This window comes from Ruegeria sp. AI2 (assembly GCF_056541275.1).
Window position 1 is genome coordinate 1 of record NZ_JBQFYB010000014.1, and the last position, 98,518, is coordinate 98,518.

86 protein-coding genes, 1 tRNA gene and 2 pseudogenes are annotated in these 98,518 nt (G+C 56.0%); 38 read left to right on the forward strand and 51 right to left on the reverse strand.

The genetic code is table 11. The features are described 5' to 3' along the window. A pseudogene (locus tag ACR0LL_RS17890) lies at positions 1-306 on the forward strand (hypothetical protein); the annotation flags it as partial. Position 307: 1 nt separating this feature from the next. Beyond that, on the forward strand, positions 308-709 hold the full coding sequence (locus ACR0LL_RS17895) for a hypothetical protein (RefSeq protein WP_480588558.1): 402 nt from the start codon (positions 308-310) through the stop codon (positions 707-709). Between the two features lie 143 nt (positions 710-852). On the opposite strand, the pseudogene ACR0LL_RS17900 reads toward ACR0LL_RS17895, so the two are convergent. The 16 genes and pseudogenes from ACR0LL_RS17900 to ACR0LL_RS17975 form a co-directional block, all read right to left on the reverse strand. Further along, positions 853-1,553: pseudogene (locus tag ACR0LL_RS17900) on the reverse strand (IS6 family transposase). Positions 1,554-1,637: 84 nt separating this feature from the next. Continuing rightward, positions 1,638-2,333, reverse strand: coding sequence for an RraA family protein (locus tag ACR0LL_RS17905; RefSeq protein ID WP_480588560.1), 696 nt, complete (start codon positions 2,331-2,333; stop codon positions 1,638-1,640). Next, entirely contained in the window at positions 2,330-3,025 is a 696-nt protein-coding gene (locus ACR0LL_RS17910; protein WP_480588562.1) for an alpha/beta fold hydrolase, read from the reverse strand. Before ACR0LL_RS17910 ends, ACR0LL_RS17905 begins: the two co-directional genes overlap by 4 nt. Beyond that, positions 3,022-4,146 (reverse strand): cobalamin-independent methionine synthase II family protein, encoded by a 1,125-nt coding sequence (locus ACR0LL_RS17915; RefSeq protein ID WP_480588564.1) that lies wholly within the window; start codon positions 4,144-4,146, stop codon positions 3,022-3,024. The genes ACR0LL_RS17910 and ACR0LL_RS17915 overlap by 4 nt, the downstream gene beginning before the upstream one ends. A 102-nt stretch (positions 4,147-4,248) precedes the next feature. Next, positions 4,249-5,211 (reverse strand): cupin domain-containing protein, encoded by a 963-nt coding sequence (locus ACR0LL_RS17920; protein ID WP_480588566.1) that lies wholly within the window; start codon positions 5,209-5,211, stop codon positions 4,249-4,251. Between the two features lie 151 nt (positions 5,212-5,362). Beyond that, on the reverse strand, positions 5,363-6,337 hold the full coding sequence (locus ACR0LL_RS17925; protein ID WP_480588568.1) for a nuclear transport factor 2 family protein: 975 nt from the start codon (positions 6,335-6,337) through the stop codon (positions 5,363-5,365). Continuing rightward, positions 6,334-7,353: a LacI family DNA-binding transcriptional regulator gene (locus tag ACR0LL_RS17930; protein ID WP_480588570.1), complete on the reverse strand. Its 1,020-nt coding sequence runs from the start codon at positions 7,351-7,353 to the stop codon at positions 6,334-6,336. Before ACR0LL_RS17930 ends, ACR0LL_RS17925 begins: the two co-directional genes overlap by 4 nt. Further along, the gene (locus ACR0LL_RS17935; protein ID WP_480588572.1) at positions 7,353-8,120 is read right to left on the reverse strand and encodes an SDR family NAD(P)-dependent oxidoreductase; all 768 of its coding nucleotides are present in this window, start codon (positions 8,118-8,120) and stop codon (positions 7,353-7,355) included. The genes ACR0LL_RS17930 and ACR0LL_RS17935 overlap by 1 nt, the downstream gene beginning before the upstream one ends. Position 8,121: 1 nt before the next feature. After that, entirely contained in the window at positions 8,122-9,171 is a 1,050-nt protein-coding gene (locus ACR0LL_RS17940; protein ID WP_480588574.1) for an ester cyclase, read from the reverse strand. Positions 9,172-9,254: 83 nt separating this feature from the next. Then, on the reverse strand, positions 9,255-10,595 hold the full coding sequence (hisD, locus tag ACR0LL_RS17945) for a histidinol dehydrogenase (RefSeq protein WP_480588576.1): 1,341 nt from the start codon (positions 10,593-10,595) through the stop codon (positions 9,255-9,257). A gap of 11 nt (positions 10,596-10,606) precedes the next feature. Then, entirely contained in the window at positions 10,607-11,137 is a 531-nt protein-coding gene (locus ACR0LL_RS17950) for an ester cyclase (RefSeq protein WP_209507348.1), read from the reverse strand. A gap of 132 nt (positions 11,138-11,269) precedes the next feature. Beyond that, positions 11,270-12,298, reverse strand: a complete 1,029-nt coding sequence (locus ACR0LL_RS17955; RefSeq protein ID WP_480588578.1) for an ester cyclase — start codon at positions 12,296-12,298, stop codon at positions 11,270-11,272. Between the two features lie 179 nt (positions 12,299-12,477). Then, entirely contained in the window at positions 12,478-13,359 is an 882-nt protein-coding gene (locus ACR0LL_RS17960) for a carbohydrate ABC transporter permease (protein ID WP_209507350.1), read from the reverse strand. A gap of 1 nt (position 13,360) precedes the next feature. Beyond that, on the reverse strand, positions 13,361-14,389 hold the full coding sequence (locus ACR0LL_RS17965; RefSeq protein WP_209599328.1) for a carbohydrate ABC transporter permease: 1,029 nt from the start codon (positions 14,387-14,389) through the stop codon (positions 13,361-13,363). A gap of 65 nt (positions 14,390-14,454) precedes the next feature. Further along, entirely contained in the window at positions 14,455-15,681 is a 1,227-nt protein-coding gene (locus tag ACR0LL_RS17970) for an ABC transporter substrate-binding protein (RefSeq protein WP_480588580.1), read from the reverse strand. Positions 15,682-15,764: 83 nt separating this feature from the next. Then, positions 15,765-16,814 carry an ABC transporter ATP-binding protein gene (locus tag ACR0LL_RS17975; protein WP_480588582.1) on the reverse strand — a complete coding sequence of 350 codons (1,050 nt, stop codon included), beginning with the start codon at positions 16,812-16,814 and terminating at the stop codon, positions 15,765-15,767. 160 nt (positions 16,815-16,974) lie between these two features. On the opposite strand from ACR0LL_RS17975, the gene ACR0LL_RS17980 reads away from it, so the two are divergent. The 3 genes from ACR0LL_RS17980 to ACR0LL_RS17990 are packed head-to-tail and all read left to right on the forward strand — an operon-like array spanning position 16,975 to position 19,364. Next, positions 16,975-17,976: an ester cyclase gene (locus ACR0LL_RS17980; protein ID WP_480588584.1), complete on the forward strand. Its 1,002-nt coding sequence runs from the start codon at positions 16,975-16,977 to the stop codon at positions 17,974-17,976. Then, the gene (locus ACR0LL_RS17985; protein WP_480588586.1) at positions 17,973-18,863 is read left to right on the forward strand and encodes an amidohydrolase family protein; all 891 of its coding nucleotides are present in this window, start codon (positions 17,973-17,975) and stop codon (positions 18,861-18,863) included. The genes ACR0LL_RS17980 and ACR0LL_RS17985 overlap by 4 nt, the downstream gene beginning before the upstream one ends. Positions 18,864-18,908: 45 nt before the next feature. Beyond that, entirely contained in the window at positions 18,909-19,364 is a 456-nt protein-coding gene (locus ACR0LL_RS17990; RefSeq protein ID WP_480588587.1) for a tyrosine-type recombinase/integrase, read from the forward strand. A gap of 113 nt (positions 19,365-19,477) precedes the next feature. Here ACR0LL_RS17990 and ACR0LL_RS17995 read toward each other — a convergent pair. Further along, positions 19,478-19,562: transfer RNA gene (locus ACR0LL_RS17995), tRNA-Leu, on the reverse strand. A gap of 836 nt (positions 19,563-20,398) precedes the next feature. Here ACR0LL_RS17995 and ACR0LL_RS18000 point away from each other — a divergent pair. The 13 genes from ACR0LL_RS18000 to ACR0LL_RS18060 all read left to right on the forward strand — a co-directional run bounded on the left by ACR0LL_RS18000 (position 20,399) and on the right by ACR0LL_RS18060 (position 37,500). Continuing rightward, on the forward strand, positions 20,399-20,821 hold the full coding sequence (locus ACR0LL_RS18000) for a hypothetical protein (RefSeq protein ID WP_480588588.1): 423 nt from the start codon (positions 20,399-20,401) through the stop codon (positions 20,819-20,821). 2 nt (positions 20,822-20,823) lie between these two features. Further along, positions 20,824-22,836: a dynamin family protein gene (locus ACR0LL_RS18005; protein WP_480588589.1), complete on the forward strand. Its 2,013-nt coding sequence runs from the start codon at positions 20,824-20,826 to the stop codon at positions 22,834-22,836. A gap of 8 nt (positions 22,837-22,844) precedes the next feature. Next, positions 22,845-24,587, forward strand: coding sequence for a dynamin family protein (locus ACR0LL_RS18010; protein ID WP_480588590.1), 1,743 nt, complete (start codon positions 22,845-22,847; stop codon positions 24,585-24,587). 46 nt (positions 24,588-24,633) lie between these two features. Beyond that, positions 24,634-25,035: a hypothetical protein gene (locus ACR0LL_RS18015; protein ID WP_480588591.1), complete on the forward strand. Its 402-nt coding sequence runs from the start codon at positions 24,634-24,636 to the stop codon at positions 25,033-25,035. A 23-nt stretch (positions 25,036-25,058) separates the two neighbouring features. After that, positions 25,059-25,925: a hypothetical protein gene (locus ACR0LL_RS18020; RefSeq protein ID WP_480588592.1), complete on the forward strand. Its 867-nt coding sequence runs from the start codon at positions 25,059-25,061 to the stop codon at positions 25,923-25,925. Positions 25,926-25,995: 70 nt separating this feature from the next. After that, entirely contained in the window at positions 25,996-28,038 is a 2,043-nt protein-coding gene (locus tag ACR0LL_RS18025; protein ID WP_480588593.1) for a dynamin family protein, read from the forward strand. Beyond that, positions 28,035-29,321, forward strand: coding sequence for a dynamin family protein (locus ACR0LL_RS18030; RefSeq protein WP_480588594.1), 1,287 nt, complete (start codon positions 28,035-28,037; stop codon positions 29,319-29,321). The genes ACR0LL_RS18025 and ACR0LL_RS18030 overlap by 4 nt, the downstream gene beginning before the upstream one ends. A gap of 340 nt (positions 29,322-29,661) precedes the next feature. After that, positions 29,662-31,833 (forward strand): serine/threonine-protein kinase, encoded by a 2,172-nt coding sequence (locus ACR0LL_RS18035; protein WP_480588595.1) that lies wholly within the window; start codon positions 29,662-29,664, stop codon positions 31,831-31,833. 201 nt (positions 31,834-32,034) lie between these two features. After that, positions 32,035-33,054, forward strand: coding sequence for an FHA domain-containing protein (locus ACR0LL_RS18040; protein ID WP_480588596.1), 1,020 nt, complete (start codon positions 32,035-32,037; stop codon positions 33,052-33,054). Between the two features lie 3 nt (positions 33,055-33,057). Then, positions 33,058-33,840 carry a PP2C family protein-serine/threonine phosphatase gene (locus ACR0LL_RS18045; protein WP_480588597.1) on the forward strand — a complete coding sequence of 261 codons (783 nt, stop codon included), beginning with the start codon at positions 33,058-33,060 and terminating at the stop codon, positions 33,838-33,840. Positions 33,841-33,861: 21 nt separating this feature from the next. After that, positions 33,862-35,124: a type 2 periplasmic-binding domain-containing protein gene (locus tag ACR0LL_RS18050; RefSeq protein ID WP_480483670.1), complete on the forward strand. Its 1,263-nt coding sequence runs from the start codon at positions 33,862-33,864 to the stop codon at positions 35,122-35,124. 43 nt (positions 35,125-35,167) lie between these two features. Then, positions 35,168-36,274, forward strand: coding sequence for a transporter substrate-binding domain-containing protein (locus ACR0LL_RS18055; RefSeq protein ID WP_267366224.1), 1,107 nt, complete (start codon positions 35,168-35,170; stop codon positions 36,272-36,274). 269 nt (positions 36,275-36,543) lie between these two features. Further along, a complete protein-coding gene (locus tag ACR0LL_RS18060) occupies positions 36,544-37,500 on the forward strand; it encodes a glycosyltransferase family 2 protein (RefSeq protein WP_480588598.1) in 957 nt (318 codons plus the stop codon). A 395-nt stretch (positions 37,501-37,895) separates the two neighbouring features. Here ACR0LL_RS18060 and ACR0LL_RS18065 read toward each other — a convergent pair whose 3' ends face one another. The 3 genes from ACR0LL_RS18065 to ACR0LL_RS18075 all read right to left on the reverse strand — a co-directional run bounded on the left by ACR0LL_RS18065 (position 37,896) and on the right by ACR0LL_RS18075 (position 42,214). Continuing rightward, positions 37,896-40,109 (reverse strand): NADP-dependent isocitrate dehydrogenase, encoded by a 2,214-nt coding sequence (locus tag ACR0LL_RS18065; RefSeq protein WP_480588599.1) that lies wholly within the window; start codon positions 40,107-40,109, stop codon positions 37,896-37,898. A gap of 243 nt (positions 40,110-40,352) precedes the next feature. After that, entirely contained in the window at positions 40,353-41,411 is a 1,059-nt protein-coding gene (locus tag ACR0LL_RS18070) for an ABC transporter ATP-binding protein (protein WP_480588600.1), read from the reverse strand. Further along, positions 41,408-42,214, reverse strand: coding sequence for an IclR family transcriptional regulator (locus ACR0LL_RS18075; RefSeq protein ID WP_480588645.1), 807 nt, complete (start codon positions 42,212-42,214; stop codon positions 41,408-41,410). Before ACR0LL_RS18075 ends, ACR0LL_RS18070 begins: the two co-directional genes overlap by 4 nt. A 140-nt stretch (positions 42,215-42,354) precedes the next feature. On the opposite strand from ACR0LL_RS18075, the gene ACR0LL_RS18080 reads away from it, so the two are divergent. From ACR0LL_RS18080 to ACR0LL_RS18125, 10 genes are all read left to right on the forward strand, one after another. Continuing rightward, the gene (locus ACR0LL_RS18080; RefSeq protein ID WP_480588601.1) at positions 42,355-43,614 is read left to right on the forward strand and encodes an ABC transporter substrate-binding protein; all 1,260 of its coding nucleotides are present in this window, start codon (positions 42,355-42,357) and stop codon (positions 43,612-43,614) included. Positions 43,615-43,707: 93 nt separating this feature from the next. Then, positions 43,708-44,634, forward strand: coding sequence for a carbohydrate ABC transporter permease (locus tag ACR0LL_RS18085; RefSeq protein ID WP_480588602.1), 927 nt, complete (start codon positions 43,708-43,710; stop codon positions 44,632-44,634). Position 44,635: 1 nt separating this feature from the next. Beyond that, a complete protein-coding gene (locus ACR0LL_RS18090; protein WP_480483663.1) occupies positions 44,636-45,484 on the forward strand; it encodes a carbohydrate ABC transporter permease in 849 nt (282 codons plus the stop codon). Next, positions 45,481-46,821, forward strand: coding sequence for an alpha-galactosidase (gene melA, locus ACR0LL_RS18095; protein WP_480588603.1), 1,341 nt, complete (start codon positions 45,481-45,483; stop codon positions 46,819-46,821). Before ACR0LL_RS18090 ends, melA begins: the two co-directional genes overlap by 4 nt. Positions 46,822-46,879: 58 nt before the next feature. Continuing rightward, positions 46,880-48,586, forward strand: coding sequence for an IlvD/Edd family dehydratase (locus ACR0LL_RS18100; RefSeq protein ID WP_480588604.1), 1,707 nt, complete (start codon positions 46,880-46,882; stop codon positions 48,584-48,586). Next, the gene (locus ACR0LL_RS18105) at positions 48,586-49,350 is read left to right on the forward strand and encodes an SDR family NAD(P)-dependent oxidoreductase (RefSeq protein ID WP_480588605.1); all 765 of its coding nucleotides are present in this window, start codon (positions 48,586-48,588) and stop codon (positions 49,348-49,350) included. Before ACR0LL_RS18100 ends, ACR0LL_RS18105 begins: the two co-directional genes overlap by 1 nt. Positions 49,351-49,354: 4 nt before the next feature. After that, the gene (locus ACR0LL_RS18110; protein WP_480588606.1) at positions 49,355-50,248 is read left to right on the forward strand and encodes a 2-dehydro-3-deoxygalactonokinase; all 894 of its coding nucleotides are present in this window, start codon (positions 49,355-49,357) and stop codon (positions 50,246-50,248) included. Next, positions 50,245-50,850 carry a 2-dehydro-3-deoxy-6-phosphogalactonate aldolase gene (locus ACR0LL_RS18115; RefSeq protein WP_480588607.1) on the forward strand — a complete coding sequence of 202 codons (606 nt, stop codon included), beginning with the start codon at positions 50,245-50,247 and terminating at the stop codon, positions 50,848-50,850. Before ACR0LL_RS18110 ends, ACR0LL_RS18115 begins: the two co-directional genes overlap by 4 nt. Beyond that, the gene (locus ACR0LL_RS18120; RefSeq protein ID WP_480588608.1) at positions 50,847-51,707 is read left to right on the forward strand and encodes an SMP-30/gluconolactonase/LRE family protein; all 861 of its coding nucleotides are present in this window, start codon (positions 50,847-50,849) and stop codon (positions 51,705-51,707) included. The genes ACR0LL_RS18115 and ACR0LL_RS18120 overlap by 4 nt, the downstream gene beginning before the upstream one ends. Further along, complete coding sequence (locus ACR0LL_RS18125; RefSeq protein WP_480588609.1) at positions 51,704-53,620, forward strand: beta-galactosidase; 1,917 nt, start codon at positions 51,704-51,706, stop codon at positions 53,618-53,620. Before ACR0LL_RS18120 ends, ACR0LL_RS18125 begins: the two co-directional genes overlap by 4 nt. A 43-nt stretch (positions 53,621-53,663) precedes the next feature. Here the strand turns inward: ACR0LL_RS18125 and ACR0LL_RS18130 are convergent, their stop codons facing one another. The 9 genes from ACR0LL_RS18130 to ACR0LL_RS18170 form a co-directional block, all read right to left on the reverse strand. After that, complete coding sequence (locus tag ACR0LL_RS18130; protein ID WP_480588610.1) at positions 53,664-54,932, reverse strand: ABC transporter permease; 1,269 nt, start codon at positions 54,930-54,932, stop codon at positions 53,664-53,666. Continuing rightward, on the reverse strand, positions 54,929-55,849 hold the full coding sequence (locus ACR0LL_RS18135; protein WP_480588611.1) for an ABC transporter permease: 921 nt from the start codon (positions 55,847-55,849) through the stop codon (positions 54,929-54,931). The genes ACR0LL_RS18130 and ACR0LL_RS18135 overlap by 4 nt, the downstream gene beginning before the upstream one ends. 12 nt (positions 55,850-55,861) lie before the next feature. Further along, on the reverse strand, positions 55,862-56,974 hold the full coding sequence (locus ACR0LL_RS18140; protein WP_480588612.1) for an ABC transporter ATP-binding protein: 1,113 nt from the start codon (positions 56,972-56,974) through the stop codon (positions 55,862-55,864). Between the two features lie 116 nt (positions 56,975-57,090). Continuing rightward, positions 57,091-58,215, reverse strand: a complete 1,125-nt coding sequence (locus ACR0LL_RS18145) for an extracellular solute-binding protein (protein WP_209507630.1) — start codon at positions 58,213-58,215, stop codon at positions 57,091-57,093. Positions 58,216-58,339: 124 nt separating this feature from the next. After that, a complete protein-coding gene (locus tag ACR0LL_RS18150; protein ID WP_480588613.1) occupies positions 58,340-60,325 on the reverse strand; it encodes a beta-galactosidase in 1,986 nt (661 codons plus the stop codon). Next, a complete protein-coding gene (locus ACR0LL_RS18155) occupies positions 60,322-61,968 on the reverse strand; it encodes an amino acid ABC transporter permease (RefSeq protein WP_480588614.1) in 1,647 nt (548 codons plus the stop codon). Before ACR0LL_RS18155 ends, ACR0LL_RS18150 begins: the two co-directional genes overlap by 4 nt. Before the next feature lie 67 nt (positions 61,969-62,035). Next, positions 62,036-62,785: a basic amino acid ABC transporter substrate-binding protein gene (locus tag ACR0LL_RS18160; RefSeq protein ID WP_480588615.1), complete on the reverse strand. Its 750-nt coding sequence runs from the start codon at positions 62,783-62,785 to the stop codon at positions 62,036-62,038. Positions 62,786-62,807: 22 nt separating this feature from the next. After that, positions 62,808-63,854 carry a LacI family DNA-binding transcriptional regulator gene (locus ACR0LL_RS18165; protein ID WP_480588616.1) on the reverse strand — a complete coding sequence of 349 codons (1,047 nt, stop codon included), beginning with the start codon at positions 63,852-63,854 and terminating at the stop codon, positions 62,808-62,810. Beyond that, the gene (locus ACR0LL_RS18170) at positions 63,854-64,603 is read right to left on the reverse strand and encodes a sugar phosphate isomerase/epimerase family protein (protein WP_480588617.1); all 750 of its coding nucleotides are present in this window, start codon (positions 64,601-64,603) and stop codon (positions 63,854-63,856) included. The genes ACR0LL_RS18165 and ACR0LL_RS18170 overlap by 1 nt, the downstream gene beginning before the upstream one ends. A gap of 173 nt (positions 64,604-64,776) precedes the next feature. Between ACR0LL_RS18170 and ACR0LL_RS18175 the strand changes: the two genes are divergently transcribed. The 3 genes from ACR0LL_RS18175 to ACR0LL_RS18185 all read left to right on the forward strand — a co-directional run bounded on the left by ACR0LL_RS18175 (position 64,777) and on the right by ACR0LL_RS18185 (position 67,060). Beyond that, entirely contained in the window at positions 64,777-64,953 is a 177-nt protein-coding gene (locus ACR0LL_RS18175) for a family 1 glycosylhydrolase (protein WP_480588618.1), read from the forward strand. 91 nt (positions 64,954-65,044) lie between these two features. After that, positions 65,045-66,094 carry a glucokinase gene (locus ACR0LL_RS18180; RefSeq protein ID WP_480588619.1) on the forward strand — a complete coding sequence of 350 codons (1,050 nt, stop codon included), beginning with the start codon at positions 65,045-65,047 and terminating at the stop codon, positions 66,092-66,094. 39 nt (positions 66,095-66,133) lie between these two features. Next, on the forward strand, positions 66,134-67,060 hold the full coding sequence (locus tag ACR0LL_RS18185) for a carbohydrate kinase family protein (RefSeq protein ID WP_480588620.1): 927 nt from the start codon (positions 66,134-66,136) through the stop codon (positions 67,058-67,060). Positions 67,061-67,183: 123 nt separating this feature from the next. Here the strand turns inward: ACR0LL_RS18185 and ACR0LL_RS18190 are convergent, their stop codons facing one another. From ACR0LL_RS18190 to hutI, 13 genes are all read right to left on the reverse strand, one after another. Further along, a complete protein-coding gene (locus ACR0LL_RS18190; protein WP_480588621.1) occupies positions 67,184-67,939 on the reverse strand; it encodes a methyltransferase domain-containing protein in 756 nt (251 codons plus the stop codon). Further along, the gene (locus tag ACR0LL_RS18195) at positions 67,936-68,556 is read right to left on the reverse strand and encodes a pimeloyl-ACP methyl esterase BioG family protein (protein ID WP_480588622.1); all 621 of its coding nucleotides are present in this window, start codon (positions 68,554-68,556) and stop codon (positions 67,936-67,938) included. The genes ACR0LL_RS18190 and ACR0LL_RS18195 overlap by 4 nt, the downstream gene beginning before the upstream one ends. Next, positions 68,553-69,839, reverse strand: coding sequence for an adenosylmethionine--8-amino-7-oxononanoate transaminase (gene bioA, locus ACR0LL_RS18200; protein ID WP_480588623.1), 1,287 nt, complete (start codon positions 69,837-69,839; stop codon positions 68,553-68,555). The genes ACR0LL_RS18195 and bioA overlap by 4 nt, the downstream gene beginning before the upstream one ends. Continuing rightward, positions 69,836-70,456 carry a dethiobiotin synthase gene (gene bioD, locus ACR0LL_RS18205; protein ID WP_480588624.1) on the reverse strand — a complete coding sequence of 207 codons (621 nt, stop codon included), beginning with the start codon at positions 70,454-70,456 and terminating at the stop codon, positions 69,836-69,838. The genes bioA and bioD overlap by 4 nt, the downstream gene beginning before the upstream one ends. Further along, on the reverse strand, positions 70,453-71,586 hold the full coding sequence (locus ACR0LL_RS18210; protein WP_480588625.1) for an 8-amino-7-oxononanoate synthase: 1,134 nt from the start codon (positions 71,584-71,586) through the stop codon (positions 70,453-70,455). The genes bioD and ACR0LL_RS18210 overlap by 4 nt, the downstream gene beginning before the upstream one ends. Then, a complete protein-coding gene (bioB, locus tag ACR0LL_RS18215; protein ID WP_480588626.1) occupies positions 71,583-72,563 on the reverse strand; it encodes a biotin synthase BioB in 981 nt (326 codons plus the stop codon). The genes ACR0LL_RS18210 and bioB overlap by 4 nt, the downstream gene beginning before the upstream one ends. A 114-nt stretch (positions 72,564-72,677) precedes the next feature. Continuing rightward, on the reverse strand, positions 72,678-73,526 hold the full coding sequence (gene nadC, locus ACR0LL_RS18220; protein WP_480588627.1) for a carboxylating nicotinate-nucleotide diphosphorylase: 849 nt from the start codon (positions 73,524-73,526) through the stop codon (positions 72,678-72,680). After that, positions 73,523-75,091: an L-aspartate oxidase gene (locus ACR0LL_RS18225; RefSeq protein ID WP_480588628.1), complete on the reverse strand. Its 1,569-nt coding sequence runs from the start codon at positions 75,089-75,091 to the stop codon at positions 73,523-73,525. Before ACR0LL_RS18225 ends, nadC begins: the two co-directional genes overlap by 4 nt. A gap of 6 nt (positions 75,092-75,097) precedes the next feature. Beyond that, positions 75,098-76,147: a quinolinate synthase NadA gene (gene nadA, locus ACR0LL_RS18230; RefSeq protein ID WP_480588646.1), complete on the reverse strand. Its 1,050-nt coding sequence runs from the start codon at positions 76,145-76,147 to the stop codon at positions 75,098-75,100. Positions 76,148-76,289: 142 nt separating this feature from the next. Next, positions 76,290-77,972 (reverse strand): urocanate hydratase, encoded by a 1,683-nt coding sequence (hutU, locus tag ACR0LL_RS18235; RefSeq protein ID WP_480507026.1) that lies wholly within the window; start codon positions 77,970-77,972, stop codon positions 76,290-76,292. After that, entirely contained in the window at positions 77,969-78,763 is a 795-nt protein-coding gene (hutG, locus tag ACR0LL_RS18240; RefSeq protein WP_480588629.1) for an N-formylglutamate deformylase, read from the reverse strand. Before hutG ends, hutU begins: the two co-directional genes overlap by 4 nt. Then, entirely contained in the window at positions 78,760-80,298 is a 1,539-nt protein-coding gene (hutH, locus tag ACR0LL_RS18245) for a histidine ammonia-lyase (RefSeq protein WP_480588630.1), read from the reverse strand. Before hutH ends, hutG begins: the two co-directional genes overlap by 4 nt. Next, positions 80,295-81,503, reverse strand: coding sequence for an imidazolonepropionase (gene hutI / locus ACR0LL_RS18250; RefSeq protein WP_480588631.1), 1,209 nt, complete (start codon positions 81,501-81,503; stop codon positions 80,295-80,297). Before hutI ends, hutH begins: the two co-directional genes overlap by 4 nt. Before the next feature lie 82 nt (positions 81,504-81,585). On the opposite strand from hutI, the gene ACR0LL_RS18255 reads away from it, so the two are divergent. After that, positions 81,586-82,950, forward strand: a complete 1,365-nt coding sequence (locus ACR0LL_RS18255; protein WP_480588632.1) for a formimidoylglutamate deiminase — start codon at positions 81,586-81,588, stop codon at positions 82,948-82,950. On the opposite strand, the gene ACR0LL_RS18260 is transcribed toward ACR0LL_RS18255, so the two are convergent. Then, positions 82,947-83,495: a HutD/Ves family protein gene (locus tag ACR0LL_RS18260; RefSeq protein WP_480588633.1), complete on the reverse strand. Its 549-nt coding sequence runs from the start codon at positions 83,493-83,495 to the stop codon at positions 82,947-82,949. The two genes, ACR0LL_RS18255 and ACR0LL_RS18260, sit on opposite strands and share 4 nt — an antisense overlap. Before the next feature lie 67 nt (positions 83,496-83,562). On the opposite strand from ACR0LL_RS18260, the gene ACR0LL_RS18265 reads away from it, so the two are divergent. Next, positions 83,563-84,264: a GntR family transcriptional regulator gene (locus ACR0LL_RS18265; RefSeq protein ID WP_480588634.1), complete on the forward strand. Its 702-nt coding sequence runs from the start codon at positions 83,563-83,565 to the stop codon at positions 84,262-84,264. A 73-nt stretch (positions 84,265-84,337) separates the two neighbouring features. Here ACR0LL_RS18265 and ACR0LL_RS18270 read toward each other — a convergent pair whose 3' ends face one another. From ACR0LL_RS18270 to ACR0LL_RS18285, 4 genes are read right to left on the reverse strand one after another with little or no spacing between them, the layout of a single operon-like run. Next, positions 84,338-84,664 (reverse strand): cytochrome o ubiquinol oxidase subunit IV, encoded by a 327-nt coding sequence (locus tag ACR0LL_RS18270; RefSeq protein ID WP_480588635.1) that lies wholly within the window; start codon positions 84,662-84,664, stop codon positions 84,338-84,340. Next, on the reverse strand, positions 84,657-85,289 hold the full coding sequence (locus ACR0LL_RS18275; protein ID WP_267366736.1) for a cytochrome c oxidase subunit 3: 633 nt from the start codon (positions 85,287-85,289) through the stop codon (positions 84,657-84,659). The genes ACR0LL_RS18270 and ACR0LL_RS18275 overlap by 8 nt, the downstream gene beginning before the upstream one ends. Beyond that, entirely contained in the window at positions 85,286-87,376 is a 2,091-nt protein-coding gene (locus ACR0LL_RS18280) for a cbb3-type cytochrome c oxidase subunit I (RefSeq protein WP_480588636.1), read from the reverse strand. Before ACR0LL_RS18280 ends, ACR0LL_RS18275 begins: the two co-directional genes overlap by 4 nt. After that, positions 87,373-88,332 (reverse strand): cytochrome ubiquinol oxidase subunit II, encoded by a 960-nt coding sequence (locus ACR0LL_RS18285; protein ID WP_480494249.1) that lies wholly within the window; start codon positions 88,330-88,332, stop codon positions 87,373-87,375. The genes ACR0LL_RS18280 and ACR0LL_RS18285 overlap by 4 nt, the downstream gene beginning before the upstream one ends. A 185-nt stretch (positions 88,333-88,517) precedes the next feature. Between ACR0LL_RS18285 and ACR0LL_RS18290 the strand changes: the two genes are divergently transcribed. From ACR0LL_RS18290 to ACR0LL_RS18310, 5 genes are all read left to right on the forward strand, one after another. Continuing rightward, complete coding sequence (locus ACR0LL_RS18290) at positions 88,518-89,753, forward strand: lytic murein transglycosylase (RefSeq protein WP_480588637.1); 1,236 nt, start codon at positions 88,518-88,520, stop codon at positions 89,751-89,753. A gap of 644 nt (positions 89,754-90,397) precedes the next feature. Continuing rightward, positions 90,398-91,291, forward strand: coding sequence for a UTP--glucose-1-phosphate uridylyltransferase GalU (gene galU, locus ACR0LL_RS18295; protein ID WP_480519762.1), 894 nt, complete (start codon positions 90,398-90,400; stop codon positions 91,289-91,291). A 69-nt stretch (positions 91,292-91,360) separates the two neighbouring features. Then, on the forward strand, positions 91,361-92,800 hold the full coding sequence (locus tag ACR0LL_RS18300; protein WP_480588638.1) for a mannose-1-phosphate guanylyltransferase/mannose-6-phosphate isomerase: 1,440 nt from the start codon (positions 91,361-91,363) through the stop codon (positions 92,798-92,800). Between the two features lie 174 nt (positions 92,801-92,974). Next, a complete protein-coding gene (locus ACR0LL_RS18305) occupies positions 92,975-94,039 on the forward strand; it encodes a DUF2793 domain-containing protein (protein ID WP_480588639.1) in 1,065 nt (354 codons plus the stop codon). A gap of 381 nt (positions 94,040-94,420) precedes the next feature. After that, positions 94,421-95,725, forward strand: coding sequence for a UDP-glucose dehydrogenase family protein (locus tag ACR0LL_RS18310; RefSeq protein ID WP_480588640.1), 1,305 nt, complete (start codon positions 94,421-94,423; stop codon positions 95,723-95,725). A 43-nt stretch (positions 95,726-95,768) separates the two neighbouring features. On the opposite strand, the gene ACR0LL_RS18315 is transcribed toward ACR0LL_RS18310, so the two are convergent. From ACR0LL_RS18315 to ACR0LL_RS18330, 4 genes are all read right to left on the reverse strand, one after another. Continuing rightward, a complete protein-coding gene (locus ACR0LL_RS18315; protein WP_480588641.1) occupies positions 95,769-96,827 on the reverse strand; it encodes a helix-turn-helix domain-containing protein in 1,059 nt (352 codons plus the stop codon). A 64-nt stretch (positions 96,828-96,891) separates the two neighbouring features. Continuing rightward, positions 96,892-97,629 carry an anti-sigma factor family protein gene (locus ACR0LL_RS18320; RefSeq protein WP_480588642.1) on the reverse strand — a complete coding sequence of 246 codons (738 nt, stop codon included), beginning with the start codon at positions 97,627-97,629 and terminating at the stop codon, positions 96,892-96,894. Continuing rightward, complete coding sequence (locus ACR0LL_RS18325; protein WP_480588643.1) at positions 97,626-98,150, reverse strand: RNA polymerase sigma factor; 525 nt, start codon at positions 98,148-98,150, stop codon at positions 97,626-97,628. The genes ACR0LL_RS18320 and ACR0LL_RS18325 overlap by 4 nt, the downstream gene beginning before the upstream one ends. 79 nt (positions 98,151-98,229) lie before the next feature. After that, positions 98,230-98,518 (reverse strand): hypothetical protein (locus tag ACR0LL_RS18330; protein ID WP_480588644.1); only part of this gene is annotated, 289 nt, incomplete at its 5' end.

Sequence of the window (98,518 nt, forward strand, 5' to 3'; positions counted from 1 at the left end):
ACTATCTCTTCCGGCTTCGGTCGCTTGTTTGCCATTCTTAGTCCTCCGTTTCCTAAACATAGCGTCGGACCAGTTCAGTGGGGGAGGCTCACCCTTGCCAACAGCCCTCGCATCATTCTGGCAGATGAACCAACTGCGGCGCTTGATAGCCAGAGGGCCGGGATCGTGATGGACCTGATGCGCAAGCTCGCAGCTGAGCAAGATGCCTGCATCATCGCGGTGACGCATGATGAAAAGATCTACGACAGGTTCGACAAGCTGTTCCACTTACGCGACGGCCGACTTGATGGAGCGGAAGGGGCGTGACATGAAAAATGCAACCACTGGCAACCGCGCCCAGAACATAGCGGCGAGCGTGGCAATAGTGTTCGGCGCGTTGACTGTTTTCTCAGGCGGACGGGCCTTGTTTGGTGGCGATGAAGCACGCGCCGCCGTTGGTAATGCAGTGCCCTTCGTGCTGTGGTTCAACTTTCTGGCAGGATTCGCCTATGTCGTGGCCGGCTTTGGACTGTTTCTACGGCACCGGTTATCGGCCTGGATATCAACAGGCATTCTGGTTGCCACCGTTCTGGTTTTTCTGGCCTTCGGCACTCATGTGTTGCAAGGCAATGCCTATGAGATGCGCACCGTCGGTGCGATGACCTTGCGCACGGGTGTCTGGTTAGCCATTTCCGTTGTGGCTTGGGTGCATATCTGGCGAGCAGAATGACTCGCCTGTAGATATGCCGTTACTCGCAGGACATTTCCTTTGACCTCCCATTTCGGGGACAAAGGAGATGTTTATGAGTCAGGATGTACGCGGGTGTTGTCACGTTAACGTCCGGTCGACCAGGGAATGCTGATGGTCGGGATTCAAGCGGCTCGAGTGGCAGCATTCCAGGCGTCAAATGCCTCGAGGCGGTGATAACGGATTGTTAGTGCGGAGCGACGACGTGCCGGGACGCGGAAGCAATTTCTAACGGCTGATGGGTGGTTACGAACCGCTGCAAACCTCCTGAAGATCGGTGTCCTAGCATCGTCCGTTCTCGCTTTCGGAATGGGAGGGGGCTGTTTTCAGCTCGATTGTTGAGGCCCTTGTGCGACCAACGATCCAAGCCCGGCGCGATTTCCCGTTTGGCGGTGCCTTAGGACCGCAACTTGTTCGTGATGATCCGCTTGGGAATGAAACCAAGGCGCTTGATCAGGCCGCGCAACAGCCGTTTTGCCGCCCGTTTGTCCCGCCTGGGTTGGAGGATTTCCTCCAGCACGACGCCATGCTGATCAACCGCACCCCAAAGCCAATACTCGCGCCCCACGAGTCTCACAGCAACTTCATCCAGATGCCAGACATCACCTGGGCGGCCATGTCTCTGCCGCAGATTTCGAGCTACCGCCGGTCCGAATTTGATGACCCAGCGACGGACGGTTTCGTAAGACGCATCGATCCCACGCTGCAGCAGCATCTCTTCAACTTCCCGCAGGCTCAAGTTGAAGCGAACGTACAGCCACACCGCGTGCGCGATGAGCTGGGGCGGAAACCGGTGGCGCTTGTAGCTGATTGACGATGTGTTCATCAGTGTCACCTACGCCCAGCCGTGAATCACGCCGACACGTGGAAATCAATGGGTCCTGACAATAGGGGAATACAAATCGCAAGTTTAAGTCCGAGAGGCTTCAAACGCTGCCCATGCTTTTTCAAATGCGTCGAAATCGAACCCAGTTGCGCGGGCGGGATCCAGAATCAGTTTTTCGGTTTCAAGCAATTTGATGATCGCCTGTTCAAGCTTGCCCATCACTTCGGGCGGGATAACCAGCGCACCATGACGGTCCGCATGCACAAGATCGCCGTTCTGAATCTCCAGGCCAAAGATCGAAACCGAGGTGCCGATTTCGCGCACGTGTACGAACCCGTGACTGGGCCCGATTGACCCGGCAACAACTGGGAAGCTACCGGGTAGATCACCCAGGTCGCGCATTACTCCGTTGGTCAGAGCGCCGCTGATGCCGAAGCCCTTGTGGACCGTCGTGTTGATCTCGCCCCAAAAGGCGCCGATGCAATCTGGATAATCCAGATCCTCAACCACGGTGACAACCGGGTCACTTCCACTTGCCATATGCCTGTAATAGTCCATCCGACGTTGGCGGATCACCCCAGGCGGTTCTGACGGCGGGCTCACAGCAGCGATCTTCGCGGTACGGGCATATCCCACCATCGCCCCCGCATCGGGATCAGAACACAACATTGTGCCCCGGGTAAATTCATTGAATCCGCGCTTGCCCTTCGCCACTTCGATGGCGTTGCAAACAGTCGGCGTGTCGACCTTTTTCAGCAGGTCCAGCAAGGATTGGTTCATATCATCTCCAGCCAGCGGATCAAAGCCGCCGTTGTTTGTCGCGGTTGTTCCAGTGTCGGCAGGTGGCCGGCGTTTTCTATGATTTCCAACCGGCTCTGTGGCATCAGATCGTGCATCAATTCATGCCTTGAGACGGGGCACAGGGCATCGTCGCGCCCACAGAGAATGAGTGCTGCGCCGGTGAAGTTACGCAGCGTGTTGCTCTGATCAGGGCGATCACCCAGAGCTTTGGATTGATTGACGAAAACGTCCGGCCCAAGATCCATGGCCATGTCCATGCACAAATCTAGAATGGCGGCGCGACGCGGACCGTCCGCCAGGTAGTTCGGTTTCATCTCTTCGGCCATGACTTTGCGCAGGTTGCCACGTCCGACCGCATCGATCTGAGGGCCGCGCCTGGCTTTGACCTCGTCCAGTTCAGCAAGCGGATTCGTGTCCATCAACGCCAGACCAGCCACACGGTCCGGGGTCTGCCGCAGAATTTCCATCGCCACGATACCGCCCATCGAGAGTCCCGCCAGAGCAAAGCGTTCGGGCGCATAGGCTAACACATCGGTGGCCAGCGCCCGCATCGTTTCATGGCCTCCGATTGGTGCGCACAGGATCGGGTATTTGCCTGACAAAGCGTCAATCTGCGGAGCGAACAACCGCGCATCGCACATCATTCCGGGCAGGAGGATAAGTGGCGTCATTTGACCAAGGCAGCCCCTTCGGCAAGCGCGCCCAGCTTGGCGTAGGCGATATCCGGATCTACCGCACCAAAGCCCGCAAAGGTGCCAAAGCCGCAATCTGATCCGGCGATTACACGCTCATTTCCAACTATGTTCGTAAACCGCTCGGTACGCTGAGCAATCAGTTCCGGGTGTTCGACAAAATTCGTCGTGGTGTCCACCACACCGGGCACAAGAACCTTGTCACCCGGAATTTCACCCTTGCGGTCACGGAACACCATCCATTCATGCGCGTGTCGCGGGTTAGAGGTTTCAAAAAGCACGTAGCGCGATTTGGTCGACATTAGCGTCGAAAACACCTTGTCCATGCCGATGTCGCAGCAATGTGGCCCCTCGTAATTGCCCCAGCAAATATGGACACGCACTTTGTCAGCCGGGACATTTTGCAATGCGTGGTTCAATGCCTCAACATGCATGTTGGCGATTTTCACGAACTCGTCGTCGGACAGATCGGTGAACAGCATATGGCGCGACAGGGCCAGATCCGGGCAATCCAGCTGTAAATCCAGACCCGCACCAACGATGGCTTCATATTCTTCCTTCATCGCGTCAGCCAGCGCGGCCAGATAGGCCTCGCGCGTCGGATAGAAGTCATTCAGCAGAAACAGAGAAATCACCCCAGGGCTGGCTGCGTTCATAAAACCGCGCCCGACCCCGTGTTCGACCATGGCAGCCTTGAGGTTGTCGATGTCCTTCTGCAGCTCACCTTGCCCTTTTGAGCGCACCTCGCCAACGCACATGGGTCGCGCATATTGGGGCGTGCCGCCATCATCCGCCAGACGTTTCAGAAAACCGGGAAACATCTTGAGGTCTGCGGGCGCATTGCGCGGGCTGTCACCCGCAAAGCCGGTATAGCGGTCCTTGACGTAAGTGGCGTAAGAGATCTTTGAGGTCTCACCGTCCGAGACGATATCTACCCCAGCCTTGACTTGTTTCCGCACGGTCTCGGACACGGCCGCGGTCATGCAGGCGTCAAATGCGGCCTGATCGAACGGTTCCTCTCGCTCGCGAGCGAAGATGAAGTCAACGACCTCCTGATTTCGTGGCAGACTTCCCACATGGGTGGTTGAAACGCGGGTCATGTTAGGATCTCCATTCAAATCTAGGTCCATCGCCGGGCCGGAAAGCCGGCGATGGATGTGCTGCGCGCGCCCCGATTGAAACCGGGACGTGTAATTTCGGCGTTATGCTCCTGTCCAAGTCGTCCCAGCAGGGTCGTCGGTTGCGGTGATACGGTACAGACCCGCTTGCCCGGTCATAGACGGTTCGGCGCTGTAGCTTTCACCGGGCAGAACCAGAGCGGTATCGCCGTTGGACAGGGTAACCTCGACCTCATTGATCTTGATACGCCAATGGCCGCTCGCCGGCATCAGAACCACGGGTTTGTCCGCATTGACCAGTTCAGCCACAGCCGAACCGCGCGTCATAAAATCAACCTCGAAACCGGGCTTGTCTTTGATCAGACCATTTTCACCGATCACAACCGCAGGTTTGTCCGCTGCCAGCGCCATCAGGTCCCAGTAGCGAGCGACGTATTTGCCGATCACCGCATCAACGGGAACCTCGGGGAAGGCTTTCAGTTCTTCCTCGGTCAGTAGCGGCATCGGCTGCACATTGTCCGGCAGTTCTTCGCCCTTTTTGCTGTCGTACAGGACGCCGTTATTGCCCAACATCAGGCCATGGGCCTGCGCATCCTGAATGACTTGCGGAGCCCAGGTCACGCCGCCACCGGCATCGTCGCCACCCAGCATCGACATGATCATGCCATAGTCCTGGCCGACATTCTCGAAACCGCGGAAAATCCCGGTTGGGATGTTGAAGATGTCACCTTCTTCAGCGATGAACTCGCCTGCCGTACCATAACGACCCCAGAAGAACCGCCATCGACCTTTGGCAACAAAGAACACCTCGGCGGTGGTGTGGCTGTGCAGCGAGTTGCGGCATTTCGGCGGTTGCCCCGCTGCACCGATGTTGAACCCGATCTTGTCGGTGATGTGGACGTGCTGATCCGGGCTTTCGCTGACCCCGCCGCCAATGATTGTAAAGTTCTCCTTCTGGTCCGAGCCCGGCGTGTGCGCGTCGATGAACGCGGTTTTACAAGGCTTCAGTTCGCCATAACGGACGATGCGGCTTTCGATGGTACTCATATCTTTTCTCCTATTGATTTGGGTTTGATCGGATCAAACCAAACCACCCGGCGGACGATTGTTCAGTCGCCGGGCGCGCAGGCTGGCGCGATGGGCGTGGTACCGCCGCAACGCCTGCCCGGCATCCAGATTTGAGATACGGTGCGACATTCTAGAGATCGCCGGTTTTCAGTAGAATCTGTTTCCAGATCGAGGTTTCGTCAAACAAGGTGTATTCCTTGCGCAGACCCCATGGACCGAACTCGGCCTGGCTGATGCCCAGCACAAAGACCTCGGCCCCTGTGGGCACGCCGAACACGCCCCAGCCGTCATGTGTGCCATGCAAAGACCAGCGGATCGCGGCGCGCGGCGACATCATCGGGTCGTCACGGCCGATCTGGTGGTGAATCTTGAATTCGGCACCTGGGAACGCTGCGCGCAGGCCCATCCAGAACCGATCAACCGGCCCCCAACTGTGGCCGGTCTTGCCGCCGGGATATTCTGACAGAACAGCGCGGTCGTATTCAGCCTCGATCACCGTCATATCGGCATTCATGATCCGGGTCAGGATATCCGCGTATTTCTGGCCCCATTCATTGTCATTGCCACGGCCTTTATAGGGGCCGGACCGATCAATCGCGGGCGTGAGGGGTTGCACGCAGGCGTCTGGCCCACCCTCGCGCGCGATCAGATCGCGGGCGTATTCCTTGGGGTCCCAGCCCATCTGCTGCACGATCGCGCTCTGGTCGCGGATAAGCCACTCATCGTTGATCTGGTTGTTGATGGCGTGGCAGTCGGCCAAAATGCGGTAGACCAGTTTCTTGCCGGTCGCCTTGCCATACACACCGTCACCCAGATGGGTCGCTGTGGACAAAAGGCGATGCGACGACAGCATGCCCTCTTCCGGCGTTCCCGACCAGATTACATCCTCACCCAACAGCGTTCGATCAGGGAATTCTGCCAGAGTTGCCATAGTGGCAGCAATGACATTCTGGTTTCCGACAACCACCGACCCAGGTGACCGCACGACGATGTCCGGGGCGTAATAGTCGTGCAGCGTGGCAATGCCACGATCTTCCCAGATTTCTTTGGTAATCCCGATTATGTAATCGGGGAAATCTTTGAACTTGGGATCAAATCCCTTCATGTCTTCCATCCTTCAGGTATGCGGGCGGAGCCGCGCACAATTAGCGGTCCGTCAATCTCGACCCGACGAGGACCGGCATCGGGGTCCTCGATCTTGCCGAGCAGAATATCGACAGTTTCGGTGACCATGCGATTGGCGGGCTGTCGAATGGTGGTCAGGTTGTATGCTGGCCATGAGGCGACAGTGACATCGTCATACCCGATGACCGAAACGTCGCCTGGAACATTCAGTCCCAACTCAAACCGCAGCGTGTCCATAACGGAAACGGCCATGTGATCGTTGGCGACAAACACCGCATCAGGCGGATCGGCTTCGAACATCCGCAGCGTGGCTTGCCGGGCTTCTTCCGTCGAAAAATTTCCTACTTCGCGAGCGTGCAGCGTAACCCCGGCTTTCTGCAAGGCGGCAACAAACCCTGTTTCGCGGTCACGTTGGGTCGAAGCTCCTTCCCACCCGGCGATATATCCGATCTTTTGGTGCCCAGCTGCCAACAGGAACTCGGCAGCCTTTCGACCACCGGCAACGTTGTCGGATGTAACTGACGACATTGCCGTGTCGTCTTGTGCCCGATTGAACAATACCATCGGTATACCGGCCGTTCGGCAGCGGTCGGACAAATCCGAGGACAAAGCCACCGAAGCGGCGATGATCCCTTCGACCTGAAAGTCGAGTATTTCTTCGACAACATTGTCGATGTTTCCAGACTCATGCGAGGCCATGAATATCAGCACGTGGTATCCACGTTCCTGCAATGTGTTTGTCAGCTTTTCCAGTGCCTCGGGATAGAACTGGTTGTTCAGATAGGCCACGACAAGCCCGATTATCCGGCTTTTCCCGGACACTACAGCGCGGGCCAGAACGTTCGGGCGATAGCCCAGTTCCTTGGCCGCCTTGCGCACCTTTTCAACGGTTTTTTTAGACGCAGACGCGCCGGGGGTGAACACACGGCTGACCGCAGATTGGCTGACCCCGGCAAGACGGGCAACTTCCAGTGATGTAACCTTTTGTGTCGCCATCAGTCTGCCGTCCAACCTCCGTCAACCATCAATGCCGTGCCCGTCACCAGCGCCGACGCATCCGAGGCCAGATAAACCACCGCCCCCATGATGTCCTCAATCTCTCCGGGGCGACCCAGTTTTATCTTGTCCAGAATCCAGGCCCGCTTGTCCGGGTCGTCGAAAGTCGACTTTGTCAGATCCGTCAGAATGAAGGTGGGGCAAATCGTGTTAACCCTGATCTTTGAACGTCCGAACTCAAGCGCCATCGCCTTGGTGAAGCCTTCGACCGCGAATTTCGACGCACAATAAACCGCGCGTTCGCGACCACCAACATGGCCCATCTGGCTAGAGATATTGATCAGCGAACCGGGACGGCCAGCGTCGAGTAGGCCTTTGGCAACAGCCTGGGTCAGGAAATAAGCCCCTTTGACATTGACGCTTATCACCGCATCGAAATCTTCCGGCTGTGTTTCCACGGCATTGCCGTGTCGGGCAAGCCCGGCTGAGTTCAGCAGAATATCGAACGGCCCTTTTTGCGCTACTGCTTCAGCGGTTGCTGTCACGTCCGAAACATCCAGCTCCAGAACCCTGGCAGACCATCCCTGCGCCGACATATCTTTTGCAATATCCTGAAGCGCACCAGCACGGCGCGCCGCCAAAGTGACCTCAGCACCATGTTCCGCCAGCGCCACAGCGCAGGCTATGCCTATCCCCGACGAGGCTCCGGCGACCAAAGCTCGCTTGCCGCTCAGGTCGAAACTGGGGGTGCTGGGAAAATGGGGCATATCAGACCTCGCCGACCGGGAATGGGATGGTGCCCGGTACACGTGCCTTATTGAACTCACGCAGTCGGGCAAAAACATCTACGCCCAATTGCCGATACACGTCCAGCAGATCGACCAACACCCAATTCTCACGGATCAGCCCACCTTCCAGACGCCAGAAATCAAGTGACTTCAAAGTGATCCGTTTGCCCGAAGGCGCAATCCCCATCCAGCCGTCATGGGTGACGGTCTGGATCATGTTCGGCCAGCCGGTCACAGCGGCGTAGTCGCCATCACCAAAAAAGTGAAAGGTGATCTCATCAGCTTGCTGGCCGCGATCGGGCATTCCGTTGAGGAAGGGAATCTGGTGCCAGTTGCGGAAACCCGCGATACCGCGCGCTGTCCCGATCCCTGCAGGGCCATACCAGTTCATGCGCGGATGCCAGAACCGCTCCATCTCCATCACTACGGGCCCACCCTGGCTGGGGTGTTTCTCAAGATGTTTCAGCATGTCGACGATATGATTGCACGAGGCCAGAGATTTCACCTCATCCCACGGTCCGGACACAACGCCATCCAGAGTCGCCGGGCCGGGAATGCAGAACTCCAGCCCCAGAGACGGGGCCATTGGCCAGGCATTCGCCTGCATCATGACTTCGGGAATGTCCCAGAGTGTCTGGATCTCGACAACCTTGCCTTTTTCGAAACGGTAGAATTCGTGGAACCGCATATGGGTCAGATGCCCCGTCGGCGGGATGTCCAGCCAGGGCGCGACGAAGGTGCCGAAGTAGTGGCCACCGCAGCCAACCCAGTCGTTACCCTGTTCTGTCCGACCACCCATGACGATCCAGTCGCGACGCTCAAGATCGGGCATGGATTTCAGAAGTGGCGCAAAACAGGTGTCATAGAGTTCCTGCGGGCCGGTCAGATCTCCGAATGGATACAACATGTGGATGGCGGCATCGGGCGCGATCACCGACTCCAGCGCCGCTCGTACCCCGGCTTCGTCGAATTTATTCATGGCCTCGCGCAGGGGCGCGATCAGGGCCTTTTGGGTAGAGTGAGTATCCATTGCGAAATCTCGCATTATTTTAACTTCTTATCTTAAAAATTCTGTAGGGCCCCGGTCGAATCCCTGCACAAAGTTCGTCACGCTTACGAGGTCGCATCGGCCGTCTCGCGATATGATGCGCCTTCACCATAGGGCACGTTGATGCCCCCATAACGCCGGACACGGATGTTGCATTGTTCAGCATGTCCGACAAACCCTTCCAGCATGCACAGGCGCGAGCCGTATTCGCCGATCATCGCCGCGGCCTCATCAGTGACGACTTTCTGGTAGCTATGCGTTTTCATGAATTTGCCGACCCAGAGCCCACCGGTATAGCGCCCGGCCTTCTTGGTCGGCAGTGTATGATTGGTTCCGATCACCTTGTCACCGTTGGCCACGTTGGTGCGCGGACCAAGGAACAGCGCGCCATAACAGGTCATGTTTTCCAGGAACCAGTCGTCGCGATCTGTCATGACTTGAACGTGCTCGGACGCGATGTCATCGGCCACTTGAAGCATCTCGTCATAGGTGTCGCAGACGATGACCTCGCCGTATTCCTCCCAACTGACCTTGGCAGTGCCGGCGGTGGGTAGGATACCGAGGATACGGTCGATCTCGCTCAGTGTTTCTTGGGCCAGCTTGTACGAGTTGGTGACCAGAACGCAGGGGCTGTTATAGCCATGCTCGGCCTGTCCCAGCAAATCGGTCGCACAAAGTTCGGCGTCCGCAGCAGTTTCATCTGCGATGACCATCGTCTCGGTCGGACCCGCAAAAAGATCTATACCGACACGGCCAAACAGCTGGCGCTTGGCTTCGGCCACAAAGGCGTTGCCGGGACCAACCAGCATGTGAATCGGATCAATGGTCTCAGTCCCTATCGCCATGGCACCAATGGCCTGGATACCGCCCATGACATAGATCTCATGCGCGCCGCCTAGATGCATCGCTGCGATTACGGCCGCATTGGGTTTGCCGTGAAACGGAGGGGTACATGCGATGATGCGCGGAACACCGGCAACCTTGGCAGTTGCCACTGACATATGCGCCGAAGCCACCATCGGGAATTTGCCGCCGGGGACATAGCACCCCACAGACTGCACAGGGATGTTCTTGTGACCAAGGATCACTCCTGGCAGAGTTTCAACCTCGATATCCAGCATCGAGTCGCGTTGTGCTTGCGCAAAGTTCGTCACCTGCTTCTGTGCGAATTTGATATCGGCCAGTTCGCGTTCAGTCAGCGAGTTGATCAACTCGTCGATCTGGTTCTGGCTCAGGCGGAAGCTTTCCGGCGAGTAATTGTCGAACTTCTCTGACAATTCGCGCACAGCAGTATCGCCGCGGGTTTCGATATCCGCCAGCGTTGCCTCGACAACAGCTCGGGTTTTGGCATCGTCTTCCGCTCGGTCAGCTTCAGGTTTGCCGCGTTTCAGGTATTCAATAGCCATTGTCTCTATCCTCAGTTTTCGGGCCGGGGTGGAGTTTTTTCTCCCCGGTCAAATGCTTCCCAGCCTTCGCCGTTGAACAGATCAACGCCAAGCTGCGCGGCGACATGGGCGAAATCGACGTTCACCCAGTTGTCAACGATCTTGCCGTCGACGACTTTCCAGAAATCCATGTACCGGATCTCGACCCGCTTGCCGGTGGGCGCGATGCCGAGGAACTCGCCCGAATGAGTTGCCTCCTGTCGGCCGAAAGCGGCAGCCCACTCGCCCATGTACAGTCGGGCCTCATCAATGCAGGTCTTGTCCGAGAACGCCGCCTGAAACGGGCGTTGCCAGTTTTCCTGAAACTCCTTGAGCCCAGTTTTGGTGCCGCAGCCCCGGTTGCCGATCCAGCGGAACCCTTCTGCGAAGAATTCGCCGATATCGTCGATGCGGTGATCGTTCAAACCATCGACCATCCCCTCGATCACGGCGCGGGTCTCGTCGGTTTTTCTCATGTCCGTGTCACGTGTCAGCACGGCCTGTTCGGGGCGGGAGCCCTTCATGTGTCTTTTCCTTTTATGGATACCAAGGGGTTTTCTGTCTGGACGGGGACGGTTGGTCGGCCGTCAGAAAATCCCTTGGCATCCGGTTGAGCGCCGGGTGGCGCGCAATGGCGTTATGTCTGGCGGAACAGCTCATTGGGTCTGTTCAGAAATTTGGGCAAAAAGGTCGTAACCCAGTTGCAACAGCAGATGTGGAATATCGAGCATGCACCAGTTCTCGATGATCTTGCCGTCTGCGCAGCGCCACCAGTCGCAGTCACGCATAAAAACGCGCTTTCCCGTTGGCTCTAGGTTTAGGAAAGGTTTGACGTGGACGCCAGTGATCTGCGGCCAGCCGCACAGGAACGCGTAGTCGCCATCCCCGGCCTTGCAATTCGAACCAACGCCGGTGACGCCTACATCCTTGCCGTCGCCCCAGCCCTCGAACGTGTTTTCGAAAGGGGACTGGAAACCGGCAAACGCGTCCACTGTCGCATAAGAGCCCAACCCGCCGGGACCGTACCACACCATTCGGTCATCCCAATAAGGTCGCCAGCTTTGGTCCTCAGTCGTCAGCTGTATTAGCATGTCCTCGACCAGATCTGCTGTGGAGCGTGACTGCGCTGGGTCTGATGGCCCAATGACGATACCGTCATGCGTTGCCGGACCCAGCACGACACCTTCATAGCCCTGTAGGTTCAAAGGCCAGAGGCCGAGTGCGATGATCAGTTCTGCAAAACCGAGGAAGACATAGGATTCGACGATCTTGCCATCTTCCATTCGGTGGAATTCACCAAACCGCAGAAATGCCAGTTTGCCACTGGGTGGAATACCACAAAGCGGTCGCTTGAAATGACCATGGAAATACCCGGTTGAGGTGACCCACTCGCTTCCCAGGTATTCGCCACCCGTGACCACATAGTTCTGACGGGTGAGCCCCGCGAACGCCTCTGAAATCGGCAAGATGACAGAGCTGACGTAGCCGTTGCCATCAGGGGCTACATTGATCGGATGGCTCGCTTCGGTAGTGGCCGTTGCGGCGAAAATCTCGCTGGCGGCCGTCTGCATGGTCTCGCCTAGGCCCTTATCAAAGCTTTCGAGAAACTGACGATAAAGCTGTTTGTTTTCAAACGTGGTTCCGGTGGCAATACCCATCGCTGGGCGATTTGCGCGCTTGTTCATGGCGCTTTCCTTTTTAGGACGTTTTCCTATTCGCTGTGGCGGTGTGCAGGCACGAGGACCCGCGCGCATCAAGGCAAATGGAATTCGTCCCGGCCGTCGGGCCCGGCGCGCAGCCAAGTTCAGGCTGGCTGCGTGCGCATGGGCAGATACGGACTGAGGATGAGTGCGCCCCATTTATGTCAGCCTTTCACAGCCCCGGCGGTCAGGCCGCCGACGATCTGGCGTTGGAAGAACATCACCAGGATGAACAGTGGAACTGTGGCTGAAACCACCGCCGCAACGGCGAACATCACGTTGCCCTCGGTTTGTGTTGTACCGAGGAAGGCGGCGATTGCAGGCACCATGGTGCGGTTGCTTTCGGACAGCAGCATCGCCCCGACGGCAAAGTCGTTATAGGCCAGAAGGAACGAGAACAGCCCGGTAGTGATGACGCCTGGCCACATCACCGGAATGATCACACGTCGGAAAGCCTGAAACTGATTGCATCCGTCGACCTTGGCACTTTCATCCAACTCGCTCGGGATGTTCTTGAAGAAGGAATGCAACATCCAAAGAGTGAACGGCTGGTTGATCGCCACAAGCACGATAATGGTGGTTGGAAGAATTCCCCAAACATTCCATTCAAAGAAGGGTAACAGATAACCTGAGACCAGAGTGATTGGCGGCATCGCGCGGAAGATAAGCGCCGTGATCAACAGCCAGAATGTGTAGTTGTAAGTAGACCGCGAAAGGGCATAGCCTCCTAGCGTCCCGATAGTCAGTGAGATGGTAACAACAAAGAAACAGACGATCCCGGTGTTCAGAACATTGCGCCAGAACTCTTCCTGAATCCAAGCACCCTCATATCCGGTGGTGGTGAACGGCGAGCCATAAACCGCTTCGGTTCGGGCACCAGTCAGGGCGTTGGTCCAGTCAGCGATCGAAAAGAAATCCAGCTCGACCTTGAATGACCCCCACACTGTCCAGAGGAACGGAAAGGCGGCCAGGATAAACCATAGGAGCACAAACAGGGATGAGGCGATCCGAAGGCTTGTAGGCATTCTTTGCGCGCGGCTGGCCATATTATCTTGCTCCTTTGAAATCGCGCCAGGTGCGGACAAGCACGGGCGACAGAAGAATTGCGACCCCGAAAATCGTCATCACAGAGGTAGCGGCCGCGGAAGACAGTTGCCGAGTCTCGCCACCGAGATCGTAGAAGATGAAGGTGCTGAGTGATTGCGCATGCGCTTGTGCACTGAAGCCGATGATAGGTTCAAACACCTTGAAATTGTCCATCAACTGGATCAGCGCAACAAATGTGACCAGTGGCATGAGATGGGGAACAACCACGAATTTAACTTGTTGCCAGCGCGTGGCCCCGTCGATCTGAGCGGCCTCTATCTGGTCTTGGGGCAACGTTTGCAGTCCAGCATAGAACACGACAAAGGCAAAAGGCGCAGCGTGCCAAACACCATAGACCATCAGAGCTACCCACATCAGCCCTGTTGATGCTTTCAGGCTGAAATCCGGATCTCCAGCCAGATATACGAGGGCGTTGCCGATCACCCCGCGACTGTCAATCATCCAAAACAGGATGAGCGAGCCGATCAGCGGGGTCACGATCATGGGCAGAAGAGAGAAAAAGATCATCAGACCTTTGAGTTGCCTGTGCAGGGAGTTTACTGCCAGCGCAATCACCAGCCCCAAAATAATTGTGAGCGGTGTCACGACAGCAACGAAGGTCAGCGTGAATGCCATCGCCCGGTAGAAGGGCAGATTACCAAGCTCGGTGAAGAAGCCGCCCCATGTTTCATTCGCGGCCCAGATTTGACCAATTTCCTGTATCGCCAGATGGCCTCGGTTAAAGTAAATGTCCAATCCCACAAACCGGCCCAGAGGTTTCTCGGCGCGAAGCGCCGCGGTGGCCTCTTGATCAACAGTGGTCTCAGTTGTGCATCCGATAAGCGGGGTGCAGTTTTCGACCTCTAACAGAACGGCCGGGTGGGGCGCAAAGATCGATTGAGTCACCACCGAGACAATTGGCATTGCAATGAACAGCAGCATCGCGAGTCCTGTGGGCAGGAAGAACCAAAGGAATGTCTTATGGCGCATGTTGCAATCCTCGCGTGAGTAGGATTGCGCGGGTGGGTATCAAAGGCACCCGCGCAATGGGCTTCTTATTGCAGATAGCCTTGCTCGATGGCGGCGGCACGATAGGCGGCCTCGACATCTGCAAGTGCCTGTTCAGCGCTTTCCTTGCCCTGCATGAAATCAGCAAGTTCGTTGCCAAGTGCGCTGTGCATGAGCCCCATGTACGGCAACATCGGATACGGTGGCGTGCCCATTTTGGCCGCAGCAAACACGCCCTCGGCATCTTTTCCCGGCTGGTAGCCTTCAATCAGCCAGACCGCCAACGGCGTGGTTTCATCGTTCAGCATGTCAGGACGGATGCCATGTTTCATTGCGATGAAGGTGGCCTCGGCCTCTTCATCTGAGATGTTCTTTCCGACAGTCCAACCGTCCCACCACAGGGTCGTTGCAGGGATATCTCCGCCACCAACTGTAAGCGGCGCGCCAATCGCATGGCCGTCGATTACCTCCTGCAACACACCTTCGGTGGTGGTTTGCTGCGAAGCGCGCGAGCCCCACATATTCATAATTGCAACGTTGCCAGCACGGTATTCGGCATTTGTGGCATTGGAGTCATGAGTCAGGAAGTCGGGATTCATGTATTCCGACAAAGCCTTCATCATATTCAGGGCGTTGACACCAGCCTCAGAATTCACGTTGGGTTCGGCCGTACCGGGTTTAAAATGGCTGCCGCCATAACCAAGGAACATATTGTTGAATTCCTGCGCCAGGTTCCAACCCGATGCATAGGCTCCACCAACCGGGTTTTGCATGATGCCCTGCGTACGAATGGCCTCGGCCACCTCGAGCATTTCCTCATAGGTAGTCGGGACTTCCACACCGGCTTGCTCAAGGATGTCCTTGCGGTACATCAGATGCTGCGCGTTCGCCATGAAGGCGATAGCCATGATGTTGTCGCCAATCTTGATCAGCTGCCCAGGCTGCAGGTCCTGACCATACTTTTCCACCAGGTCATTGAGCGGACGAATAACGTCTTCGTTCATCAGTGCCACAACCGAACTATTGGCGATGATTGCGGTCGTGTATTCCGACGGATTGCCCGACAGGCCAGCCACGTTGATGGTCTGGTGCTCGGATGTCAGGTTGGATTCTACCGACGCCCCGGTGCATTCCTTCGCTCCGGCTGCGACGGCCTGAATGGCCGCAAATTCATTGCCGACTATGTTGACACGTGCGCCGATTTCGCAGGCGTATCCCGCGCTTGCGGCAAAGGCGGCTACAGAGCCGACCAGTGCAATATTCTTCAGAAACATCAATATTCCTCCCTAGATGGATGGGTGCATCTTCGAAGTCTGCACCCTGCTTACCCCGTCCCAACGGGTGTCGTTTGCGGTTCTCAGCCCTCCAGGCGAGCCCCGGTTTTCGCATCAAACAGATGGCAGTGATCGGTATGGATATGAATCGAGACCTGATCGTCGATTTCGGCCCGATAGGTTTTGTCGGCCTTGACCGAGACCAGCGCACCACCGATCCGAACCGAAACCATGGTGCTGTCGCCCAACAGCTCTTGCGTATAGATCGGCGCGTTGATCTCGCCGCCACTTTCCACAACATTTGCGTCCTCGGCGCGAAACCCCAGCGTGATAGGACCGTCCGGCGCGTTCAACCCGTGCACCTCTGTGCTTTGGGCGCTGAACACGCCACCCTGAACCTCGCCATCGACAAGGTTCATTGCCGGGTTGCCGATGAAGCTGGCCACAAATGTATTTGCAGGTTCATCGTAAATATCGGTTGGGGAGCCAACCTGCTGAACCACACCTTGTTTCATGATCACCACCCGATCAGCCAAGGTCATTGCCTCGATCTGGTCGTGGGTCACATAGATCGTGGTGACCGCCAATTCGTGGCTCAGGTTCTTGATCTGCGCGCGGGTGGAAACGCGCAGTTTTGCGTCAAGGTTGGATAGTGGCTCGTCCATCAGAAACACGTTCGGCTCGCGCACAATGGCACGAGCCAGGGCAACCCTCTGACGCTGACCGCCAGACAGTTCCGCCGGTTTGCGGTGCAGGAAGTCATCCAGCTCGACCATCGCCGAAGCGCGCCGCACTTTTTCGTCATGGGTAGCAGGGTCAATACCGCGAACTTTCAGCGGGAAGCGAATGTTCTCATATACATTCATATTCGGATAGAGCGCGTATGACTGGAACACCATCGCGACATCGCGGTCTTTGGGCTCCATGTCATTTACTCGCGCGCCATCGATCAGGATATCCCCCTCAGACGCGTCCTCGAGACCAGCAATCATGCGCATTGTCGTGGTCTTTCCGCAACCTGACGGCCCAAGAAGCACCAGAAATTCCTTGTCGGCTATTGTCAGGTCAAAATTGTCAACTCCAACAAACGATCCCCAACGCTTTCCAACATTGCGAAGTTGAATTTCGGCCATTCTGTCCTCCCTGCCGCACGCATCGTGCATACGCTTGCAAAACCATAGACAACAAAAGAAACATCTGGCAAGCTTTTTTTGCATGCGTGTGCAAACGTCGACTTCATCTTCTTCGCAATTCGCCCCATGACAGCGACCAAAGAACTGAAAGAAAGTAATAATGTCCTATGAAATCCAAAAAACGATCATCTTGGATTACTACTCGGCGCTCAGCAGCGTAAAAGAATCGGATATCGCTAACACGTTGTCTGAGTTCTGCGCAGAAGACTACCTCTGGCGCGGTTTCCACCCGTTTGATGAGCTTCGGGGCACCCATGACGTAGCGCAGGCATTCTGGCGTCCCCTGAAGCAAAGCCTAGGGAATATGCAGCGCCGGATGGACGTGTTCATGGCCGGAAAAAACGAGATGGACGGATTCACCTCGGTCTGGGTTGTTTCAATGGGGCACCTGATGGGCCTGTTCGATAATGCGTGGCTGGGCATCGCCCCCACAGGCAAGATGGCGTTTTTGCGCTATTGTGAGTTCAACAGGATCGAGAATGGGAAGATCGCCGAGACGGCGATGTATTTCGACATCCCGCATTTCATGATGCAAGTCGGGTTGCAGCCCTTCCCACCCCAAACCGCAGCCCACCTGGTGCAACCCGGACCGATGACGCATGACGGGTTGATGTTCGACCCGCAGCCTGCCGAAGAAGGCGAGAAAACTCTCGGCACGATCAACGCTATGATTTCCGATCTCGGCCAATGGAACAGCGGCCTGAGCCTTGAGGAAGAATTGCGCCAGACATGGAGCGAAGACATGATCTGGTGGGGACCCGCCGGGATCGGCGCGACCTATACGATTGAGCGTTATGCAAAGCAGCACTCAGGCCCGTTCCGCACATCCTTAACGGACCGTTCGAAGACCAAGCACATTTGCCGCTTGGCTGAGGGTCACTATGGTGGCTTTTTCGGCTGGCCGAATTTCACGGCGCGGCCCACCGGCGGGTTCATGGGTATGCCCGCCACCGACAAGGCCAGTGAATTCCGCGTGATCGACATCTATCGTCGCGAGGGTGACAAGCTGGCCGAGAACTGGGTTTTCATCGATCTGCTGCATTTCTGGAAACAACAGGGTGTCGATATATTGGGGCGCATGGCGAAAGTACCGCGAACATGACCGGCTGGATCGACGCCCATCACCACCTTTGGGACCTTGAAGCCGTGAACTACCCCTGGCTGATGGCGCGCGGGTTGGAAAGGTTCTTTGGCGACCCGACGCCGATTCAACGGAATTACCTGCTGCGCGAGTTCCGGTCCGAAGCCGCGCCCTGCGGAGTCGGTGCCTCGATCCATATCCAGGTGGGAGCCAAAAACGGTCTGGACGAAGCCCGGTGGGTTCAAGCTGTCGCCGATACCAATCCAGACTGGCCAATGGCGCAGGTTGTGTTCTGTGACCTGACCTCGGCTGACCTACCCGCCCAGCTTGATACGTTTCAGGCCCTTCCAACTGTACGCGGTGTGCGCCAGATCGTCGGGCGCGCACCCGGAGAGGACGCGCAGACGGGCACAAATTCTCTGCTGGGTGATCCGCGTTTCCTGACCGGCTTACGGGAAACTGGTCGGCGCGGTCTCAGCTTTGATCTGCAGCTCATTCCCGAACTGATCGAGAAAACTGCCCGAATTCTCGCGCAAGCGCCGGATACAAGGGTCGCCTTGTGCCATGCCGGATCACCGCATGACCGCAGCCCGGCGGGCCTGAACGACTGGGCTCAGAGACTGCGCGCGCTATCCGATCTACCGCATGTCTCGTGCAAACTGTCTGGTCTGGGTATGTTCGATCACAACTGGACGCCTGACAGCATTCGCCCGATCGTGGAGATTTGCCTTGAACAATTCGGACCCAAGAGGGTCATGTTTGGCTCAAACTTCCCGGTCGACAAACTCTATGACAATTACGCATCGCTGGTACAGGCTTACCGTGATCTGGTACCGGCTGAAGCACAATCGGCGGTTTTCAGAGAAACCGCCGCACATTTCTACGATCTTGAGGGGTTCGGAGAATGATACTTATCTTTGAATCCAAGGTGAAACCTGAATGGATCGACTAGAATGGCCACAAATGGCTTCACCTGTGATCAAATTGGCAACGCTTATGAATGTCACTCGGGGGAACTAACCCCCAAGTGCAAAAGCTACTGGGCTCTGCTGCAAACTTATGGCATTGACGATTGTTGGGTTGCCTGCCCCGAATTCCTAAGCCGATATCTTGACGGACTGAGCCGCAATGGAAGGTTTATGATGGCGAAGAACTTGAAGCAGGGGATCGCCAAGAAAACAATCCAGCAGCGGGTTCTTGATGTTCGCCGCCACAAGGACGTTCAGGTAGAGGATTATGTCATCCACGGATGGCGCTATAACGCGGCTGTATCTTTGGCGGAAGCTGGATGCAGTGACAGTGAAATCCAGGCGGTCACCGGCCACAAGACGCTTGAGATGGTCAGGAAGTACCGGAATCAGGCCAACCAGAAACAGCTAACGAAGCGAGCACAGAGACGCCGTAAATAGGTCTGGAACAGAACGGGACCGGAACATGAATCTGGAAAACATAGTGGGAAACTCTAAAATGCACGTCCAGAAAAATGACTGCACAGACTTAAAGTTTCCTTTTGTTATTAAAATGGTGCGGGTGGAGGGACTTGAACCCCCACGCCTTGCGGCGCCAGAACCTAAATCTGGTGCGTCTACCAATTTCGCCACACCCGCAACTCAGCGCCGCAGCGCTGGATTGAAGCGGTCAATAACAAAGCTTGCTTCCGAGCGCGAGGGGTAAAATACATGTATCGCCAAGTTTGTAGATCCTCTGATGAGATATGGGGCAACCACACTATCTTATGAAAATGTTTAGCCCCAAGAGGCTTGTCAGTGGAAAGTTGATGGGAACATCAGTGGCCGTGAAACCCGATATCCTGCGGGACAATGTCCACGCTATTTTGGAAGAGCTCTTCATTCGTGCCGAAGTTAAAATTTGACCCAACTAGCCTACAAAATATCGCTCTTACGTTGACCAAAGTCCTAGAAAAAAAGCCGACAGCTTGTTGTTAGATCACCAATGGCGAACATGGAAATCCTACTTCATTGCCCTCGCGCGTTCATAGTTGAACCCATGGCAGGAGGCGCGGGATTACCCGCCACGACACCCCAGAAAACGCATCTGCGACCCTTTCCAACTCAGAGAGCAACTTCAGGTTTCTGAAACAACAAGAATAACTTATCCGACTAAAGTGCCCTTCAGGGCCACACAGATTTTTGAATGTCCCGCACCGTCAGGTTCAGGCAATTGTGTTCCGCCGGTCCCCGCTCGGTTTCATACAGTTGGTGCGGAATGGCTCTTTCGTCATAGGCATTCCCGCGCAGGTTGAGGCATTCTCAAGAGAACTCCACCACAAAGCTGCCACATTTCAAACGCCAAAAAATCTTATTCACGTCAAAATAAGACCGCCTTGAAAGGTCTTGTTGTTTAGCAGGAGTTAATGAGTCTTTTTTGCCACTTTGGCGCCGGTACGAGTTTCCTGCTCAACTCCAGTACAAGGTTTACTGCTGTGACCGATCTGAATCCCTCCGCTACTGCCGAGCAAGAGGCTGTCTTCTTTGCTCGCGAAAGCTTTCTTGGCGAACTCAAGATCCTGAACCGGGACCACCCGAACACGGGCTTTGGGATATCGCTCCGAACCCATTCCGGAGACCACTACCTGCTGGCCAATGCGCGTATGCCATTGCCCGCGGTCAAATCCGAGGGTTTCCCGACCGGACGCCGCGTTGCGTGCCTTGAAAACGGCGATCGCTTCAGCTCGATCGAAGTGCTGGCTGACGCCAAGGCTTACGAAACCATCAGCCCGCGCGCCGAGGCTGACATTCTGGGCAACGCTTTGAACCTGATCGCACGTATCGACACGTTGAAAGGAATTCCAACGGGCCGTCCTTCGCATGAACCCCGCATCGCAGCTACGGGAACCGGAGGTTAAGCATGGCGCGCAATGATCACCTGTTGTCTGTAGGCAACGAAGCTCTGGCGCCAATGACTTCGGCAATGTCATCACTGACGGCGCAGATTGATCAATTGACTGAGGTGGCTGATGCGCGCTCCTCGGCACGTCTGGCAACACTCAAGACCCGGATGGAAAACTTCACCGCCAGCATCACTATGGTCGGTCAGGTAAAAGCGGGCAAATCATCGATTGTAAACATTCTTGCGGGGCGCCCATCTTTGCTTCCGTCGGATGTGAACCCGTGGACGTCGGTCGTCACAACCCTGAATATCAACACGCGTCCACCGGGCGATACCAAGGCCAAGTTCACCTTCTTTGAGCAGGAAGAATGGGACAATCTGATGGTCGGGGGCGGCCGGTTGGGCGAATTGGCCAACCGTGCCGGTGCAGATGACGAGATGGAGGACATTCGCCGTCAGATCGGCGAGATGAAAGCAAAGTCGGAAGAGCGTCTTGGAAAGCACTTCGACCTGATACTTGGCCAAAGCCACCAATACGATCACTTCGATGAAGAACTGATCCAAAGATATGTCTGCCTGGGCGATGAGGACGACCCGGATATCAATCCAAAAACAGGCCGGTTCGCAGATGTGACCAAGTCGGCCGAGTTGTACATGGATATTCCTCAGTACCCGATTGCGCTGAAACTCTGTGATACGCCGGGTGTCAACGATACCTTCATGGTGCGTGAACAGATTACCCTGCGCAGCCTGCGCGGGTCCGAAGTCTGTGTTGTGGTGCTTGCTGCAAGCCAAGCCCTGACCACCATGGACATGGCCTTGATGCGGATCATCGCTCAATTTGAGAACCGCCAGATTGTCCTGTTTGTAAACCGGATTGACGAGTTGTCAGACCCGGTCAATCAAGTCCCCGAAATCCGCGACCGGATTCTGGATACTCTGAAACAGAACAACATCGACGCAAAGACAAGTGTCGTGTTCGGCAGTGCCTTGTGGGCCGAGGCAGCACTGACCGGGAACCCCGAGATTCTGAACGAAGAATCCCGCGAAACACTCAATACATTTTACCTCGCTGCCGGGTTCGGTGATCAGGCCCCCTCGCTGGACAAAATCTGGGCATTGTCCGGTTTGCCTGACCTGCTGCTGGCGATAAACGAGCGTATTGCAGAAGGTGCCGGAGCAAGGCTGATGGATCGGGTTCGCCATCGCGCCCGCAACATCGCCAGCCAGATTCGTGCCACCGCCGTGGCAAAGACTCTGTCAGAGGGTGAAGGCGTTGCGCGTGATCTTGACGGTGTTTCTCCGGAAGATGCAATTGCGAAAGTTTCTGCGGAATATGAAAAGAAAGCAGCCGAACTGACCAATGCATTACGTGACAAAGTATTGGAGCGCCTGAACTCAGCCGAGGCGAATTTTGTGAAGCGCGCCACGGATTCTCTGATCGCGCACCTTGAGAAGAATGGCGAGCAAGGCACTTGGCAATACGACCCTGCTGGATTGAGGACTTTGCAAAAAGCCGCTTATTTCAGTTTTGCCCGCGCAATGCGTAAGGATGCTGGCACGCTTTATTCAACTGCGGCTGCAGATGTAGAAGCGCTGTATCACAAAATTCTTGGCAACCACCTGGGTGAATTCAGCATCGAAGCACCTATCGTGCCGCGCGTTCCACCACCGTTGGGGATTGGCCGGACGATCGCTCTGGACTTGCAAAGTACCTGGTGGCGACGCTGGTGGCAAAAGCGAAAAGGCTTTGAAGCGTACGCTGCCGATTACACACGCCTGATCGCGTCCGAGGCGAATTCGATCACCAAGGATATCGAGGAAAACCAGATTGCGGCCGTGTTGGAAAACGTCCGCGCTATTCTGGCGGATTTCATGCGGGAACAGAAGGAAACGTTGCTGAGCATCTCATCATCAGCAGACAAAAACTCCGGCCAGACCTCGGCAGCGATGGCGGGCCTGCAACCTCAGAAATCGCGAGACGAGATTCTGGGTGACATCCTGAAAGACCTAAGCAACGAAGCGGCATAAGTAGAAAAATGGCAAAAGATTCACAAACACGCTTTGTTTCACCGAAAGCATGGGAACGTATCGAGCAGTGGTCCCGCCGCAAACCGGTTTTCGCTTTGATGGGTGAATTCAGCGCTGGCAAATCCACACTGATGAACTTTTTACTGCGAACGCAAACCTTGCCAACGCAGGTTACTGCAACCCAGTTACCACCGGTCTGGTTTAGCTGGGGCAGTGAAAAACCATATATCAAGCGGCATGACGGAAGCGTCGAACCAATCGAGCTGGATCAGCTTGAGACTGTTGGCGTCAATGACGCGCAGTTCATTCGTATCTTTCTTGAAGCAGATATTCTGGAAGCCGTCGATCTGATCGACACCCCCGGTATCTCGGACCCCAAAATCTCGACAGATGTCTGGCAGCGCGCAGTCGGGCAGGCAAACGGCGTCATTTGGTGCACCCATGCGACGCAAGCCTGGCGCGAAACCGAACGTGCAACGTGGGTTTCGCTGCCGGACCGCTTGCAACACAACTCGCTGCTGTTGGTGACGCGGGCGGATGCACTAAACCTTAAAGACCGTCAAAAGGTTCTGCGACGTGTCAATCGCGAAGCCGGACATCTGTTCAACCGGTCCATTTTGTTTTCCGCCCGGGATGCGATCAATGCCCGCGACAAGACTGGCGACGCCGAAAAGTGGTCGCGCAGCGGCGGCGGCAAGATGATCGACAGTTTTCTGGAAATCACAGAACAGATCATGGACAATCGCGCCGATCAGCTGGCGCGGTACCAGATCGACAAAAGCCAGTCCGGCGCATTCAAGGTTCAACCACTGCGCCCCGCCCGCAAACCAGACGACCGAGAGGCACTGGCGGACGGCATCGAAGCTACTCCTCTACGGCTGGTCAATCCGCTGGAAAACGAACAGCAGCCAGAAGCCGACGATCATAATGTCGTAACAAGCTTCCCCATCCGGCCAGCCCGTGTAGAGCGACGCGTTGACGAAGGCGAACGGGTTCGGATCAACCCGGAAGACGCTGAACGGCTGCGGGCAGAAATGGTATCAGACACCGAGCAGATGCCTGAGGAAACCGATACCAGCGACGAGTTGCGTACCTTCTTCAAGGACACCTCGAGCGATCCGCTTGAGTTGAAGAATGTCGCCGGTCTGGAAGAAAACGTGGACGAGTTCGACCTGTCCGGTGAATTCGGTGCTACCGATAATGCTGACGACCTGCTGGGTGACGCTCCAGATGCTGAAACGGGCGACAAGTCCGTTGATGACGTGCTGACCTCGTTGAACACGACCTTGCGTGAAGCCGCGGCCGAAGCGGACGAAGTCGAAGTTTTCACGCCGGAAGTTGAATCGCGTGATGATCGGGGTATCGAAGTCTCGGTATCCTCCATTGCGGCGCTGATGGCGGCTCAGCCCGAGAACAACGCCGAGGATTACGAACCTGAGCCTGAGACAAACGGCTTGATAGAAGTCGTGGCCTCAGTCGAGGAAGAGGCTCGCGACATCCGCAACGATACGCACATCGATCTTCCAGAATCCGCAGCCGGGTCGCCGCTTAGCGCGTCGGATATGTGGCGGGAAATTACAAACAAGGAGGACCTGCCAAAGGACGCAGTCGGGCTTCAGAATGTATTCAAAGCCTTTCTTGCCGAATTTGACCAGATCGCAGTTGAATATAGTGCGAAACAGTCCAGACACGCCCCGCAAGCCATTCCAAAAACGAAAGAAAACAGCAGTGCAGAATGGCATGTTTTGTAAGGATGCCTTAATCAAGGCGCTGAAAAGAAGGACGATAAAGAGTTAAATGTCCATTCAGGATGCATTGAACACCGCGATTGAAACGATACCCGACTGCATCGCAGCCGGGTATATCGACATGGAGACCGGCATGCTTTTAAGCAGTAGTGTCTCTGATTCCGATTGCGCTGAATCGCTGGACACTTTGGCAATCGCAGTGGCCAATCTGTTTCAGGGGCGGGGTGTCGCTGCATTTGAAGCGCTCTTGCACGAGGCCGGAAACACTGATGAGGAAAACGCCGGGTTTGGGGAAATCGCGGTATTTTCAAAAGACCGGTTGAACATCTTTTTGCGGACCAAGGAATATCCTGATCATGTGGTCTGCTATATCTGCCGCAACAGCACGAATGTTGGGCTGGCGCTCACGAAATCGCATCTCAGTCTCAAGCCGGTTGCGGCCGCAGTCTGAACGGGACCAGAGGGGGTCACGGTATGATGGACACAGACATTCTCGACATGCTCGAAGATATCGGGCGGTCTTCGGTTGCCCGCCTGTCTCCGACGGTGATTGTCCCCGGTGAAACTGCAACAGCCCGTCGGGCGGCTGTGTTGCGTTTCATTCGCGGAACGATATTGCCCAGACGACTTGAGCTGACCGCGGCCAACGGAAGCTGCCTGAAAATCGAAGTAAACAGCTCCCGGATCACGGATGTGTTTCAGGTGCCGTCCGGGCAGATCCCCGATTTCGAAACGGAATCACGTACCGCGCTGGTCGACAAGCTGGCCCAACTGATTTCAGACATTTCAGCCGCCCCTGCCCCACTGGAACTGATGTCTGGAAAGCCAGCCTCGACGCTGGAGGCTGATGATGTTGGTATTACGCTGAGTGAGATCGAGAACGCCTGCGCCGGAATTGAGCTTTCCTCTGAGCCAATCGTGTCTGTCGTTCCGGACGTTGAAAAACCTTCAGACAACAGCCCTGCCCCGGCAGCAGGGTCGGGCAATTCGTTGGCGCAACAGTTTTTTGACGGGGCTGCACGCTTTGCCACAGGTCGTGTTCTTGTGGACAGTATGGAAAACACTGCACTGGCTTGCGAAGGAATCTGCAAACCTTCCGAGGGGATGCACCCCAATCAAGAGATTTTGACACGTTTTGTTTCAGATCTTGCTGGTTGGAACAACGACACCCGGGACGAATTCGAAGGCCCACATCTGATCGTCATGCGGCCATCGGGTGGTAAGGGTGCGGGCATGGCTGTTCTGGGCGACAACGAACAGATCGCCGTGGCCATTCATGATGCCCGCAAACTTGGGGCGGTAATCAACCTTTGGAGATCTTTGGGGGAGGCTGAGGAATGACCGCCCCCAAAGCATTCAAATTTTCGACTAATTCAATGCGTTGTTTTATTTGTAGTCAGGGTAAATAGTGATGAGTGAAACACATCGCCGCGAGCTTATTCGCATCGCAGAAGACATGAACGGGACAAGCAATGACGAAACACGTCAGTTCATATCGCGCATCATTGGTGATCTGGGAAAACTGAAACCGTCAGTTGCCTTTGTCGGGCAGATCAAGGCAGGAAAGTCGCGCTTGATCAACGGCTTCACCGGTCAGGCAGAATACCTGCCGTCGGACGTGAACCCGTGGACAACCGTGATCACCGACATGCATTTCGGGCACCCGAACGGTCGAACCGAAGGGGCCGAATTCCATTTCTTCGACAACTACCAGTGGCAATCACTGATCGCCGAAGGCGAAGAGTTGCGCAACATGTTCCCGGATGACGAGGACAGCTACAAGCGCGAGATGATCGAAGAGCAGGTCGAAGCCATGAAGACCCGGGCGCGTCGGCGACTGGGGGACAGTTATGAACAGCTGTTGGGTCAACATCACGATCTGGATCAACTGACATCCGATGATCTGGCGCGTTACGTGTGCGCCGGGGACGACCCCGCAGAAGACGGGACAGTTGACCCCGGCAGTGATCGCGGACTTTACAGTGACATCACGCGCAAGGCCGAGGTCTATTTTGACATCGGTCACTTCCCATTCCCTCTGACCGTCACCGATACGCCCGGAGTAAATGACCCCCTGCTGATCCGTGAGGAGATTTCGCGTCAGTATCTCAAGGAATCCGATTTCTTTGTGGTGGTTCTGTCAGCGCATCAGGCGTTGTCGCGTGCGGACCTGAAACTGTTCCGGCTGATGCAGGCATTGGAACTTGGACAGATCGTTGTCTTCATCAACCGTGTCGATGAATTGGGCGGCGGGGCCGAAGATGCGGCAAAGGTGCGTCTGGATGTCATAGACGGGCTCGAAAAAGCGTTGGGTACTTCGAATATCGATGTCCTGATGGGCAGCGCACAATGGGCGCACTATGCGCTGACCGGCGATGAATCCGGTGTGAACCACGATCATATTCTGGCGTGGTTGCGGGCGCACCCGAAACAGATGCAACAATACCTGAACGGTGTGGCCGAGATCAAACAAGGCCCGGGGCCCATCAGCCGAGAGGCTGTACTACGGTTTGCCGCGATGATTGCGTCAGGCTTACCGGACTTGCGCCGCCATGTCACTCAGGCGTTGGCGGACGGGCCGATAAACGAACAGCTGCGGATGGCGTGGCAGCATCTCGACAGCTTCGCGCGTGGCGATTTGGAGCGATCCCAGGTACATCTTCGTGCCCTGAAAGATGAAGGCAGCGCGGGTGCACACACCGCTGAGGACAGCGACAAGACGCTGAGCGATCTGCGCAAACTGATTGCGGATAAATCGCAAGACATTGTCAAGGACATGGACGACGTTCTTTCAAACCTGCGTGGGGTCATGGACGACACGGTCTCTGAATCCGTCTTTGTTGTGGTGCGCGGACCTGAAGGACAATCCCCATTGCTTGCCAAAGGCGGCGCTACCGAGTTGAATTTCACCCCTTTACGCGAACACATGCGCGAGCTGGTGCAAGGCGCGTCGCAAGTGGTACGGCAACGCATGTTGAGCGAGCTTTACGCGATCGACATGCAATGCAACGCCGCTTTGCGGGCACTGCCAGGGTGGCAGGAACCAGTCGACAATCGCATGAACACAAGTGCAGTGCGTTGGTTCCGCCCGGACACCACCGCCTTGACCCGTGGCATTACGGTTGAGCTGCGTGTAAACTGGTTGTCGCGCCTGATATCGCGCAACAGTGTTGTGACGCGGGCCGAGCGCATGATCGTGCAGGAATTCGAATTGATTGGTGATGACCTGATCGACACAACGCGTGAAAACCTTCTGGACCGGTTGAAAACTGTTCTGGATCATTACTTGGCCCTGTTGGCAGGCCATCTTGAGCACCGTTCCGGAGCGGGTGAGTTGAATGCTCAGGCGGAAGCACAAGCTGCGTTCGAACGGGCGCGCCGTATTGCTGACGAGTTGGATAGTGTCTTTGGAACAAGCAACGTGGACGAACGACAAGCAGAGGCTGCGGAATGATTGAGTTTCCCGGAACCGAACAGGAAGTGCGCCAGCTGGAGCGTTTTCTGACAACGACAGAAAAACTGTCGTCGGACCCGAAATTGGAAAATATGCGCGCACGGGCCCTGGCCCACGCCGAACGCCTCTCCAACGCGGTCAACATCGGTTTCGCCGGAGAGTTCGGGGCGGGCAAGTCAAGCCTTGCGAACATGCTGGCAGGGGCGGATATCCTTCCAACCGGCCCGCAGCATCTGAAGCTGCCACTTGTCATCGTTGCCTACGCGGATACGCCAGAGACGACAGTCGGCTGGTGGAACAAGGAGCCAAAGACATATTCTGGCATAGCACTGGAAAAGGCCGCTGCGGATGAGCCTGACTTTATTTCGGTTGGATTGAACACACCTGCTCTCAAAGAGATATCACTGTTCGATCTTCCCGGCTCTGGCGCATTGGATGATACATACAAACAGACACTGGACCTGCTGAAATTCGTCGACTGTGCCATCTGGTGTACCAACGGCACAAGCGCATGGCGTGAAACAGAACGGCATTTGTGGGCGCAGGTGCCGCCCGAGCTAAGAGCCAACAGCCTGCTGGCAGTTACACATGCTGATTTGCCCCCGGTGCAGGCCGCTCTGGATCGGGTACTGGCTCGATTGAACAAAGAAAAAGAAGGACTGTTTCGCGCTGTGGTCCCAATTGGCACGCCCGTCGCGGTGCGCGCCATGGCACAAGAGCCGGAACCAGATTTTGATCTTTGGGAAAACTGTGGCGGCCAAGAACTCGCGGAAAAGGTCCTTGATGCGGCGTCTGACCGGCGGCGCAGTGACCTTGACGCTGCCCGGAAGGATCTGAAGCACGAGTTTCTGCCATTCCTGGAAACATTGAATGGGCCAGAGCCGGAACCTTCCGTCAACGATGCTGCGTCAATGCAGTCAACGCTGGGGTCTGCCCTTCCGCCACTGAACAACCCAATTCTTGAAGACTGGTTGGCTGCCATTGCCAGCATTTATGAAGATCTGCGTGACACCGCTGCCATTGAACCCGCAGCGTTTTTGCAAAGCTGCCAGGAAATCGTCGAAGATTTCGCGGAACGGCTGGACCAAGGTGGCGAGATCGATCCGGATGCTGGCTGGATTCCGGCCGAGTTCGAAAAAGCGACTGACTTGTTGTTGTTGCTTCAGTTTGAAAGCGGAGATGCGCCTTTGAAAGACGCAATCAGCATACTTGTACAGCTTGGTGACAACCTTGCATGGGCTGGCAGTACCGTCGCCGCGGCACAATCCAAAACCGGTACCTAGCACTTTCCATCAGGATTGAAGCGCTGTTCAGCGATTCGAAGGGCCGAAGAATCGGCCCTTTATTGTTTCGAATTCGTAGACCAAGAGACCGATTTGGGGTCGTCAGTTTTCATTTATTCCACCCCGTTAATCAATATATTGTGCTATTGCTTCGCACTAGCGCCATATATGCCATATTCGAAAAAACGATCCTTAGTGAAGCCATCAGGCGGCCCCATTAAAGTCAAATTTGAAACGTCTAACCGTTCTCAAGTGTCCTGCGGTTGTTTTTGGTTGTGAGTTCGTGGGCTGCCGGCCCTGTTTAATTAAGCCGCAAAATGAGTAGAACGGGCGGATTAAAATGAGCCACAACCAGGCTGTCGGTGCAACGCACGACGAACCAAAAATTGAAGGACTGCAACCGGGCGCAAAGCTGTTGCGCGGGCAGTATGAGATCCTCCGATATCTCAGCAACGGCGGATTTGGGATCACCTATTTAGCACGCGACAGCCTGGAGCGTGATGTCGTGATCAAGGAATGTTTCCCCGGTGCGTTGTGCCGTCGCAACGGGGACTTGGTTGAGCCGAACGACCCGTCCTACAAGGATGATTTGCGCGCCATTATCGACCTGTTTATTCAGGAAGCCCGCAATCATGCGCGTCTGGTGCATCCGAACATCGTCGACGTTCATCAGGTGTTCGAAGACAACGATACCGCCTATATCGCTATGGATCTGATCCGTGGTTGCGACCTGCTGGACTATGTTGAAAATCCGGAAAACGACGGTGGTCCTGACTTTATCGTGCAAGTCACGGAAAAGATGCTGTCCGCGGTGTCGTTCATCCACCAAAGCGGGATGCTGCACCGTGACATTTCACCCGACAACATCCTGATTGACGAAAACGGAAACCCGGTCCTGATCGACTTCGGTGCCGCGCGTGAGCAAGCCGCAAACAAGTCGGCCGCATTGTTGACTCTGCGCGTCATAAAAGACGGGTATTCGCCGCACGAGTTTTACGTCCGTGGTGCCGAACAAGGGCCCAGCAGTGACCTCTATGTCTTGGCCGCGACTCTGTATCACGCAATCAGTGGCGAACGCCCGGTGGACGGCCAGAGCCGCCTGAATGCATTCAACAACGGGCAGGACGACCCTTATACCCCATTGGCAGGCCGCTTTGACGGATACCCCGACGGATTCCTCGAAGCAATCGACAAGGCAATGGAAGTACACGCAACGGACCGGTTGCAGACAGCCCTGGATTGGCTGCGCATGTTCCGCGGCCCTGGCGTGATGTTTGATACCTTCGCCTATCGCCCGGTTTCCGTGATTGTCGGCATGGATCGCAAGGACAAGGAAGAAGAAAAGGCGCGGATCAAGGCCGAAAGTGAAAATGCCGAAGCGGTTGTGACGGCTCTGCTCGCCGGGAACTCGGACATTGTTCGCGAAACCGAAAAAAAGAATGAACCCGAGATGGCCAAGATTTCTGCAAAAGCGGAAACACCGGTCGCTGTTGATACCGTGGTTCAGAGCGGATCCGGTGGCAGCGGCAAGATGATCGCTGGTGCAGCAGTGCTTGTGGCAGCGTTGGCCGCAGGCGGTTTCTTCGTGATGTCCGGCGACAAAGGTGAAGAACAAGCCGAGGTTACGACGACGCTGCCTGAAGCAACCACACAAACTGCCGAAGCAGAACCTCCTGCGGTGGAAAAACCCTTGGCCGAAACACCTGAACCCGACGTCGCGGTCGCTTCAGAGCAACAACCTGAACCAGAAGAGCCTGTCGAGCAGGCGCAAGTTGAACCCGCGGAACCAACCGCTACAGAAACAGCATCCGAAGCTACTGAGACCGCCGATGCCCAGGAACAACCTGCAGAACAAGAGGTTGCGGCCGTTGTGGACGAACCCAAAACCGTAGCCGCTTCCGGCACTCCGGTCGAACAACAGGTATCTTTCCACCATTGGGATGTTGAAATCCCCTTCCAGACGTCCCGCCGCCGGACCGCAACAGGTGCAACTATTGCGGTTACCGGTGTGGACGCCAATCAGGACATGAGCGTTATCGGCGAATGGGTGGAACCCGGAGTTGTGATCTTTACTCTGAACGGCAACCCGGTTCGTCAGGACATCTCTTTCGCGGCGCAAGTCCTGGACAAGCTAAGCGTCGACCCAGACGGCTTTACACGGGTTGCAGCCCGCTACCGGCCGCTTGGAAAGACCCGCGCGCAGAATGGCCTGCTGGCACTGCCTGTGCTGCGCTCGGTCGGATTGGAGAACGGTTACTCGTTCACAGTCAGCAGCTCGGGAGGTGAAGGGTGGCAAACAAAAGTAAGCTCGGTTCCAGCCGAGGCGACAGGCAGCCTGCAAAAAGGCGATGTTCTGTTGAGCGAAAGCCAGACCAACATGACATTGAATACGTCCGAAAGCCTTGATGGCATGCTGGCTGCGCTGGTTTCCGACAGTCAGCCAGAGGCAAAGCTGACCGTATTGCGCAACGGTGCTGAGGTAGCTGCGACCATGCAGTTAGCGCAGGAGTGATCTGACCGGTTCAATTTTGATCTGCCAGTGTGTGTTTACTGAGGGTGGCTTTTAGTTTGCCGCCCGGCGGGAACCGGCCCGCCGCAGAGAGTACCAGTTTCCATGTTTTCAATTGAGTGTCTCTGCGTTGTTCCACGCAGGGTTAGGTAGCAGCCCCATGGCACAAAAGGTCCGTGCCAACAATTCGAAGGTGTCGACACCATGTTCAAATACAAAAGCCCACTGAGCCGGCTTCTCGAAGGTGCCGGCAAATCCAAAGAAGATGATGTTGCTGAAAACGCTCATGCAACTGACAGCGCGGCACCTGAAACCGAAAAGCAGGAGCCTATCGCAGACTTCAACGCGCTGCGTGCCGCACTGGCCGGTGGAAACATGACGTCTGAATCCTATGAGGAAACAGACGAGCTTATCCCTGAAGAGAAAATGCCGGAATTCGACGAAGTTGCGGCGGAGAACACGGAAGAGCCGGTTGAAGTGTCCATCTTCGTTGAAGATGCAACTGACGAGGACGACCAAGATACCAAGAACTTGATGGCCGACCCCGACGATGACGAGGATATCTCGGACGATCAAATCATCACTTTGCATGTAGCAGACGAGCTTGCCGAAACACCGGATGAAGTTGCGCCGCCTCTGGATGTAGCTGAAATGAGCGCGCCGGAAACGGTGGAAGCTGAGGTTGCAGCCCCGTCCGTGCAAGAACCGGCAGTGGTGGAAGAGGGTGCCGTACAGGCTCAACCCACGCCTGCCGCCCCAGCCGAGGACCGTCGCTCGCGGGTCAAAACAACGTTCCTTGGGTTTGAGCGTGCGGACACGCATGTTCAGGAATTGATCGAAACATCAGAACCCCTCTCAAAAACCGAAGCTGCTCAGGAAACATTCCCGGTTGGCTGGCTGGTGGTGACGGCAGGTCCCGGGCGGGGCGCCAGCATCACCCTGACCGAAGGCCTGATGCAAATCGGTCGAAACGATGACCAGGCGATCCAACTGGATTTCGGCGACACGGGCATTTCACGTTCGAACCACGCTGTTATTGCTTATGACCCGGAAGATCGGAAATGCTATCTAGGGCATGGCGGAAAGGCCAACCTTGTTCGCCTGAATGGTAAACCCGTTCTGAGCACAATCGCACTCTCCAGCGGTGATCTGATCCGCATCAGTGAAACATCAATCCGATTTATGGCCTTCTGCGATGAAGGTTTTGATTGGCGGGATTCCTGATAGATGCTGGCTACTCCGGCATATGATGTTGCGCTGATCCTGAACCAGGGTCAGCGGGAAACGCAGGAAGACGCGATTGCTGCGCGCATGTTCGACGCATCGGACGCGGGCTATATTGCGATCGCTGACGGTATGGGTGGCCACGAGGCGGGCGAAGTGGCTTCGGAAATGGTGATTGCCGCTTGGCGGAACGCGCTGGATACCGAGCTAGAAGCCGATGCCTTGAATGAAGGCGCCGCAATTGACGCGCTGCCATTGGCAGCCATGCAAGCCAATGCAGCGATATCCGACCATAACGAGGCACAGGGCCAGGGTTTCAACATGGGCTCCACCTTGTTGGGTGTCCTCTTTCTGGGTCAGCGTGTGTTCAGGATTTCGATCGGAGACAGCCCCCTTTACCTGTTTCGCGAAGGCAAGTTGACACAGGTGAACGAAGACCACTCGATGGCCCCCGTGATCGACGCAAAACTGGCCGCTGGTGAGCTTTCGGAAGCCGAAGCGCGGGGACTGGACAGGAACCAACTGACGTCGGTGATCATGGGGGGTGCTATTCCAAAAGTGGATTGCCCTGAAGACCCGCTGATCGTGTCTCCGGCTGATATTCTGATCCTTGGCAGCGACGGGCTTCAATATCTTAGCGACGCTGAGATTCAGGATGTTCTGCGCCTGCATCAGCAGGAGCTAGCACAGGAAATCGCCGAAGCCTTGCAATTGGCAGTGCAAGCCAAGGGCGATCCCGATCAGGACAATCTGTCGATCGCAGTCGCAAAACTTTCGAGAAAATAACCAGGCAAAGCAACAGGACCCATGAGAAAACACCTATTCATATCAAGCCTTGCCCTAGCCGCCGCCACAGGCGCGGCGTCAGCGCAAGAGGCATGTTCAAACTACGAGATTCAGCGTGGCGATAGTCTGCGGGAATTGGCAATCCGAGTTTACGCAACCGAAGATTATCGGCCAATCTACGATGCTAACAGGGATGTTATCGGCACAAATCCCAATATCATTCGTGTCGGCGATGTTTTGAAATTGCCTTGCCTGGAAGATGTCGGGCGCGCGCCCGAGTTGCCCGACACCGAAGCAGGACGCCTCGCGGCTGAAATGGCCTCAGAACTGGTAAAAGCGGCAGAAGAACGCGCGGAGAAAGCCGTGGCCGAAGCGGAAGCCCGTGTCGCGGCAGCGGAAGCTGAGGCAAAGAAGGCAAGTGAAGATGCAGTCGTCGCTGCACGGGCCGCTGCCAAAGAAGAGATTGAGGCAGCCCGCTCGGAAGCCGCCGCACTGATCAGAAATGCTAACGCTGAAACGCGCCCGGAAATTCGTGATCGTCAGTTGCTGTTGATTACCGGTGGGAACTACGCTCCGTTTACGGACGAAGCGTTGCCCAACCGGGGGCTTTACACGCATCTGGTTGAGACAGCGATGCTGCGTGCCGCGCCGGAACAAGCGTATAAAATTCAGTTCGTGAACGATTGGTCGTCGCACCTGGATCTCTTGATGCCAACACTTGCATTTGACGGCACCTTCCCCTGGTCACGTCCAAATTGCGAAGATGCAGCAGCGTTGTCGGAAAGTGACCGCAATCGTTGTGAGACCTACGATTTCTCAAACCCGTTCTATGAAGTCGTGGATACATTCTTTGCGCGCGATGGATCGGGGTACGAGCAGACGCTGACCTATGCCGACTTTGCCGGGACAACAATTTGCCGCCCGGAAGGCTGGTCGCTTTCACATATGGACGCGGTAAGTCTTTACGAACCCGTCATCAAGCTGATGCGGCCAACATCGCCTGATGATTGCTTTCATGCTGTGATGGACGGAACTGCCGATATCGTGGCAATCGAAGCGCATCTGGCAGAGGAAGCCATCGCTCGGCTTGGCTATAAACACCGGATTATCGAAAACCCCAACCTGGCGGCGATCAAGTCGCTTAATGTCATGACCCACAAAGATAATCCTGATGGGGAAGCGATCTTAGAGACGCTGAATCAGGGTCTGGCAATCATGCAGCAGTCAGGCGAATGGCGCGATATCGTGTCGACCGCCCTGCGTCACCAAATGGAAAATGGATAAGGCCCCGTCTGGCCTGACAAACAAAAGTCTGGAGGAAGTGGAAATGTTTAACGAGAAGATTAAGAAACTGGCGCTGTCGGCAACTGCCATCACAGCTCTGAGCGCGGGAGCCGCCGCTGCACAGGAAGCGTGCACGAACTATACCGTGCAAGATGGTGACACATTGGCAACCATCGCCATCGCCGCCTATGGCACCTCGAACTACCAGCCGATCTTCAACGCGAACAGGAACGCGATCACAAACCCGGGAGCTCTTAATCCTGGGCTGGTGCTGGCCCTGCCCTGTGAAGACGGCAGCCTGCCGAACGGCCAAAGCGCGCAGGAAATCATCGCTGCTGAAGAACAGCGCGCGGCCAGCGTAAAGCGGTCGAATGTCTATGCGCCGCCGATCAAAATGGTGGCTGGTAACGGCTGGGAACCGTTCACAACCGAAACACTGAATGGCGGGGGCATCATGACCCGTCTGGCAACGACCAGCCTTCAGCGGGCAGGAAACAGCCGTGAGTATTCAGTCAGCTTTGTCGACGACTGGAGTTCGCATCTGGATACACTGTTGCCGCTTGGTGCCTTTGATATTTCAATTGCATGGACCGTTCCTGATTGTACCAACCGTACATACGAATGGTCCCCTGAAACCGAAGCTCGCTGCACTCAATTCGTAGCTTCGGTCCCGGTTTACGATATCGTCGGCGGCTTCTTCACACTGCCGGAAAGCGAATACGCAAGCGCGACCAGCTTCAAGGACCTGGAAGGCTCGACCATTTGCCGTATGGCAGGCTGGAGCATGGTTGTTCTGGAAGAGCAGGGACTGAACCGCGAGAACACGACTGTGGTTCAGCCCAGCTCGGCCCGTGATTGCCTTGACGCTGTATTGACCGGAACCGCAGATGTTGCGGCATTCGAAGTTGATCTGTTCGCATCGACAATGAAAGACATGGGTTTGACTTCGGCTGACATCGTTGAGAACCCCTATGTGTCCACACTGTCGTCGATGAGCTTCCTTGCGCATCGCACCAACCCGTTCGCGCGCGAATACATCGCGATGATGAACAAGGGTCTGATCGAAATGCGTCAATCCGGTGAATGGTACGCGATCATCTCGGATACGCTTCGTGAGCAAAACGCAAAGTTGAACGCAGCTTCGAACTGATCCCTCGGTTCAGCTGAAACTTTGGGGCCGGTTCTTGAACCGGCCTCTTTTTGCTGAATTATCGGCGCGTTTCACTCGGATGCCAAAATTCGGCCATTTATCTGCTTCAGAAATACCTCATACGCGCAGCATCTTGGGAACAAAGCGCAATCATCCCTCAAGTGACACGTCCGAGCGAGCAAGAGTGACATATGATACAGGGTGCCTTGAATATCCGAAGTGGATCTCTAACACGGGCGTCGTGGCCGGGTTTGGAAATTGCTGTTATCTTGCCCTGTTACAATGAGGCCGTTGCCATTGGTGAAACAGTCAAGCAGTTCCGCGCCGCCCTACCGGAAGCGGTTATCTACGTATTCGACAACAATTCCACGGACAGCTCGGCGAGAGTAGCGCAAGAAGCTGGCGCGCTGGTCTATTCTGAAACATATCAGGGCAAAGGTAATGTTGTCCGCAGGATGTTTGCTGACGTAGATGCGGATGTCTACGTCATGGCAGACGGGGATGCGACCTACGACAGTATGGCAGCACCTGAAATGATCAATCTGCTGGTCTCGCAAAACCTTGATATGGTCAATGGCGCACGGGTGAACGACGACATTCAAGCCTATCGACGGGGTCACAAGTTTGGAAACGCCTTGTTCAGCGGGCTGGTGAAATTCTTCTTTAACAGCAAAATCAACGACCTGCTGTCCGGTTATCGTGTTTTCAGCAGACGCTTTGTCAAAAGCTTTCCGGCGGTTTCCAACGGGTTCGAGATTGAAACTGAACTTACAGTGCACGCGATGCAGATGCGCATGCCGATTGGAGAAGTTGAGACAAAATACGTCTCACGGCTTCCGGATTCGAACTCCAAACTGGCCACCTATTCAGATGGGTGGCGAATTCTCAAGATGATTGGCCTTTTGATCAAAGACGAAAAGCCAATCGCGTTCTTCTTGTCTTTGGCATTGTTGATATTCTTACCTTCGCTTTTCGTATTCGCATCGGTTTTCCGCGAGTTTTTAGAAACAGGGTTGGTTGACCGAATTCCGTCTTTGGTTGTCGCAGTATCCGGTTTTGTCGGAACCATGCTGTCAATCGTGTGTGCGCTGATCCTGGAGTCTCTGGCGCTTGCCCGGCGAGAGGCGCGTCGCCTGTCTTATCTGCGACACAAAGGTGTTGCGATGTACGGAACGAACAGAACAAAGGCGCCGATTGCCAACCCAGAACCCCGGCGCGTTGGCTAAAACCCAGTCTCCAGGCTTCTTCTTTGCGTAAACACAAGATTGTGTTCGTGTTCAACCATGGTTGAACTGCTTGGCTGACCGAAAATCCTGAGAACCAAAATGCAAATGACCAGCACCCCAAATGCTGGTCATTCTCTGAGTGAGTGATAAGGCCCTGAGGCATCACCAGTGAAATTCTCTGTTATCCAAGGTTTAAAGCAGTCAGCGCTGCCGTGCTATTAGGGGAATCCCGTAAGTACAAACAAATTCATTGTAAAGCATTGTAATTGCGTAATACTTTTCTTGACTCTACTTTCCGTAACAATGACCGCGATACAAAAAAGGGACCGCACAATTGTGCCGGTCCCTTTCTGCTTTTTGAACAGGCAAAGGATCACCTGTTTTGCCGTTAGCGATTAGCCGATGATTGTGTTCAACGTTGTGCTGGGCCGCATAACCGCCGCCGTTTTGGCTGGGTCCGTGTGATAGTAGCCGCCCAAATCCGCAGCTTGACCTTGAGCTGCGGCCAACTCTGACAGGATCTGCACTTCGTTGGCGGCCAGCTCCTTGGCCAGTGACGCAAACTCGGCAGCCAGTTCCGCATCTTTGGATTGGGTGGCCAAAGCCTCTGCCCAATAGCGTGCAAACCAATAGTGGCTGTCGCGGTTGTCCGGCTGACCAACTTTTCGGCTGGGTGAGCGGTTGTTGTCCAGAATACCCTGCGTCGCTGCTTCGGCCGCTGTACCCAGAATGCCCGCTTTTTCGTTGCCTTTGTTATCAGCAAGGAAGTTCAGCGATTCACCCAACGCACAGAACTCACCCATCGAGTCCCAGCGCAGATGGTTTTCCTCGACCAACTGCTGCACGTGTTTGGGCGCCGAACCACCGGCACCGGTTTCGAACAGTCCGCCACCGTTCATCAGTTTGACGATGGAGAGCATCTTGGCCGAAGTACCAAGCTCCAGGATCGGGAAAAGGTCAGTCAGATAGTCCCGCAGCACGTTGCCTGTGATGGCAATCGAGTCGTTACCAGCGGTGATCGTCTCCAACGACTGACGGGTCGCTTCACGCGGGGCCATGATCAGGAACTTGTCGGCCACGCCAGCAGCCTCAAGCGCCGGTTTGACATATTTGATAAGCTCCGCGTCATGGGCCCGGTTTGCGTCCAACCAGAAAATCGCCTCGGAGCCGGTCAGACGCTGACGGTCCATGGCCAGCTGAATCCAGTTCTCGATCGGCGCTTTTTTGACAGTGCAGGCGCGCCAGATATCGCCGGCCTCGACACTGTGGCTGTGCAACGTTTCGCCATTGGCCAGAACGATGCGGATCGTACCATCGGCCGGCGCCTCGAAAGTTGTCGGGTGCGAACCGTATTCCTCGGCTTTCTGAGCCATCAGGCCCACATTCGCCACGGCTCCGGCCGTGGACGGGTTCAACGCGCCGTTGGCCTTGAAGAACTTGATGGCCTCATCATAGACGGTCGCGTAGCAGCGATCAGGGATCACACAGTTGGTGTCACCTTTGGCACCCGTCTCGTCCCAGCCCTTGCCCCCGGCACGGATCACTGCAGGCATTGAGGCATCAATGATTACATCCGATGGGACATGCAGGTTCGTGATTCCGCGGTCCGAATCCACCATATACATGGATGGACGGTCCGCCTTGAGCGCGTCGATAGCCGCCATGATGTCAGCATGACCCTGTACGCGCTCCAACAGAGCGCCCAGACCTGAATTTGGGTTCACACCCAACGCATCCAGTTCCGCGCCGAACTTTTCGAACACGGGGGCCAGCCAGGCTTTGACCGCATATCCAAAGATGATCGGGTCTGAAACCTTCATCATCGTGGCTTTCATATGCAGCGAGAACATGGTCCCGTCTCTTTTGGTGTCCTCAATGGCATCTGAAAGGAACGCAGACAGTGCCTTGACCGACATGAAAGTCGCGTCGGCTATGGTTCCTTCTTCCAGCGACCAGCCGCCTTTCAGAACGGTGACGTCATCATCTTTACCTACAAACTCGATTTTTGCATCGCCTGCTTGTGCTGCGGTGATGGTGGCCGAAATCTCGTTTGCATAGAAATCATTGGCCGGCATGGACGAAACTTTGGTCTTGCTGTCCGACGCCCATTCGCCCATCGAATGCGGGTTGTTCTGAGCATAGTTTTTCACCGCACGCGCCGCACGGCGGTCGCTGTTCCCTTCGCGCAGAACCGGGTTAACAGCAGAACCTTTGATCGCGTCATAACGGGCGCGGATCGCCTTTTCCTCATCCGTTGCAGGTTCTGCAGGGTAGGTCGGAATGTCGTAACCCTGCGATTGCAGTTCTTCGACGGCCGCAACCAACTGTGGAACCGAGGCAGAGATATTTGGCAGCTTGATGACATTGGCATCAGGTGTCTTCACCAGATCGCCCAAATCAGCCAGATCGTCGCTTACACGCTGATCGTCGGTAAGGTTCTCGGGGAATGCTGCCAGAATACGTCCCGCCAGAGAAATATCTTTGGTGCCAACGCGGACGCCCGCAGCAGATGCGAACTTGCGGATGATGGGCAGGAACGAAGCGCTGGCCAGCTCAGGCGCTTCGTCTACAATGGTATACAATATGTCGAAGGTCGATTTATCTGCCATATTCTTTTACCTTTTTTAAGCCTTTCGGGGCGTGCGATCCAAGAGTTGCAACCACAATTGCGTGGCGTGAGAGGGGCTAAACCACGATACAGCCCCTTGGTGACTCTGAATTGACAGGGCTTCCCTTAAATCACGTTTGACTTGGAATCAATCGCATCTGCCCGCGCGTTTTGCCACGGGTCAGATAAAGTGTCGTGTAACTCTTGGGACGGGTAAGACTGCCCGTGGGCTGGAAGGTCGTGACTAACGATACCGTTGCCCGGTCTCTGGATCAAAAAACATCACACGCTCTGGCTGTATGGCGATGCCGATCCGATCCCCGGTTCTGCTTCGTTGATCGTCCCGTTCCTCTATGATCAGCTTATCACCATTTGGCGTCCGTAGATATGAATAGGAAACGCCGCCCAAGGCTTCGGTCAGGTCCACGATGCAAGTATCGGCCGAACGGTCAATCTGAATATGTTCGGGCCGCATGCCCAATATCACCTTGGTCCGACCGGAGGGGATAGTCGCAGAAACGGGCAACGGCTTGCCTAGCGCGGGATGGGAGACATGGCCATCCCCATAGTCACATTCCAGAAAGTTCATTGCAGGCGAACCGATGAAGCCTGCGACAAACCGGTTGTCGGGATCGCGGTACAATTCCATCGGAGCCCCAACCTGTTCAACACGACCATCCCGCAGCACGACGATCTTGTCGGCCATGGTCATGGCTTCGACCTGATCATGGGTCACATAAATCATGGTCGCGCCGATTTCCTGATGAAGGCGCGCGATCTCAACACGCATTTCCACGCGCAACTCGGCGTCCAGATTGGACAAGGGTTCGTCAAACAGGAAAACGTCGGGGCCGCGAACGATGGCACGGCCAATCGCAACCCGCTGCCGCTGACCACCCGACAGAGCCTTGGGTTTGCGTTTGAGATACTGGTCAAGCTTCAGAATGTTCGAGGCTTCCTGCACTTTTCTGGTGATCTCGGCCTTTGGGACACCGTTCATGCGCAGCCCAAAGCCCATATTTTCCGCCACGGTCATATGCGGATAAAGCGCATAGGTCTGGAACACCATCGCCACACCGCGTTTGGCCGGATCCATATGGGTTACGTCCCGCGCCCCAATGTGAATCTCGCCTTCCGACGTTTCTTCCAAACCCGCGATCATCCGAAGCAATGTGGATTTGCCACATCCCGAAGGGCCAACGAAAACACAGAACTCACCATCTTCGATCTGCAAGTCGATGCCGTGAATGACTTGCGTCTGGCCGTACCGCTTGATTGCCTGATTCAGGGTTACACCTGTCATGTCGCTTGCTTCCTGTCATTGCCGAGATCTGGTCGCGTTTCAGGGAAACGCCATGCCTGTGCCTCCGTGCTGATTTGTTCAGCCACCCGCCGCACACGAGGCACCCATGCCTCGAGTTGTTCAAAATCCATTCGTTGGGTCGAGCCGGTTACCGAGATTGCGCCCAGGACCCGACCGCTTGTTGTCAAAATGGGGCAGGCGACGCAGATAATTCCTGGTTCATGTTCTTCGTCATCAACGGCAAAACCCTTGCTGCGAATTCGATCGAGATCCGTGCGCAGGTCATTGTCGGACGTCAGAGTCTTGTCGGTAAAGCGGTGAAAACTCTGCTGCGAAATTGCCCGGTTAAGGTCACTTTCATTCAGAAAGGCAAGCATCGCCTTGCCAACACCCGTGCAATATGCCGGGCCCACCTTACCCGCCTGGGAATACATCTCGATCGGTTGCGCCGCGTTGCGTTTGTCTACGTAAAGAACCTGACCAGCATCGAGCTGCGCCAAATGCACGGTCTCTCCGGTTTCCTGGCTTAGAATATCGAGAAACGGACGTGCAATAGGGGCCAGTGAGCTTTGGGTCCAGGCTGCATGCGCAAGTCGTACCAAACGCATACCCGGCGCGTAGGTTTGGCGCTCGGGGTCGTAACATAGCATTCCCTGATTGGTTAATGATTGCAAAAACCGATACAATGTTGCTTTCGGAAAACCACTGCCGTCCAGCAACTCCGAAAATCGCACAGGGCGCTGAAATGCGGCGACCTGATCCAGCACGTCACATGCTTTGCCAATAGTTCCGTCACCTGACACGGGCGTCCGTTCTCCTCCGCTTGCCCATCGCAGTTCGCACGAGGGTCTTGACAAGACTAACCGAGTCGATGTGTAGTTTTCAATATATAAAACATAGTTTCACTATTTGGAACTTGTGTGGAGACAACAGGGAGGAAACCATGTATTCCACTTTCAAGCGCACAACCGCTGCGCTGGCACTTGGCGTTGCTATCGCGGCACCGGCGGCTGCCGACCTGACCGGAGAACTTCGGATTTTTCTGGACACGTCGAACCCGGCCCCGCGCGCAACGATGGAAGCGATGATCGAGCGGTTTGCAGCGCAGCACCCCGGCCTGGAAATTGAAACCACGGTTATCGACCGCGAGGCGTATAAGACCCAGATCCGCAACTTTCTGACGGCCGACACACCTGACGTGGCCACTTGGTACGCCGCCAACCGTATGAAACCATATGTCGAGGCCGGTCTGTTCGAAGACGTCTCGGATCTTTGGGCGGAACCTGAAATCGCCGAAAACCTGGCATCAACCAAAGGCGCGATGACCATCGACGGCAAACAATGGGGCGTCCCTTACACTTACTACCAGTGGGGCGTTTACTATCGTAAAGATATCTTTGACGAATTGGGCCTAAGCGAACCGACTACCTGGGAAGAAGAGCTGACAAATTGCCAGAAGATCGTCGATTCAGGTCGCGCTTGCTATACCATCGGGACCAAGTTCCTTTGGACCGCTGGCGGTTGGTTCGACTATCTGAACATGCGCACCAACGGGTTTGATTTCCACAACCAACTGGCCAATGGTGAAATCAGCTGGGAAGATGGCCGGGTCAAACAGACCTTTGCCAACTGGAAGCAGCTGATCGATATGGGGGCCTTCATTGATAACCATCAGACCTATAGCTGGCAGGAGGCTTTGCCGTTCATGGTCAATGGAGAAGCCGCCGCGTACCTGATGGGCAACTTCGCAGTCGCGCCCTTGCGTGAAGCAGGGCTGACCGATGATCAGCTGGATTTCTACCAATTCGTGTCAATCAACCCTGATGTCGAACTGGCTGAAGACGCGCCGACCGATACATTCCATATCCCGGCGAATGCCTCGAACAAAGAAGCAGCGCGTGAATTCCTGCGCTTTGTTGTCTCGTCGGATGAACAGACCGAGATCAACAACGGATCGAACCTCGGTCAGTTGCCGGTGAACGCGCAATCTTCGGTGGATGATGACAAATTCCTGCAGCAGGGCTTTTCGATGCTCTCGACCAACAGCCCCGGCGGAGTGGCTCAGTTCTGGGACCGCGACGCACCGGCTGAAATGGCCAAAGTGTCAATGGAAGGTTTCCAGGAATTCATGGTTAAACCAGACAATGTTGACCGTATTCTGGCCAAGCTGGAACGCGCACGAGAGCGTATCTACGACAACTGATCAGGCTTGGGCCGGGCTGAAGCCCGGCCTATTTGACCCGCTTTGTAGGGCGGGCTTCAGCCCGCCTTCACCTCAAGAAAATCCGGGACACCCATGACCACTGCCGCCGACGCCCCAGAACAGGAAAGCTGGTTCCACAGAAACCAACAGCGCATCGCGCCGTGGCTATTTCTGGCTCCGGGCCTGCTGTTCTTTATGGTCTACGTGATCATTCCGGTCTTCCAATCCTTCAACCTGTCACTTTACGAGTGGGATGGGTTGGGTGCCGCCGAATATGTAGGCATGCGCAACTATGAAGATTTGTATTGGGAATGGGTTGACCGGGACGCATTCTATATCTCGCTCAAAAACAATCTAATCTGGTTGATCCTATACCTTCTGGCCATTCCGGCGGGCCTGTTCATTGCCTTGTTTCTGAACCAGACAGTCTGGGGTATCCGCCTTTACAAATCGCTGTTTTTCTTTCCATTTGTCATTTCTCAGGTTGTCGTTGGCCTCGTATTCACGTGGTTTTACGACCCGACTTTTGGTCTTCTGAATGAGCTTCTTGGCTTATTTGGAATGGGCCCATTGAATGTGTTGGGCGACGAACGTTTGGTCACCTACGGCATCATCGTCGCGGGCCTTTGGCCGCAAACCGCCTATTGCATGATCCTCTACCTCACCGGTCTGAATGCCGTCGACCCCGAACAGATTGAAGCCGGGCGCCTGGACGGTGCCAAAGGCTTGAGAATGCTGTGGCACATCATTCTGCCGCAGTTGCGCCCGGCGACTTTCATTGCATTCGTCGTGACAATCATCGGAGCGCTGCGCAGTTTCGACCTGATCTCAATCATGACACAGGGCGGGCCGTTCGGATCCTCCCGTGTGCTGGCCTATTACATGTTCGAGGTCGCCCTGTCCGAATACGGTTTCCGCATGGGGTATGGCGCGGCAATCGCTGTGGTGCTGTTCCTGATCATGCTCTGCTTCATCGCCTATTTCCTCTGGTCGATGTATCGCGAAGAAAGGGAGCGCTGAGATGTTTCCCAAACCCATCGAAAAACAACCTCGCGCCGCGCAGATCACCTATCAGGCGATGCTGCCACTTGCATTGTTGCTGTGGCTGGGGCCCCTGCTGGCGGTGGCTCTGTTTTCGGTCAAACCAGCGGCGGATTTCACCAACGCCAACTATTGGGGCTTGCCATCCAGTTTTGAAGGTGCAGTCAATTACGGGCTGGTGTTCTTCAACTCGGACATGCCGCGATATTTGCTGAACTCTTTCATGATCACCATTCCTACGGTAATCGGTGCCGTTGCCCTCAGTTCCATGACAGGCTTTGCACTGGGTATTTACAAATTCAAATCGAACCTATGGATTTTCTTCATGTTCGTAGCTGGCAATTTCGTGCCATTCCAGATCCTGATGGTGCCTGTACGCGACCTGACACTGGATTTAGGCCTCTACAACACAAAAACCGGCCTCGTCTTGTTCCACATCGCCTTCCAGACCGGCTTTTGCACATTGTTCATGCGCAACTTTATCCGAGCCCTGCCCTTTGAATTAATCGAGGCCGCGCGAGTCGAGGGTATCAGCGAATGGCGCATCTTCTGGTACGTGGTGCTGCCGTTGATGAAACCCGCAATAGCCGCACTCAGCGTGCTGATCTTTACCTTCATCTGGAACGATTACTTTTGGGCGGTCGTCCTGACACAGGGCGCGGAAAGCCAACCTGTCACGGCAGGTATCACCAGTTTCAACGCCCAGTTCCGCGCCGCCTACCAACTAATGAGCGCGGGCTCGATCGTAGCAGCGCTGCCGCCGGTTGCCATGTTCTTCCTGATGCAAAAGCACTTTATCGCGGGCCTGACCCTCGGAGCTGTAAAATGACAAAGATAAGTTTCATCGGAGCAGGTTCCACGATCTTTATGCAGAACATCGTGGGGGATGCTCTGTTAACGCCTGCTCTGGCGGACAGTCATTTTGCGCTGATGGATATCGACCCCGTACGCTTGACGGAAAGCGAATCTGTAGCCCGCGCCATGGTCCGTTCCGTCGGGTCAAACGCGACAGTATCCACACATGCGGATCGACGCGCGGCACTTGATGGCGCCGATTTCGTTATAACTGCCTTTCAGATTGGCGGGTACCAGCCTTGTACCGTCACTGATTTTGAGATCCCCAAACAATACGGGCTGCGCCAGACCATCGCCGATACGCTGGGCGTGGGTGGCATCATGCGGGGGCTGCGCACTGTGCCGGTCTTGTGGGACGTGGCGCATGACATGATGCAGCTATGCCCGAATGCGACATTGCTACAATACGTCAATCCGATGGCCATCAACACCTGGGCACTGGCCGAGAGATACCCGTCATTGAAGCAGGTCGGCCTGTGCCACTCGGTTCAGAACACGGTGGCGGAACTGGCACATGATTTGGACCTGTCAAAAGACGACATTCGCTACAAGGTCGCGGGCGTCAATCACGTCGCCTTCTTCCTGCGGCTTGAGCATCAGGGCCATGATTTATACCCCGCCCTTCGGCAAGGTTATGTCAGCGGCAGGATCCCCAAGGCACCGCTGCTGATGCCGCGCTGCCCCAACAAGGTGCGCTACGAAGTGATGGATCACCTTGGCTTTTTCTGCACCGAAAGTTCTGAGCATTTGGCAGAATACGTGCCATGGTTCATCAAAGACGGGCGGGCGGACCTGATCGAGAAATTCTCAATCCCACTCGATGAATACCCGACCCGCTGTGTGGAACAGATGAACAACTGGAAAGAGCAGGCCAAAACCCTGACTGACGGGCGCGACATAGCCGTCACTCGCAGCCATGAGTTTGCGGCAGACATAATGAACGCAATCATCTCTGACACCGCCTACGTGGCCTATGGCAATCTGCCAAACACCGGCCAGATACCTCAGCTGCCTATGGGGGCCGCTGTCGAAACACCGTGTCTGGTTGATGCAAATGGCATTCAGCCTTCTGTCATCACAGACGTCCCACCGCAGCTGATCGCCCTTATGCGTACCCAGATCAACGTTCAGGAACTCACAGTCAGGGCATTGGTCGACCAGAACCCAGAGCATATCTATCATGCAGCCATGATGGACCCGCACACCGCCGCCGAACTGGACCTGCGCCAAATTCGAAATCTGGTGAACGACCTTCTGTCTGCCCATGCCGACTGGCTGCCAGATTGGTGCCGCCCATCTCGCGCCGCTTGAATTTCACCTTTTTACAAATACTCAAATCCACCCAGACCTAAAAAAGCATCACAGAACAATGTCAAAACGCCGCTCACAGCATTGGTACGGGAAACTCGACAAGGATGGGTTCATCCATCGATCCTGGATGAAAAATCAGGGTTTTCCTGATCACGCCTTCGATGGGCGGCCAATCATCGGAATCTGCAACACATGGTCGGAGCTGACCCCTTGCAATTCCGGCCTGCGCGATCTGGCCGAAGGGGTAAAGCGCGGTGTGTGGGAGGCCGGGGGCTTTCCCGTCGAATTCCCGGTCATGTCGCTGGGCGAGACCCAGATGAAACCCACAGCCATGCTGTTTCGCAATCTGCTGGCCATGGATGTCGAAGAGTCTATCCGCGCATATGGCATTGACGGTGTGGTTCTGCTGGGCGGGTGCGACAAGACCACGCCGGGCCAATTGATGGGCGCGGCCTCGGTCGATCTGCCGTCGATCGTTGTCAGCTCCGGCCCTATGCTGAATGGAAAATATCGCGGTCAGGATATTGGCTCAGGAACCGATGTGTGGAAGTTCTCCGAGGCCGTGCGTGCCGGAGAGATGACCCTTCAGGATTTTATGAACGCGGAATCCGGGATGTCCCGCAGTGCCGGGGTTTGCATGACCATGGGGACAGCCAGCACCATGGCGTCTCTGGTCGAAGCGATGGGCATGAGCCTGCCCACCAATGCCGCCCTGCCCGCCGTTGACGCCCGCCGCATGGCCCTCGCCCATTTGACCGGCAAGCGGATTGTCGAAATGGTCGACGAAGACCTGAAACCATCGGACATTTTGACCAGGGAAGCCTTCGAGAATGCAATCCTCGCCAATGCGGCCGTTGGGGGATCGACCAATGCCGTTGTGCATCTACTGGCGCTCGCAGGTCGCGTGGGCGTTGACCTGACGCTCAAGGACTTTGAAATCGGATCAGAGATTCCCCTTCTGGTGAACTGCATGCCCTCGGGCACATACCTGATGGAAGATTTCTGTTACGCTGGCGGTGTTCCGGCTGTGTTGAGCGAACTCAAACCTTTCCTGCGCCCGGCCAGAACGGTTCTCAACAAGGACATCTCGGCCCATTTCGAAGGTGCCGAATGTTTCAACCGCGACGTCATCCGCCCCTTCAACGATCCGGTGAAGCCCGCTGCTGGCCTTCGCGTTTTGCGTGGCAATCTTGCGCCCAACGGAGCCATCGTCAAACCTTCTGCCGCAACAGATGCCCTTCTTGAAACCGAGGGAGAGGCGTTCGTTTTCGAAAACATCGAAGACCTGAAAGCCAATATCGACCGGGATGATCTGCCGGTCACTCCCAAAAGCATTCTGGTGCTCAAGGGATGTGGACCCAAGGGTTATCCCGGGATGCCCGAGGTAGGAAACATGCCGATCCCGGCCAGATTGGTGAAGGAAGGCGTTCGCGACATGATCCGTATCTCGGATGCCCGTATGTCCGGCACCGCCTATGGCACCGTCATCCTGCATGTCAGCCCTGAGGCACAGGCGGGTGGCACGCTGGCGCTGGTGAAAACCGGCGACCGCATCCGCGTATCTGCCAGCGCCGGCAAGCTTGAACTGTTGGTGGAAAAAAAAGTATTGGACGCGCGCCGAGCTCAATGGAAACCAGACAAGCCGCATTATTCCCGCGGGTATGCCAAACTATATGTCGATCATGTGCTGCAGGCCGATCAAGGTGCCGATCTGGATTTCCTTGTCGGCAAAGACACCCGTCTTGTGACCAGAGAGAGCCACTGATGACCCAACCAGCAACATTTCAAGACTTGAACGGGTCATCCGTCTATATCACCGGCGGAGGCTCGGGCGTGGGCGCAGCATTGACGGATGGGTTTCTGGCTCAGGGGGCCAATGTGGCTTTTATCGGCAGATCGGACGCCAGCGGTTTTGTCGAAGAGATGCGCGACAAACACGGCCGCGCACCTCTGTTCATGCAGGGTGACATGACCGACACCCAGCTTCTTCACACGACAATGGCCAAAGCCGCCAAAGCCCACGGCCCCCTGAACGTTTTGGTTAACAACGCGGCCAATGACCAACGCCATACACTTGAGGAAACCACGACCGAGTTCTGGGACTGGATGATTGAGGTAAACCTGAAAGCCTATTATTTCGCCTGTCAGGAAGCGGCCCGGCAAATGAAAGAAGGCGGCGTTATCATCAACTTCAGTTCGATCAGCTACATGATGGGCAATGCAGGCTATCCGATCTATACGACGTCAAATGCGGGCATTACAGGGATGACTCGGTCTTTGGCCCGCGAACTGGGACCAAAAAACATACGTGTGAACGCGCTGGCTCCCGGTTGGGTCTTGACGCAAAAACAACTGGATATGTGGGCGACGCCCGAAGATTTGGCCGCGCATTTGGATCGACAATGCCTGAAAGAACATTTGACGCCCGAAGACATGGTTGCACCAACATTGTTCCTGGCATCCAACGCCAGCCGGGCGATGACCGGTCAGTGTATGGCGGTTGATGGCGGCGTCGTGGTTTCAGGGTGACACAATGAATACTGAATGGATCGCCGCCGATTGGGGCACATCTCACCTGCGGGTCTGGGCCATGCAGGGGGCAACGGTGCTGGACTGCGCGCAGTCCGACAATGGCATGGCACGTATCGGAACCGGCAGGTTCCAGACCGCCCTGATGGAACTTGTTGAAAACTGGCTGAAGGATGGCCCCATCGATGTGATCGCCTGCGGTATGGTCGGTGCACGCCAAGGCTGGGTCGAAGCACCTTATTCTACCGTTCCGTCGCAGCCCTTGCCGCAAGTACCGGTCCGTGTTCCCAGCACAGACCCGCGCATCCGGGCCTTCGTCATACCCGGATTAAAGCAATTGACCCCGCCGGATGTGATGCGGGGCGAAGAAACACAAATCGCGGGATTTTTGGGAACTCGCCAGAACTGGGATGGTGTCCTCTGCCTTCCAGGAACCCATACGAAATGGGTTCAGGTCAGCGCAGGTGAAATCGTGAGCTTTCGGACGCTCATGACCGGAGAGCTTTTTGATTTGTTAAGTGCGCAATCTGTGCTGCGGCATTCGTTAGGTGAAGGATGGGATGAAGATGCCTTTGCCGAGGCTGTGGCGGATACATTGTCCAAGCCCGAACAATTGGCTGCGCGCCTGTTCGGCTTGCGGGCTGCAGACCTGCTGCACGATCAGGACAAAGACATCGCGCGCGCGCGGCTGTCTGGACTGCTTATTGGTGCTGAATTGGCCGCCACCCGTCCCTATTGGCTGGGCCAACAACTGGCTATCATTGGCGCAGATGCCGTATCGCGGGTCTATGCGGCAGCGCTGAGACAACAGGGCGCTTTTGTTGAGACTGCAAACGCCACCGAAGCAACGCTGGCCGGGCTGGCACTGGCGCGCAACATGACAAGGCAAATCGCATGAGCCGCCCCATCATCGCCATTCTGCGTGGTCTGCAACCACAGGAAGCCGAGGCGGTTGGCAGAGTTATCATCGATGCAGGGATAGACCGGATCGAAGTTCCACTCAATTCGCCTGATCCGCTCGACAGCATTTCCATTCTGGCCGAAGCTTTCGAAGATCGCGCCCTGATTGGCGCTGGTACTGTATTGACGATTGATCAGGTGGACGCAGTTCGGAATGCCGGCGGCAAGCTGATCGTGTCACCCAATTATGATGCTGATGTGATCAAACGGTCTGTGGCGTTGGGGATGCAAAGCTGGCCGGGCGTTTACACGCCGACCGAAGCCTTTGCCGCTCTCAAAGCAGGGGCCACAGGATTAAAGCTGTTTCCTGGTGTCATGGCTGGCCCTTTAGGGCTCGCAGCACTTCGCCCCGTCTTACCCAAGGAAACATGCGTCTTTGCCGTCGGCGGTGCCGGGCCTGAAAATTTCGACCAATGGATCAGAGCCGGAGCGGATGGATTCGGGATTGGATCAGCGCTGTACAAACCCGGCATGGATACAGTCGAAGTCGCAGAACGCGCGGGGCAAATCGTGGCAGCCTTTGACAAGGCGGCAGGATGAGTACGGTCTTTGACGACCGCCTATGCGCGTTGGGGGAAGGTCCGCTATGGCACCCCGCTCGGCAACAGCTTTTCTGGTTCGACATTCTCAACAAACGCCTGATGACGCGCGAAGGTGAAAATCAGATAAGCTGGGATTTCGATGAACATGTGTCTGCCGCAGGCTATGTGGATCGTGACACATTGCTTTTGGCGTCGGAAACGGGTCTTTGGCAGTTTAGCTTGAAGTCCGGACATCGAGCGCTGGTCAAGCCGCTTGAGGCAGACAACCCAATCACCCGCTCGAATGACGGTCGCGCTGATCCCTGGGGCGGTTTCTGGATCGGTACGATGGGCAAACAGGCTGAAGCCGGGGCCGGATCAATCTATCGGTTCTGGAAAGGTACACTCAGATGTCTCGTGTCGGATGTGACGATTTCCAATGCAATCTGTTTTTCACCGGATCGATCCGTGGCCTATTTCTGTGACACGACGGTCAGGCAGGTCAGGCGCTGGAGCTTGAATGCAGAAAGCGGATGGCCCGAAGGGAAAAGCACGGTATTTCTGGACCTTCGCAAAGAAGGCCTGAACCCGGACGGTGCTGTGGTTGATGCCGACGGCAACATCTGGATCGCGCAATGGGGGATTGGACGTGTCGCGGCCTACACGCCCGAAGGTCAATTCCTGAAGGCCATTTCCTTCGACGCGTCACATACGTCCTGCCCGGCCTTTGGTGGCGACGGCTTGGGCACGCTGTTCTGCACCTCGGCACGGCAGGGGTTGAGCAACGCGGATATTGAATCCCAACCCACCAACGGCATGACCTTTGCAATGCCAAACGCGGGGCGAGGGCAGGCAGAACACAGGATCATATTATGAAGCCGGAACTTGGTGTGTGTTACTACCCTGAACACTGGCCCGAGGCGATGTGGGCGGAAGATGCCGCGCGCATTGTGGACACCGGCATCTCGTGGGTACGCATAGGAGAGTTCGCCTGGAGCCGGCTGGAGCCCCACCCCGGAACCCTGCAATTCGAATGGCTGGATCGCGCGGTTGAAACACTTGGCGAAGCGGGATTGAAAGTCGTGCTTGGCACACCAACAGCAACGCCACCGCGTTGGATGCTGGACAAACATCCGGACATGCTGGCTGTGGATGCACATGGAAACACACGCAAATTCGGGTCACGGCGACATTATTGCTTTAGCCACCAGGGTTATGTCGATGAATGTGTCCGTATCGCAAGGGTCCTGGGGAAGCGCTATGGTCACAACCCGTATGTGGCGGCATGGCAGATCGATAATGAGTATGGGTGCCACGACACAACCGTCAGCTATAGTACCCCGGCTCTGAACGCATTCAGGCGCTGGCTGGCTGTTCAATACAGTTCCATAGAACAGCTGAACAAGGCCTGGGGAAACGTGTTCTGGTCGATGGAGTACGGTAGCTTCGAAGAGGTTGATTTACCCAATCAAACTGTAACCGAGCCTAACCCCGCTCATGTACTGGCATTCCGTCGGTTCAGTTCAGATCAGGTTGTGGCATTCAACAAAGCTCAGGTCGATGTGTTGCGACCTTTGACCGATGCGCCGCTGTTGCACAACTACATGGGCCGTATTCTGGATTTCGACCACTTCGAGGTTGGCGCGGATTTGGATATTGCGACTTGGGACAGTTATCCGATCGGATTTCTATCGGACCGATTGGAAGATGACGAAGCCCACAAGACCGCCTTTCTTCAGCAAGGCGATCCGGACATGCAGGCGTTTCACCATGATCTTTACCGGGCAGTAGGCCGTGGCCGATGGTGGGTGATGGAACAACAACCCGGTCCGGTGAATTGGGCGCCCTATAACCCGGCACCCATGCCCGGAATGGTACGGTTGTGGTCGCTTGAGGCTGTCGCCCACGGTGCTGAGGTTGTGAGCTACTTTCGATGGCGCCAAGCCCCCTTTGCACAGGAACAGATGCACGCGGGTTTGCTGACACCGGACAATCGCCCTGCCCCTGCCTTGCACGAGGCCCGTCAGACAGCGGATGAGCTATCCACATTGGGCGAGGTGCATCAGGCGCAATCCAAAGTTGCCATACTGTTTGATTACCCCTCGGACTGGGCCTGGACATCGCTACCGCAAGGAGCAGGCTTTGATTATTTCCGGTTGGTCCTATCAGCCTATCGTGCATTGCGCCGTGCGGGGTTGTCGATTGATTTCGTTTCGTCCAATGACCTGTCCGCGCATTATGCACTGATCCTTGCCCCCGGACTGGCAACGATTGACCCGGATTTGGAGCGTAGGTTAACGGACAACTCGGATCTGGCAATCCTCGGCCCGCGCAGCGGCGCAATTACCCGTGATTTCCAGATCCCCGCCGCTGGTCGACCTAGCCTGAAAGGGTTGGACTGCAACGTGGATTTGGTCGAAACACTGCCCCCCGCTGTCAACCGGACGGTCCAAGGCGGCGGCGCGGCACAGCATTGGATTGATCGCCTTTCAGGTTCAGCCGAAGAAACTCTGAGGTTTGATGACGGAGCGACTGCGCTTATGGCAGGGGACGGGCTTTGGTATCTTGCAGGCTTCCCAAACGAAATATTATGGGATCGAGTCGTCGGCTTGGCTGCGAAAGAAACGGGATTGAGCCTGAAGCCAATGCCGCCAGGACTGCGACTGCGTGAGACAGCCGACCACATGTTCCTGATCAACTATAACGCTGAACCGGTGGTCTGGAACGGGTCGACCATCGGCGGTTGCGATGTGAAAATCCTGAAGCGCAATCTGCCCGGACAGAATTGAATCCTGTCCGGGCAGATACGTTGGTTGCCGCTTGGCACAGCGATCAGTCGCTTTTCAGGCTGTTGGGGTCAAACACCCCTCCAAAACCACTGTTGTTGGATGGTTCACTCTCGGATTCGGAAGCACCTTCATTGCTTTCATTCTCGCTACCATCCAGCGAGTTCGGAGCGAAGACATTACCAAAACCGCTGTTATTCGACGGCTTTGGCGCGGTTTGGGCATCACCCTGCCCGGCTTTTTCCGCCTCCTGCTGTTTGCGGCGTTCCTCACGCTGCTTGCGCAGCTCCTGAATGCGTTGTTCTGCTTCCAGCTGCTTTTGCTCGCGAACATCGGCAATGCATTGCGCCGGACTGTAGGTCGCCGCTGTGCCAATAACGGTGATCGTTACAACCGCAAATGCGACCAACAACACGGCGGCCATGTTACCGGCAAAGAAACTTGGCAGCTTGATCTTGCCAGCCAATTCCTCGACCGTTGCGTTCTTACGCGCCGCTGCCACCAGTTCCTGACGTTTAAGCTTGGCTTCGTTCAACAGAGCGAAGAAAACCGTCAGCGCAACGATAATGAATGCCAGCGCCGAGATCGCGGGTGTGATGCCGTAGCGGACCTTCTGAGCCAGCTCAATCGTCAGCGTCGGGTATTCACCAAAGGTGAAAGTGGTGGTGTTGTAGTTCTCGAACGAGGCCAAGAATGCCAGCACCGCCGCCGAGGCGATTGCAGGGCGCATGAAGGGCAGCAGGATCTTGCGGAAAGCCTGTGCATGGCTGGCCCCAAGGTCCAGTGCCGCCTCGGTCAAGGCAACATCGTACCGTTGCAACCGCGCCACTAGCACCAGCATGCAGTAACTGGCGATGAAGGTGGATTGGCCGATCACCGTCAGGAAGATGCCGTTTGACAGAAAGCTGTCTGCACCCAGCCCCAGCATCCGGTTGATCCGGTCCCAGAAGACCAGCGTCGAGATACCAAGTACCACACCGGGGATCAGGATCGGTGCGATGATGACAGTATAGTAGGTCGCGCGAAGCTTCGGCCAGATCTGGGTCAGCATCAGCGCGCCTGCCAAACCCATCGCCACGGACAGGATCACTGTGCCAATTCCGATGATCAGCGAGTTCTTGATACCGTTTAGGATGCGCTGATCCTGAAACAGTTCGCCAAACCACTGGAATGTCAGACATTCCCATGGGCTCATACGGGGGAAGCCGGACGAGTTGAACGCGGTGATCGACATGATCACAAGCGGGCCCAGCAGATACAGGAAGAAGATCGCCAGATAGACCCAGATGCTTATACGGAGGAAGGAATTGTTCATTTCCCGATATCCCCCATGTTCACTTTGAACAGGCGCATCATGGCCAGCACGAACAGAATACAAGTGACCAGCAGAACGATTGCGTAGGCGGCGCCCTGTGGCCAGTCGTTGTTGTCATTGAACTGCTGATAGATCAGTTGAGTGAACCACAAACTGGACGGCCCGCCCAGAATTTGCGGCGCAGCCAACGCACCGGCGGACAACATGAAGACCATGGTACAGCCCGAGCTGATCCCCGGCTTGGCATAAGGAATGACCACACGCCAATGTATCCGCCACCACGGCGCCCCAAGGTCGCGTGCTGCTTCGATCTGGTTTTTGTCCAGACTTTCAATCACGTTATACATCGGGAAAATCATCAGCAGAATGTAGGCGTATCCCAGACCCGCATAGAGCGCGATGTCATTGCGAATGAAGTCGAACGGGGTATCCCAGATGCCCAGTCCCGTGAACAACGTGTTCAACACACCTGTTTCCCCAAAGATGATGCGCAGCGCAAAGGCGCGCAGGATTTCGTTGATCCAGTAAGGGATGATCAGCATGATCGCAAAGATACGAATATGGCTACCTTCGGCCTGACCCAGGTAATAGGCAATCGGATAGCAGATGATCAGGTTGAAAACCGTCACAAAAACCGCAGCCACAAGAGTTCGGAAAAACACCCTCAGATCAACGGTGTTGTAGTCCTGACCGCCACCTTCGGGGCCGTAAATCAGATATTTGTAGTTCTCCAGTGTATATACGTCTTTGGGTCCGCCGATCTCTGGCGGTGGCAGGTTCGGACGGAACGAGAAGTCCAACATCGACAGCTGCGGAAGGATGATCAGGCCGATGGTCCAGAACAGAACCAGACCCAGGATCGCCACTCCCATGCCAGTGCCGTTGCGATTGAAGAAGTCTTTCAGAAACTGGGGCATGAGTTATTCCCCTTATTCTGCAGCCAGTTCACCCGCTGGAACGATGACGGCGTTATGCGTCTTGTATTCCAGCGTGATGTTCTGTCCGGTGTGGTCCTCGAAGGATTGTCCATGGTTAGGGATCGACACCTTGATCTCTTTTCCACCTTCACCTTCGGTAAAGATGTTGAAGACGTTGCCTTCGAATTCTTCGTGGTTGACCCGCGCGGTAACAAAATGGTCACCCGAAGCCCCCTCGGGCGCAATGGCGAAGGCTTCGGGGCGAATGAACATCATCGCACTATCGCCTTCTTTCATCTTGCCTTGGTTGGCGGTCGATATCCGTGCAACCAGGTCGCCCGAGCGGTTGGTCGAGATCAGCGCTTCGTTGCCCATGACCTGCTTGATCGTGCCACGGAAAACATTGTTTTCGCCAACAAATGAGGCCGCGAAAGCCGTGTTGGGATCGTTGTAGATGGTTTTACCGTCGGCAATCTGGTCAATCACACCTGCACGCATGACGGCGATATTGTCTGACATGGTCAGTGCCTCGCCCTGGTCGTGTGTGATGTAGATAAAGGTAATGCCCACACGCTGCTGTATCTCACGCAGTTCCGTTCGCATGTGCTGGCGCAGTTTGAGGTCAAGTGCCGACAAAGGTTCATCAAGAAGCAGAACATCCGGCTCGGCGCAAAGGGCGCGAGCGATGGCCACTCGCTGACGCTGACCCCCAGACAATTCGCTGGGCAGTTTGTCGCCTTGCCCCGGCAGCGCGATCATGTCCAAAAGCTCATCAGCGCGCTTGCGCCGTTCGGCGCTGCTGGCACCTTTGATTTCCATCGAGAACGTGATGTTCTCCCAGACCTTCATCAAGGGAAACAACGCTAGGTTCTGAAAGATCAGAGCAGTGGGGCGTTTGTTAGGTCCGATGCCCCGCATGTTCTTGCCGCCGATCAGAACATTACCTTCGCTAGGCTCGAGAAAGCCGGAAACAGCCCTTAAGATCGTTGTTTTTCCGCAACCCGAGGGCCCGAGGAACGAAAAGAAATCGCCCCCGTTTATATTGACGTTTGCATCGCGCACGGCGACGAAGTCACCGAAACGGATCCACAGGTTTTCCAGATCGACCCCGACCCCTGCACTCATTTTTGGTATCTCCCTGAGGTGTGTGCTGTCACCACACCACATAGCTTTCCGTTACGCCGGAGCGGCGCACAGATTGTTGCCCCTCGCAGGTCGCGAGGGGCATGGTTTCAGATCGCTTATGCGCTCTTGAACTTGTTGACGAACTCGGTCCGCGTTTCAGCATACCATGGTGCTTCGGCCGGCCACGGGTTGAGGTTGGCCAGCGAGTCGCCCGGATAGGCCTCGGCAAAGTTCTTCTTGTAAGTGTCGCCAGAATACTGGTCAGCCCCCAGAACAGGAGAGTTGTACCCATGGCTGTCGATGGCAACACCGGCAGGTTTGGCCTGATAGGCGAAGTCGATGAAGGCATAGATCTGGTCGATATTCGCCGCACCAGATGGAATCGACATCCCGTCAACCCATGCCATCGCCCCTTCGATGGGCGCTTGATAGTGCACCGGTTCACCAGCCGATTTCAGTGCCAGTGGCGGGCCGTCCCAGGTTTGACCGACAACAACACCTTCGTTCAGAAGGCCGTTCTTCTGCGTGTCGGCGTCGTTCCAGATCAGCTTGATGCGATCCTTACGTGCAATGCACCAGTCGGTGATCTGTCCCCAGACCTTGCGCATGGTTTCTTCATCGCCATATGCGGCCCAGACCGAACCCGGCTCCATCTCGCCGGAACGCTCCATGTAGAGACCAGCGCCAAGCATCATCGAATGCGCGCGACCCATGGTTTTGCCTGCGTTTTCTTCTGACCAGACGTCGCCATAGGATGGTGCGTCCCCAGCTGGCAGCCACAAGTCGGTGCGGTATGCAATACCTTCGGTGCCCCAGATATGCGGCAACCAGTGGACCCCGGCACCGCCAAAGTTCCAAGCATCCGTACCGATTTTGGCCATGGCAGGGTTCACCAAGTCGACCGGAACCTTGTTCATGTCAAAGGGCTGCAACAGCTCCAGCGGCTCCCACTGCAACGAGCGGTTGTTGGTCGGTGAGACGATGTCAAAGCCCTGACCTTTGGTCGCCTTCATCTTGTTAATGATTTCTTCGTTTGAGCCGATCCCGGTGTAATTCACCTTGATGCCGGTAAGGGTCTCAAACTCTTCGATAAAGCTGGGCGGCAGGTAATCCGACCACATCAGGATGTTGATTTCACCGGACGACGCCAGTGCGCTCTTGCTGTAAAGAGGCGCGGCAAGTGCCGCAGCACCCGCTCCTTTCAAAACAGTGCGTCTGGAAAGTGATGATTTGGTAACCATAGTGTTCTCCCGTTGTTGGACTCGATTTTTTTGTTTTCTATTCATAGGACTTTCTGCGCCCATCCGTCAGTCCAAAAGTGACAGTTTGCGAAAATCTTATGTCCAGTTTCGCGATTTGACACGTCTAAGCTGAATTATGAGGTGCTACATTCTCCTGCCAAACGGTAATGTCCCTTGGATTGACCGGATCTGAACCAAGCAAAATTTGACGTGCAAGGCCAACAGGCAAGCGCTTTGAAACGTCACTGAAGTTGAACGCGTAGTAGGTCGAGCCGCGTTGGGTTATGCGCAAATCGGGATCGCAAGGCGTTGCATTTATCCCAGCCCAGTTCAGTACCTCACCGACAATCACTTGCAAAAGCTCATTACGCGGAACCATTGCCAGATAGGTCGTGCGGTCAGAACGGATGACCGCCGGGCTGGCATCGCAATAAGCGCTCTTGAAGCGGGCCAAAACGTGCTCTTTGGTTTCGACGATTTCACGCCAGCCCGTGAATTCAAATTGCTGACCATCGAGAAGAATCACAGCCTCCTGCGCAAGTGAAGGGAGTGATTCGACGCGCGTGACACGGATACCTGTTGACTTTGCCAATTCGCCCGGCGCCAGATTTGAAGGAGTGTTCATCCCGGATGTCTTGCTGCCGGAACGGGCGCCTATCAGTATCTTGGCCCCCGAAGCGTCAAGCTTGTCTGCCAGATCCGCAGTCACGATCATACTTTGTGGCAATAAGATGAGGGCGTAGCCGCTCAGTTCATCTTCAGGGCCAACAAAGTCAAGATCGACCCCAAAACCACGAATTGCAGTGTACCACTCGCGAAAAATCTGAGCATTGGGGAAATCCATGTCGTGCGGCAAAATATCCGCCGCCCAGATCGAGGTATAATCCAGCAGCATTGCAACCCGTGCTTTTGCCCGTCTCTCGGGCGGCAACGTTGCGCGATCCTTCACGATCTGGGCCAATTCAACAGCGGCCTGATCTAGGCTGCCATCTGACCGCAATATCGCAGTATGGTATTGCTCTTGCGCAGATTTCGCCTGCCTCCAGCGAAAAAACATCACGGCTTGCGCGCCGTGTGCATAGGCCGCCCAAGTCCAAAGCCGAACCATCCCCTCTGCCGGAGACGGATTCTTATCGGCCCAATCTACCGGACCCGGCTGCTGTTCCAGCACCCACATCCGACCGCGCCCCTGACTGCGATATAAATCACAATGAAAACCCTGATAATCCGGTGCGCCGGTGCGCAAATAACGGCGCTTTTCTTCATCCGAAAGGGTAGAGCCCAAAAGGTTCCCCAGTGGGTAGCTGTCGAACCCGATAATATCCAGATCAGCAGCCACGGCGTGGTGATCGAATTCGAAACTGCCCGCCATGAAGTTATGGGAGATATCCCGCCCCGGCGCATATTTGCGCAGAACATCCACCTGCGTTTTGTTGAACAGACGAACCCGTTCTGAAGAATAGCGCGCGAAATCCAGCGCGTGGGCTGGGTTGGGCGTGGCGACCAACCCGTTGGGCAGTTCGATCTGACCAAACTGAGAGTAGAGTGACCCCCAGAAAACAGTTCCCCACGCGTCGTTCAATGCATCGATTGCGCCATATCGGTCCTCCAACCAGCGCTGGAAACCAGTCCGCGCGGCATCGGAATAGCTGAGAACTGTATCGTGGTCGTTGTACTCATTGTCGATCTGCCACGCATGGACATACGAATTCTGACCATATCTGCGAGCGTATTCAGTTGCGATCCTTTGCGCCTCGGCCAGATAAACCTCACTGGAAAAACAATAATGCCTGCGTGAACCGAACCCTCTGACCCGACCATCCGGCCCAACGGGCAGGATTTCGGGATACTCATCGATCAACCATTTGGGGGGGGCGGCCGTTGGGGTGGACATCATGACCCGTAGTCCAACCTGCCCCAATATCTCGATCACCTCATCCAGCCAGTCCCAGTGAAACTGACCGCGCACGGGTTCGATCAGGCCCCAGGTGAATTCGGCAATCCGCACCCAATCCAACCCCATGTCCGCCATTCGGGCGGCATCGTCTCGCCATTGCGAAGGGTTCCATTGTTCGGGGTAGTAACAAACCCCAAGTTCCAGCGCGCTCATCGTGTGTCCTTTGCTGTGCGTCGTTCGATCCACTTCAAGAAACTGGCGCAGCCGAGTGTGAGGACAACATACAGGATTGCCGCCGTGTTGAAGGGAGCAAAGGGCAGAAAGCTGGCCGCCTGAAATTCTCGCATCCTCTGGGTCATGTCGCGGACGGACAGGATTGACAGCAATGACGTGTCCTTGATCATCGCGATAAACTCATTGCCAAGCGGTGGAGTTACAATCCGCAGGGCTTGCGGCAGAACGATAAGCCGCGCCGTATGCCATCGCGACAAACCCAGAGAGCTGCCCGCTTCCAATTGGCCTTTTGGTATCGCCTCGATCCCGGACCGGAAAATTTCGGCCATATAGGCGGAATAACCAACCGAGATCGCGATGATCCCCCGTGTCATATTGGTCATATCGATACCGCCGCCGGTAACATCCTTGACTGCGCCCGCCAGCGGCAAACCGATATAAAGAATGATCACCAGCATCGGAATGCCACGTATCGTATCCACAAAGAACTCGGCCCCGACCGCCAGCGGATGCAGCTTATGCTGAGCCCCGCCGATGGTCAGTGTCAGCAACAAAAACCCGAGCACGGCAAATGCCAGGGCTGGATTGCGGTACTTGTCGGGTAGAAATCTTGTTTGCCACAGGACCGGATAACCTTGCGAATGCGCCTCCTCCGGGACAAAAGCGCCCGAGACACTGTCGACCGTTTCGATTTGTTCAAGCGCGGCAGTGGCATCGGTTGCGCTGCGGATGCGATATTGCTGACCGCCGGCCCCCTCGAACTCGCCAAACCGGATAATGTCAGCCTGCGCCTGCGGCGTGCCGCGCACAACCGCGATACGCCCCTCGGCGCTGCCCACCAGAACAAAGCTGACCTGCGGCTGCATGAAGAAAAAGGCCGAGGCTGCCAGCAATGCCAAACTGATCGAACCATAGACGACCGTAGTACGCGCCTTTGGTTTAAACGATTGCAACCCGACCCAGACCAAACCAAGAATGGCCGCGAAGATATAGGCAAAGATGGCCGCGCGGAAAGTAATGGCCACCCCGGTCGCGAACTGCCAATGAGCCATGAACATGAGATAAAACAGTACTGCGCCTGTGAGACTCTCCAACCCCAACAAGACGCGCCCGCGCCAGGGCGGCTGCAAACGTGCCGACAATAGGCAAAGTGCGACTACAGCTGCGTAAACCGCCAGGATAACCTGTAATCCCGTCTGAACCCTGGCAATCACGTCCGGAAACAGTACCCAGGTCTGATTGGACCGATCGATGAGGGGCGAGGTGTTTTCGCTGAGCGCATGAAAGAAGACCGACTCGACAAATGGCATCAGAAGTTGCGGAGAAACAAAGCTGATGACCAAAAGCGCCGCAGCAGCCGGTAACGCGGCAAGCGCGAAGAGCCGCAACCAGCCGGGGGAGTTCTGTGAAAACCGCACGTAGCGTGCGCAAAGATATCCAAGGATCGCAACGGTCGCAATCAGCAGAAATCCAACAAAGATGGCCCCCGCGTCTGTGCCTATCCCCAGAATTGCGACCAGAGACCGCAAGTATTTTGAGGATGTGGCGAACAGGTAGATAATAAAGGGCGCTGCTGCGAGCAACACCAGGTTACTCGGGCGGATCGTGCTGAGGCGCGACATGGAACTTCTCCGCTATGACAAGGCCCGGCGGCAATGGCCGCCGGACCAAAAAAAGGGCGCTAATGGATCAGTTGGTGCCCCAGTATTTGGCTGTCAGCTCGTCCAGCGTTCCATCCTCCTGAATGGCCTTAAGACCGGCGTTAATAGCGTCCACCGTCGGATCGCCTTCCTGAAACACGATACCCAATGGATCGGATTGCAGGCCTGTGATGCCAACAGTCAACTCGCCCGCAAATTCCTGCTCATAGGCCGCCGCCGATGTGCCATCGATGATCACGCCCTGGACGTCTGCGTTCTGAAGCGCCAGAATGGCGGCCGAGAAGTTGTCGTAAAGGCTGACATTCTCGCGCCCGACAAGCTCTTCCGCCAATTGGGCGTTGGTCGTCGCGGTTTGCGCCGCCAGTTTCTGGCCACCGGCTTTGAAGTCCTCAAGTGTCATGTCAGCATTATCGACTTGCAACAGAATGGCCTGGCTGACAACGATGTAAGGCTCGGAAAAGTCCATGGTTTCTTCGCGTTCCGGCGTGATCGACACGCCCGAGATAACCAGATCGAACTCGCCCTGCTGAAGGGCCGCAAAGATACCATCCCAGGCGGTGTTTACGAAGTTGGGAACGCAATTGACCTTCGCACAGATCGCATTCATCACATCGACGTCAAAGCCCACAATCTCTCCGGTTGTTTCATCCACGGTTTCCATCGGTGGGTATGTCGCATCGGTTCCGATTTTCAGAACACGACCTTCCAGGTCGGCAGCAAAAGCCGCTGGAGCCATCAGTGTCGTGAGTGTGGCAGCGGCAAGTAAGTTCTTAATCATGTTCAGGTACTCCTTTGTTGGATCAGGTGGTCTGCGCCGCATCCGGCGCCGGGGTGTCAGGTTGTCGCTCGATCAATGTGGCCCTGATCTTTTTCTGAATCTCGGACGGATCGACCCCGTCCAAAGCTTTCAACATGAACTCACCCAGCAGACGGCTTGTTTCAGCAATCGGCAAGTAATAAGTGCTGGGTGGCGGTACAAAATACTGGCTGAGCTTCAAGTCGTCGTTCGAGATGACCACAATGTCTCTGCCAACCTGTAATCCGGCTTTGTCGGCAGCTGACAGCGCCCCAAGGGTTATGGCCTCATTGGCGCAGATGATGGCGCTCGGCGGTTTTGCCAACTGCATAAGCGTCGCAAATTTCTGCTGACCGGATTCCGCAGTGGTCGGGCCGGTGGATACCAGTGCCGGGTCCAACTCCACACCGCATTCTGACAGCGCATCAGCATACCCCCGACGGCGTTGCTGTGCATAGATCAGGTCATCCGGCGGGTTTATCAAAGCGATGCGACGATGCCCCAGCGCAAGCAGCCGAGCGGTGGCATCATAGGCCGCTGCCTGACTGTCGAGATCCACAAAAGGATGCGGTTGGGGGCTGTCGCTCATACCGTATGTGACAAATGGAAAACCCTGCCCCTGCAGATACGCGACGCGTTCATCATGAACACGCGTGCCGGAAAAGATCACGCCATCAGCCTGCCCTTCCTGCACGATAGACTTCAACGTCTGCAGCGCAGCCTCGCCATCGCATGTGCTAAATACGCTCAGCTGATAGCGCGATCCAATTAGCGCATTGGATATACCGGCCAGAATTCGCGTAAACTCTACACCTTCCCACTCTTCCGCGGCATCGTTTGAAACACTGACCATGACCGCGATTCGAAAGGATTTATTGGTGCGCAGCTTCAGGCCATCCAGATTCACCCGATATCCCAGATCCGATGCAACTTTCTGAATCTCTTCCCGGGTTTCCCGTTTTACCGATACGGAACCGCGCAAGGCATTCGAGACTGTGCCAACGGAATACCCGGTACTTCTGGCAATCGATTTGATCGTCGCCCGCGCCATCACCCAAACCCTGCCAGTTGTTCCGTCAACAATGACCGACCCGTTTGCAGGGTGCGCACGTGATCATCGGTTTCGTCATGTTCGACAAACAGGTCCGTGCAGTTGGTCGAGGCAAGCGCGCGCAGGGTTGCGTTCCAGTCAACCACGCCTTCGCCCATATCGCGCCAGCGCGCGTCACCTGTTCCGCCTGCTGGGTCGATATCCTTTGCATGCACGGACAGGATTCGATTGGCGTGGCGGCGGATCGCGTCCGCCGGATTCAGACCAGCCGCAACCAGCCAACCGATATCTGGCTGCCAAAAGACGTCTCCGCCGGAAAGGATTAGATCAAGAGGTGTGTCGCCAGCCTCACCGATAAGATCAAAATCATGATTGTGATACGCAAGGCTGATACCATTATCTGCCAGCCGGCTTGCCCATTTGGACAACTGGCCCGACACCGCCCTCCATCCCTCGTCAGTGTCGGGCCGCACCTGGGGCGCCAGCCAAGGCATGACAGCCACCCGGCATTCCATTAGGTTTAATACTTCGACGATATCCGAAAATCGTTCTTCGAACTCTTCCCACTCAAAATGTGCAGACCGAACATTAAGGCCTGACCCTATAATAATGCCCGCCATCTGAGCGGGGGTCAGGCCATGCAAGCCAGTGGTTTCGACATCTGAAAAACCGCAGGCCGCAACCAATTGCAGTTGATCTGCGAGATCACCGCATTGCCGCACTGTGTAGAGTTGGGCAGAAACTCGCATCCCTCACCATTGAAACGTTTCAATTAGGGTGAATTACGAGCTGCACCCTTGTCAAGCGCCGTATGGATGCGATCTGTATGGCCAGCCCTGAGAAGGGGCTCCGAACCTTTGCCCAAAACCCAGATGGGGTGGACAATCGAGCCATTTCTTTCAACCGATTTCAGATCCAAACAATGAAGGGCTATACGAGCGGGCCACCAATCTGTATCACCGAAAACGGTATGGCGAGCGCGGAACGTCTTCAGAATGATGATCGCATGGATTATCTCAACCGACACCTGGCTGCCGTAAGCGACGCTTTGGCACAAGATGTTCTGGTAAGGGGCTGTTTTGTCTGGTCACTGCTGTGACAAATGCGATTGGGCCTTCGGATGTGGAAAAAGGTTTGGACTGGTGGACGTGAATTTTGAAACGCTTGAGAGAACACCCAAAGCGTCTTTCATGGCGCTCAAGTCTGCCCTTTCCGGGGGTCAGAACGCCTCTCAGCCGTTAGCGCAACCATCCAGTGCAGTGCATGAGCATTGGAATCTGGTTGCCGACATAGGAGGCACCAACACGCGGCTGGGCGTGGTAACGAACGGAGAGCTGACAGACCTTCGCAAGCGCCCGACGGGGACACTGGAAGATCTGCTGGAAGCGTTTCACGCGCTTCGGGATGAAATCGGAACAAATCCACAGGCGGTTGTGGCGGCGGGGGCGGGCCCAGTCCGGAACGGCACGATTCGGCTGACAAATGCCAATCTGGACCTGTCCGAGGCCGAATTGGCAAAGGCCACTGGTGCCAGTCATACGTTTGTAATTAATGATTTCACCGCTGCAGCGTGGTCGGTGGCAGAAGTAACCCAAAAAGACGTTGCCGTCTTGCAAGGTCACGCGACACCGCCCGCGGGCACGCGATTGGTGGTGGGCCCCGGCACAGGGCTTGGCGTGGGGGCGTTGCTGTTTTCCGAGGGCCACTATCACACAGTCTCTGGCGAAGGTGGGCATGTCGGTCTGTATCCGCGTCACCGCGACGAAGTTGACATCTTTGAAGCAGCCCGCAGCATTGCGCCTGAGTGTTTTTTTGGTGACAGCCTCGCGCTGGAAGCTGAAATGTTCCTGAGCGGTACGGGCTTGCCTATCCTCTATCAGGCGATCGGGCTGGCGGCAGGCCAAATACAGACACCAACGCGCTCGGCGAAAGACATTCTGCTTGATGCCCGCGACCGTTCTGACCCCATCGCGGTACAGGCCGCTCGGATGTTCAACACCCATCTGGGGGCTTTGATGGGCGACATGGCCGTCACACTGATGCCTTCAGGCGGAGTATTTCTTGTTGGCGGTGTCGCAGAAAAGAACCGCTGGTTATTCGGTGATGAGTTCAGAGAGGCGTTCAACGGCGGTGGCCGTTTCAGCGAACTGCGCCGCTCGTTGAACCTGTATGTGTCCGAGCAAGCAGAATTCGGCATCATCGGGGCGAACAATTTCTGCAAGAACGCTTTGATGCGATAGCAAGTCTTCCTGACAAGATATTTTGAAAAGGACTACGAAATGATCCTGTGCTGTGGTGAAGCCCTGATCGACATGATTTCCGAGCCGACAGTGTCGGGCGCACAAGGATTTGTACCGCACACAGGTGGGGCGATATTGAACACGGCGGTCGCAGTCGGTCGTCTGGGTGTTTCCGTCGGAATGCTGACCGGTGTGTCGTCTGACATGTTTGGCCAACAAATTACAAAGGCGCTGATTTCAAGCCACGTTGACACGTCACATGTGATTGTCTCTGACCGCCCCACGACCCTTGCGTTCGTACAGCTAAAAGACGGTCACGCCACTTACAGCTTTGTTGATGAAAACACCGCCGGACGAATGCTGCAACCCGAGGACATGCCAGACCAGCTTACAGCCGTGTCCGCCTTGTATCTTGGGGGTATCAGCCTGGCATGTGAACCCTGCGCGGATGCCTATGCCTCACTTCTGAATCGCCACGGAGCGGATCGCGCAGTGATGTTGGATCCGAATATCCGACCGGGCTTCATCAAGGATCAGACCCGGTATCGAACCCGTCTGAACCGCATGATTGCGCAGTCCGATATTGTGAAGGTTTCAGACGAAGATCTTGACTGGATCATCCCGGGAGCCGAACCCGAGGCCGCCAAAGCGTCTCTTTTGTTGCAGACCGGTCCGTCAGCCCTCATCGTGACCAGGGGTGGCGACGGGGCGAATGGGTACCTGGCCGACGGATCCAAGGTTTCGGTTCCAGTGAAACCTGTTCAGGTTGTCGACACAATCGGCGCGGGCGACACGTTTAACGCTGGTGTTCTGACTGAACTCAGCCGCGCAGGGCATTTGACAAAGCGGGGGCTGCGCAATCTGACCTCTGAAAGCTTGCGGGCGGCCATGGCGTTGGGCGCAACTGTTGCCGCCATAACAGTATCACGCGCCGGGGCAGAACCGCCCTGGGCACATGAGGTTTGATTGCCTGCAAAAACCCGAAAAACGAACTGGTGACAATCGCATCAAGGCCGAGGGCCGTGGCTGCTGAGTTTGCGACCGTCTGGCAGGCTCACAAATTACGTTAGGCCACGGCAGAATAAGCACCTATCGCTTCCGGGCAATGATCCACACGGGATGATATGTCAGTGAGACCCCGCGATCCGTGCCGAACTCCTTAGCGTATTCGTTTTCGAACCGAGCCAGCGTGGACTTGGTCCATGTCCCTTGCGCCCTGCCGTTTACACCTGTTCTTCGCAAATACCTAAGTACCTCGCGGGGCGTATCGAAATAGGTTTGCCTCAGGCTTTCACCAACGGCCAATATCTGCATCGGGCCGTCGACAGCAGCGGCAAGAGCAGTCGGCGTAGTAAGTCCTGGTGCACGCGCAGTTGATCCAATCTGACTAAGCTCTTGATATTGCTGAGGGCCAAAACCCGAAACCGCCAACCACCCGCCGGGCTCCAGCGCGTCCATCGCTTTGTGAAGCAATTTCAACGGGCTTTCCATCCATTGGATCATCGAAGCCGAAGCGATCAGATCAATCCGGGAAGGCCAGTGAACTTCACGCGCATCACCGGCAATGAACGTGGCCTGTTCCGCATCCGCCGTTGCCTGAGCCTGCGGCGCGATGTCGTTCAATATGAGGTTTGGCAGGTGAAAGTTTTGTCGCATCAGACGGGTCAGATGCCCTGTGCCACATCCCAGCTCGAAGACAGTTTCAAAGCGGTCCGGGGCTCCGGCACGACGCAGTTCGGACACCAGCTTGCCTGCGACCCAGGCTTGTTGACTTGCCGTGTCGTGGTAGGTTTGAAAACTTCTGCTAAAGCTCCGCTGCACCCTGTCTGCCAGTTGCGCTGTCATGATACCCAACTCGCCCAACTTTGCTCCGGTAGGAATGGTACGTGCGGCCCCGCAACATGCTCGACTCGGGCCGAGGTTGAGGCCCATGCCGTTTCTTGGGCCGCTGTCGGAATGATCCGGTCGTTTGTGGGTATCCACACCCTGTCAAAACCCGGATCAGGGGCAGACCCGCGCTGTATCACCGCAATTAGCTCTTGCTGCGCCGCGACTATATCGAGTTCCGGGGGCTCACCTGGCAAACCTGCACGGCGGCAGAACTTGGCGAGGCTGCGCTCGGAAAGCTGAGCCGCTGTTGCCTTGATCATGTCAGGCGCGATACCACGTTCCGGGCACGCCGGGTGCAAAGTGCCGCTGATGGCGATCAATCGGTTGGGACGAAAGCCCGAGCACGCCAGCCAATGCGCGGCCGACGCGACACCGAAGGAAAAGGCCAGCATATCTATGTGATCGAAACGGGCGAGATCGGGCAGGGGATCATCGAGGCTGGTGTAGCCTTCCAACAGCAGAATATTCCCGCCCCCCGTAAGACCCCGGAACGGAGCATCGCCCAATGCCCATCCACCGAACACAAGGGTCAGAGTACTGTCACCTGATTGCGCCAGCCAACGGCTTTTCATTTCTGCCCCCCAGCCAGAGCAAGCATCGCGGACGTTACCCTGCTCAGTTCGTCCGGCGAAGTAACATAGGGAGGCATGCAATAAATATTGCGAGCAAACGGGCGCAGCCAAACACCGGTTTCCGCAGCCAATCCATGTGCGATGGAGGGGTCGACCCGCTCTTCCATCTCGATGACGCCGATTGCGCCAAGCACGCGCACATCCGCTACACCGGATAGATTGCGCGCGGGGGCGAGTTCAGCCTTCATCTGCTGCGAGAGTGATGCAACTTCCTGCTTCCAGTTTCGCTGTTGCAACTGGTCAAGGCTCGCCACCCCTGCCGAACAAGCCAAAGGGTTGGCCATGTAGGTGGGACCGTGCATCAAAACTCCGGCCTCACTTTCCCCGATCCCGCGAGCGACGGCCTCGGTCGCGATGGTGGCGGCCAAGGTGATATGCCCACCTGTCAATGCCTTGCCAAGACATAGGATATCCGGAACCACTCCGACGTGGTCCATTGCAAACATTTCGCCGCTGCGTCCGAAACCGGTCGCGATCTCATCAAAGATCAGCAAAACGTCATGCGCATCACACAAGGCGCGCGCCCCGCGCAACCATGCAGGGTGATAGAAATACATCCCACCCGCGCCCTGCACCACCGGCTCAAGGATCAGCGCGGCGATCCTGTTGCCTTTGTCGTTCAGCAACGCCTCCAGCGGCTCCAACCCGTTCTCGGAAGGGTCGTCGAGCCACTCATCACCGAACTGGATGTGAGGGCGTGGCAGAAAGTGCTGGATCGACAACGCACCGCGAAACAGACCATGCATCCCGTTGACGGGATCACAAACGCTCATCGCTTTCCATGTGTCGCCATGATAGCCACCCCGGATCGTGGCAAATTCAGACCGTTCGCCCCGGCCTTTGGCAATCTGGTACTGGACTGCCATCTTCAACGCGACTTCAATCGCGACCGAGCCGCTGTCGCTGTAGAAAATGCGATCCAGGCCATCTGGCAGAAGGTCGACCAACCTGCGCCCGAGTTCCACGGCGGGTTCGTGGGTCAGACCACCAAACATCACATGCGGCAGTGTATTCAGCTGCTTTTGCATCGCATCGATGATGGCCGGGTGCCTGTGCCCATGCACCATACACCACCAGGACGACATTGCGTCGATCATTCTGATGCCATCAGCACGCGTCAGCCAGACACCTTCTGCCCCGGTAATCAGGTGCATCGGGCCGGGTTCAAGCACATGTGTATAAGGGTGCCACAGATGGCGCGCATCAAATTCCAACGGGGTCACAGGAACCTCCGAATGGTCGCCACATCGATTGCCGAAAATGCGCTGTTCAGGCGCTGCGGTGTCAGGTCGCTCAGAAATGGCAGGCGTCCCAGATGATGCACTTTACACATCTCGACGATGGTTTGCTCTACGTCCGGCACGGGGTCACCCACGAATACGACGCCGACAACCTCGCAGCCAGCAGCCCGAAGCGCCATTAGGGACAATGTGGTGTGGTTGATCGTTCCCAAGGCGGTGCGCGCAACAAGAACAACCGGAGCCTGCCATCCGGCAATCACGTCCAGAAAGAAGGACTGGCGGTTCAGCGGCACCATGAGGCCCCCTGCCCCTTCGACAACCAGAGGCCCGTCCACTTTCGGAATTTCAAGACGCGAGAGGTCAATCTCAACGCCCATGTCTTCGGCAGACAGATGCGGTGAGGCGGGCATGTTCAGCCGGTACGCTTCGGGCAGGACCTCGGCACCGCTCAGCGCGCTGACGGTTTCAGTGTCTGTAACATCCTCAAGACCAGACTGAACAGGTTTCCAGTACCGGGCCTGCAACGCTGCCGCCAGACCAGCCGAAAACACGGTTTTTCCAACACCTGTGTCGGTTCCGGCAACGATCAGCGCGCTCATGCGGCCTCCGACTGACAGATTGAGATAGTGGTGAACAAGGCCGTGATATCCTGAAGGGTGACATTTCCGGTAATCGAGACGCGCAAACGGGATGTGCCTTTTGGGACAGTGGGCGGGCGGATGCCCCGAACGTCAAAACCCTGCTGCTGCAAAGTGGCCGCCATCGCCATTGTGCGCTCGTCATCTCCCAGTACAACCGGGATGATCTGGCTGTTCAACGCGGCTGCGGGCAACCCCAGTTCCCGTGCGGTGTCATGGGCATGGCGCATACGTTCATGCGCGCCTTCAACCAGACTGACATCCTCGGCCAGTTCCCGTAGCGCAGCACGAACCAGAGCAGCGTTCAAAGGCGACGGAGCGGTCGCAAAGATGAAGGGACGAGCGCGGTTGATCAGGGTATCTATCATCACGCGCGGACCGCAGATCAGCCCACCTGAGACACCAAGCCCTTTACCACAGGTATGCAATGTCAGCAGATCAGCGTTCAGGTCATGCGCAAGACCCCGGCCTCGCTCTCCGAAAACGCCGGTGGCGTGGGCCTCATCAACAACCAAAACTGCATCAGCTTCGCGCGCAAGTACGGACAGGTCTTCCAGCGGCGCCAGATCACCTTCCATGGAATACACGCTTTCGACCGCAATCCAGACCTGACCCGAACCGCCTGTAGATTGCCAGTCGCGCAATACGTTGCGTGCATCCGCAACATCATTGTGACGGAAGGCACGCAGGTCTGCACGGCTGGACCGCATACCTTCATGGGCGCTCGCGTGAACCAGGGCGTCATAAAGGACCAAATCCTCAGCCGCTGGCAACGTGGAGAAGATTGCCTGATTGGCCTGGAACCCGCCTCCCATGAACAGCGCGGCCTCAGCCTCAAAGAATGCGGCCGCTTCCCGCTCCAGCGCTTCATGTTCAGGGTGGTTGCCCCGCAACAGACGTGAACCTCCCGAACCTACAGGCACACCCCGCGACAGCGCATCATGTGCCGCGCGCTGTAACACTTGAGAACCGGCAAGACCCAGATAGTCATTCGACGCGAAATCCAGCCCTTGCGTCGGGATCAAGGCCCGGCGGCGGTGCCGGGCTTGAAGCGCATCAAGCATCGATTCCAGTCGGTTGACTGCTTTCATTCGGCAGCTTCCGTGCAGTTTCGCGTTTCGGCTTTTTCAGCTTGCAGGCCAAGTTTGGCAAACAGGACCGCGTCGGTGTCTTCTTCGGGGTTTTCTGCTGTCAGTAGCGTTTCGCCAACAAAGATCGAGTTGGCACCGGCGAAAAAGCACATCACCTGCATCTCGTCACTCATGTCGCTGCGTCCGGCCGAAAGCCGCACATAGGACTTGGGCATCAGAATGCGGGCCGTTGCAATGATCCGCACAAAGTCGATCGGATCGATCGGCTCGGCGTCGGCAAGCGGGGTATCGGCCTGCGGCATCAACATATTGATCGGCACCGAGTCAGGTGGAGGCGTCATGTTGGCCAATGTCAGCAACATGTCGATACGGTCGCCAGTATGTTCACCCATCCCCAGAATGCCGCCCGAGCAAACCTTGATCCCGGCTTCCTGCACCCGGTTCATCGTGTCAATCCGATCCGCAAAAGTACGGGTGGTGATGACTTCGGAGTAATAACGTTCCGAGGTGTCGATGTTGTGATTGTAATAGTCCAAACCGGCATCGCGCAGCTGCACCACCTGGGTGTCGTCGAGCATACCCAGCGTCATGCAGGTTTCCATACCCAGTTCCTTGACGCCCTCGACCATCGCGACCAGCGCATCCATGTCACGCGCCTTTGGCTCGCGCCACGCCGCCCCCATGCAAAACCGGGTCGCGCCGCCATCGCGAGCTTTCTTGGCCTCGGTAAGAACGCGCTGAACCTCGATCAGCTTCGATGCGGGCAAGGTTGATCCATTGCGGGCTGATTGCGAGCAATAGGCGCAATCCTCGGCGCAGCCACCAGTCTTGATCGACAATAGCTTCGAGGTCTGGATCTGGTTCGGATCAAAGTTTTCGCGATGCACGGTCTGCGCACGAAACAAAAGATCCATCAACGGAAGATCGTGAATAGCTTGCGCAGTTTTACGGGTCCAGCCGGAGTGTGGGATGATCATTTTATCTATAAAACTTTCTGCAGCTTGCGTTGCTGTAGATTTATTATCGATAAAACTTGAATACGCAACTGTGTTGGCGCAAACGATCATAAATCAAGCGGAAATGCCGCGCCTTCAGAAATCGAGCCCCAGATCGACGGTGCGGGCGGAATGCGTCAAGGCACCGGACGAGATGTAATCCACCCCCGTCGCCGCAATCGATGCCACCCGTTCCAACGTCACGTTGCCGCTGGCTTCGGTCTTCAACCGCCCGCCCACCATCGCAACCGCTTCGCGCAGCATGTCATTGTCCATGTTGTCCAGCAAAACAACCGAAGCACCGCCAACGTCCAGCACTTCGGCAAGCTGATCCAGTCGATCAACCTCAATCTCGACCGCCATCATGTGACTGGCCTGCGCCTTGGCGGCTTCAAGAACCTGACGGATACCGCCTGCCGCAGCAATGTGGTTGTCTTTGATCAGGATCGCATCTGATAAGGAATAGCGGTGGTTGAAACCGCCACCGTGCAGCACGGCCTGTTTTTCCACGATGCGCAGGCCTGGCGTGGTTTTGCGCGTGCAGGTCATGCGGGCCGTAGTGCCGTTGGTCTGCTCCACAAATGCGGCTGTCATTGTGGCAATACCCGTCAGGCGTCCGGCAAAGTTCAGAGCGACGCGTTCGCCGGACAGGATCGATGCGGCAGAGCCCTTGATGGTCATCAGTGTATCACCGCGTACGCAACGCGAACCATCCTTGATCCGCACGTCAACCTCAAGCGACGGGTCCACAAGCCGGAACGCGATTGCGGCGACCTGCATCCCCGACACGACGGCGTTTTCGCGCGCGTTCAGTCTGGCTGTACAGGTTGTTTCCTGTGGGATCACGGCGCGGGTTGTCACATCACCGTAGCTTCCCAGATCCTCCATCAGCGCAGCGCGGACCATGGGTTCCAGGATCAGATCTGGCAGGATCGCATATGTCATGACAGTTCCTCGCAGGCTTTGGCCCGAATGCTCATTGCTTCGGACAAATACATCCGGGACCGCTCTCCGGGCCCATCATTGGCTTTTGGAAAGTCGGAACGCTTATGGGCACCGCGGCTTTCTTCGCGTTGCAAAGCAGCGGCAGCGATCAGGGTCGCGGTGGCACACATGTTGCAAAATGACGGGCAGGCATCGTGCTGCGCCTCCAACTGCGCAATAGTTTGCAGAGCGCGGATTAGGCCCGTCCGGTCCCGGACAACACCAACGTCGCGCGTCATGGTTTCGCGCAACTCCTGGATAGCCTTTGTCGTGTCTGGAGTCACCACATGGACAAACTGCAATGTAACGGGGTCAGCATTTGACACCACCGGAACGGATGCCCCGATACTTTCGGCGCAGATGCGCGCAAAGACAAGCGCCTCAAGCAGCCCGTTCGAGGCCAACCGGTTGGCACCGTGAAGGCCGGTCGAAGATGCCTCGCCGCAGACCCAAAGCCCGTCAAGTGTCGCGCGACCGTCAGTGTCGGTGGCAATACCACCCATGTGATAATGCGCTGCCGGTGCGACCGGGATCGGTTCGTTGACCGGGTCGATACCGTTGCGCGCGCAGTATTCAGCAACTGCCGGGAACAAGTCCGTTATCTTCGAGCCCAATGCGGTGCGGGTGTCCAGCATGGGTCGGTTGCCTGCCTGCACTTCGGCAAAAATCGCACGCGCGACAATGTCTCGCGGGGCGAGTTCCGCGTCCGGGTGAACGGATAACATAAACCGCTCACCCTTATTGTTGATCAGGGTTGCCCCTTCGCCGCGCAACGCTTCGGTTGCCAGCGGTGCCGGATCTTCACCAACATCCATTGCCGTCGGATGAAACTGAACGAATTCGGCGTCAGCAACAAGCGCACCAGCACGTGCGGCCATCCCGATGACCTGCCCGCGAATGCGTGCCGGATTGGTCGTCAAGGCATACAACCCGCCAGAGCCACCCCCGGCAAGCAACACAGCAGGCCCGCAGATCGTAACGGGCTCGGACCCTGTTTCTGATGCGTCCTGAACCGTGACACCTGTCACCCGACCGTTTGATACGTCCAGCGCCGTGGCAAGGACACCTTCCAACACCTGAACCGAGGGCGTTTCATGCACCCGTTCGATCAGGGCAGCCATGATTTCACTACCTGCCTGATCCCCCTTCACCCGTACGACACGGGCGAAGCTATGCGCCGCTTCGCGTGACAACACGTAACTGCCATCCTTGGTGCGATCGAATGGTGTGCCCAATGTCGTCAGGTCAAGGATATATTGCCGAGCCTCGCGCGTGACCAGATCGGCAACGGCCGGAACGACTATTCCTGCGCCAGCCTTGACGGTGTCCAGGCTGTGGCTTTCCGGGCTATCCGACAAATCCATTGCCGCGGCCACACCGCCTTGCGCCCATGAGGAACTTGCACCTTCGCCCAAAACATCGGGTGAGATTACAACCACTGGCCGCGGCGCGAGCTTTAGTGCTGCATAAAGCGCGCCGATGCCAGCCCCCACAATAATGACGCGATCCGTGGTGACTTTGGTCATTTCAGATCAAATGCCGAGCTTGCGGGACAGATCAATCATCGCCTGAACGGATTTTCGCGCCTTTTCAGCCACATCTTCGGCGACCTCGACCTGCCCTTCCATCGTGTGCAGGGCGAAGAGGATCTTTTCAAGCGTGATTTTCTTCATATACGGGCACATGTTGCATGGCCCTACAAATTCGACCTCGGGCAATTCATCGGCAATGTTGGATGCCATCGAACACTCGGTGATCAGCATCGCCTTTTTCGGCTTTTCATCATGCACGTATTTGATGATGCCGCTGGTCGAGCCGGAATAGTCTGCCTCGGCCACCACATCCGGCGGGCATTCAGGATGCGCGATAAGCCGTGTTCCCGGGTTCCATTCGCGGAAGTCGCGCAGGTCCTGTGCCGTGTATTGTTCATGCACAATGCAAGAGCCGGGCCAATACACCACGTTCTTGTGGCTTTGATTGGCAACATTTTGCGCCAGGTACTGATCCGGCGTCATGATGACCGTATCACTTTCCATGGCGTTGACGATTTGAAGCGCGTTCGAAGAGGTGCAGCAGATATCCGAAGCTGCTTTGACCTCGGCAGTGGTGTTTACATAGGACACAACCGGCGCGCCGGGGTATTTGGCACGCATTTCATCGATTCCCTCAGCGGTGATCGATTCTGCCAACGAACAACCAGCATCCATGTCGGGCATCAGAACAGTCTTCTGAGGGCTGAGGATCTTTGATGTCTCGGCCATGAAATGAACACCGGCCTGAACAATCACATCTTCTTCGACTTCACTGGCCTTGATCGCAAGCTGCAAACTGTCCCCAACGAAATCGGACACACCGTGAAAAATCTCGGGCGTCATGTAATTGTGCCCAAGGATCACGGCATTACGCTCTTTCTTGAGCGTATTGATGGCTCGCACGTAAGGCGCGTGGATTGCCCAATCTGGTGGGCTGACCACGCGATCCATGCGGGCAAACGTGTCTTTCATCTCATTGGCCAGAGTGGCCGATGGAGCAAGGTCATAAACGTCCGAAATCACGGAGCGGACATGTGCAATATCGAGCAACGGGTAGCCACCTTTGTCAGTTGCCTTCAACCCCACGGGGTTGTTGAACGGCTTAGCCCTAGCCGAAACAGCACCGGTTCGAAACCGGAAAATGTGACGTTAGCGCTAAGGCAAACCGACAAAACAAATGTTGGCGTGGTAATCAGCCCAAAATGCCCGGCAATCGCAGCCCATGTTCACGAGCGCAGGCTTTTGCATCCTCGTACCCGGCATCCGCATGACGCCAAACGCCTGACGCGGGATCATTCCAGAGCACCCTCTCCAATCGCTTGGCTGCGGCATCGGTTCCGTCTGCGCAGATGACGACGCCCGCATGCTGGCTGAAGCCCATACCAACGCCGCCGCCGTGATGCAGCGAAACCCAGGTCGCACCCGAAGCCGTATTGACAAGCGCATTCAGCAGCGGCCAGTCCGAAACAGCGTCCGAACCGTCCTTCATCGCCTCGGTCTCGCGGTTAGGTGAGGCGACAGAACCACTGTCAAGATGATCTCGGCCGATGACGACCGGAGCTTTCAATTCGCCGTTTCTAACCATCTCGTTGAACGCCAGCCCAGCCTTGTGGCGATCTCCTAGCCCAATCCAACAGATCCGCGCCGGCAGGCCCTGAAACGCAATACGCTCCTGCGCCATGTCCAACCAGTTGTGCAGATGGGTATTGTCGGGGAACAGTTCCTTCATCTTGGCGTCAGTCTTGTAGATATCTTCAGGGTCACCGGACAACGCGCACCAGCGGAAGGGTCCGATACCCCGACAAAACAGCGGGCGAATATAGGCGGGTACGAAGCCGGGGAAGGCAAAAGCGTTCTCCAACCCCTCATCCTGAGCCACCTGTCGGATGTTGTTGCCGTAATCCAACGTCGGCACGCCCGCGTTCCAGAAGTCCACCATTGCAGCGACGTGTTGCTTCATCGAAGCACGTGCAGCCTTTTCGACCGCCTTCGGGTCACTTTCGCGCTTGTCTTTCCATTGCGCCATGGTCCAACCAAGCGGCAGGTAGCCGTTTACCGGATCGTGGGCACTGGTCTGATCCGTGACAATATCCGGGCGCATCCCGCCAGCTTGCATCCGAGCGTAAATTTCCGGGAAGATTTCAGCAGCGTTTCCCAACAAACCAACGGATTTCGCTTCGCCCGCCTTGGTCCAGCGATCAATCATTGCCAGCGCTTCGTCCAGCGTCTCGGCTTTTTCGTCCAGGTATTTTGTACGCAAGCGAAAGTCGATGCTGTCCGGGTTGCATTCCACGGCCAGACAACAAGCCCCTGCAAAGACAGCGGCCAGAGGCTGCGCGCCGCCCATTCCACCCAGTCCCCCGGTCAGGATCCACTTACCTGTCAGGTCGCCGTCGTAGTGCTGACGCCCGGCCTCGGCAAAAGTTTCATAAGTGCCCTGCACGATGCCCTGTGTACCGATATAGATCCACGAGCCAGCGGTCATCTGGCCGTACATCATCAGACCTTTCTTATCGAGCTCGTTGAAGTGGTTCCAATTGGCCCAGTGCGGCACAAGGTTCGAGTTTGCGATCAATACGCGGGGGGCATCGCTATGGGTGCGAACAATGGCAACCGGCTTGCCGGACTGGACGATCAGCGTTTCATCCTCTTCCAGATCCTTCAGGCTGGCAACGATGGTGTCAAAATCCTTCCACGTCCGCGCCGCGCGGCCAATCCCGCCATAGACCACCAGCTCATGCGGGTTTTCGGCCACGTCCGGATGCAGGTTGTTCATCATCATCCGCAATGGCGCCTCGGTCATCCAGCTTTTGGCGTTCAGTTCAGGTCCGGTGGGCGGAAAGATGTCACGGGTGTTTTTGCGAGGATCGGTCATCGGGCAAGCTCCAATGCTGTGTCATTGAGGACGTCTAGAATGTCTTTCAACCAACGGCGGAGACGGTTGGCTTTGGCGGTGTCAAAAGTCCAGGGCGGCATTTCTGAGGTCAGGTAGGTCGACTGCGCCAGCTCCATCTGGATCGCGTGAATACTGTTATCCGGATGTCCGTAGTGGCGTGTCGTCCACCCACCTTTGAAGCGCCCGTTCAAAACGGTGCTGTAAGGGGATGAAGCGGCGAACTCATGTGCAATTGTTTCGATTTCCAATGCACAGGTCATCCCGTTATTTGTGCCAATGTTCATGTCGGGCAATACGCCGTCGAACAGAAAAGGAATGCGGCTGCGGATTGAGTGGCAATCATACAGCACAGCGATGCCATGGATCGCCTTCACCCTCTCCAGTTCGGCCAGCAAAGCGGCGTGATATGGCGCATGAAATGCGTCACGCCGTTCAATGATATCTTTTTCAGTTGGAGGGATGTCCCAGATGTCCTGCCCGTCGAAATCCGTCAGTGGAACTAGCGTCGTCGTGTTCTGTCCAGGGTAAAGAGAATTACCGCCTGGGTCACGGTTGGCGTCGATCACATAGCGATGAAAGGTGGCCCGAACCGTGGTAGCACCGGGCAAAAGCCCGTCGTAAAGCATGTGGATGTGCCAATCCGTATCTGCCAGCGCCCGACCCCGTGCATTCAGTTTGGCATCAATCGCCGCAGGCACATAGGTGCCCGTGTGAGGCAGGCCCAAAACAATTGGACTATCGCCCTGAACTACCTCGACTGGATCAGTCATGCGCCAAGCTCCGGCATGGCGACACCGGTGCCATCGGAAATCTCACCGCTTGCAATAAGGGCCGAGGCTGCTTCGATGTCATTTGCCATGTACCTGTCATCTTCCAACGCCGGTACAACCGAACGCAGGCGCGCCATGACACCTTGAAGGCTTTCACTGGTTGGCAGCGGCGCGCGATATTCAACCCCTTGCGTTGCGCACAGCAACTCGACCCCCAGGATACGTTCCAGATTGGTCACCATTTGCCCCAGCCGCCGCGCGCCATGGGCGGCCATTGACACGTGATCTTCCTGATTGGCCGAAGTCGGTGTTGAATCCGTGACGCAAGGATTGGCCAGATGCTTGTTTTCGCTCATCAGTGCGGCTGTCGTGACTTCGGCAATCATCAGGCCAGAGTTCAAACCGGGGTTGGGTGTCAAAAAGGGAGGCAAATCAAAGCTGAGCACTGGATCGACGATCAGCGCGATGCGTCGCTGCGCAATCGCCCCGATCTCGGCCACTGCCAGAGCAATCATGTCGGCGGCAAACCCGACCGGTTCTGCATGAAAGTTTCCGCCTGATACGATCAACCCGGCCTCGGCCAGAACCAGAGGGTTATCGGTGGCGGCGTTGGCTTCGGTTTCCAGTGTCACCGAAGCCTGACGCAGCACATCCATCGCGGCACCAACAACCTGCGGCTGACAGCGGATGCAGTACGGGTCCTGAACCCGCGTATCTCCGTCCCGGTGGCTTTCGCGAATGACCGACCCAGCCAGTAGCGCGCGCATGGCTGCACCTGCTTCGATCTGGCCCCTGTGGCCACGCAAGGCGTGGATTTCGGGTTGCAAAGGCGCGGTAGACCCCATGATCGCATCAGTTGTCAGGGCTGAAGTGACTAAAGCGCTTTGCGCCGCCCGCCAAGCGCCGAAAAGCCCCGCCAGCGCAAACGCCGTCGAAAACTGAGTACCGTTGATCAGCGCCAGACCTTCCTTGGGACCAAGTTCGACCGGGGTCAAACCTGCCGCTACCAGCGCGTCGCCGCCAGACATGAGGGTACCGCCAAACTCGGCCTCACCCTCGCCCATCATGACGGCTGCCATGTGCGACAGCGGTGCCAGATCGCCCGAAGCACCAACAGACCCCTGTGCCGGGATTACCGGTGTCACCCCTGCGCCAAGCATCGCTTCCAGCAGGTCAATCAGTTCCAGCCGCACACCCGACGCGCCACGTCCGAGGCTGAGCAGTTTGAGTGCCATCATGAGCCGCGCAATAGCACGCGGGATCGCTGGTCCGACGCCACAGCAATGGGACAGGATCAGGTTGCGTTGCAGCGTCGCGGTATCCTCGGCCGCGATCTTGACGCTTGCCAGTTTTCCAAAGCCCGTATTGACCCCGTAAACGGCGGCTTCGCCAGTCGCCGCCTCAATGATGCGAGCGTGTGCCGCGGCTATCGCAGGCCTGCAATCCGGGTCCAGCCGAACGGCGCATTCCTGGCGGAATACCTGTTCCAGCTGCGCCAGAGAGACAGTGCCGGGAGTTAACGTCAAAGTGGTCAAAATGCGCCTCCGAATATGCGGGCGTGAAGGGGATTAAAACCGATGCGGTAGGCAAGCTCGGCCGGTTGAGTGACATTCCAGACAGCCAGATCCGCCCGCAGGCCCTGAACGATCCTGCCGCAGTCTCTCAGGCCCAGTGCACGCGCGGCATTCACAGTGACACCTTTCAACGCTTCCTCGGGGGTCATTCGAAACAAGGTGCATCCCATGTTCATCGCAAGCAAAAGTGATGTCATCGGAGCCGAGCCCGGATTGCAGTCGGTCGCAAGGGCAATTGGCACGTCGTACTTGCGCAGCAAATCAATTGGCGGTTGTTGCGTCTCGCGCAGGGTGTAGAAAGCCCCGGGCAGTATCACGGCCACCGTGCCTGCCGCTTCCATGGCTTTGACACCGCTTTCGTCCAGATACTCGATATGGTCGGCAGAAAGCGCACCATAGCTTGCAGCAAATTTCGCACCACCCAGGTTGGACAGTTGTTCGGCATGCAATTTGACCGGCAGTCCTAGTTCCTTGGCAACGTCAAACAGTGGCACCAGTTGGTCCGGCAGGAAGGCAATCCCTTCACAAAAGGCGTCCACTGCGTCTACCAAACCCTCGGCATGAGCCGCGCGAAGGGTCGGAATGCAAATCTCTGCAATGTAAGCCTCGGGCCGGTCTTTATACTCGGCGGGCATAGCATGAGCGCCCAGAAAACTGGTCACAATGCGCACCGGGCGGCTTTCCTGCAGGGCCCGCCCGGCGCGCAGCATGGTCAGCTCAGTTTCACGACCAAGCCCATAGCCCGATTTGACCTCGATCACCGAGACCCCTTCGGCGATCATCGCGTCCACGCGCGGCAGGGCCTGCGCAATCAAATCCTCTTTATTGGCCGCACGCGTGGCTTTCACGGTCGAAATAATACCACCGCCCGCGCGGGCCACCTCTTCATAGCTGGCACCGTTAAGGCGCATCTCGAACTCAGCCGCGCGGTGGCCACCATGCACCACATGGGTATGGCAATCGATCAGAGCCGGCGTCACCAACCGCCCGTCCAGCGAGGTTGGAGAGAAGGTCGCGTATTCTTCCGGCAACTGCGTCTTCGGACCGACCCACGCGATCCGGTCCCCACGCACGACAATCGCCGCGTCTTCGATCAATCCGTATGCATCCGCACCAACCATGGTCGCGGCGTGCAGATCTGTGAACAGATGATCATAGGTTTGCATTCGAATCCCTCTTCGGTGCAATTCTCTCTTTTCTGGTACAGGTCTTTATGTCATATGTCTATTCATAAAACCGGAGGTAGGGATGACGGTCATTTTCGCAAAACGGGCCTTTCTGGCAGCCGGCTGGGCAGAGAATCTGCGACTCGAGATCAAGAATGGTCGCATTGCCCGACTGACACCCAATGCTGTCGCGCAAATCGGCGACACCCGCGTCGACACTCTACTGCCCGCTTTGGCCAACCTTCACAGCCATGCCTTTCAGCGCGCCATGGCGGGAATGACCGAATATCGGCTGGCTGGCCGTGACAGTTTCTGGACTTGGCGCGATCTGATGTATCGCTTCACAGCCCGCCTGAGCCCTGACCACATTCAGGCCATCGCCGCGCAAGTTTATGTCGAGATGCAGGAGGCCGGATACGCCTCGGTCGGTGAATTCCATTACCTGCACCACCAACCGAACGGGCAACCCTATGACAGAATTTGCGAACTCAGCGACCGTATCATGGCCGCCGCCGCCGAGACCGGAATTGGCCTAACCCATCTGCCCGTGCTCTACAGCTATGCAGGAGTTGGGGAAAAACCGCTGGAGGCGGGGCAGAGACGCTTTGGAAATGATGTGGACCGTTTTTGCGAACTTGTCGCGCAGGCGCGGGATGCGCTCGGTAATCTTCCCGACGACTGTCGCGTCGGCATCGCGCCACACTCCTTGCGCGCCACCTGTCCGCGCGATCTGGCGCAAGTGGTGGCATCACAAAGTTCCGGTCCAATTCATATTCACATTGCCGAACAACCCAGAGAAGTTGAGGAAGTTCAGGCTGGCCTTGGCGCGCGTCCGGTCGAATGGCTGCTGGATAATGCCCCGGTTGATTCCAACTGGTGCCTGATCCATGCCACCCACATGACTGACGAAGAGACTCGCGCCATGGCCCATAGCAATGCCGTTGCCGGTCTGTGCCCGGTGACAGAAGCCAACCTGGGCGACGGGCCTTTCAACGGCCCTGTCTATCTGAGCGCAGGCGGCGCTTTTGGCGTGGGATCGGACTCCAACGTGTTGATTTCCATGACCGAAGAACTCCGCACACTCGAATATTCGCAACGACTGCGCGACCTGTCACGTAACGTGATGGTGGTCGGCGAAGGCTCGGCCGGACAAACCCTTTATCGCGGCGCAGCTATGGGCGGCGCGCAGGCGCTTGGCCGCAATGCGGGGCAAATTACCGAAGGAATGCTGGCTGATCTCGTCGCCATCGACAGTCAGGCCCCTGCCCTTTGTGCACTACAGCCCCACCAGTTGCTGGATGGTTTAGTCTTTGCCGCCAAAGATAATGTCGTTACTGATCTTTGGTCCGCAGGCCGACACCAGGTTCAAAACGGGCGTCACGTCCTGCGGGACAAAGTCGCGAACAACTACAAACAGGCAATATGTGGGCTTCTTGCTGAGCTTTAGATCGGGGCTTTGCCGAAACACACGCGAAGGATCTTAGCGCCTGCAGCCGGACTGATCGTAACAGCGGCGTTCAGCGTCATTGCGTCTCCGGCAACCAGCTGCGTTTTGTCTGACGTGTGGGCCATTCCTGAGGCGACAAAGATAACCTCGCCCGCTGTCGCTTCGAATTCCTGATCACTTGCAAAAACATTCACTACCATAGCGACGACCTTTGGATCGTAGATCGCATTGAACGCACGACACGGCCCGCCTAACAGCCGCGCATTCAGCGCGAGCGCTCCGTCGAACGAAACCGGCAGGAATGGTCGCGCTGGTAAAACGCCACTATCGCCGAGCAAATCAAGCCCGGCGCCTTCGATGATCGTGTGTACACGCGCCATGCCTGGAAATCGGGAAAATGGCCCATCCCGATCGATCCGGGCCACACTGATACGCCAGACGACGTGATTGCCGACCCGCTTCGCGGCAAGTTCGGTTGTTACACCGCCACCATTGGCCCAAGGCGTAACCGCGCAATCCTGCAATCTTATAAGGTTCTGGGTCAAATTCTTTGCATCTCACCGTTAACATAGACATAATACTAATAAGTTCGAAAAAAATAGTGAGCACAATGTGAACGGGCAGAAAAACACCGGCTTCCAAGATGTCCGCGATGAAGTTTTAAATCGCATCCAGACCAGAATCTGGCCGCAAGGCAGCCTGCTGCCCACCGAACTGGAACTGGCCGCCGAGTTCGGATGCGCCCGCGCGACTGTCAATCGAGCACTCCGTGAACTTGCTGATCAGGGTATTGTCACACGCAAACGCAAAGGCGGCACACGTGTGGTTACAACACCGGTCAAACAGGCCAGGCTGCCCATTGCAGTAGTCCGTCAAACCATTGAAGACATGAATGCAGAATACCGGTATGCGTTGGTCAGCCGCACACTGGTAGATTGCCCGGCATGGCTACAAGCCAAACTCGGACTGCCCGAGGGCACGCAAATTCTGCATTTGCGCTGTATGCACCATGCCGACAATCGCCCCTTCCAGTTCGAGGAGCGATGGATCAATACAGCTGCGGTACCGCACGTCATGAATGAGGACTTTCTGACCACCGGTCCAAACGAATGGTTGCTGGCCGAAGTTCCTTTTTCGAACGCCGAAATTGCCTTCTCGGCTGTTCCGGCAACCGGTCCGCTTCAGGACTTTCTTTCTGTTCCGCCCGGAACACCTTTATTCCAGTTGGAGCGGACAACGTGGTTTCGAAAAACCCCGGTCACCTTTGTACGCATGACCTTTCATCAGGGGTATCAAATGCGGACAACCTACTGAGGCTTTTTCCGCTATTGGTGGTCCTGCCGAAAGCCAAATCTCGATCCGCTACCCCGCTTGTTTCAAATACGCACTACATCAAGTGCATGTGCATTCGGGCGGCCAGATTGCCCAGAACCCAGACGGTGCCAAGGATCATTATCATCAGAACCAGTGTCGAAAACAGCACCAGATGCAGATCTTCGCGGCTGCTGCGCCGACGGTCGATATGCAGGAAGTAGACAAGCTGCAACACAAGCTGTGCCAATCCAAGCAACCCGATGGTCAGGTAAACCCCAACCGTTTCAATCCCATAAACCTGCGCCACGCCAAACATCGCCAAGGTCAGCAAAAGCGAGCCACCATACCCGATCACATAGCGCCGACGCTCGCGACGATGCATTTCAGAGCGCTTATCCATAGGTCAGACCTCCGAAATACACGATGGTAATGATCCCAATCCAGATCAGATCGAGAAAATGCCAGAACAACGCCAGTCGCACCACGCGCGAGATAACCACATCCGTCATGCCCTTGACGCGTAGCTGGATACCCAAAACGATCAGCCAAAGGCATCCAGTCGCAACGTGCAGACCATGAAGCGGGACCAACCCAAAAAAGGCTGACAAAAAACCGCTGCGCTGCGGAATGCCGCCTTTTTCCGCCATGGCCATGAAGTCACGCACTTCCAGCACCAGAAAACCAAGCCCCAGCGCAAGAGTGACGCCAAACCACAAGACAATGCGACCGCGCGGCAGATTGTACTTCAGCGCCAGCATGGCAAGACCCACTGTCAGGCTGCTGGTCAGCAGTATCAGGGTTTGCGCAAAAACACTTTTCAGATCAAACAACTCGTGCGGGCCGGGACCACCTGCCTGTGCATCGATCATTGTTATGTAAATCGCAAACATCAGGCCGAAATAAACCAGATCGCTCATCAAGAAGACCCAGAACCCAAAGGTGACAACCTCGGTCGCCTTGTGGGCACTGGCGTGATGTTCTCCCAGATTGATACCGGGATAGCTGTGTGTCGGCGCGCGCTTCATGTCGCCACCTCCAGATCCGGGCGGGCAAGGCCGCGGTTTCCCGGAGAAGTTTCAGAGTCGCGATCAACCGCCGCTTCGCTGTGGACCAACGCCAACCAGGCTTCGTGATCCCTTCGCACCTCTTCCGCGGGGATGGTGAGTTCTGTACTGTCATCAAATGTCCAGATGATCACCGCAAGGATCATCAAAACCGTCATTGTCGCGGCAAGCCACCAGATCCACCAGACCAGCGCAAACATCCATATGCCGCTGAGAACGCACAGGACAAAGCCAATTCCCGTGTTTCGGGGCAGTTCGATATCTTCATAAGCGTCTGGTGTTGGATAGGCTGTTCCTTTTGCCTTCTGTGCCGTGAATTCATCCCGATCCGTAACCTTGGGGATGATCGCAAAGTTGTACGCGGGAGGCGGTGAAGGGATAGTCCATTCCAATGTGCGACCATCCCAGGGATCCCCAACAGGAACGCGGGTTTGGTCGCGGTCACGAATGCTGACCCATAGCTGGATCAGGACCGAGAACAATCCACAGGTAATAACTATCGCTCCGATGATGGCCACGATCATGAAAGGGTGGAAAGACGGATCGCTATAGCTGAAAGAGCGGCGTGGCATGCCCAACAGCCCGACGAAATAGAGCGGCATGAATGTCAGCAAAAACCCCCCGGTCCAGCAAAAGACAGAAACCCGGCCCCAGAATTCGTTCAGTCGGAATCCAAAGGCCTTGGGGAACCAGTAATTGTATGCCGCCAACAATCCGAACAACACGCCAGGCAATAACGCGTTGTGGAAATGAGCTACCAAAAACAGCGTATTGTGAACCTGGTAATCTACGGTTGGGTTTGCCAGGATCACACCGCTCAGCCCACCGATGGCAAACAGCATCAAAAATGACAGCCCATAGAGCATCGGCACCGAAAACCGAATGCGCCCCCGCCACAGCGTCGCCATCCAGTCATAGACTTTCACGCCGGTTGGGATGGCAATCAGCATGGTCGCAATACCAAACACCGCGTTGATCAGCGCGCTTTGACCCATGGTGAAAAAGTGGTGCAGCCAGACCGTGAACGACAACACTGCGATCGACATGGTCGCGATGACAAGCGAGTTGTAGCCATAAAGCCGTTTGGCCGAGAAGGTCGCAAACACCTCGGAATAGATGCCATAAGCAGGCAAAACCAGCAGGTAAACCTCGGGGTGGCCGAACAGCCAAAACAGATTGGCATAGTTCATCATGTTGCCACCGAGGTCGTTTGTGAAAAAGTGGAAATCAAGATAGCGATCAGCGGCAAGCATCAGCGCGGCGACACCCAAAGGCGGCATGGCAAAGACGATCAGGATCGAACTGCAAATGATTGTCCAGCAATACATCGGCAGCCGCATGAACGTCATGCCCGGCGCGCGCAACTTGTAGATCGTAACGGCAAAATTGATACCCGTCAGCGAGGTGCCAATGCCCGAAACAACGATGGCCCAGATCCAGTAATCCGGTCCAACACCGGGATTGAACGTTGCGCCGGTATACGGTGGATAGGCTGTCCAGCCGCCGGTCGAAAACTCTCCAATCACCAGCGACACCATCAGCATCATGCCTGACGAAACCGTAAGGCCCAGACTAATCTGGTTTAGTCGCGGGAATGCCACATCGCGCGCGCCGATCATCAGCGGGACAATGTAATTCGCAACACCAAAGACAAAGGGAACGGCAACAAAGAAGACCATGATTGTGCCGTGAGTGCTGAAAAGCTCGGCAAAATGTTCGGCTTCGAGGAAACCGTCGCCAGGCCCGGAAGCCTGCTGCGCGCGCATGACAACGCCTTCAAGCACACCGCGTGCCAGCATCACGATGGCAAAGACGATATACATGATACCGATCTTCTTGTGATCGACGCTGGTCAGCCAATCGCGCCACAGGGGTGTCCACAGACGAAACCAGCTCAGCAATCCTACGACAACCGCAGCGCCAATAATCACAACAGCTGCGGCTGTATTGGCCACGATCTCATTAGTATTTGGGTTCTGGATCAACCCGGCAATCGGAAAAGCGTCCCAACTCAGACGCCCGAAGAAACCTGTCTCGGTTGGCGTCATTTTTGCGCCTCCTGCCCAAATGATGCAGTTCCAGGCTGTAGATCGACCGGCAAAGGCTGACCGCTGTGGTAGCGGCTCAGGATATTCTGAAACAGGTCGTCTTCTATTGTGAAGTAGAGCGCATCATCCGGCATCCGAGATGTTCCCAAAGCGGCCTGAACCTCATCCCTGTCGGTCCGCATGGCCAGTTTCCGATAAGTTGCCACATCTAGTTGGATGCTTTTGTTACGCACTTTTTCGACCCAAGCGTCGAAATCCTCACCACTCATTGCGATGGTGCGGAACTTCTGCTTGGCAAAGCCCCGTCCGTTGTACTGAGTGTTTTCACCCTGCATCACTTCCGGCGCATCCGCGACAAGAAGTAACTGGGTGGTCATGCCCGGCATCGCATAAATCTGTCCGGCCAGCGCGGGTATCATAAACGACTGCATCACGGTATCGGTTGTCAGCGTCAATGCAACTTGCCGCTTTGTCGGAATTCCGAACTCTCCCACAGTGGCGACCCCAAGATCGGGGTACAGAAACAGCCACTTCCAATCCAGACCGACAACCTGAACCCGCAGCGCCGGATCTTCACCAAACGGTGCCGAATACGGGTCAAGCCGATGCGTCGCCTTCCAAAGATAAAAAGACAGCAAGGCCACGATTATGACAGGCACACCCCACATGACAAATTCCAGCTTGGCCGAGAAATCCCAATCCGGCGCGTAGGGCGCAATGCGGTTGCTCCGGCGGCGATACCGAAACGCTATTATCGGGACCAGCACCAATACCGGGATAACGGCCAGCAGGATCAATACGGTCGCCCGAAGCAAATGCGTTTTCTGAACTGCCGCTATTGGGCCTTGCGGGTCCATAAAGCTGTCGCTGGCCAAAGCTGGTTGCGCCGAAGCGATCAACAGGAGCACAACGACAAGCCTGAGCAAGGATGGATTGGACGAAATGACTTGTGCCACAGCTGACTGTCCTCTCCTCATCTCAATCCCATGCAACTATCGGCAAGCGGGTGAAATTTCTCAAGAGTTTTCCGAACCATAAATTGCCAACCTCAACTTACTTTCAACTTTGGGTGTAAAGAGCGACGGGTCGCGCGGCATCTTCCCGTTGACTTGCAAGGCCAGTCGGGACAGATAAATCGTCAATGCGTATTTTGCTGTTCACTCTAGGATTGATCATTCTGTCCCAGACCGCACTGGCACAGGATCGTGCAGCAATTGAACGCCAGTTTCAGTCGTGGTTGTTGGAGACGATCTGGCCGCTGGCGCAGGCCAAAGGTGTTTCGCGCAACACACTGCAACAGGCGTTTTCCGGCGTTACATTGGACTGGGACCTGTCTGATCTGGTTCCCCCCGGACATAAACGCAAAACGCCCAAGGCGCAAAAACAAGCCGAGTTTGGATCGCCCAGCCGGTATTTCAATCCGGGGTCAATTCAGGGCGCAACGTCTATCGGGCGCAGGATGGCGAGGCAACACTCTGCGATTCTTGCGAAAGTCGAAAGCAATACAGGCGTTCCTGCTCGCATCATTCTGGCAATCTGGGGCAGAGAGAGTGGCTATGGGCAAGTGCCAATCCGCCATGATGCGTTCAGGGTTTTGTCGACCAAGGCATTCATGAGCACGCGCGCGGACTACTTCACGGCCGAGCTTATCGCGGCTCTGCAAATCGCGGAAGCAGGACCTCTGCCAGCCCGGCAATTGAAAAGCAGTTGGGCGGGCGCGTTAGGACAACCCCAATTCATGCCATCAAGCTATTTGGCTTACGCCGCAGATGGCAACGGCGACGGACAGGTCGATATCTGGGGGTCATCCGATGATACAATCACATCGATTGGCAACTACCTGAAACAGCACGGCTGGATCGCCGGGCGTGACTGGGGTTTCGAAGTGTCTGTGCCAGCAACCGTTTCATGTTCATTGGAAGGACCTGATCAGGGGCAGTCAATCCAGCAATGGGAAGCGATGGGCATAAACCGGGTCTCGGGCAAACCTTTTCCAGCCCACGAGTTGAAGGGGGCAGGTTACCTGATGATGCCGGCAGGACGATTTGGTCCTGCTTTTCTGGTCACTCCGAATTTTTACGTTTTGAAGGAATACAACAAAAGCGATCTTTATGCTTTGTTCGTCGGCCACGTCGGTGACAGAATCCAATTTGGAAGCGGCGATTTTAAAGGGCAATGGGGCAAGGTCGGTGGCTTGTACCGTTCTGACATAGCAAAGATGCAGGGCGCGCTGGAAAGCTTGGGGTACGATGTCGGAGGCGTTGACGGCTTGCCAGGTTTCAAAACCCGCCGATCCATAGGCAGATGGCAGGAAACGAGTGGTGTTGCACCCACCTGTTTTCCCGAAACCTCGATGACAACGAAATTGGTCCGATAAGGCGCCAAGCGTGCGTTGAACGGTCCCTCGCGACTTGCTTGAGCATCTTATCGCCAGTCGCAACAGACCGCCGTTATCACCAATCTTTGCGGTTTCGGCCATATTGTTGCCCATTCGAAAACGGACTTGATGCATCAGATCATGTATTTCCAAAAAGCTCGGATGTTTGCCGACGGGATACTTGTGCACATAAGACACGTTACTTGACGCAGCTTGCGACTAAGCGAGCCGTGTTAATTTCAGTTGCACAGTCCCTGCCATCTAAATTCTTTTCGGCCGCGCAGTCCTAAACTACTCGTCATAACAAGGCGCTATGCCCATCCAAAGAAAAGTACGCAGGACTCCGTCCGGGAGTTTTTCAAGGCGACCGACGCTGCTCCAAACATATCAACTTTCCGTGATCGGCAAATCGTCGTCAGATTTTTGGCACAGAGTTATAGCGGTAGGGTCTCTGGGAACTGTCGTTCAGGCCATGTATACAGGAAGCAATGGAGTCGGCTTTTGACTCATCTGGACCGAGGTGGCACGATTTGGTCAATAACAGCCGACACACCGGGCATGATTGATTGACACGGTTTTGAAGACTAAGAGGACATTCCGGATGTTCTCTGCTTTTCCGGCCAAGTTTTGTTTTGAGAGGCACCATGACACGTAAAGTCACCAAAGCAGTTTTTCCAGTGGCGGGAATGGGAACCCGGTTTTTGCCGGCAACCAAATCTGTTCCGAAAGAGATCATGACGTTGGTGGACCGACCCCTGGTGCAATATGCAATCGATGAAGCCCGAGCAGCTGGGATCAAAGAGTTCATCTTTGTGACTTCTCGCGGGAAATCCGCGCTTGAAGATTACTTTGACCACAACCTTGTCCTCGAACAGGAGTTAATGGCCAAAGGCAAAAACAAGCTTCTCGATATCTTGAACAAGACGAATATGGAAAGCGGAGCGATTGCCTATATCCGCCAACACAAAGCCCTGGGGTTGGGGCATGCTGTATGGTGTGCACGCCGTTTGATAGGCGACGAACCTTTCGCCGTAATGCTGCCTGACGATGTGATCGCTGCAGATAAACCATGTCTGCAACAAATGGTCGAAGCCTATGAGGAAACGGGCGGCAACATGGTGGCAACAATGGAAGTTCCGCCAGAGAAGACTAGTTCGTACGGCGTTCTGGATGTCGTCGACAGTATCGGCCCGGTCATTCCAGCCAAGAGCATGGTCGAAAAGCCTGAACCATCGAAAGCGCCATCCAATCTGGCGGTTATCGGGCGCTATATTCTTCGACCTTCCGTATTGAACAACCTGAACGCAATGAAAACCGGAAGCGGCGGTGAAATCCAACTGACTGATGCAATCGCCGAGGATATCGCATCCGGCGTGCCCGTTTTTGGATACAAGTTTGACGGGCAGCGTTTCGACTGCGGCTCAAAATCCGGTTTTCTGCAAGCGACCGTTTCCTTTGCCCTTGCCCGTGACGACCTGCGTGATGATCTGAGCCAATATCTAAATGACATCGTTGCAACTGGAAAAGCGGCCCAGTAGCCGCGGAATCTCCCATTCCACGAAAAATTGAACAATATCGTTGGTCATCAGCAATTCAGGGGCACTTGTATGAACAGTACGGTCTATCCAGTCATCCTGTGTGGTGGTTCAGGAACGCGTTTGTGGCCCCTGTCGCGCAAAAGCTATCCCAAGCAATTCGTTCCACTTGTCGGCAAAACCAGTCTTTTACAAGATTGTGCCGACAGGATGCTTGGACCCTCGCATACGCCCTATGCCAAACCACTGGTTCTAACCAACGAAGCCTTTCGGTTTATTGTACCTGAACAGCTGACCGCTATTGGGATCGACCCCGGTCCGATTCTGATTGAGCCTGAAGGACGCAACACGGCCCCTGCCGTACTGGCGGCTGCGTTGTACCTTGCCTCACGTGATCCGGATGCCATCATGCTGGTTGCACCTTCAGATCATGTGCTTCCAAACAAGGCCGCTTTTCATCAGGCCGTCGCCACAGGCGTGCGCGCAATTGCCGAACGAAGCGATCTGGTGACATTTGGCATCACGCCCGCTCGGCCCGAAACCGGGTATGGCTACTTAAAGCTGAACGACGCCCCAGACGCGTCCGGGGGTGCAGTTCGCCTGGATCGGTTCGTGGAGAAACCGGATTTGGAAGCCGCGCAGGCGATGGTAAAAGATGGCAGTTACCTGTGGAATTCCGGCATCTTCCTGTTTGCGGTACGTGACATCGTTGCAGCATATGAAAAATACGCAAGCACCCTTGTTGCACCTGTCCAAAAGGCCGTCGACAGCGCAAAGGCAGATTTGGGGTTCCTGAGATTGGACCCTTCGGCTTGGGCTGACGTCGATGACGTCTCGATCGACTATGCGGTCATGGAAAAAGCCCCCAACCTTAGCGTGGTTCCGTATTCCGCAGGTTGGTCGGATGTTGGAAGTTGGACGGCTGTTCAAGAATTGTCAAACCCTGATGAAAACGGCACCGCGACAAATGGGGAAGTAACCACAATCGACTGCTGCAACGTTCTGATACGATCAGAATCGCCAGCTCAGGAAGTGGTGGCAATGGGGCTTGAGAACATTATCGCAGTTGCGATGCCGGATGCTGTGCTGGTTGCTAGCATGGACAAAGCCCAGGACGTCAAGCAGGCTGTCGCTGCCTTAAAGGCAAAAGGGGCCAAACAGGCAGATACGCTTCCGATAGATCACCGCCCCTGGGGCTGGTTTGAGAGCCTCGTGATCGGTGACAGATTTCAGGTCAAACGAATCCATGTACATCCTGGCGCTTCGCTCAGCCTACAGTCCCATCACCATCGGTCCGAGCATTGGATTGTGGTTGAGGGCACCGCCAAGGTCACAGTCGATGATCAGGAACGGTTGGTCAGCGAAAACCAGTCTGTCTATATCCCGCTGGGTGCCGTGCACCGGATGGAAAACCCTGGCAAAGTGCCCATGGTTTTGATCGAAGTGCAGACCGGCACCTATTTAGGCGAAGATGACATCATTCGATATGAAGACATTTATGCCCGGGACTAAGCGGCGACATAGTTCTCCATAGGCCATACTCGGGTCGGCTTGTCCCCAGGGATACTCAAGTTAACAGATTATTTCCTGTGCGGTCGGCCAGGTCAGACGGGATTGACGCGCCTTACGGCAGAGTGGCGCGCAACCGACTTTCGGACCGACAGCCACAGGAGGACCCTCGTGTCAATGACCTCACCCAGATTGCGCCTGCCTTTTCTACAACCTTCGCAGGCTCAAAAGCACGTCACCCACAACGAGGCACTGCGACAACTTGATCTGGTCGTTCAGCTAACAGTGCAGACAACCAATGCCAGCACCCCGCCCGTTGTCCCCGAGCAGGGCGATGTCTATGCTCTGGGCGTCACCCCTACCGGGGACTGGGCCGGACATGCAGGAGAGCTTGCCGCATGGCTGGACAACACCTGGCATTTCTTGACCCCATATTCGGGCTGGCGTGCCTGGGACGAGGCCACTGGTGAACTGAAGTTCTGGAATGGGTCTGACTGGCTGCCCTTGCCCGTCAATACTCAGAACCTGAATGGTATTGGGGTGGCAACAAATTCGGACGCTACGAATCGCTTGTCTGTCCGAAGCCCGGCCACGCTTCTGAACCATGAGGGCGGCGGGCATCAGCTGAAGATCAACAAGGCGGGTGCCAGCGATACAGCATCGCTGGTGTTTCAGTCGAACTGGACCGGTCACGCTGAAATGGGGTTATCCGGAAGTACGGGGTTTTCAATCAAAGTGTCCCCTGACGGAGGTACCTGGACCGAAGCTCTGACTTTTGACCCCGCGACCGGAACAGCAGCTGGTGCGGCTGTTCAGGGCGATGCGACGGATACCACTTCGGGTCGCTTGATGCGTGCCGACTACGGTTATGGGCCGGGTAACCTTCTGGGGTCGGTATCAGAAGTTGGCGGTATACCAACCGGTGCGGTCATAGAGCGCGGAAGTAACACCAATGGCGAATTTACACGTTTTGCCGATGGAACCCTGATCTGCACCGCCGCTTTGCTTCCTGTCGCATGCACGGCCGTTGAAGGCGTATTGTTCGCAAGCACTGCAATGACGTGGAACTACCCAGCGCCATTTTCCTCTGCGCCAAGCGTTAGTGGCAGCGCTGGAGCAAACAATCGTTTCATCGGGTTTGATATGCCCGGAAACACTCAAGCCGCGTGCAAAGCCCTCTCCGTAACTTCGGATACAGCGGCTTTTTCACCAAGTGTCATCGCCATAGGGCGCTGGTTCTGAGCACAGCTGCCGCCTGAACTGTGGTTCGGGCGGTTTTTTTGCATCGTCGGCCTATTTATTTAGCAATCGCCAATTCCATTGGACCCGCTACAGCCGCCTTGCTCCGGGCGAAAAGTAGGCGACGCAACACCGCCCGGCTAGTGGCTGTTTATTACTGATCCATGCCCAGAACTGTATCTTTTCAGCTGACAATGGACGTGATTCAACAAGTTCTGCGCAGCACGACGGATTGTAAAAACTCTGTTCCCGCGCATATTGCCTCAAAAACAACAAGAAAACATGGGAACTCAGCAACCATACCTGTAAATCATTGAAACCGGCGCTAGATTCTTCGATTGTGCCCGCGCCGTTGATAGTAATTGGTAAAAAAGGATTTGGCAGATGCGCATTGCAATGATCGGCACCGGGTATGTGGGCCTTGTTTCCGGTGTGTGTTTCTCGGACTTCGGTCATGATGTGATTTGCGTTGATAAGGCTGAGCAGAAGATCGATATGCTCAAAGCCGGACAGGTGCCTATTTATGAACCGGGTCTGGACGTGCTGATGGCGCGAAACGTCGCGGCTGGCCGCCTGAGCTTCACAACCGATCTTGCAGCCGCAGTGGACGGCGCGGATGCTATCTTTATTGCAGTTGGAACGCCAACCCGGCGTGGAGACGGCCACGCGGATCTGACCTATGTGATGGCAGCGGCGGAAGAAATCGCTAAGGCTGTCACCGGGTATACCGTTATCGTCACAAAATCGACTGTGCCCGTCGGAACAAACAGAAAAGTGCAGGAAACAGTCAAGGCCGCCAACCCCCAGGCCGAATTTGACGTGGCTTCGAACCCTGAATTCCTTCGCGAAGGCGCGGCAATAGACGATTTCATGCGCCCGGACCGCGTTGTGGTCGGCGTCGAAAATAACCGCGCTGCCGAGGTGATGGCAGAAATTTACCGCCCTCTTTACCTGCGCGACTTCCCGATCCTGACCACCGATCTGGAAAGCGCCGAGATGATAAAATACGCCGCCAACGCGTTTCTAGCGACCAAAATTACCTTCATCAATGAAATCGCCGGGCTATGCGAAAAAGTTGGTGCGGATGTCAAAGAAGTATCGCGTGGCATTGGCCTTGACGGGCGGATTGGCAACAAATTCCTGCATGCAGGACCTGGCTACGGTGGTTCATGTTTTCCAAAAGATACGGCCGCGTTGGCCCGGATCGGGCAGGACCACGCGCATCCGATGCAAATCACCGAGACCGTCATCCGCGTGAATGACGAAATCAAGAAACGGATGATCGAGAAAATTCGAGACGCATGTGACGATCATTTCAACGGCAAGACCGTGACGGTTCTGGGTGTCACGTTCAAGCCCAACACGGACGATATGCGCGACGCGCCATCACTGTCCATCGTCCCCGCCCTGATTGGCGGTGGCGCAACGGTGCGCGTTGTTGACCCTCAGGGAAAATCTGAAGGAGAAGCGCTTTTGCCGGGCGTCGAATGGTGCGACGATCCGTATATCGCCGCGCAGGGCGCGGATGTTGTTGTGCTGCTGACGGAATGGAATGAGTTCCGCGCGCTGAACCTTTCCGAAATTGCAGCATCTATGAACACCGCCAGGATGGTTGACCTGCGCAACATCTACTCGAAAACTACGGCGCTGAAATCAGGGTTCGACACCTATGTCGGTGTTGGGCGCTGAAAGCGTGCGCCCCGCGGCGTCTATTTTTCGAGTAGTTGACGGATCATAATGCGGCAGTCCAGACCCGGTAACGGCCTTGGCCCGTGACTTCACGCACCAGACCTCTCCGGGTGAACAGGTCGAAATTCCGCTGAACCGCCGCGCGCGAAGAATTGGTCAAGTCTTCCGCAAGCGGGGCCGAGACCATTGGCCATGCCGCCAGAGCATCAATCAGACGCGGTGGGGTGCGGCCGCTCAGATCCAGCGTCGCGTCGCGGGCCTTGCCCTCCCAGACACTGATCCTGTCGAGGTGCAGCAAAGCCGCAAGAACCGCTTGCCCGGCGCCCTGTATCCAAGACCCCAACTTGTCCGTCGGCCGACCCGTTCCGCGCAACGCACCCGGACCAGACAACGCCAGAGGCATGAACATTGCGCCGCCCCGCCCCATCGAAGCCGCGTGCCGCGCAGCGATAATTGCCGCCTCGGTGTCTTGTCCGACGCCCTGCGATATAGCTCGCCAAGCATGAAACGCGATCGCCGATTGTGTCACCGGGTGCAGCCTTTCCGCATTCTGCATGACTTCGGCCAGATCAACGATCGCTTCGGGCGTCGCATCAGAGCCCTGAGCCAGACGGTCAAGAAACGCGGTCAACCCACTTTCCCACCCGCCACTAGCAGGGCCTGCGCCTGAGCTCAGACGGCGTACGGCCCAACCTGCCCGAAACAGCGCCTGCACGTCATCGTGGGTCGCGCCTATCCTCAGACCCGTCCACAAAGCCAGGCGGTCCACGCTGACCCGATCCCCTGTCCACCACCCCAGATCGGACGTTTCCATAAGTGCCAAACGGTGCGTCCACCCCTCAGGCCCCGAACGCAGCCTCTCGTCCAGAGCACCAAAGGTCAGGGCAAGTTCAGCAAGCTCTGCCGACAGTTCTGATTGTGCCGAATGCCAATCGCGCGGATCGAATAACGGGCGCTGCGATGATCGGGGACCAGGCAGAAAGAAGTCTTCCTCCACGTCCTGGTCCGGAGGCAAAAACCAAGGGTCATCCTCTTCTGCCGGATCGCCATCATAGATGCTGGCTGGGCCAAGATCATCGACCTCGTCTTCTGGAAGGGGCATGGTTTTCTTCGACGTCATACCCGGCATTCTTCGGGCATTTGCAACAGTTCACAAGGGTTTTCCATCAGCCCGAGAATGTGCGGGTCAACACTTCCAGTTCGTTGCTTAAATCCGTCTGTGGGGAACTGCCCAACAGCATATATCCATAACCGCCCTGCTCCCACTTTGCAGTTGCCAAACCGCTCAACACCGTTTGTTGGACTTCGGTATTTGGGGCATTCGGTCCTTGGCGAATGACACAGAAGGCAAGTGGTCGACCCTGATCATCGGCAAAAACCACTTGGATCAAGGGCTTGCCTTTGAAGGAAAGAACCTGCGCCCGCTTCAGCTCCAGCCCTGGCAACGCTTCAAGTGTTTCCTGATTCAGCGTTCGTCCCAGTTCGGCTTCGGCCATTGCAAATTGCTTGGCCAGCGACGTTTCCGAACTGTCCAGCGATGCAATCGTTTCCGGCACGTAAAGTGATTGATAGATCGCGGCCTGCTGGGCCCAGCTTAAATCTGCTGGCCGGGTGGCCCAGAATGTTACGGCGACGGCTGCAAATGCCGCGCTGGCAGCTACCGCAACAAGACGCAGAAACCCGTTATTGGCGGGCCGCGTCGTTATTTCCGGCAGGTCCACCTTCGGCGCTTCAGCGGGCAGGTTCTCAAAAACATCCCGAACAACAGGCGCAAATGGATCCAGCGCCATCAGACGATGTTCCAGCGCAGCGTCATCTTCAACCGCAGCCTCAATGGCGCGGGTCTGAGCCTCGTCCAGGCTGCCTTCCAGATACGCTAGAAGCGTCTCGTCGGAAAACGTCATTTGCCACTCCGTCGCGCGGTGTCCGCTGCATCAATCTGCATCACGGTTTTAAGTTTCTGCCGGGCATTCGAAAGCCGGCTCATGATCGTGCCAATTGGAACCTCCAACAAGGCAGCGGCTTCGCGGTAACTGTACCCCTCAACGAAGACGAGCATTACCGCTTCGCGCTGTGCCTCAGGCAACTGCATCACTTGAGTAAACACTTCAGCCGCGAAAATATTCGTTTCTGTATCCGGTCCCGTTGCAACCAGATCCGCTTCGGGGGTCACCGACAGCGCCTGCGCGCGTCGAACCGACCGCGAACGCAGCTTATTCAGCCAGATCGACCGGCAGATTGTCATCAACCAGCTGTCCAGACGATTGTGCGACGTCACCTGATGATGTCGTTCAAGCGCGCGCAAACATGTGGCCTGCAACAAATCGTCAGCTACATCCGAGGCACCCGATAATGCCAGCGCAAACCGCCAGACACGCTTCGAATGCGTCTGAACCGCATCGCGGACGGCTTGTTCAGAAGTCATCTCAGCTCTCATCGAATGATCACGACCTGCTTGTGTTTCTCAATCGCGGACCGGACCCGCAAGGGCAGAATTGCCATATTTAGAAGTGAATTGAAACGAAACTCCTGTTCAACGCAGTCACGTTTGCGTCTGTAATTGTTGCAGCGCCTATTTCAGCAACCGGTTGGGTATTGGATACCGGCCATTTGCGACAGTTGTTTTGGTTTCGACCAAAGACATGGTGTTCCAAAACACGATAGCCGTTCAATTGCGGTATTGGATTGATTGAGTTTTTTGGTTTTGGTTTTGGTTGCGGGTTTGGTGGTGAGGTCTTATTTAGCGTGTTTGGATGTTGGGATGGGTTGGTCTGCCGCAGGGTAGCATCAGCC

Coding starts and splice junctions, on each gene's coding strand:
- ACR0LL_RS17895 (WP_480588558.1), top strand. CDS start 308: ATGAAAAATGCAACCACTGGCAACCGCGCCCAGAACATAGCGGCGAGC.
- ACR0LL_RS17905 (WP_480588560.1), bottom strand. CDS start 2,333: ATGAACCAATCCTTGCTGGACCTGCTGAAAAAGGTCGACACGCCGACT.
- ACR0LL_RS17910 (WP_480588562.1), bottom strand. CDS start 3,025: ATGACGCCACTTATCCTCCTGCCCGGAATGATGTGCGATGCGCGGTTG.
- ACR0LL_RS17915 (WP_480588564.1), bottom strand. CDS start 4,146: ATGACCCGCGTTTCAACCACCCATGTGGGAAGTCTGCCACGAAATCAG.
- ACR0LL_RS17920 (WP_480588566.1), bottom strand. CDS start 5,211: ATGAGTACCATCGAAAGCCGCATCGTCCGTTATGGCGAACTGAAGCCT.
- ACR0LL_RS17925 (WP_480588568.1), bottom strand. CDS start 6,337: ATGAAGGGATTTGATCCCAAGTTCAAAGATTTCCCCGATTACATAATC.
- ACR0LL_RS17930 (WP_480588570.1), bottom strand. CDS start 7,353: ATGGCGACACAAAAGGTTACATCACTGGAAGTTGCCCGTCTTGCCGGG.
- ACR0LL_RS17935 (WP_480588572.1), bottom strand. CDS start 8,120: ATGCCCCATTTTCCCAGCACCCCCAGTTTCGACCTGAGCGGCAAGCGA.
- ACR0LL_RS17940 (WP_480588574.1), bottom strand. CDS start 9,171: ATGGATACTCACTCTACCCAAAAGGCCCTGATCGCGCCCCTGCGCGAG.
- hisD (WP_480588576.1), bottom strand. CDS start 10,595: ATGGCTATTGAATACCTGAAACGCGGCAAACCTGAAGCTGACCGAGCG.
- ACR0LL_RS17950 (WP_209507348.1), bottom strand. CDS start 11,137: ATGAAGGGCTCCCGCCCCGAACAGGCCGTGCTGACACGTGACACGGAC.
- ACR0LL_RS17955 (WP_480588578.1), bottom strand. CDS start 12,298: ATGAACAAGCGCGCAAATCGCCCAGCGATGGGTATTGCCACCGGAACC.
- ACR0LL_RS17960 (WP_209507350.1), bottom strand. CDS start 13,359: ATGGCCAGCCGCGCGCAAAGAATGCCTACAAGCCTTCGGATCGCCTCA.
- ACR0LL_RS17965 (WP_209599328.1), bottom strand. CDS start 14,389: ATGCGCCATAAGACATTCCTTTGGTTCTTCCTGCCCACAGGACTCGCG.
- ACR0LL_RS17970 (WP_480588580.1), bottom strand. CDS start 15,681: ATGTTTCTGAAGAATATTGCACTGGTCGGCTCTGTAGCCGCCTTTGCC.
- ACR0LL_RS17975 (WP_480588582.1), bottom strand. CDS start 16,814: ATGGCCGAAATTCAACTTCGCAATGTTGGAAAGCGTTGGGGATCGTTT.
- ACR0LL_RS17980 (WP_480588584.1), top strand. CDS start 16,975: ATGTCCTATGAAATCCAAAAAACGATCATCTTGGATTACTACTCGGCG.
- ACR0LL_RS17985 (WP_480588586.1), top strand. CDS start 17,973: ATGACCGGCTGGATCGACGCCCATCACCACCTTTGGGACCTTGAAGCC.
- ACR0LL_RS17990 (WP_480588587.1), top strand. CDS start 18,909: ATGGCCACAAATGGCTTCACCTGTGATCAAATTGGCAACGCTTATGAA.
- ACR0LL_RS18005 (WP_480588589.1), top strand. CDS start 20,824: ATGGCGCGCAATGATCACCTGTTGTCTGTAGGCAACGAAGCTCTGGCG.
- ACR0LL_RS18010 (WP_480588590.1), top strand. CDS start 22,845: ATGGCAAAAGATTCACAAACACGCTTTGTTTCACCGAAAGCATGGGAA.
- ACR0LL_RS18015 (WP_480588591.1), top strand. CDS start 24,634: ATGTCCATTCAGGATGCATTGAACACCGCGATTGAAACGATACCCGAC.
- ACR0LL_RS18020 (WP_480588592.1), top strand. CDS start 25,059: ATGATGGACACAGACATTCTCGACATGCTCGAAGATATCGGGCGGTCT.
- ACR0LL_RS18025 (WP_480588593.1), top strand. CDS start 25,996: ATGAGTGAAACACATCGCCGCGAGCTTATTCGCATCGCAGAAGACATG.
- ACR0LL_RS18030 (WP_480588594.1), top strand. CDS start 28,035: ATGATTGAGTTTCCCGGAACCGAACAGGAAGTGCGCCAGCTGGAGCGT.
- ACR0LL_RS18035 (WP_480588595.1), top strand. CDS start 29,662: ATGAGCCACAACCAGGCTGTCGGTGCAACGCACGACGAACCAAAAATT.
- ACR0LL_RS18040 (WP_480588596.1), top strand. CDS start 32,035: ATGTTCAAATACAAAAGCCCACTGAGCCGGCTTCTCGAAGGTGCCGGC.
- ACR0LL_RS18045 (WP_480588597.1), top strand. CDS start 33,058: ATGCTGGCTACTCCGGCATATGATGTTGCGCTGATCCTGAACCAGGGT.
- ACR0LL_RS18050 (WP_480483670.1), top strand. CDS start 33,862: ATGAGAAAACACCTATTCATATCAAGCCTTGCCCTAGCCGCCGCCACA.
- ACR0LL_RS18055 (WP_267366224.1), top strand. CDS start 35,168: ATGTTTAACGAGAAGATTAAGAAACTGGCGCTGTCGGCAACTGCCATC.
- ACR0LL_RS18065 (WP_480588599.1), bottom strand. CDS start 40,109: ATGGCAGATAAATCGACCTTCGACATATTGTATACCATTGTAGACGAA.
- ACR0LL_RS18070 (WP_480588600.1), bottom strand. CDS start 41,411: ATGACAGGTGTAACCCTGAATCAGGCAATCAAGCGGTACGGCCAGACG.
- ACR0LL_RS18080 (WP_480588601.1), top strand. CDS start 42,355: ATGTATTCCACTTTCAAGCGCACAACCGCTGCGCTGGCACTTGGCGTT.
- ACR0LL_RS18085 (WP_480588602.1), top strand. CDS start 43,708: ATGACCACTGCCGCCGACGCCCCAGAACAGGAAAGCTGGTTCCACAGA.
- ACR0LL_RS18090 (WP_480483663.1), top strand. CDS start 44,636: ATGTTTCCCAAACCCATCGAAAAACAACCTCGCGCCGCGCAGATCACC.
- melA (WP_480588603.1), top strand. CDS start 45,481: ATGACAAAGATAAGTTTCATCGGAGCAGGTTCCACGATCTTTATGCAG.
- ACR0LL_RS18100 (WP_480588604.1), top strand. CDS start 46,880: ATGTCAAAACGCCGCTCACAGCATTGGTACGGGAAACTCGACAAGGAT.
- ACR0LL_RS18105 (WP_480588605.1), top strand. CDS start 48,586: ATGACCCAACCAGCAACATTTCAAGACTTGAACGGGTCATCCGTCTAT.
- ACR0LL_RS18110 (WP_480588606.1), top strand. CDS start 49,355: ATGAATACTGAATGGATCGCCGCCGATTGGGGCACATCTCACCTGCGG.
- ACR0LL_RS18115 (WP_480588607.1), top strand. CDS start 50,245: ATGAGCCGCCCCATCATCGCCATTCTGCGTGGTCTGCAACCACAGGAA.
- ACR0LL_RS18120 (WP_480588608.1), top strand. CDS start 50,847: ATGAGTACGGTCTTTGACGACCGCCTATGCGCGTTGGGGGAAGGTCCG.
- ACR0LL_RS18125 (WP_480588609.1), top strand. CDS start 51,704: ATGAAGCCGGAACTTGGTGTGTGTTACTACCCTGAACACTGGCCCGAG.
- ACR0LL_RS18130 (WP_480588610.1), bottom strand. CDS start 54,932: ATGAACAATTCCTTCCTCCGTATAAGCATCTGGGTCTATCTGGCGATC.
- ACR0LL_RS18135 (WP_480588611.1), bottom strand. CDS start 55,849: ATGCCCCAGTTTCTGAAAGACTTCTTCAATCGCAACGGCACTGGCATG.
- ACR0LL_RS18140 (WP_480588612.1), bottom strand. CDS start 56,974: ATGAGTGCAGGGGTCGGGGTCGATCTGGAAAACCTGTGGATCCGTTTC.
- ACR0LL_RS18145 (WP_209507630.1), bottom strand. CDS start 58,215: ATGGTTACCAAATCATCACTTTCCAGACGCACTGTTTTGAAAGGAGCG.
- ACR0LL_RS18150 (WP_480588613.1), bottom strand. CDS start 60,325: ATGAGCGCGCTGGAACTTGGGGTTTGTTACTACCCCGAACAATGGAAC.
- ACR0LL_RS18155 (WP_480588614.1), bottom strand. CDS start 61,968: ATGTCGCGCCTCAGCACGATCCGCCCGAGTAACCTGGTGTTGCTCGCA.
- ACR0LL_RS18160 (WP_480588615.1), bottom strand. CDS start 62,785: ATGATTAAGAACTTACTTGCCGCTGCCACACTCACGACACTGATGGCT.
- ACR0LL_RS18165 (WP_480588616.1), bottom strand. CDS start 63,854: ATGGCGCGGGCGACGATCAAATCGATTGCCAGAAGTACCGGGTATTCC.
- ACR0LL_RS18170 (WP_480588617.1), bottom strand. CDS start 64,603: ATGCGAGTTTCTGCCCAACTCTACACAGTGCGGCAATGCGGTGATCTC.
- ACR0LL_RS18175 (WP_480588618.1), top strand. CDS start 64,777: ATGAAGGGCTATACGAGCGGGCCACCAATCTGTATCACCGAAAACGGT.
- ACR0LL_RS18180 (WP_480588619.1), top strand. CDS start 65,045: ATGGCGCTCAAGTCTGCCCTTTCCGGGGGTCAGAACGCCTCTCAGCCG.
- ACR0LL_RS18185 (WP_480588620.1), top strand. CDS start 66,134: ATGATCCTGTGCTGTGGTGAAGCCCTGATCGACATGATTTCCGAGCCG.
- ACR0LL_RS18190 (WP_480588621.1), bottom strand. CDS start 67,939: ATGACAGCGCAACTGGCAGACAGGGTGCAGCGGAGCTTTAGCAGAAGT.
- ACR0LL_RS18195 (WP_480588622.1), bottom strand. CDS start 68,556: ATGAAAAGCCGTTGGCTGGCGCAATCAGGTGACAGTACTCTGACCCTT.
- bioD (WP_480588624.1), bottom strand. CDS start 70,456: ATGAGCGCGCTGATCGTTGCCGGAACCGACACAGGTGTTGGAAAAACC.
- ACR0LL_RS18210 (WP_480588625.1), bottom strand. CDS start 71,586: ATGAAAGCAGTCAACCGACTGGAATCGATGCTTGATGCGCTTCAAGCC.
- bioB (WP_480588626.1), bottom strand. CDS start 72,563: ATGATCATCCCACACTCCGGCTGGACCCGTAAAACTGCGCAAGCTATT.
- nadC (WP_480588627.1), bottom strand. CDS start 73,526: ATGACATATGCGATCCTGCCAGATCTGATCCTGGAACCCATGGTCCGC.
- ACR0LL_RS18225 (WP_480588628.1), bottom strand. CDS start 75,091: ATGACCAAAGTCACCACGGATCGCGTCATTATTGTGGGGGCTGGCATC.
- hutU (WP_480507026.1), bottom strand. CDS start 77,972: ATGACCGATCCTCGCAAAAACACCCGTGACATCTTTCCGCCCACCGGA.
- hutG (WP_480588629.1), bottom strand. CDS start 78,763: ATGACTGATCCAGTCGAGGTAGTTCAGGGCGATAGTCCAATTGTTTTG.
- hutI (WP_480588631.1), bottom strand. CDS start 81,503: ATGCAAACCTATGATCATCTGTTCACAGATCTGCACGCCGCGACCATG.
- ACR0LL_RS18255 (WP_480588632.1), top strand. CDS start 81,586: ATGACGGTCATTTTCGCAAAACGGGCCTTTCTGGCAGCCGGCTGGGCA.
- ACR0LL_RS18270 (WP_480588635.1), bottom strand. CDS start 84,664: ATGGATAAGCGCTCTGAAATGCATCGTCGCGAGCGTCGGCGCTATGTG.
- ACR0LL_RS18275 (WP_267366736.1), bottom strand. CDS start 85,289: ATGAAGCGCGCGCCGACACACAGCTATCCCGGTATCAATCTGGGAGAA.
- ACR0LL_RS18280 (WP_480588636.1), bottom strand. CDS start 87,376: ATGACGCCAACCGAGACAGGTTTCTTCGGGCGTCTGAGTTGGGACGCT.
- ACR0LL_RS18290 (WP_480588637.1), top strand. CDS start 88,518: ATGCGTATTTTGCTGTTCACTCTAGGATTGATCATTCTGTCCCAGACC.
- galU (WP_480519762.1), top strand. CDS start 90,398: ATGACACGTAAAGTCACCAAAGCAGTTTTTCCAGTGGCGGGAATGGGA.
- ACR0LL_RS18300 (WP_480588638.1), top strand. CDS start 91,361: ATGAACAGTACGGTCTATCCAGTCATCCTGTGTGGTGGTTCAGGAACG.
- ACR0LL_RS18305 (WP_480588639.1), top strand. CDS start 92,975: ATGACCTCACCCAGATTGCGCCTGCCTTTTCTACAACCTTCGCAGGCT.
- ACR0LL_RS18310 (WP_480588640.1), top strand. CDS start 94,421: ATGCGCATTGCAATGATCGGCACCGGGTATGTGGGCCTTGTTTCCGGT.
- ACR0LL_RS18315 (WP_480588641.1), bottom strand. CDS start 96,827: ATGCCCCTTCCAGAAGACGAGGTCGATGATCTTGGCCCAGCCAGCATC.
- ACR0LL_RS18320 (WP_480588642.1), bottom strand. CDS start 97,629: ATGACGTTTTCCGACGAGACGCTTCTAGCGTATCTGGAAGGCAGCCTG.
- ACR0LL_RS18325 (WP_480588643.1), bottom strand. CDS start 98,150: ATGACTTCTGAACAAGCCGTCCGCGATGCGGTTCAGACGCATTCGAAG.